100 protein-coding genes (1 of these 100 cut by a window edge) are annotated in these 115,343 nt (G+C 62.5%); 45 read left to right on the top strand and 55 right to left on the bottom strand.

The window, feature by feature from the left end; genetic code table 11:
- The 4 genes from BI344_RS05345 to BI344_RS24560 form a co-directional block, all read right to left on the bottom strand.
- Window positions 1–587, bottom strand: the start of a protein-coding gene (locus BI344_RS05345) for an AIPR family protein (protein ID WP_083370077.1). It extends 1,207 nt beyond the left edge of the window; only the first 587 of its 1,794 coding nucleotides appear in the window; it begins with the start codon at window positions 585–587; its stop codon lies off the left edge, out of view.
- Window positions 588–1,499: 912 nt separating this feature from the next.
- Window positions 1,500–4,301: a toprim domain-containing protein gene (locus tag BI344_RS05340; RefSeq protein ID WP_083370076.1), complete on the bottom strand. Its 2,802-nt coding sequence runs from the start codon at window positions 4,299–4,301 to the stop codon at window positions 1,500–1,502.
- Window positions 4,302–4,311: 10 nt separating this feature from the next.
- Window positions 4,312–4,638, bottom strand: coding sequence for a DUF1484 family protein (locus BI344_RS05335; RefSeq protein ID WP_071111872.1), 327 nt, complete (start codon window positions 4,636–4,638; stop codon window positions 4,312–4,314).
- Window positions 4,635–4,811: a hypothetical protein gene (locus BI344_RS24560; RefSeq protein WP_193430955.1), complete on the bottom strand. Its 177-nt coding sequence runs from the start codon at window positions 4,809–4,811 to the stop codon at window positions 4,635–4,637. Before BI344_RS24560 ends, BI344_RS05335 begins: the two co-directional genes overlap by 4 nt.
- 326 nt (window positions 4,812–5,137) lie before the next feature.
- Here BI344_RS24560 and BI344_RS23710 point away from each other — a divergent pair, with 326 nt between their 5' ends.
- A complete protein-coding gene (locus BI344_RS23710; protein ID WP_139166893.1) occupies window positions 5,138–5,602 on the top strand; it encodes an ogr/Delta-like zinc finger family protein in 465 nt (154 codons plus the stop codon).
- Window positions 5,603–5,640: 38 nt separating this feature from the next.
- On the opposite strand, the gene BI344_RS05330 is transcribed toward BI344_RS23710, so the two are convergent.
- The 10 genes from BI344_RS05330 to rpmH all read right to left on the bottom strand — a co-directional run bounded on the left by BI344_RS05330 (window position 5,641) and on the right by rpmH (window position 13,545).
- Window positions 5,641–5,919, bottom strand: coding sequence for an Ogr/Delta-like zinc finger protein (locus BI344_RS05330; RefSeq protein WP_083370075.1), 279 nt, complete (start codon window positions 5,917–5,919; stop codon window positions 5,641–5,643).
- 10 nt (window positions 5,920–5,929) lie between these two features.
- Window positions 5,930–6,328 carry a hypothetical protein gene (locus tag BI344_RS05325; protein WP_193430954.1) on the bottom strand — a complete coding sequence of 133 codons (399 nt, stop codon included), beginning with the start codon at window positions 6,326–6,328 and terminating at the stop codon, window positions 5,930–5,932.
- Between the two features lie 27 nt (window positions 6,329–6,355).
- Window positions 6,356–7,075: a hypothetical protein gene (locus BI344_RS05320; protein WP_071111869.1), complete on the bottom strand. Its 720-nt coding sequence runs from the start codon at window positions 7,073–7,075 to the stop codon at window positions 6,356–6,358.
- An 18-nt stretch (window positions 7,076–7,093) separates the two neighbouring features.
- Window positions 7,094–7,309, bottom strand: coding sequence for a helix-turn-helix transcriptional regulator (locus tag BI344_RS05315; protein ID WP_071111351.1), 216 nt, complete (start codon window positions 7,307–7,309; stop codon window positions 7,094–7,096).
- A gap of 740 nt (window positions 7,310–8,049) precedes the next feature.
- Window positions 8,050–9,255: a tyrosine-type recombinase/integrase gene (locus BI344_RS05305; protein ID WP_071111867.1), complete on the bottom strand. Its 1,206-nt coding sequence runs from the start codon at window positions 9,253–9,255 to the stop codon at window positions 8,050–8,052.
- Window positions 9,256–9,702: 447 nt separating this feature from the next.
- Window positions 9,703–11,055, bottom strand: a complete 1,353-nt coding sequence (mnmE, locus tag BI344_RS05300; protein ID WP_071111866.1) for a tRNA uridine-5-carboxymethylaminomethyl(34) synthesis GTPase MnmE — start codon at window positions 11,053–11,055, stop codon at window positions 9,703–9,705.
- 152 nt (window positions 11,056–11,207) lie between these two features.
- Window positions 11,208–12,836: a membrane protein insertase YidC gene (yidC, locus tag BI344_RS05295; RefSeq protein WP_071111865.1), complete on the bottom strand. Its 1,629-nt coding sequence runs from the start codon at window positions 12,834–12,836 to the stop codon at window positions 11,208–11,210.
- Between the two features lie 18 nt (window positions 12,837–12,854).
- Window positions 12,855–13,064, bottom strand: coding sequence for a membrane protein insertion efficiency factor YidD (gene yidD, locus BI344_RS22710; protein WP_083338759.1), 210 nt, complete (start codon window positions 13,062–13,064; stop codon window positions 12,855–12,857).
- Window positions 13,040–13,405: a ribonuclease P protein component gene (gene rnpA / locus BI344_RS05290; RefSeq protein ID WP_083338758.1), complete on the bottom strand. Its 366-nt coding sequence runs from the start codon at window positions 13,403–13,405 to the stop codon at window positions 13,040–13,042. Before rnpA ends, yidD begins: the two co-directional genes overlap by 25 nt.
- A 5-nt stretch (window positions 13,406–13,410) precedes the next feature.
- Window positions 13,411–13,545: a 50S ribosomal protein L34 gene (gene rpmH, locus BI344_RS22705; RefSeq protein WP_048408088.1), complete on the bottom strand. Its 135-nt coding sequence runs from the start codon at window positions 13,543–13,545 to the stop codon at window positions 13,411–13,413.
- 333 nt (window positions 13,546–13,878) lie between these two features.
- Between rpmH and dnaA the strand changes: the two genes are divergently transcribed.
- The 3 genes from dnaA (at window position 13,879) to gyrB (ending at window position 18,963) form a co-directional block, all read left to right on the top strand.
- Complete coding sequence (gene dnaA / locus BI344_RS05285) at window positions 13,879–15,279, top strand: chromosomal replication initiator protein DnaA (protein ID WP_071111864.1); 1,401 nt, start codon at window positions 13,879–13,881, stop codon at window positions 15,277–15,279.
- A gap of 49 nt (window positions 15,280–15,328) precedes the next feature.
- On the top strand, window positions 15,329–16,438 hold the full coding sequence (dnaN, locus tag BI344_RS05280) for a DNA polymerase III subunit beta (protein ID WP_071111863.1): 1,110 nt from the start codon (window positions 15,329–15,331) through the stop codon (window positions 16,436–16,438).
- A 134-nt stretch (window positions 16,439–16,572) separates the two neighbouring features.
- A complete protein-coding gene (gyrB, locus tag BI344_RS05275) occupies window positions 16,573–18,963 on the top strand; it encodes a DNA topoisomerase (ATP-hydrolyzing) subunit B (protein WP_071111862.1) in 2,391 nt (796 codons plus the stop codon).
- 315 nt (window positions 18,964–19,278) lie between these two features.
- On the opposite strand, the gene BI344_RS05270 is transcribed toward gyrB, so the two are convergent.
- Window positions 19,279–20,211 carry an IS5 family transposase gene (locus tag BI344_RS05270; protein WP_071111861.1) on the bottom strand — a complete coding sequence of 311 codons (933 nt, stop codon included), beginning with the start codon at window positions 20,209–20,211 and terminating at the stop codon, window positions 19,279–19,281.
- A 500-nt stretch (window positions 20,212–20,711) separates the two neighbouring features.
- Between BI344_RS05270 and BI344_RS05265 the strand changes: the two genes are divergently transcribed.
- From BI344_RS05265 to BI344_RS05255, 3 genes are all read left to right on the top strand, one after another.
- Window positions 20,712–21,083: a helix-turn-helix domain-containing protein gene (locus BI344_RS05265; RefSeq protein ID WP_071111860.1), complete on the top strand. Its 372-nt coding sequence runs from the start codon at window positions 20,712–20,714 to the stop codon at window positions 21,081–21,083.
- A gap of 67 nt (window positions 21,084–21,150) precedes the next feature.
- Entirely contained in the window at window positions 21,151–22,485 is a 1,335-nt protein-coding gene (locus BI344_RS05260) for a HipA domain-containing protein (protein ID WP_206600326.1), read from the top strand.
- A 936-nt stretch (window positions 22,486–23,421) separates the two neighbouring features.
- Window positions 23,422–25,896: a DEAD/DEAH box helicase family protein gene (locus BI344_RS05255; RefSeq protein ID WP_071111859.1), complete on the top strand. Its 2,475-nt coding sequence runs from the start codon at window positions 23,422–23,424 to the stop codon at window positions 25,894–25,896.
- 460 nt (window positions 25,897–26,356) lie between these two features.
- Here the strand turns inward: BI344_RS05255 and BI344_RS23705 are convergent, their stop codons facing one another.
- The 3 genes from BI344_RS23705 to BI344_RS22695 all read right to left on the bottom strand — a co-directional run bounded on the left by BI344_RS23705 (window position 26,357) and on the right by BI344_RS22695 (window position 29,329).
- Window positions 26,357–27,316, bottom strand: coding sequence for a sce7725 family protein (locus BI344_RS23705; protein ID WP_139166892.1), 960 nt, complete (start codon window positions 27,314–27,316; stop codon window positions 26,357–26,359).
- Between the two features lie 33 nt (window positions 27,317–27,349).
- Window positions 27,350–28,225, bottom strand: coding sequence for a sce7726 family protein (locus BI344_RS23700; protein ID WP_139166891.1), 876 nt, complete (start codon window positions 28,223–28,225; stop codon window positions 27,350–27,352).
- 228 nt (window positions 28,226–28,453) lie between these two features.
- The gene (locus BI344_RS22695; RefSeq protein WP_206600325.1) at window positions 28,454–29,329 is read right to left on the bottom strand and encodes an HNH endonuclease; all 876 of its coding nucleotides are present in this window, start codon (window positions 29,327–29,329) and stop codon (window positions 28,454–28,456) included.
- Window positions 29,330–29,887: 558 nt separating this feature from the next.
- Here BI344_RS22695 and BI344_RS05240 point away from each other — a divergent pair.
- The 3 genes from BI344_RS05240 to BI344_RS05230 all read left to right on the top strand — a co-directional run bounded on the left by BI344_RS05240 (window position 29,888) and on the right by BI344_RS05230 (window position 31,414).
- Entirely contained in the window at window positions 29,888–30,286 is a 399-nt protein-coding gene (locus tag BI344_RS05240; RefSeq protein ID WP_083370073.1) for a DUF1484 family protein, read from the top strand.
- A 273-nt stretch (window positions 30,287–30,559) separates the two neighbouring features.
- Complete coding sequence (locus tag BI344_RS05235) at window positions 30,560–30,961, top strand: DUF1484 family protein (protein ID WP_071111857.1); 402 nt, start codon at window positions 30,560–30,562, stop codon at window positions 30,959–30,961.
- Window positions 30,962–31,030: 69 nt separating this feature from the next.
- On the top strand, window positions 31,031–31,414 hold the full coding sequence (locus BI344_RS05230; protein ID WP_071111856.1) for a DUF1484 family protein: 384 nt from the start codon (window positions 31,031–31,033) through the stop codon (window positions 31,412–31,414).
- Window positions 31,415–31,533: 119 nt separating this feature from the next.
- On the opposite strand, the gene BI344_RS05225 is transcribed toward BI344_RS05230, so the two are convergent.
- The 4 genes from BI344_RS05225 to BI344_RS05210 are packed head-to-tail and all read right to left on the bottom strand — an operon-like array spanning window position 31,534 to window position 37,543.
- Window positions 31,534–33,498, bottom strand: a complete 1,965-nt coding sequence (locus BI344_RS05225) for an acetyl/propionyl/methylcrotonyl-CoA carboxylase subunit alpha (RefSeq protein ID WP_071111855.1) — start codon at window positions 33,496–33,498, stop codon at window positions 31,534–31,536.
- 3 nt (window positions 33,499–33,501) lie between these two features.
- Window positions 33,502–35,106, bottom strand: coding sequence for a carboxyl transferase domain-containing protein (locus BI344_RS05220; RefSeq protein ID WP_071111854.1), 1,605 nt, complete (start codon window positions 35,104–35,106; stop codon window positions 33,502–33,504).
- 15 nt (window positions 35,107–35,121) lie between these two features.
- Complete coding sequence (locus BI344_RS05215; protein WP_071111853.1) at window positions 35,122–36,339, bottom strand: MFS transporter; 1,218 nt, start codon at window positions 36,337–36,339, stop codon at window positions 35,122–35,124.
- Complete coding sequence (locus tag BI344_RS05210) at window positions 36,332–37,543, bottom strand: 8-amino-7-oxononanoate synthase family protein (RefSeq protein ID WP_071111852.1); 1,212 nt, start codon at window positions 37,541–37,543, stop codon at window positions 36,332–36,334. Before BI344_RS05210 ends, BI344_RS05215 begins: the two co-directional genes overlap by 8 nt.
- A gap of 1,146 nt (window positions 37,544–38,689) precedes the next feature.
- Between BI344_RS05210 and BI344_RS26065 the strand changes: the two genes are divergently transcribed.
- From BI344_RS26065 to BI344_RS05190, 5 genes are all read left to right on the top strand, one after another.
- Complete coding sequence (locus tag BI344_RS26065) at window positions 38,690–38,989, top strand: hypothetical protein (RefSeq protein ID WP_277620421.1); 300 nt, start codon at window positions 38,690–38,692, stop codon at window positions 38,987–38,989.
- The gene (locus BI344_RS26060) at window positions 38,974–39,204 is read left to right on the top strand and encodes a DDE-type integrase/transposase/recombinase (protein WP_420912598.1); all 231 of its coding nucleotides are present in this window, start codon (window positions 38,974–38,976) and stop codon (window positions 39,202–39,204) included. Before BI344_RS26065 ends, BI344_RS26060 begins: the two co-directional genes overlap by 16 nt.
- Window positions 39,105–39,392, top strand: coding sequence for an integrase core domain-containing protein (locus BI344_RS26055; RefSeq protein WP_277620425.1), 288 nt, complete (start codon window positions 39,105–39,107; stop codon window positions 39,390–39,392). Before BI344_RS26060 ends, BI344_RS26055 begins: the two co-directional genes overlap by 100 nt.
- Before the next feature lie 225 nt (window positions 39,393–39,617).
- The gene (locus BI344_RS05195) at window positions 39,618–39,992 is read left to right on the top strand and encodes a carbohydrate-binding protein (protein WP_071111851.1); all 375 of its coding nucleotides are present in this window, start codon (window positions 39,618–39,620) and stop codon (window positions 39,990–39,992) included.
- Window positions 39,993–40,043: 51 nt separating this feature from the next.
- Complete coding sequence (locus BI344_RS05190; protein ID WP_139166890.1) at window positions 40,044–42,437, top strand: hypothetical protein; 2,394 nt, start codon at window positions 40,044–40,046, stop codon at window positions 42,435–42,437.
- A 55-nt stretch (window positions 42,438–42,492) separates the two neighbouring features.
- Here BI344_RS05190 and BI344_RS05185 read toward each other — a convergent pair whose 3' ends face one another.
- On the bottom strand, window positions 42,493–42,753 hold the full coding sequence (locus BI344_RS05185) for an MBL fold metallo-hydrolase (protein ID WP_204378016.1): 261 nt from the start codon (window positions 42,751–42,753) through the stop codon (window positions 42,493–42,495).
- 108 nt (window positions 42,754–42,861) lie between these two features.
- Here BI344_RS05185 and BI344_RS05180 point away from each other — a divergent pair, with 108 nt between their 5' ends.
- Together BI344_RS05180 and BI344_RS05175 are read left to right on the top strand one after the other, a co-directional pair.
- Window positions 42,862–46,098, top strand: coding sequence for a DEAD/DEAH box helicase (locus tag BI344_RS05180; protein ID WP_206600324.1), 3,237 nt, complete (start codon window positions 42,862–42,864; stop codon window positions 46,096–46,098).
- Window positions 46,091–46,279 carry a hypothetical protein gene (locus BI344_RS05175; protein WP_071111848.1) on the top strand — a complete coding sequence of 63 codons (189 nt, stop codon included), beginning with the start codon at window positions 46,091–46,093 and terminating at the stop codon, window positions 46,277–46,279. Before BI344_RS05180 ends, BI344_RS05175 begins: the two co-directional genes overlap by 8 nt.
- 11 nt (window positions 46,280–46,290) lie before the next feature.
- Here BI344_RS05175 and BI344_RS05170 read toward each other — a convergent pair whose 3' ends face one another.
- A complete protein-coding gene (locus tag BI344_RS05170; protein WP_071111847.1) occupies window positions 46,291–48,273 on the bottom strand; it encodes a methyl-accepting chemotaxis protein in 1,983 nt (660 codons plus the stop codon).
- A gap of 188 nt (window positions 48,274–48,461) precedes the next feature.
- Window positions 48,462–49,151 (bottom strand): NUDIX hydrolase, encoded by a 690-nt coding sequence (locus tag BI344_RS05165; protein WP_071111846.1) that lies wholly within the window; start codon window positions 49,149–49,151, stop codon window positions 48,462–48,464.
- 115 nt (window positions 49,152–49,266) lie between these two features.
- On the opposite strand from BI344_RS05165, the gene BI344_RS05160 reads away from it, so the two are divergent.
- Together BI344_RS05160 and BI344_RS05155 are read left to right on the top strand one after the other, a co-directional pair.
- Window positions 49,267–50,079 (top strand): phosphoribosyltransferase family protein, encoded by an 813-nt coding sequence (locus BI344_RS05160; protein ID WP_071111845.1) that lies wholly within the window; start codon window positions 49,267–49,269, stop codon window positions 50,077–50,079.
- Window positions 50,080–50,103: 24 nt separating this feature from the next.
- Complete coding sequence (locus BI344_RS05155; RefSeq protein ID WP_071111844.1) at window positions 50,104–51,780, top strand: nicotinate phosphoribosyltransferase; 1,677 nt, start codon at window positions 50,104–50,106, stop codon at window positions 51,778–51,780.
- A gap of 93 nt (window positions 51,781–51,873) precedes the next feature.
- Here the strand turns inward: BI344_RS05155 and BI344_RS05150 are convergent, their stop codons facing one another.
- The 3 genes from BI344_RS05150 to BI344_RS05140 all read right to left on the bottom strand — a co-directional run bounded on the left by BI344_RS05150 (window position 51,874) and on the right by BI344_RS05140 (window position 54,602).
- Window positions 51,874–52,974 (bottom strand): alpha/beta hydrolase, encoded by a 1,101-nt coding sequence (locus BI344_RS05150; RefSeq protein ID WP_071111843.1) that lies wholly within the window; start codon window positions 52,972–52,974, stop codon window positions 51,874–51,876.
- A 34-nt stretch (window positions 52,975–53,008) separates the two neighbouring features.
- The gene (locus BI344_RS05145; RefSeq protein WP_241499262.1) at window positions 53,009–53,803 is read right to left on the bottom strand and encodes an aldolase; all 795 of its coding nucleotides are present in this window, start codon (window positions 53,801–53,803) and stop codon (window positions 53,009–53,011) included.
- Window positions 53,804–53,903: 100 nt separating this feature from the next.
- Window positions 53,904–54,602 carry an iron-containing redox enzyme family protein gene (locus BI344_RS05140; protein WP_071111841.1) on the bottom strand — a complete coding sequence of 233 codons (699 nt, stop codon included), beginning with the start codon at window positions 54,600–54,602 and terminating at the stop codon, window positions 53,904–53,906.
- A gap of 414 nt (window positions 54,603–55,016) precedes the next feature.
- On the opposite strand from BI344_RS05140, the gene BI344_RS05135 reads away from it, so the two are divergent.
- Entirely contained in the window at window positions 55,017–55,745 is a 729-nt protein-coding gene (locus BI344_RS05135) for an autoinducer binding domain-containing protein (protein ID WP_071111840.1), read from the top strand.
- Between the two features lies 1 nt (window position 55,746).
- On the opposite strand, the gene BI344_RS05130 is transcribed toward BI344_RS05135, so the two are convergent.
- The 14 genes from BI344_RS05130 to parC all read right to left on the bottom strand — a co-directional run bounded on the left by BI344_RS05130 (window position 55,747) and on the right by parC (window position 76,023).
- Window positions 55,747–57,291 carry a class I adenylate-forming enzyme family protein gene (locus tag BI344_RS05130; RefSeq protein WP_071111839.1) on the bottom strand — a complete coding sequence of 515 codons (1,545 nt, stop codon included), beginning with the start codon at window positions 57,289–57,291 and terminating at the stop codon, window positions 55,747–55,749.
- A 49-nt stretch (window positions 57,292–57,340) separates the two neighbouring features.
- Window positions 57,341–58,153, bottom strand: coding sequence for a class I fructose-bisphosphate aldolase (locus tag BI344_RS05125; RefSeq protein WP_071111838.1), 813 nt, complete (start codon window positions 58,151–58,153; stop codon window positions 57,341–57,343).
- A gap of 40 nt (window positions 58,154–58,193) precedes the next feature.
- Window positions 58,194–59,513, bottom strand: a complete 1,320-nt coding sequence (locus BI344_RS05120; protein WP_071111837.1) for an ABC transporter permease — start codon at window positions 59,511–59,513, stop codon at window positions 58,194–58,196.
- A 14-nt stretch (window positions 59,514–59,527) separates the two neighbouring features.
- The gene (locus BI344_RS05115; protein ID WP_158021032.1) at window positions 59,528–61,510 is read right to left on the bottom strand and encodes an outer membrane lipoprotein-sorting protein; all 1,983 of its coding nucleotides are present in this window, start codon (window positions 61,508–61,510) and stop codon (window positions 59,528–59,530) included.
- Between the two features lie 8 nt (window positions 61,511–61,518).
- Complete coding sequence (locus tag BI344_RS05110) at window positions 61,519–62,259, bottom strand: ABC transporter ATP-binding protein (protein ID WP_071111835.1); 741 nt, start codon at window positions 62,257–62,259, stop codon at window positions 61,519–61,521.
- A gap of 30 nt (window positions 62,260–62,289) precedes the next feature.
- Complete coding sequence (locus tag BI344_RS05105) at window positions 62,290–63,540, bottom strand: hypothetical protein (protein WP_071111834.1); 1,251 nt, start codon at window positions 63,538–63,540, stop codon at window positions 62,290–62,292.
- A complete protein-coding gene (locus tag BI344_RS05100) occupies window positions 63,501–65,267 on the bottom strand; it encodes a class I adenylate-forming enzyme family protein (RefSeq protein WP_071111833.1) in 1,767 nt (588 codons plus the stop codon). The genes BI344_RS05105 and BI344_RS05100 overlap by 40 nt, the downstream gene beginning before the upstream one ends.
- Before the next feature lie 18 nt (window positions 65,268–65,285).
- The gene (locus tag BI344_RS05095; protein WP_071111832.1) at window positions 65,286–66,695 is read right to left on the bottom strand and encodes a hypothetical protein; all 1,410 of its coding nucleotides are present in this window, start codon (window positions 66,693–66,695) and stop codon (window positions 65,286–65,288) included.
- 11 nt (window positions 66,696–66,706) lie between these two features.
- On the bottom strand, window positions 66,707–67,801 hold the full coding sequence (locus BI344_RS05090) for an SDR family oxidoreductase (protein ID WP_071111831.1): 1,095 nt from the start codon (window positions 67,799–67,801) through the stop codon (window positions 66,707–66,709).
- A gap of 64 nt (window positions 67,802–67,865) precedes the next feature.
- Window positions 67,866–69,197: a 3-dehydroquinate synthase II domain-containing protein gene (locus BI344_RS05085; RefSeq protein WP_083370069.1), complete on the bottom strand. Its 1,332-nt coding sequence runs from the start codon at window positions 69,195–69,197 to the stop codon at window positions 67,866–67,868.
- 50 nt (window positions 69,198–69,247) lie between these two features.
- Entirely contained in the window at window positions 69,248–69,919 is a 672-nt protein-coding gene (locus tag BI344_RS05080; RefSeq protein WP_204378015.1) for an acyl-homoserine-lactone synthase, read from the bottom strand.
- 884 nt (window positions 69,920–70,803) lie between these two features.
- Complete coding sequence (locus tag BI344_RS05075) at window positions 70,804–72,120, bottom strand: sigma-54-dependent transcriptional regulator (RefSeq protein ID WP_071111829.1); 1,317 nt, start codon at window positions 72,118–72,120, stop codon at window positions 70,804–70,806.
- Window positions 72,113–73,669 carry a two-component system sensor histidine kinase NtrB gene (locus BI344_RS05070; protein WP_071111828.1) on the bottom strand — a complete coding sequence of 519 codons (1,557 nt, stop codon included), beginning with the start codon at window positions 73,667–73,669 and terminating at the stop codon, window positions 72,113–72,115. The genes BI344_RS05075 and BI344_RS05070 overlap by 8 nt, the downstream gene beginning before the upstream one ends.
- A complete protein-coding gene (gene parC, locus BI344_RS05065) occupies window positions 73,669–76,023 on the bottom strand; it encodes a DNA topoisomerase IV subunit A (protein WP_071111827.1) in 2,355 nt (784 codons plus the stop codon). Before parC ends, BI344_RS05070 begins: the two co-directional genes overlap by 1 nt.
- A 119-nt stretch (window positions 76,024–76,142) precedes the next feature.
- On the opposite strand from parC, the gene BI344_RS05060 reads away from it, so the two are divergent.
- Window positions 76,143–76,604: a GNAT family N-acetyltransferase gene (locus BI344_RS05060; RefSeq protein ID WP_071111826.1), complete on the top strand. Its 462-nt coding sequence runs from the start codon at window positions 76,143–76,145 to the stop codon at window positions 76,602–76,604.
- 53 nt (window positions 76,605–76,657) lie between these two features.
- Here the strand turns inward: BI344_RS05060 and BI344_RS05055 are convergent, their stop codons facing one another.
- On the bottom strand, window positions 76,658–79,297 hold the full coding sequence (locus BI344_RS05055) for a TonB-dependent receptor plug domain-containing protein (protein ID WP_158020752.1): 2,640 nt from the start codon (window positions 79,295–79,297) through the stop codon (window positions 76,658–76,660).
- Window positions 79,298–79,694: 397 nt separating this feature from the next.
- Here BI344_RS05055 and hemA point away from each other — a divergent pair, with 397 nt between their 5' ends.
- The gene (gene hemA, locus BI344_RS05050) at window positions 79,695–80,948 is read left to right on the top strand and encodes a glutamyl-tRNA reductase (RefSeq protein ID WP_071112075.1); all 1,254 of its coding nucleotides are present in this window, start codon (window positions 79,695–79,697) and stop codon (window positions 80,946–80,948) included.
- On the top strand, window positions 80,948–82,024 hold the full coding sequence (gene prfA, locus BI344_RS05045; RefSeq protein WP_071111824.1) for a peptide chain release factor 1: 1,077 nt from the start codon (window positions 80,948–80,950) through the stop codon (window positions 82,022–82,024). The genes hemA and prfA overlap by 1 nt, the downstream gene beginning before the upstream one ends.
- Before the next feature lie 155 nt (window positions 82,025–82,179).
- Here prfA and BI344_RS05040 read toward each other — a convergent pair whose 3' ends face one another.
- Complete coding sequence (locus tag BI344_RS05040) at window positions 82,180–82,758, bottom strand: c-type cytochrome (RefSeq protein WP_139166888.1); 579 nt, start codon at window positions 82,756–82,758, stop codon at window positions 82,180–82,182.
- Window positions 82,759–82,900: 142 nt separating this feature from the next.
- Entirely contained in the window at window positions 82,901–83,215 is a 315-nt protein-coding gene (locus BI344_RS05035; RefSeq protein ID WP_071111823.1) for an ArsR/SmtB family transcription factor, read from the bottom strand.
- Between the two features lie 185 nt (window positions 83,216–83,400).
- Between BI344_RS05035 and BI344_RS05030 the strand changes: the two genes are divergently transcribed.
- The 4 genes from BI344_RS05030 (at window position 83,401) to BI344_RS05015 (ending at window position 87,374) form a co-directional block, all read left to right on the top strand.
- Window positions 83,401–85,314, top strand: a complete 1,914-nt coding sequence (locus BI344_RS05030; RefSeq protein WP_071112073.1) for a B12-binding domain-containing radical SAM protein — start codon at window positions 83,401–83,403, stop codon at window positions 85,312–85,314.
- A gap of 71 nt (window positions 85,315–85,385) precedes the next feature.
- Window positions 85,386–86,036 carry an MBL fold metallo-hydrolase gene (locus tag BI344_RS05025; protein ID WP_071111822.1) on the top strand — a complete coding sequence of 217 codons (651 nt, stop codon included), beginning with the start codon at window positions 85,386–85,388 and terminating at the stop codon, window positions 86,034–86,036.
- Entirely contained in the window at window positions 86,036–86,353 is a 318-nt protein-coding gene (locus tag BI344_RS05020; RefSeq protein ID WP_071111821.1) for an MGMT family protein, read from the top strand. The genes BI344_RS05025 and BI344_RS05020 overlap by 1 nt, the downstream gene beginning before the upstream one ends.
- 247 nt (window positions 86,354–86,600) lie before the next feature.
- Window positions 86,601–87,374 (top strand): outer membrane protein OmpK, encoded by a 774-nt coding sequence (locus BI344_RS05015; protein ID WP_071111820.1) that lies wholly within the window; start codon window positions 86,601–86,603, stop codon window positions 87,372–87,374.
- Window positions 87,375–87,471: 97 nt separating this feature from the next.
- On the opposite strand, the gene BI344_RS05010 is transcribed toward BI344_RS05015, so the two are convergent.
- The gene (locus tag BI344_RS05010) at window positions 87,472–89,061 is read right to left on the bottom strand and encodes a GGDEF domain-containing protein (RefSeq protein WP_239690844.1); all 1,590 of its coding nucleotides are present in this window, start codon (window positions 89,059–89,061) and stop codon (window positions 87,472–87,474) included.
- Between the two features lie 116 nt (window positions 89,062–89,177).
- On the opposite strand from BI344_RS05010, the gene BI344_RS05005 reads away from it, so the two are divergent.
- On the top strand, window positions 89,178–91,052 hold the full coding sequence (locus BI344_RS05005; protein ID WP_071111819.1) for a ribonuclease catalytic domain-containing protein: 1,875 nt from the start codon (window positions 89,178–89,180) through the stop codon (window positions 91,050–91,052).
- 159 nt (window positions 91,053–91,211) lie between these two features.
- Here BI344_RS05005 and BI344_RS05000 read toward each other — a convergent pair whose 3' ends face one another.
- Window positions 91,212–92,033 (bottom strand): HDOD domain-containing protein, encoded by an 822-nt coding sequence (locus BI344_RS05000; protein ID WP_071111818.1) that lies wholly within the window; start codon window positions 92,031–92,033, stop codon window positions 91,212–91,214.
- Window positions 92,034–92,266: 233 nt separating this feature from the next.
- On the opposite strand from BI344_RS05000, the gene BI344_RS04995 reads away from it, so the two are divergent.
- Window positions 92,267–93,895, top strand: a complete 1,629-nt coding sequence (locus BI344_RS04995; protein ID WP_071111817.1) for a methyl-accepting chemotaxis protein — start codon at window positions 92,267–92,269, stop codon at window positions 93,893–93,895.
- A 169-nt stretch (window positions 93,896–94,064) separates the two neighbouring features.
- Entirely contained in the window at window positions 94,065–94,805 is a 741-nt protein-coding gene (locus BI344_RS04990) for a glycoside hydrolase family 16 protein (protein ID WP_071111816.1), read from the top strand.
- A gap of 42 nt (window positions 94,806–94,847) precedes the next feature.
- Here BI344_RS04990 and BI344_RS04985 read toward each other — a convergent pair whose 3' ends face one another.
- The 6 genes from BI344_RS04985 to BI344_RS04960 all read right to left on the bottom strand — a co-directional run bounded on the left by BI344_RS04985 (window position 94,848) and on the right by BI344_RS04960 (window position 100,050).
- The gene (locus BI344_RS04985) at window positions 94,848–95,669 is read right to left on the bottom strand and encodes a class I SAM-dependent methyltransferase (RefSeq protein WP_071111815.1); all 822 of its coding nucleotides are present in this window, start codon (window positions 95,667–95,669) and stop codon (window positions 94,848–94,850) included.
- 85 nt (window positions 95,670–95,754) lie between these two features.
- Window positions 95,755–96,420, bottom strand: a complete 666-nt coding sequence (locus BI344_RS04980) for an META and DUF4377 domain-containing protein (protein WP_071111814.1) — start codon at window positions 96,418–96,420, stop codon at window positions 95,755–95,757.
- 51 nt (window positions 96,421–96,471) lie between these two features.
- A complete protein-coding gene (locus tag BI344_RS04975) occupies window positions 96,472–97,146 on the bottom strand; it encodes an META and DUF4377 domain-containing protein (RefSeq protein WP_071111813.1) in 675 nt (224 codons plus the stop codon).
- Between the two features lie 83 nt (window positions 97,147–97,229).
- Window positions 97,230–98,600, bottom strand: coding sequence for an NAD(P)(+) transhydrogenase (Re/Si-specific) subunit beta (locus BI344_RS04970; RefSeq protein WP_071111812.1), 1,371 nt, complete (start codon window positions 98,598–98,600; stop codon window positions 97,230–97,232).
- Between the two features lie 3 nt (window positions 98,601–98,603).
- Window positions 98,604–98,903, bottom strand: coding sequence for a proton-translocating transhydrogenase family protein (locus BI344_RS04965; RefSeq protein WP_071111811.1), 300 nt, complete (start codon window positions 98,901–98,903; stop codon window positions 98,604–98,606).
- Window positions 98,896–100,050, bottom strand: coding sequence for a Re/Si-specific NAD(P)(+) transhydrogenase subunit alpha (locus BI344_RS04960; RefSeq protein WP_071111810.1), 1,155 nt, complete (start codon window positions 100,048–100,050; stop codon window positions 98,896–98,898). The genes BI344_RS04965 and BI344_RS04960 overlap by 8 nt, the downstream gene beginning before the upstream one ends.
- A 491-nt stretch (window positions 100,051–100,541) precedes the next feature.
- Between BI344_RS04960 and BI344_RS04955 the strand changes: the two genes are divergently transcribed.
- From BI344_RS04955 to ybgF, 9 genes are all read left to right on the top strand, one after another.
- On the top strand, window positions 100,542–101,534 hold the full coding sequence (locus tag BI344_RS04955; protein WP_071111809.1) for a sensor histidine kinase: 993 nt from the start codon (window positions 100,542–100,544) through the stop codon (window positions 101,532–101,534).
- A 42-nt stretch (window positions 101,535–101,576) separates the two neighbouring features.
- Window positions 101,577–102,164 (top strand): TMEM175 family protein, encoded by a 588-nt coding sequence (locus tag BI344_RS04950; protein ID WP_071111808.1) that lies wholly within the window; start codon window positions 101,577–101,579, stop codon window positions 102,162–102,164.
- A 65-nt stretch (window positions 102,165–102,229) separates the two neighbouring features.
- Window positions 102,230–102,409, top strand: a complete 180-nt coding sequence (locus tag BI344_RS04945) for a DUF3460 family protein (RefSeq protein WP_071111807.1) — start codon at window positions 102,230–102,232, stop codon at window positions 102,407–102,409.
- A gap of 61 nt (window positions 102,410–102,470) precedes the next feature.
- On the top strand, window positions 102,471–103,136 hold the full coding sequence (locus tag BI344_RS04940) for a class I SAM-dependent methyltransferase (protein ID WP_071111806.1): 666 nt from the start codon (window positions 102,471–102,473) through the stop codon (window positions 103,134–103,136).
- A 113-nt stretch (window positions 103,137–103,249) separates the two neighbouring features.
- Window positions 103,250–103,663: an ExbD/TolR family protein gene (locus BI344_RS04935; RefSeq protein ID WP_071111805.1), complete on the top strand. Its 414-nt coding sequence runs from the start codon at window positions 103,250–103,252 to the stop codon at window positions 103,661–103,663.
- Between the two features lie 35 nt (window positions 103,664–103,698).
- Complete coding sequence (gene tolA / locus BI344_RS04930; RefSeq protein WP_241499251.1) at window positions 103,699–104,556, top strand: cell envelope integrity protein TolA; 858 nt, start codon at window positions 103,699–103,701, stop codon at window positions 104,554–104,556.
- Window positions 104,557–104,588: 32 nt separating this feature from the next.
- On the top strand, window positions 104,589–105,875 hold the full coding sequence (tolB, locus tag BI344_RS04925) for a Tol-Pal system beta propeller repeat protein TolB (RefSeq protein ID WP_071111803.1): 1,287 nt from the start codon (window positions 104,589–104,591) through the stop codon (window positions 105,873–105,875).
- A 12-nt stretch (window positions 105,876–105,887) separates the two neighbouring features.
- Window positions 105,888–106,409: an OmpA family protein gene (locus tag BI344_RS04920; protein WP_071111802.1), complete on the top strand. Its 522-nt coding sequence runs from the start codon at window positions 105,888–105,890 to the stop codon at window positions 106,407–106,409.
- A gap of 126 nt (window positions 106,410–106,535) precedes the next feature.
- On the top strand, window positions 106,536–107,273 hold the full coding sequence (ybgF, locus tag BI344_RS04915) for a tol-pal system protein YbgF (RefSeq protein ID WP_071111801.1): 738 nt from the start codon (window positions 106,536–106,538) through the stop codon (window positions 107,271–107,273).
- A gap of 189 nt (window positions 107,274–107,462) precedes the next feature.
- Here ybgF and rng read toward each other — a convergent pair whose 3' ends face one another.
- Window positions 107,463–108,959 (bottom strand): ribonuclease G, encoded by a 1,497-nt coding sequence (gene rng / locus BI344_RS04910; RefSeq protein WP_071111800.1) that lies wholly within the window; start codon window positions 108,957–108,959, stop codon window positions 107,463–107,465.
- A 17-nt stretch (window positions 108,960–108,976) separates the two neighbouring features.
- Window positions 108,977–109,573: a Maf family protein gene (locus BI344_RS04905; RefSeq protein ID WP_071111799.1), complete on the bottom strand. Its 597-nt coding sequence runs from the start codon at window positions 109,571–109,573 to the stop codon at window positions 108,977–108,979.
- A 286-nt stretch (window positions 109,574–109,859) separates the two neighbouring features.
- On the opposite strand from BI344_RS04905, the gene BI344_RS04900 reads away from it, so the two are divergent.
- The 6 genes from BI344_RS04900 (at window position 109,860) to BI344_RS04875 (ending at window position 115,213) form a co-directional block, all read left to right on the top strand.
- Complete coding sequence (locus BI344_RS04900) at window positions 109,860–111,026, top strand: multidrug effflux MFS transporter (RefSeq protein WP_071111798.1); 1,167 nt, start codon at window positions 109,860–109,862, stop codon at window positions 111,024–111,026.
- Between the two features lie 85 nt (window positions 111,027–111,111).
- A complete protein-coding gene (gene rsmA, locus BI344_RS04895; protein ID WP_071111797.1) occupies window positions 111,112–111,900 on the top strand; it encodes a 16S rRNA (adenine(1518)-N(6)/adenine(1519)-N(6))-dimethyltransferase RsmA in 789 nt (262 codons plus the stop codon).
- 113 nt (window positions 111,901–112,013) lie between these two features.
- Window positions 112,014–112,913, top strand: a complete 900-nt coding sequence (locus tag BI344_RS04890; protein WP_071111796.1) for a glutamate/aspartate ABC transporter substrate-binding protein — start codon at window positions 112,014–112,016, stop codon at window positions 112,911–112,913.
- A gap of 154 nt (window positions 112,914–113,067) precedes the next feature.
- Window positions 113,068–113,808: an amino acid ABC transporter permease gene (locus tag BI344_RS04885; protein WP_071111795.1), complete on the top strand. Its 741-nt coding sequence runs from the start codon at window positions 113,068–113,070 to the stop codon at window positions 113,806–113,808.
- Window positions 113,808–114,473 (top strand): amino acid ABC transporter permease, encoded by a 666-nt coding sequence (locus BI344_RS04880; protein WP_071111794.1) that lies wholly within the window; start codon window positions 113,808–113,810, stop codon window positions 114,471–114,473. The genes BI344_RS04885 and BI344_RS04880 overlap by 1 nt, the downstream gene beginning before the upstream one ends.
- A 5-nt stretch (window positions 114,474–114,478) precedes the next feature.
- Window positions 114,479–115,213 (top strand): amino acid ABC transporter ATP-binding protein, encoded by a 735-nt coding sequence (locus tag BI344_RS04875; protein ID WP_071111793.1) that lies wholly within the window; start codon window positions 114,479–114,481, stop codon window positions 115,211–115,213.
- Window positions 115,214–115,343: the final 130 nt, after the last annotated feature.

Below are 115,343 nucleotides of genomic sequence, written 5' to 3'. Positions count from 1 at the left end.
CCTGTTATTACTGGGAATACGAGCTGCTCGTACGTTTTCTCAAAATTGAAGACCTCTGCTGCGTAGCCGCCTGTGAGCTTCATTAAGCGAGATGGTGTAATGTTCTTGAGATTGGCGAGGATTGCAATCCTGTATGAAAACCGACCGACATCGGGGAGTGATGATATCTCTCGCTGGAGTTGTTTAATTTTCCCATTATACTCTTGCCCTGCATCGTCAATGGTCTCTCCTTCCATAATCCGAGAGATGTCCATCATGAGCAATTCTTCAAGCTCAATTTCTTTTGATTCGAAATTATTTTCATTTATTCTAAATTTAGATTGGATGAAGTAGATCGTCTTTGCGTCGGTGTCAATATGATACCCATCGATACCACCATCCCCGCTAGCATCAGTTATTGTTCGCTCACGTATCGAGAAATCTGATATCCCGAACATTACCTTCATGTATAGGTGAATGAATGCTCTGGCTCTTGCCTGATTAATCTTTTCGATGTCAGTGTGGGGTGGGCGATATCGGGATGATTGCTGAGAGGGTGCTTCATTTCGAATCTGGTCAAGAATGCGAATCAGAGTTTCATATTTCATTTTTCAAGAGCCCAATTGTTGAATTTTCTTTGGTGGTATTTTATGTGGAAGAGTTGCCTGATTTTAGCCAGGTAAACTTAGTGAAAACACTAACGACAAAGAAGCAACGTTAAAACAATAGTTCAAGGCTGCCTGAATGCACGACCATTCTGGCCGATTGGCAGCTATGGGATTACCGGGTCGGACAATCGAATGGCTGTGCGGCAATGTAGATCGATGACGCCCCATGGTCTCAATGATCAATGGTAAACCGAAGTTTTCTCGCCGCCCAGCCAGGCACACACACCTAAAATCCCCCTGAAACCGTGGATTGCACCCTAAGTACTTGTCCTGCAATGGATTTTCATCCACGGTTTGTCCACCACCTCTCCCCCTGATTCCGTGGGTGTTCCAGAAACCTCAATAAAATCAATGCGATGAAGGGAAGGGCGAATCCACCATTTCCACCATACTGGCCGGCAAACCCGTGGATTAATTTTTAAGCAGCTCTCCGAAACCGTGGATGGCCCCTGCCTTCCCTTTTCACTGCTTTCCTTCTCTATCTCTTTGTTTTTTATAAAAGAAGAAGAGAAGAAGTGAAGAGAATCCGTAAAACTACGATGTGGAAGAATCGGGGCAAACCGTGGAAGTGGGAGGCGAAACCGTGGATTTCAGAGGGCAAACCGTGGATGGGTTGTTCTCAACAATCAATGACTTAGGTGATGAAGAGGGGCCAATCCACGGAATTTTTTCACATCCTCCCACACCCAATGGCGCGGAAACCGGGGATTTCCGGCCGTTCCCGTTGGTTGTTGCGTGTCAATGTCATATTTGATGTAGGGAAGGGTTTGCTGTCGCGCAGTTTGAACGGGGCAAAGCGTGACAGCCCACACAAGGCGGGCTGTCGAAGGGGCGCGGCGGGCGGATTTGGGTTTAGGGCTGGACGTCCGGCGCGGCGTAGAGGCCCAGCTTTTCCAGCTGCGCCAGGCTGATGGCGGTCAGATGGCCCTGGCGGCGGCCGTGGATGGTCTTCTCGACGCCATCGGCCAGCACCACCGGGCTTTGCAGCAGCTGGTTCTTGAAGATGCGGCCGGTCTTCACCGGCAGCGCGTCGAACTTGGCGCGCAGATGCGGCGCGGTGGAGAGATGGTCCATCACATGGTTCGGCCGGATGAATAGCGCCATTTCGGTGTGGCCGTCGGCATGCTTCACCCGGTCCCAGCAGTGCGGGTAGTCGTAGCGCCTGGCCTCCAGCTCGGACAGCAGGATTTCCATGATCCACACCCAGGGCAGGCGGCTGCCGTCGGTGTCCACGATGTGGCTGTTCATCTCGGCCAGCAGGTCTTCGATGAAGCCGCCTTGCTGCGGGTCGAGGTCGGCGAACTCGCACAGCAAGGCCCAGCTGCACAGCAGGGCGGCGTAGTTCTCCATCATCCGCCGCGCGGTGGCGTCGCCGGCCGGGGCGCGGCTGTGCCGCTCGCACACGCCCAGGTAGTGGCGATGCAGATCGCGCAGCCGGGCCGGCTCGACGTCGGCCAGGAACTGCAGCCAGGGCCACAGCGGGAACACCGGCAGATCATGCGGAATGATCGCCCCTTGCCGCTCTTTCGACAGGCTGCTGCGGCACAGCTTGGATTGCAGGCTTTGCGCGTCCACCTCTTCGCCGGCCAGCAGCACCGGCGCGCACATCAGATAAGGCGTCAGGCTGGCGCCGACGCGGGTGAACTCAAAGCGATAGGTCGATTGCAGCAGCGCGTCGATGTCCGACAGCACCGTCTTGGGCAGCTTGGAGAATTCATCCCAGCCCACCGGCTGAGAAGTGAACGACACCGACGCGCGGCGGCGGTGGTCGGTTTTCAGCATCTGGCCGGACAGCACCTGAAACGCCAAGGTCGTCTGCAGGCTCTCCAGCAGCTTGGACTTGCCCGATCCCTTCTCGGCCTGCATCTGGAAGTGCGGATAGTAGCCGAGCAGGTTTTTCAGATGGGTGCCCAAGCCCCAGACCAGCACGATGGCGGCCGCATTGTCGCGGAAGGTGTCCTGATACGCCTGAATCACCGTGCGCGCCTGCTGCTGCGTGCCGCGCGGGAAGGTCAGGTTGTAATAGAGGCATTGCTTCTGCGGCTCGATGAAATAGCAGTCTTGCCCCTCCTGCGCCGCCAGCGCGCCGGCCTTCCACGACAGGCCGACGAAGTTGACCACATCGCGCGCGCCCAGGTCGGCGGCCCGCTCCATCAGATTGACCAGGCGCTGGAACTGCGCCGGCTTCCAGATCGCGCCGAAACGCCCCTTCCACCATTCCAGGTTGTACAGCTTGTCGTCGGTGGCCACTTCTCGATGCAATACCGTGCCATGCCGCGCCAGCTGGGCGCTGATGCCGAACACGGTTTCCGGCTGATGGTCGGCCGCGCCGCTGATGGTGGCCAAGTGGCTCTGAATGCGCAGCCGCGACAGGCTGGCCACGCGGAAGGAGCATAGATCGCCCAGGGTTTCCGAACGCTTGCCGTCGTCGTCGGTTTTGAACTCGTCCACATATTGGGTGAAGTCCTCCTTCACCCGGAAGCGCCAGTACACCGCGAAGTCATGGCCCGGCAGCTGCACCCGCCGCGTGCCTTCCAGCCGCTCGCCGCCGCCCGGCATGCCCGGCACCAGCCACGGCTCCAGCTTGCGCAAGCGCGCGGTCAGCACGTCCTTGCCATGGCGCTGCAGCACATCGTTGATGTCCTCGCCTTCGTCCCATTCCTGCATGTCCACCAGCAAATGGCCGATGTCGGCGGCAATCAGCTTCTCCGACAGCTTCCAGGCGGCGGCCAGGCCCGGCCGCAAGCCGGTGGCCGGGTTGACCGGGTCGCTGTGGTCCAGCGCCACTAGCACCCGCTTGCCGCGCAAGGCGGTCCAGTCGATGCTGTCCACGTTGCCGACGCCGCGCAGCGCCAGCGCCGCCACATCGGATGATGCGCAGCACTCCACCGACAAGGCATTGATCGGACTTTCCACGATCACCACCATCCGCGCCCGCTTCAGCCGCGCCGGATCGCTGCACCAGCCATGGCCCTCGCGTTCGCCCTGGCATTGGGCTTTGACCCCGCCATTCAGGGCCGGATCGACATAGCGCAGATCCACCGCTACCAGCCGGCCGCCGCTGCGAACCAGAAAGGCGACGGCCGCGCCGCCGTGGCCGACTTCGCCAGCGGCCACCTTGGCGCTGTGCCAATCGTTCCAGCCCAGCGTCTTGCATTGGATGGCGCGGCGAATCACCGCCTCGTCTATGCCCCGGCCGGCCAGGTAGGGAATCACTCCCTCCGCCTTGGCCAGGCAGCGTTCGCCGATATAGTCCAGCGTGGACTTGCGCGCCGGTTCAGCCCTTTCTTTCATCGCCGGTTTCGGTTGCGGCATGCCGTACCAGTCGCCCAGCAGCTGGGCCGCCGCCAGCGGGCTGGCCAGCTCCGGCCGGCAGAACTGCACCAGGTCGATGCAGCTGCCGCCGGCGTCGCCGCTCCAGTCCTTCCAGCCGCGGCCGTCGGCGAAGATCGACAGCGAGGCGCTGCTGTCCGGGTGGTGCGGGCTGTGATAGTTGCCCTTGCCCTGGCGCTTCAGGCCCAGCCGGGCCGCCAGGTCGTGCAAGTCGATGTTGTCCTTCAGTTGGTCGAACCACTGGCCAAGCGCCGTTTGCGAACCGCCAGACAAGCCGGGGGCGTCTCGCCCGGTGCGCGGGAGAGGGTTTCTTGCGTTCATGGTCTTGTCCTTAGAGCAGTTGGCCGATGTCGGCGCTGGCGTCGATGACTTGCTGCTGCAACGGAGCCAGCAGCCCAGCCAGGCGCTGCGCCGGCAGCGGTTGGCCCTCGGCGCAATCCAGCAGCTCGACCAGGCCTTGCAGGCCGTCGCCGGTACGCGCCAGGCGCGACACGCCGGCGCTGACGGTGTGTTCGATGCCCTGGCACAGGCTAGCCAGCTGGTGCAGCGGCTCGCGCAAGGCGGCATGTTCGGGCGAGTTGGCCAGCAACTGCAGTTGGGCCAATTGATGATGGACGGCGGACAGCGCCAGCGGCGCGAGAATAGGCAGGGCGTTCATGCGATCACCTCCACGGCGAAACCGGCGGCGGTGCGATGGAACACGGCGCGTTGACCCTGAGCCACTAGCAAAGCGGCGAGCGCGCGCGCTTCGGCCTCGTTGGGCAATGTGGAAATCGGGCGGGTAGTGTGCGGAAATAGGGCGCGGAGAGTGCGCAGGGTGATGCCAGGCATGGGGTGCCTCCTTAGTGAGATTCGACCCACCATCCCGAGACCAATCGGGGGTGGCAGGCATATGGCGGGATTGGTCTACCGGCACTAAGGAACCGGCGCGTGCAAGCACGCTCCCACCACTGCCCGCCATAAAAAGAGACGCACCAATGGTGTGAAACGGACGTAAAAAATGCCGCAATAGGCGGCTGTCCGCCTTAGTGTTCAGGAGACCAATCCCGGTCGCGCTATTGAACGCGACAAGGTAATGGTGCGGGAATCGGGCGGGACTGTCAAGCATGTGATTCACATATTGGATTTGAGCGGTGCATTTCATACGGATATAATGGGTGTTAGATGGTTTGAATTATGGTGATGGAATCAAGGCCCTGGCAGGGGCCTTTTTATTTGAGGGTTTTATGTTTGGCGATTTTGATTGTCCCAAATGCAATAGCAAAGGCACTATAAAGGTTCGGACTAGCCGTAAAGTTACTAATAAATATACCGAATATTATGTGAGGTGCAAAAATTGCGGCGATAAGGGTAAAGCGGTTTTTTCTATCGAATCTTCAGTTTGGCCAAGTAATTTTTGGACTGAAGAAGATATTCGACGGGAATTTAAGCCGTGGCAGGTTGTGGAGCATATATTCGAGATTAAATCCATATATGAAGAACGATCTGAGGGCGCAAAGGCTAAAATTGCAAGGCTAAATGCGGAACTTAAGGCGGCAAAGGCAGAGGCCATAAAAATAGAACGAACCTATGATTTGTTGCTGGATATTGCCCATGAAGCCAGTGCCAAACAGAGAATCTGAAGCGTCAAAACGGCCCGCCCTAAAGCGGGCCATTTCTTTTACTTCAACACGGTATGGCGGATGCGGCCCTGGCCAGTGGTCAGCGCCAGGGCGGGCGCATTGGCCAGCCCCGGCAACTGGCGCAACTGCTCCAGCGGAATCGCCATCCCGCCCTTGATCGGCTGCGCCAAGGTGCGCGGATCGCCCTCCAAGGTCTTGTACTGGTGGCAGCAGTCGTCGTTGCTGCAGTTGTAGTAAATCTCCTTGCTGGTGGCGCTCATCATCCGGCTGGTGCGGACCCGCGACATAGCGCCGCACAGGGGGCAGAGGAAAGCCATCTCGCGTCCTTTAGCAGTCGGTGTGTTGGGGAATGTCGCTCAGCGTGCGTTTGCGGTGGCTGAAGCCCGGCTGGTCGCGCTCGGCGTTGCCGCAGCCCTCGCAGACTTTGCCGGTGTTGCGCTCCACCCGCACCGCCTTGTCGTCCCATAGCTCGATCATGTCGCGGTCTTTGAGGTGGGTGACTTCCAGGCCGGCCAGGCCGTTGCGGCTCAGCCAGTCCTTGACCTTGCCGATCTGGTTCGGGTCGGCGGCGCGGGCGGTAAAAATCCGCACCTCGTAATCCCCCTCATTCAGCCAGGCTTTGACCCGGTTCATCATCGCTTCCACCGGCTGGCCTATCATGCCGAAATTGCCGTGGCTCACTTGCGCCAGCGTGCCGTCCAGGTCCACACCAATCCATTTAGTCATCTTGTTCATCCCGGTTCTGTTTATCGCTTATTGATTGGCGGCTTCCAGCGCCTGGCGACGCTCGGCAAAGGCTGCTTTCTGCTTGTTGTACTTGCAGGGGCTCAGGCCTCGGGCCTCCTCCAGGCCATGCGCCCAGGGCACGGCTTGATGGACCGAGTCGGCGTGATGGTCGTACTGGTAGCTCGACAAGCGCCGCGTCAGCTGGGTATTGAATTCCGACAGCGCGGCGGCTTGGGCGCTTTCAAAGCCCAGCTGTCGCCAGGTGGCAAACTGGCCTTCGCGCAGCAAGCCATCCTCATGCATGGCCAGCGCCTTGAGCAGCGGCTCCAGCTGGGTGGCCTGATCCAGCAAGCCGGCGGTGTAGACCTGCAGCGCGTATTGGCGTTTCTCCACATAGTCGCGGCCGATACCCAGCATCGCCAGCGCGGCCTCGTCGCGGTCCAGCTCCAGTTCGGCCAGGAAGGTGCGGTAGTCTTCGGCCTCGCTGTAGGCGGCGCGCTCCTCGGAGCGCAAGTCCTGCATTTGCTTGGAGGGCTGGCCCATCATTTCGCGCAGCAGCGCCCGGGCTTTGCCGCGCAGGGTCTTGGCCTTTTGCTCGGCGTCGTCGGCCGCCTGCTGTTGCTTGGCGAACAGCTCGGCTTTGCTCTGGTGGTCTTGCTGGGCTTGCTGATAGCTGGCGAACAGCTGTTTGCAGATATCCAGTTGTTCGCACAGGTAGGCATTGCGTTTCGGGTCGGTCAGGTGCATGGGGAGGTTCCTTGTGGGTTAGGGTTGACGGGCGGCGATGCGCTCGGACATCCAGCCTTCGATCTCGGAGGACAGCCAGGCCACGCTCTTGCCGCCCAAGGACACCGGGGCCGGGAAGTGGCCGCGCTTGATGGCGTCGTACACCGACGAGCGGGACAGGCCGCAGGTGGTGATGACTTCCGGCAGTCGCAGAAAGCGCAGCGGCTGGGAGGGAGAGGGGGCAACAGCATTCATGTTTGGCGTCCTTGTCGTCTTGTCTGGATAGCAGGGGATGCAGCCGGATACGTCGGTCAGCGGGGCCAGTATCCAGCAAAAAACAAATGCTGTTTTGGGGCGGTGTTGTGTGGGATCGCCACACAAAAACGAAACTTTTGGAGCTGAAAAAACGCCGTTTCGGCTATTGACGGGCAGAAAGTTTCGTGAAGCGTTTGATGGGAGGCGAGGGGTGAAAACAGGCAAATGGACGGCGTCGGACGCAGCTGGACGGCGCGGGAGGGATGCGAGCGGATCGAGGAAATGAAGAAGGAAGGACTACATGGCCAGGCGCTGGCGGCCGGCGTTGAGACTGCATGCGCAGAGTGCATGAAAACGCATGAGTTTGCAGAGGGGTGCAGACGTGAACAAAGCCCGGTGGCGCGGGCTTTGGGCGGGTTCATGCGGTTGCATGATTAGCGGCACATGAAGCGCGGGGGCGAGGCGGGGCTTCGAGGGCGCGCGCCGGGGGGCGGTGGTAAAACATAGGGCATACAGGCGCACAAACGGGCAGTATTGAGCGACAGCGCACTGCGGCAAGCCAAACCAGTCAAATGGGGCAAGTGCGCCTACAGTGGATTTATGCGGCGACTAACGGATGTTTGGAACATATGAATTCGCTTATCGAGCTAACGAGAGCAATCGTCAAAAAACGAAACGCATTTCTTCAATAACTCAAAGATGGAAAAATATCCGTCAACCACATTAAATTCATTCCACCATTAACGAGGAACTACCTTCGCAACATCAATCTGCGCCTGAACAAAATCGGACCAAGCTTGCATGATGGTCTTGCGCTGTTCGGCATACTCCGCGCGGTTATACACACCCTTGATTCCGACGATTTTGTGCGCCAGCGCTTTTTCTATGGCGTCGGACGAATAGCCCATCTCATGCAAATGAGTGGACGCGGTGCGGCGGAAGTCATGCAAGACAAAATGCTGCACATCCAGCGATAGCGAATTCACTGCTTGATTCAGCGTGCTGCGGCCAATCGGCTTGTCTTCGCTGCTGCGACTGCTGGGCAATAGATAAGCGGAACGCCCGGCCAGCATCTTCAGTTCTTGCAGCATTTCCAATGCTTGGCGGGATAGGTACACACGATGGGGCTTGTTTTTCTTCATCCGCTCGGCGGGGATGTCCCATATCCCGGCAACCAAATCAAACTCAGACCAAGGCGCTTGGATTAGCTCGCTTTTTCTCACCATGGTGATGGCCAACAGGTGCAGCGCCAGCCGCAAGGACCGGCGAATGTCAGATTGGTACACAGCCCGCAGCACCTGGCCGATTTCCTCGTGGGACAATACCCGGTCGCGGCTCTCTTCCACCGCGATGAAGCGGGCCACCAAAGCGGCGGCGGGATTGGTTTCCGCCAGCTGGCGCGCTATCGCGTAGTCATACATGCGCTTGAGCGCGTTGCGGGTGACAAGCGCCATCTTGGGAGAGCCGCGCGCCTTGATCCGGTCGCACAGTTCCAACACGTCGGACGGTTTCACTTCCGCCAGCGGCATGCCACCCAGCCAAGGCAAGACATCCTTGTCCATGATCCGGCGCATCGTCTTCTGATAGCTGTCTGACTTCCCCTCTAGCTGCCCCTCTAGCCATTCTTCGGCAAAGGCCGCCACGGTGTTGAGCCTTTCCATCTTGGCCGCCTGCACTACCCGCTTGGGAGACTCGCCACGGGCCACCAGCTCGGCCCATTCGTCCCGCTGCCTGCGTGCGGTTTTCAAATCGATTTCTGGATAAGGCCCAATGGTCAAGGTTGGCTGACGGAAGCCATGCAATTGGTAACGGTAGCGCCAGACCTTGGAACCGCTGGGCATCACCTCCAGCAGCAGCCCCTTGGAGTCCGTCACCCGGTATCGGGCCTCCTTTGGCTTCAGCGCCTTAATCCCCGTATCGGTAAGCAGTGTGGTCGCCCTTGGCATAGTCACCTCATTTGGTACACGGTAAAAATTCTAAGGTACACGATAGCGGCAAAATCCTTGTTTTCCGCAGCCACTCGCCAAACAGCACGAAAACACACCAAAAAAACATTGAAAACAAGGCAAAAAATGAGGTCGATCCAGCCAAAGAAGCCCCAATAAAACCATTGAATTACAATAACTTATCAAGAATAAGGTACACAAATCCGGTCTCATAAACCGTGTACCAAATATACATGCCAATGTCATTAACAATTAGCCAATAGACAAGAAAAAACAGCCAAGCTAGGTACACAAAAAAGACACCACTATCGCGTGTGTGCCTAAGTGTGTACCTAAAAAATCTGGCTGTCTATGAACATCGTCGGATGCTGCTGGACGAAAGAATGTAACAATGACAAGGGTTTTAGCGGGGTTTATGGATGTTACGGGATGATGCTGGACATCAAGTTATTTCCCGATGCAGAAGCGGCTGAAGATCACCCCCAACAGATCGTCGGCGGAGAATTCGCCGGTGATCTCGGACAAGGCGTTCTGCGCCATGCGCAACTCCTCGGCGAAAATCTCCACCTGCTGCCAGTCGGCGTGCGCCAGCTCCAGATGCTCGGCGGCGCGGCCGATGGCGTCGAGATGGCGCTGACGCGCCAGGAACACGCCTTCGTCGGCGCCGCTGTAGCCTATCATCTCCAACAACTTGGCCTTAAGCACGTCCACGCCCTGGTGGGTGCGGGCCGACAGGCGCACCAGCGGGTGGCCGTTTTCCACCGACAGCCCCGCCGCCTCGCCGGACAGGTCCACCTTGTTGAAGACCTGCACCCTGGGCAGCGCCGGCGGCAGCCGCTCCAGGATGGCCTGCACCTCGGCGGTGAGGCCCTCGCGGCTGTCCACCAGCAACAACGCCAGGTCGGCGCGCTCCACCGCCTGCCAGGTGCGCTCTATGCCTATCTTCTCCACCACGTCGTCGGTATCGCGCAGGCCGGCGGTGTCCAGGATGTGCACCGGCACGCCGTCGATGACGATCTCCTCGCGCACCGTGTCGCGGGTGGTGCCGGCAATGTCGGTGACGATGGCAATGTCGTCGCCGGCCAGCGCGTTCATCAGGCTAGACTTGCCGACATTGGGCTGCCCCACCAGCACCACATGCATGCCCTCGCGCAGGATGGCGCCCTGCTTGGCGGTGGCCTGCACCTGCACCAGCCTGTCGCGCAGACGCATCAGTTTGCCCAAGGCGTCGGCCTGCTTGAGGAAGTCTATCTCCTCCTCCGGGAAGTCCAGCGTCGCCTCCACCAGCATGCGCAGCGTGATCAGCTCGTCCACCAGCACGTGGATTTCCTTGGAGAACGCCCCCTTCAGAGACTTGAGCGCGCTCTTGGCGGCGGTTTCGCTGCTGGCGTCGATCAAATCCGCCACGCTTTCCGCCTGCGCCAGGTCCAGCTTGTCGTTGAGGAAGGCGCGCTTGGTGAACTCGCCCGGCTCCGCCAGCCGCGCGCCCAGCTCCACGCAGCGCGACAGCAACATCTTCATCACCACCGGCCCGCCGTGGCCCTGCAACTCCAGCACGTCTTCGCCGGTGAAGCTGTTGGGGCCGGGAAAGTACAGCAACAGGCCGTTGTCTATCGCCTGGCCGTGGCCGTCGAAGAAGTCGGTGTAGGTCGCGTAGCGCGGCTTGGGCGTCTTGCCCTGGCTGATGGCGGCGGCGAACGGCAGCAGGTCCTTGCCGGAGACGCGGATCACGCCGACGCCGCCGCGTCCGGGGGCGGTGGCGACGGCGCAGATGGTGGCGGGGGTGTAGCTGAGGTTCATCGTGTTTCCTTGCGCAACCGGCGGCCGGCTGCAATGTCATGGCTCAATTATCCAGCAAAAAGCCCGGCGGGGCTGCCGGCATCTCGCGCCGCCAACGTAAAAACCCGGCCAATGGCCGGGTTTCGGGGTCAAGCGGCAGACTGTCGCGGCAATCAGGATTGCAGCGCGGCCTTGCTCTGCTTGTTGATGTTGCGGTTGATATACCACTGCTGGCTCATCGACAACACGTTGTTGACCACGTAGTACAGCACCAGGCCGGCCGGGAAGAAGAAGAACAGCGCCGAGAAGGCCAGCGGCATGATTTTCATCATCTTCGCCTGCATCGGATCGGCCGGCGGCGGATTGAGGAAGGTCTGCAGGAACATGGTGGCGGTCATCAGCACCGGCAGGATGAAGTACGGGTCCGGACGGGCCAGGTCGGTATACCACAGCACCCACGGCGCGCCGCGCAGTTCCACCGACGCCAGCAGCGCCCAATACAGGCCGATGAACACCGGAATCTGGATCAGCATCGGCAGGCAGCCGCCCAGCGGATTCACCTTCTCGGTCTTGTACATCTCCATCACCGCCTGCTGGAACTTCATGCGGTCGTCGCCGTACTGTTCCTTCATGCGTTCCAGACGCGGCGCCAGCGCCTTCATCTTGGCCATCGAGCGGTAGGACGCCGCGGTCAGCGGGTAGAACACGGCCTTGATGGTCAGTGTCAGCAGGATGATCGCCCAGCCCCAGTTGTTCACCAGGCTGTGCAGCTTCACCAGCAGCCAGAACAGCGGCGAGGAGAAGATGTAGAAGATGCCGAAGTCCTTGGCGTACTCCATGCCGTCGGCCAGCTTGGAGATGATGCTGTACTCTTCCGGACCGGCGTACAACGGCACGCTCACGCTCAGGCTCTTGCCCGGGGCGATAGTGGCGTAGTCGACCAGCGCGGCGGCGGAGTTCAGGCCATTGGTCTCGGTCAGCTCGAAGCGGCAGGACTTGTCGTCCTTGCACACGGTGGCGGCGTCCAGCGGCTTCAGGATCCAGGCGGACATGAAGTAGTGCTGAACCATCGCCACCCAGCCGTCGGTGGTGGTCTTGGCGTAGTCGCCCTTGCCCTTGGCCAGATCGTCGAAGCTCACCTTCTGGAACTTGTGTTCCGAGGTGTACACCGCCGGGCCGGTATAGGTGTGGGCCATGCGGCCTTCGCCTTCCGGCGCCTGGCTGTCGCGCAGCAGGCGGTAGTAGGCGGTGGGCGCTACCGGAGCGGCGCCGCCGTTGACGATGTCGTAGCGCACACCGATTTCATAGCTGCCCTTGGTGAAGGTGTAGACCTTGCTCACCTTGACGCCATTGGCGTCCGGGGCAGTCAGCTTCACTTCCAGTTTGTCGCCGGTCAGCTGGTAGCTGGACTGGGCGGAGGTGAAAACGGTTTTGTGGGTGGGCAGCGCCGGGTTGCTGGCGGCCACCAGGCCGGTTTGCGCCACGTAAGTGCGCTTGGCGTCGTCCTCGAACAACTGGAACGGCTTGCCGTGCTCTTCCGCCGCGGCGTGCTTGAGCAGCGCCAGCGAACGCAGGTCGCCGCCCACGGTGTCGATCTCGGCCTCGACCAGGTCGGTCTTGACGTGGATGCGCTGGCCGCGGATCAGCTTGTTGACATCAGCCGGCTGCGCATTGACTGCGCCCGCTGCGGCCGGAGCCTTGGCCGCCTGCTGCTGGCTGTGCTTGGGCATGAAATATTCATTCCAGCCAAACAGAATGCCCACGGACAGTAAAACGAAGATTATGAGTCGCTTGGAATCCATCTCTCGATACCGGAAAGTTCAGGGAACCGGGTCATAGCCGCTGCCGCCCCAGGGATGGCAACGTCCGATGCGTCTGGCTGCAAGCCAGCCGCCCTTGAGTACACCGTGTTTTCTCACCGCCTCGATCGCATAGCTGGAACAGGTGGGCTGATAGCGGCAGCGCGGCGGCAGCCACGGGCTGATAGCCAGCTGGTAAAAGCGGATCAGGAGGATGAGGATGCGTGACATCGTGCCAGTTTAGCAAACAGAGCCGACAAAGCTGTGACAGCTTCGTCGCGTTGTGCCCGGGTGAATGCCAGCTTGGCCCGAACCACATAGTCCACGCCGCCCAGCTGTTGCTGGTTGAGGCGGAACCACTCGCGCACGCAGCGCTTGATGTAGTTGCGGCGCACCGCCCGCTTGGCGACCTTCTTGCCGACCACCAGCCCTACGCGGGGATGGTCGAGGCCGTTGGGGCGGACGTATACCTGGAAGAACACATTGCTGCGTTGTTGCCGCAAACTAAAAACGGATGAAAACTCATCCGTTTTTAACAGCCGGTGCGCACGGCGAAAGCGGTAAGCCGACAAGGGGCTTATACGGCCAGACGCTTACGGCCCTTGGAGCGGCGTGCGGCGATAACGGCGCGGCCACCACGGGTCTTCATGCGGACCAGAAAGCCGTGAGTGCGTTTGCGACGGGTATTGGAAGGCTGATAAGTGCGTTTCATGATATGGGTTTCCTGTTTCGAAACGGAAATAAACGCGTGATTTGACTCGAAATCCGCAGCTTTGTCAACGAGGAATTTTCTCCCGCCCTGTGGATAACTTTGTAAAAAACCGTTAGAATGTCTGGGCTTATCGTTGCCGTCCGGCTGCACAACAAATGAACGCACCCAGGGCCCACAACCCGCCGCGCTCAACCACCGCAGCTTGCCGGCCGCTTCCATGCCGAACACTCGTCGCCTGCGCCGCCTTGCTCTATAAAGGTCGCAGACGGCTTCTCCCGCTGTTGTGAGCCTTGCGCCGGCAGCGGGTTTTTCGCTTTCACTTGCGTGTATGTAATGACCGAACTGGATCAATTCTGGCCTGCTTGCCTCGCTCGCCTGGAGGCCGAACTGTCTTCACAACAGTTCAACACCTGGATCAAGCCCCTCACCGCCGAAGCCGGCGACGAGGGCGTTGCGCTATTGGCGCCCAACCGCTTCATCATGCAGTTCATCAAGGACCGTTTCCTCGGCCGCATTGAAGAACTGGCGGTGGAGCTGATTGGCGAATGCCCGGTGGAACTGCGCCTGGGCGCGCCTTCGGCCAAGCCGCTGCAGCCGGCGGCCAACAGCCTGCCGGCCAAGAGCAAACCGGCTCCGGCCGCGCCCAACACGCCGGCCGCCCCCTCCCCCGCCAAGCAGGCGGCGGTGAAGGCCATAGGCGGCAGCCATGAAAGCACGCGCCTGAATCCGTCCTTCACCTTCGACACCCTGGTGACCGGCAAGGGCAACCAGCTGGCGCGCGCCGCCGCGATGCAGATCGCCGAGAATCCGGGCGACCAGGCCTACAACCCGCTGTTCGTCTACGGCGGCGTCGGCCTGGGTAAGACCCACTTGATCCAGGCGATCGGCAACCACGTGTTCCAGAAGAACCCGCAGGCCAAGATCCGCTACATCCACGCCGAACGCTACGTGGCCGACATCATGCGCGCCTACCAGCACAAGGCGTTTGACGAATTCAAGCGCTACTACCACTCGCTGGACCTGCTGCTGATAGACGACATCCAGTTCTTCGCCGGCAAGAACCGCACCCAGGAAGAATTCTTCTATGCCTTCAATGCGCTGATAGAGGGCGGCAAGCAGGTGATCATGACCTGCGACAGCTACCCCAAGCAGATTGAAGGGATGGAAGAGCGGCTGATCTCGCGCTTCTCCTGGGGCCTGACGGTGGAAATCCAGCCGCCGGAGCTGGAAATGCGCGTGGCCATTCTGATGAAGAAGGCCGAGGCCGACAGCATCAAGCTGGAACACAACGTCGCCTTCTTCATCGCCCAGAACGTGCGCTCCAACGTGCGCGAGCTGGAAGGCGCCCTCAAGCGCGTGGTGGCCTACGCCCGCTTCACCAACCAGAACATCACGCTGGAGCTGGTGAAGGAAGCCTTGAAGGACATTCTGGCCGCCGGCAACCGCCAGGTGACGGTGGACGCCATCCAGAAGACGGTGGCCGAGTACTACAAGATCAAGCTGTCCGACATGCACAGCAAGAAGCGCAGCCGCGACATCGCCCGGCCGCGCCAGGTGGCCATGGCTTTGGCCAAGGAGCTGACCCAGCTGTCCTTGCCCAATATCGGCGACGCCTTTGGCGGCCGCGACCACACCACCGTGCTCCACGCCTGCAAAACCATCAATGAAATGCGCACCCACGACGCCGACATCGCCCACGATTACGACACGCTGCTGGCCATGCTGCGCAATTGAATGACTCAACCATGAACCGACTCTTCACTACCCTACGGGAGCCCGCCACATGCTGATCCTGCAAGCCGAACGCGATGCCCTGCTCAAGCCCTTGCTGGCAGTCACCGGCATTGTCGAGCGTCGTCACACCCTGCCCATCCTGTCCAACGTCCTGATCGAGAAAAAGGGCGGCCAGGTGGGCTTTCTGGCCACCGACCTGGAAATCCAGATCACCACCGCCAGCGCCGACGAACTGCCGGGCGAAGACTTCCGCCTGACCACGTCCGCCAAGAAGCTGCAGGACATCCTGCGCGCCATCCCCGGCAACGCCACCGTCACGCTGGAACAGCAAGACGGCGGCCGCCTGACGCTGAAGGCCGGCAAGAGCCGCTTCAACCTGCAGACGCTGCCGGCGGAAGACTTCCCGCTGCTGTCGGTGGGCAACGCCAGCGACTCCAGCTTCACGCTGAGCCAGCGCGAACTCAAGCGCCTGATCTCCCAGGTGCAATACGCGATGGCGGTGCAGGACATCCGCTACTACCTCAACGGCCTGTTGATGCAGACCGACGGCAACCAGGTGCGCCTGGTGGCAACCGACGGCCACCGCCTGGCCTTCGCCAGCGCCGACGTCACCGCCACCCTGCCCAAGGCCGAAGTGATCCTGCCGCGCAAGACCATCATCGAGCTGTACAAGCTGCTGCAGGACAGCGACGACGAAATCAAGATCGAAGTGCTGGCCAACCAGGTGCGCTTCAGCTTTGGCGCCACCGTGATCATCAGCAAAGTGGTGGACGGCAAGTTCCCCGACTACAACCGCGTGATCCCGCTGGACAACGAAAAGATCTTCCTGATCGAACGCGTGGAATTCCTGCACGCGCTGCAGCGCGCCGCCATCCTCGCCAACGAGAAATTCCGCGGCGTGCGGCTGGTGCTGGCGCCGGGCAAAATGTCCATCCTGTGCACCAACAGCGAACAGGAAGAAGCGGAAGAAGAACTGGAAATCGCCTTCCAGGGCGGCACCCTGGAAATCGGCTTCAACATCAATTATCTGCTGGACGTGCTGACCAACCTGCCGGCCGACACCCTGCAACTGGCGTTTGGCGACTCCAACCGCAGCGCGCTGTTCACCATACCGGACGTCAGCAACTTCAAGTACATCGTAATGCCGATGCGCATCTGATCCTTGCGCAGACAGTGATGTGAGCGGGAGGCCCAGGCCTCCCAACCGGGTTTAAGAATGACCGGCAGCGCGCCCTTAGCGGCGGGAAAACACCCCCGCCGCGCCAGGCCGCCGCCATTTGGAAAGTTTGAGTTATGAGCGATCAAGAATACGGCGCGGACAGTATCAAGGTTCTAAAGGGCCTGGATGCCGTGCGCAAGCGCCCCGGCATGTATATTGGCGACACCTCCGATGGCACCGGCCTGCACCATATGGTGTTTGAAGTGCTGGACAACTCCATTGACGAGGCGCTGGCCGGCCATGCCGACACCATCAAGGTCATCATCAACCCGGACAACTCCATCACCGTGGAAGACAACGGCCGCGGCATCCCCACCGACATCCACCATGAAGAAGGACGGTCGGCGGCGGAAGTGATCATGACCATCCTGCACGCCGGCGGCAAATTCGACAGCAACAGCTACAAGATCTCCGGCGGCCTGCACGGCGTGGGCGTATCGGTAGTCAACGCGCTGTCCGACTGGCTGAAGCTGAAAATCTGGCGCGACGGCAAAGTGCATGAAATGGAATTCAACCGCGGCGACGCGGTGGCTCCGCTCACCGTCACCGGCCACACCACCCACCGCGGCACCGAAATCACCTTCCGCGCCAGCGAAGCAACCTTCGGCCTGGTGGAATTCCACTTCGACATCCTGGCCAAGCGCATCCGCGAACTGTCGTTCCTCAACCAGGGTGTGGGCATCCAGCTGTTGGACAAGCGCACCGGCAAGGAAGAAAACTTCGCCTTCTCCGGCGGCGTGGCGGGTTTCGTGGAATACATGAACCGCAACAAGAACGTGCTGCATCCCAAGGTGTTTTACGGCATCGGCGAAAAGGACGGCATGACGGTGGAAGTGGCGATGCAATGGAACGACTCTTACCAAGAGAACGTCCAGTGCTTCACCAACAACATCCCGCAACGCGACGGCGGCACCCACATGACCGCGCTGCGCCAGGTGATGACCCGCACCCTGAACGGCTACATCGAAGAAACCGAAGTGGCCAAGAAGGCCAAGGTGGACACCACCGGCGACGACATGCGCGAAGGCCTGACCTGCGTGCTGTCGGTCAAGCTGCCCGACCCCAAGTTCTCCAGCCAGACCAAGGACAAGCTGGTATCCGGCGAAATCGGCCCGGTAGTCAACGAAGTGATCAGCGAAGCGCTGAAAACCTACCTGCTGGAAAACCCGGCCGACGCCAAGATCATCTGCGGCAAGATCGTGGAAGCCGCCCGCGCCCGCGAAGCCGCGCGCAAGGCCCGCGAAATCACCCGCCGCAAGGGCATCATGGACGGCCTGGGCCTGCCCGGCAAACTGGCCGACTGCCAGGAAAAAGACCCGTCGCTATGCGAACTCTACCTGGTGGAGGGCGACTCCGCCGGCGGCTCCGCCAAGCAAGGCCGCGACCGCAAGTTCCAGGCCATCCTGCCGCTGAAGGGCAAGATCCTCAACGTGGAACGCGCCCGCTTCGACAAGATGCTGCAAAGCCAGGAAGTGGCCACCCTGATCACCGCCATGGGCTGCGGCATCGGCAAGGACGAATACAACCCGGACAAGCTGCGCTACCACCGCATCATCATCATGACCGACGCCGACGTGGACGGCGCGCACATCCGCACCCTGCTGCTCACCTTCTTCTACCGCCAGATGGCGGAGCTGGTGGAGCGCGGCCACATCTACATCGCCCAGCCGCCGCTGTATAAAGCCAAGCACGGCAAACAGGAACGCTACCTGAAGGACGACTACGAGCTGAACCAGTACCTGCTGCAACTGGCGCTGGAAAAAGCCGAGCTGATCCCCGCTGAAGGCGAAGCGCCGCTGGCCGGCGATACCCTGGCCGAAATCGCCCGCCAGTTCCTGCTGGCCCGCGCGGTGATAGAGCGCGAAAGCCGCGTGATAGACCCGCTGGTGCTGGAAGCCATGCTCAAGAGCGGCCCGCTGTCGCTGCAAAGCCAGGCCGAATCCACCGCCTGCATCGCCGCGCTGCAAGCGCTACTGCCGCCCGAAGCCATCGAACTGCAGCTGCTGCGCGACGAAAAGAACGACGGCCACCTGATCAAGGTCATCCGCAAGCTGCACGGCAACGTACTGGTAACGGTGCTGGACCAGAACTTCCTGGACAGCGGCGACTACGCGGAACTGAAAAAGACCGGCGACCTGCTCAACAACCTGCTGCGCGAAGGCGCCCAGGTGAAGCGCGGCGAAACCGTGCGCCCGGTGGCGGAATTTGGCGAAGCGCTGGACTGGCTGCTGGCCGAAGTGAAAAAGGGCATGAACATCCAGCGCTACAAAGGCCTGGGCGAGATGAACCCGGAACAGCTGTGGGAAACCACCATGGACCCGACCGTGCGCCGCCTGCTGAAGGTGCGCATCGAGGACGTGATGGGCGCCGACGACGTGTTCACCACCCTGATGGGCGACGACGTGGAGCCGCGCCGGGCGTTCATTGAGGGTAACGCGCTGATTGCGCGGAATATCGACGTGTAAGGGTGTAGGATCCCACGAATATCTAGATTTTTCCCACTTTTCTAGATTTTTGGGATTTCACACGCAGCCTACGCGGTGAGAAGGATGGCCTCCAAGTTTGGAGGCCATTTTCATTTCTAAAACATACGGCAAGTACATAGCGAAAACGTTGCCGAGCCCTAGTCAGGGCCTATCCATCATCTCCCCCCGGTAATTATGGATGCCGATGCATGGATGTGCTTAGTCGGAGCGATCAAGCCGGAGCCTCAGAGGTATGCAGTAGGCTCTGTTGCACAAATCCCAGGCAGGGCGAGTTTCCCCCTTCCCCAAACAGATTTATGCCACAGCCACCGTGCACGGACGGCCCAGCATGCTGAAGCGGCTCAAGATGGCAGCACGCACTTGCAGCTCTGCCACTTGGCCATCGAAGCACCGGGCTGTCACTCTTTCACCCAGCAACTTGAAGCCATGCATCTTGGTTTCGACCAAGCTGCGGCGATGGTAGCCGCTCCAGCGTTTCCCGATCGCCCTGCCTAGCCGTTTGGTGGCCCGCAGAATCTCGTTTCGAGCCAGCACACCCGGCGAACTTCCTTTCCACGGCCGCGCATTCTTGCGCGTCGGGATGCACCCGATTGCGCCCCGCGCGGCAATCGCCTCATGACATGCCTTGGTATCGAAAGCCCCGTCGCCACTCACGCAGGCTATCGGCTCATCGGCCGGGATTTGCACCAAGAGCGAAGGCAGCATTTGCGCATCGCCCTGGCGCTTGTCTGTCACCTCCATGGCACGGATTTGCAGGGTTTTCGCATCGATGCCCAGATGCACCTTGCGCCATTGCCGGCAGTATTCCGCGCCGTGTTTCTTGGTTTTCCACTCGCCTTCGCCCAGCATCTTGATCCCGGTGCTATCCACCAGAATATGCAACGCGCCTGAACGCTTTTGATAGGGGATGCTGACCTGCAGCGTCTGCTGCCGCCTGGACAACGTGCTGTAGTCCGGGACGCTCCAGTCCAGTCCCGCCAACTTGAGCAGGCTTTGAATGAAACCGATGGTCTGCCGCAAAGGCAGTCCAAATAGGTTCTTGATGGTCAGACAGAATGGAATGGCGGCATCGCTATAGGCCTGCGTCCGGCCTCGTTTGCCCTGTCGCGTTGCCCGCCATGACATGCTCGTGTCCAACCAGATGGACAGGGAGCCGCGCTGGATCAGGGCTTGGTTGTAGGCTTTCCAGTTGGTCGTTCGGTAGCGTTTTGGAGCGGGCTTGGTCATGCCGCTATCTTACCAAGCTGCGGTGGGGGAGTATTTGTGCAACAAAGCCGTCAGGAAGCCAAAGTGACTATCTGGCGGGCACGGGCCAGTACCTGACCCCTGGCGTCTTCCCCTTCGTCATAGTCAGAATCCTACAAAATTCAGACAAAAACACACTGAATAGAACACTTTTCAGACAAAAATAACGGGCTCAATGCGGCAATCCGACAGGCATCAGACAGCCGAGGTTTGACATACCACATGCCACAATATCCTTCACATACTAAGGAAAATCTCCTTCCATGCTTTCCAGAGGAGCAAAATCCTCACTATGTGCAGGAAAAGTGCTGTGCCTTTTCTATCTCCATTAAAATCCTCCACAGAATGAGGAATATCTCATGCCTCTCGCCGGGCTAGGCTATAATCCTTCACGGGATGAGGAAAATATCAGTATGCTCCGGCAAACAGATATAATCCGCCATACATCAAGGAATCCTGCAGTTAACCCTTGAGAGGTTCTGATGAAATTTAAGCTCGACTCCCCCGACCAACTTGGCAAATTGGTACGCGCAACCCGTAAACACCAAGCGATACGGCAGGACTTATTTGCCGAAATGCTCGGTGTCAGCGAGAACTTCATGGGACGGCTCGAGAACGGCGCGGACACCATGCAGTGGGGCAAGCTGTTTGGCGTGCTCGAGGCCCTCGGTATCAAAGTTATTGTCGACCTCCCGGACGGAGCCGCGGAGCAACTGGCCCTGCCCGAGAAGAAAAACCGCCAGGCGAAGAGGGCCAACCCAGCGCGGAGGACGAACTCTAGCTTGTTACGGGGGCGGATAGAGGGAGATGAAGAGGCGTTCGCTGACTGTGGGAAACTCCCGTCGACGAAGTAAATGCAATACTTCCGCGAGTGCCCAGCTTGCGGATAGCCAAAGGGACCAACCCCCATCAGAAAGGGTGATGATGCAGCTGAACGGTCGACAATTGATGGTCTACATCAACAGCCAGATAGTTGGCCACCTAGCCGAGGCCGGTAATGTGTGGTCGTTCCAGTACGACTCGAGCTGGCTCCAACTAGACTCGGCCTTCCCACTCAGCCCTCATTTACCACTTCAGGAGGAGCAACTGCTCGATGGTGCGACTCACCGTCCGGTACAGTGGTACTTCGACAACCTGCTACCAGAGTCCGCACACCGCGAGGCTCTAGCCAAGGATGCGAACGTGACAACCGGCGATGCATTCGGGCTACTCGAGCACTACGGAGAGGAATCGGCCGGCTCGTTGACGCTACTGCCAATAGGGACCGCAGTTCCTGCCGGCGGCCAGCGCCGCTTATTAGATGATGCCAATCTAACTCGGCGCATCGAGGACCTGCCGCGGCTGCCGCTCACCCATGAGGCTCTCAAGCGGATGTCGCTGGCCGGGGCCCAGAACAAGTTGGCGGTGGTGTATGAGGATGGCGTGCTGTACGAGCCCGAAGGGGCGTCCATGTCGACGCACATCTTGAAGCCAAACCATGAGCATCCGGCTTACCCACACTCGGTCATCAACGAGTGGTTCGTGATGAAGCTGGCGAGCCGGCTGCGAAACACTCATTTGAAGGTGCCAACGGTCTATCGACACTACACACCGTTGCCTGTCTACCTAGTTGAGCGCTTCGACCGTGTAGAAAAGAACGGGTCCTGGGAGCGGCTGCACATCATTGATGCTTGTCAGCTTGATAATCTGGCAGCCATCTACAAATACAGTCAAGGCAGTCTGGAGCGACTACAGTCCTTCGTCGGGCGCTGTCGTATCCAAGCTCAGGTGCGGCTGAAACTGTTCGAGTGGTTGGTATTCAACGTGCTGGTCGGCAATACCGACGCCCACCTGAAGAACCTGAGCTTTTTCATGACCAGTAGCGGTATTGACCTGACACCAACCTACGACCTGCTGTCCGAGGCCGTGTACGAGACTGATGCTGTTCGCGATGAAGGGGGAGCGAATTGGAAGCACCGGGAAATGGCATGGCCTCTGGATGAAGGCGTGGTGCGGCTCGAGCAGATGAGTCGGAAGGTTCTGGTAGATGCCGGCGTGAAGGTGGGCTTGCCTGCTAAAGTTGCCGAAACGGTGTTGAACAATCTGCAGGGGCAAATTTTCGAACAGGCCAAGCAGCTGCACGATGAGATGACGGCCGAAAACGCCCATCTAAGGCAACACCGCTCTGAACTGGCCCACCGGCTTAACGGCGAGGAACGGCTGGTCCGTACAATAGTCTATGTCATCATCCAAGAGATGGCTCAACAACTGGCCTGATGCGATAGGGACGCCAACATCGGGCGGGATACCTCTTTCGTTTTTCGAAGGTCACCGCTTCCCAGTCTGCCCTTCCCGCCAGGGTTTATCCACGCCGAGGTCCTCCCAACTGACGAACTTACTGAGGCGATGTACTCCGCCGGAGCTTACCTCAGGTAGAGGATGACAAAACACCTTCGCACACCCTGCCGTCAATACTGAATCGTCTTAGATTGACTACTCCCATCAGGGAAAACAAGCTAAAATCGCCTTGTACTACAGGTGATTTTTGAATCATCACCGTTGATGGTGACCACGCATGCTGATGGTACGGCCTGACTCTCTGCTACCCCCGCGGCACCTCTTGGAAAGGCTGCGAGAAAATTTCTTAGCTTACGCGTCTGGTTTTCCCATCTTATGCGGCCATACCGGCCGTAATGCCTTGTTCGGAAAAGCTAAGGATTCTCAAGTTATTCATCCACCTACAGTGTAGGGCGACACCAAAAGTGTCGTTGTGTCAGGTAGTGAAAAAATGCTGACACCGATAATGAAAAACCCACCGGAGCAATCCGGTGGGTTTTTTACGTTTGATCAAACTACCGCTTTTCGGCCATAGCGACCATTGTGTCGTTACTTAAATTGCGACTGGTTTGCACCGATATCTGGGCACGATACCACCCGGCTTGGATTATGCATAACATGCATATAAAATATTTCATGCATTGTGGCTCAGCACTCAATGCGCACAATATGATTATTGTGTATCTGTTCGCTGAAACGCTTAGTAACGAACCAGATGCCCAAGAAATAGCCTGAATTAGGAACCCCCATAAGGTTTGCCAAGCAGACAGGGGAAGATCCTATCGAGGATACGAGTTCCAAGATTCCCCTATGTCTTGTAAGCGTGTCACACGCTGTGCATGCTGAGTACCGCTTACAAAACATCAGGAGAATTGAATGTTCGACTTCGGATCGCTTGCAAAAAACTCATCCTCGGAGGTGCCAGCCACCTTGCTCGAGCTTTTCAAGCAACTGGACCGTAAAACCACCCACACAAGCTTGCGTCCAGCTCAGGTTGCTGCTCTAGCCGCTTTGGATGTTCAACTAGATCACCACGATGTCATTATGAAGTTGAGCACCGGATCAGGTAAAACAGTGCTGGGCTTAGTATATGCAGAGATGATGAGACGGAAGTACAAGGGTGACCCTGTCGTCTACCTATGCCCAACTACGCAGCTGCTGGAGCAGGTTATGGTATCGGGGCAGGCCATCGGAGTGCCCGTTTCTACATTTCCTAGGAATGGGCTGCCTTATGATGCACTGAGCGGAGAAGCCGTCCTGGTCTGCACTTACGACAAACTATTCACGGCGAATTCAGTGTTTGAGTCTAATTCGATTCGACCTTCAACCATCATCATGGACGATGTGCACGCGGGCTCAGACCGGGTACGCAAGTCCTTCACGGTACAGGTGCCGCCCGAATACTTTGTTGTTCTGCGGAACCTACTCCGACCACTTTGTGAGCAAACGGATGCAGCAACGTGGGCGGGAATAGACCAAGGTGATCCAGGCTCTAGGTATGAAGTACCCTATTGGGTCTGGTCGCGTATCAGCGGCCAGGTAGCGCGGTTACTTGAGCCCGGCAAGGACGAGCCGCCCCTGTTGTTCACCTGGGGCAACATTGCCCGCTACATAGAACTCGCCCGGTGCTGCATTTCGGGAATAGGGGCAGAGATTGCACTCCAGATCCCACCTGTGGAAGACGTGCCAGCGTATGCTGGTGCCAAGCACCGCTTGTTCATGTCTGCAAGTATAAAGGACATCTCTGGCCTGATTTCTGTCTTAGGCTGTGATCCCGCTGCATACGCCAGGTTGATCGAGCCCATGGAGGATGAGGGAGCGGGCGAGCGCATGATCCTGCCGACTTCACTCATCAATCCCGAGAGTAAGAAACAGGATATCGCGGCTGCCTGTGCGCATCTGGCACAGTATACAAATGTCGTGGTGCTCACATCCTCGGCTGCGCAGGCCAAGACCTGGGAAGATACCGGAGCTGTTCTGGCGCAGGCCAAAGACGTAGATGTTGCTCTTGAGAAGCTTCGTACAACAAATAAGAACTACTACGTCTTTGCACAGCGATTTGACGGTGTCGATCTGCCTGATAATGCATGCCGCATCCTTGTGATCGATGGAGTGCCCAGTGGAGATCGGATCATCGATCAGGTCGATGCTTACCGGCAAAAGGATAGTCCCGAGTACGAGGTTCGTACTGTTAACAAGTTCGAGCAGGCTTTAGGAAGGGCTGTACGCTCCAGCGCGGACTACGCTGCGGTCCTTCTCGTTGGATCTGACATTGCCGCCTTCATCGGGCGAAAGAACGTGTCAACCTTGCTGGAAGACCGAACGCGTCTGCAAGTTGATCTCGGCCGGGAGCTTGCCAGCAAAGCTGGGCTTGGTGGAAAGCCAATTACTGCCATCATTGCCGAAATGGCCAGTGCATTACTTTCCCGGAATGAGGGCTGGAAAGATGCCCACAGGGCGCGCGTAAACGTGCAAGGTAAGAAACCTCGTCCAACAGCATTGACGGCGCATGAAGCGGCCGCACTGGCCTTGCGCGATGGATGGAGCATAGCAAAGGCGAAAAACTTTCAGGGGGCTGTCACGCGCCTTCGCGAGGCATCGAATGGCCCCCTGCATCCAATTCAGAAGGCAGAGCTTCTTTATTGGGTCGCGACATACCTGAACCAGTTTGACCCTGCCCAGGCTTCGGAGGCGTACAAGGCCGTGTTTGTCGGAAACACAAAGTTTCCACGGCCGGAGTTGGTCGCTGATCGCAAGTTCACTCGGCTCTCCGATCAAGCTGTTGCGGTTTGCCAATTGTTCAGTCCATACGACTCTGCGAACGCAGCGTTAGCTCGCTTGGACGAGGTGAAAGCGAAGCTTTCATTCGGGAATGTCGCTGAAATCGTTGAGCAGGGGCTGCATGAGCTAGGCAAGCTGTTGGGAGCAGAGAGCAGTCGACCGGAAAAGGAAACTGGCCGGGGACCAGATACGCTATGGCTATTCGACGATTGTGGTGCCTGTATCGAGGCGAAGAGCGAGAAAAAGGCACCAATCCACAAAACTGATGCTGCGCAGCTTGTATTGAGCACCCAATGGTGCGACGAACAAATCACAGCAGGTATGCCCAAACCGGTCCCGGTATTCGCTACGAACGTAACCGCTGCAGACCGCGTAGAAGATATCGCATACGGACCGCGACTGCTGAACGAAGCCACACTGATGGACTTGCTAGATCGACTGCGGAAGGTGATTCTTAGCTTAACTTACGATGGCCCCCTGTTTACTGACCCAGCCACCGTTGCCAAGAAGCTATCCGAGCAGGGTCTCAATGGTTCGTCCATCATCAGCAAGTTACCTGTGATGAAGTGATAAAGCAGAAACGTCCGGGGTAGGGGCCATCACGTTGGCCCCTTCCTGATGACGTTTGAACGCTATTTCACAGTTTGGCTGCCAAAATAAAAAAAGCTCCCTGCTTGAGGTGCCATGATGGACTTTACTGGAGAAAAAGCATTAGTTCTGGTCGCGAGGAAGTGCAAATGATCCCGAGAAAATTAACTCAAGCACTCAAGTGATGAAAAAAATTGTCTGCAGCACCCGAGGCAGTCAGCTTTCTATTAACAGCACACTAATGAGCTAAAATATTTAACGTCTACTTTTTGATACAGCTGTTAAAAAATGGCCTCCAAAATTGGAAGCCATTTTTTATTCACAAATTTCAGAGCAGCACTCTGCTTTCAGGAATAACTGAAAAACCCTGTAGTTATTATAATTAGGATAAATATCCAGTAGAATTACTCCACATTCAATACATAATTAAAGGGGCTTTCTATTATAGCTGATTTTCCATTACTTCAATATGGTGTTGTATGGAGTATTCCTTAATTTTCCCAAGGGTTGTTTTAGGATTAAGCTTCATATAAACTGCAGCCGCATTAGAGAAACTAAACCTAGGGGCCCCGCCACGAATGCCAGGGTATTTCATAATAAAATTTTGCAAAGCGGGCAATGCCTCGCCAATCTTCAATGCATTATCATTGGGCGGATTTGTAATCGTTCTTGAAAGAAAATGATTAATATAGATCGGTGCAATTCCAGAATGTGCAAGTACAGGATCTTCATAACTTAAGTGAATTGCAACAGCATACGCAGGCCCGCCACCTGCCTTTATATTCCTACCTGTAATTGTATAATCCCCAAACCCTACAAACCCCTGACTTAAATAATTTACATTTAAATCATAATAATAGTTACTGGGAGGAAAAGTCGCATTTGTAGAGGCCGCTACAAATCCATCCTTAATAATAACCTTTGAGCCTGGAAATGAACTTATATAGTTCGCAGGCACTGTCCCATCAATAAATACATTTAACACATTGAAATTCACACCCCCACCCCCCAGAGGAAGATGCGCGGAGGTGTGGATCAAAACCGGGGCAAAATTTAAATACTTATTAAGAAATACCTGAACTTCTGCTAACGTAGTGGAATCTACAATCTTAAAAGCAGGAATTAGCACCTTATCATTCAAATAGCCTAATAAATCTATGCTTGATTGAACTAGGTCAAAATTTCCAGCACTACCTTTATACTCAATTAGATTTGGATTAACTATTACAACAGTTGCATTTCCATCTTTCTTCAAAACTTTAAGAGCACGTGCTAAATCACCAAGTGATTTATTAACTGGCTCAAGAATTGGGAATATCTTACGCTTTATCGCAATCTTCTTTGATAAAGCCCGCAGGGCAAGGAGCTCATGCCGCTTCACATACATGTATGGAAAATACATATAAACCACCAATATGCAATTGATATTGCATAATTATACCACTTGCATCACGGTCTTTTCCATAGCTTGTAGTAGTCTTTCCTGCTGCCCGACGGACATCTCACCGGCCAAGCCTAACACCCGCAGAGATCTAGGTAAACAATTGATAAATTTAGACAATCCTGGAGTTTTGCCACGAATTTTCAAGCATTTCACCATTCCTAAGTGAGCCTGCTCCACCGTCAACTCAAGAAATTTCTCTTTGCATACACCATAAATTAGATGTGCCGGGACCTGAGGCTCGAAATCCTTAAGCTCCTTTAAGATTTTCAAATACTCTCCCTGCCGCAAACAATGAAAAATCGACAGTTGATCAATATTACTGATATTAGATTCCGGAGCTTTGATCATCTTCAACCTCATCTTATTATCTAAATAAATTAACCCAACAGTCTCATCTACTATCGCAGCAACCCTATCTATCCCCCCTTCGTGAGTTACGATATTTATCTTATCAAAAACTTTCTTATAGTCAGCGATTTGAGAGTTTAAACGATCAAAACTATCATATTCTGTCTTTATTTCATAAACACTCGAAGTACCATTTACAATGACAAGATCAGCCTTCGATTTATTAACTTGAAACTCCAAAATGGATGTCGTTGTATTTGGGCTATGTCTATTAATTGCTATTTTCGTCGCTATACTATTCTTGTATACATATTCATATCGATAGTGCTTTTCCAGCTCTGAATATAAGAAATTCAAAGCATCTCCAATTCTCATCCCAACACAATGAGAGCCATATGGACTACTAAATATTATGCGAGAAACGCGCTCAATCCAGCTATCAGTTCCACACTGTTCTATTATTGACTTATTAAAACAGCGCGAAACATCACGCCAATCCAATGACGATAAATTACTCATAACTCCTGAGCCTATTAATTAAAAATGAGTCTATCAAAATTTTCACCCATTTTTTTAAATTCAAGCCACATAAAACACTCGGTATAATAAATTTTCGTCATAAAACAACCATGCAACCTCACCTCGGCAGTAGCTGTGCAATTATAATAGCACCTTTGGAAAAGCGATCCAATAGACACCATTAAATTTAGTGCAGCAGCACTTGACCTTAAGCAATCTCTCGATATGTTAACTAATTTCTTTCCCAAGATCCTTTATCTTCACTCTTAGCCAATTATTAATATGGACTCCATTCCTTCCATGATGAATCTCCCTATGACAGTTTGGGCATAAGGCCGCCATATGATTAGGATGATCTAAGCCACCATCCGATAGCCTATTAATGTGATGTGGCTCCAGATATGGTGTACTGTCTTTAAGGCGTAAAAATGGAGCCGGCTTTTCACAGCACTCACAAAGTCCATTTGCTCTCGCTAATACATATTGCTTAATATCCTCACTGCGCCTGTAAACTAAGCGCTTAGCTTCATTTGAATTTAAATAATTATCTTGCATCCCTATAGCGCGCAAGGCGCGTTCTCGCAAAATATCAAGGGTGGGCTTTGTATAGTTTGCATGTGATTCTTGAATAGATAGTCCCTGCGCTTTAAGAATATCGATGCCTGCAGGTGCTAAAAGAAAGCGTATGACTTGTCTATCTTTCCCATTTTTATCGCCACCCCTATCATAAAAATGAGAAATGTAAATAAATTCTCCCATATACTCACAAGGCTGGCCATGACCCTGCGTTTTAAAAACATAAAGTGCACGGCCATCAAAAGTATGTGTAGCAATAGCCCTATTACCACGCACCATGACCATATCTCCCTCTTGGCCTTCACCTGTATAGGTTAGGAATCCATCCTCATCTATTTCATCTTGATAGCCATATTGTTCCCCAGAACTACCGGTAAAAATAAATACTGCAGCGGCTTGTTTAGAAGGTGCAATTCCACTTTGACCACTTCCACCATATATGCCTGTAATCTCCCTTTTCCGATAATAATCTCTACCCACGACAAAGTAAGGAATAACCTGCAGCGGTGGTACTAAATGTCTTTTCATTTACAAGTAAAACTATTCAAATTGTGACTTTTATTATTTTCGGTCACGGGGTACTAGATGGCGCGTTACAAGCTGCACTATGACATAGTGGAATACCTTCTCTTCTAGACCAATGTCAAGCTTAAGTACATATCGGCTACACTCTAGTCATTATCAAGCTTCACGACTCCCCATCTGCTCTACGCGTAACCCTCTTATCTCCGTTATATGTTGCATGCTGAATACGCATATTGAAACTGACATAGCTCATTGAATTTCCTTTGTTTTTTGGCTTTTCTACATACGTATTCACTTGCCAGCAGTCTCTTCTAGCTAGATAATCGCTGGGTACTGTTCAATAGCAGTACCGGGATTGGCGTCCCGAAGAATCTCGGCGGACTGCAGTGAAAGCTCCAGTCCTCACACCATTGCTACGTGCAATTTATGGCGGGCCTTGGTGGGAGCATCCTAGATGCGCCGGTTCCGAGATTCCGGTAACGCCAATCCCGCCATGTGCCTGCCACCCACCGATTGGCGTCGGAAACGCAGGCGAGCACTCAATCTCGGAGGGTTCTGCCAATGACCAGCATTTCCCGCAGTGCGTCTCACTCTGCCGTATCCCCCAGCCCTTTGCTCCGTTCCGGGGCGTCTGCCTCTTTGTCTCAGCCCAGCCTGCTGGCCATGCATAGGCTGCATGATGCCTTTGCCGCCTTGCAGGACCAGCTAGCCCGCAAGCCGCAGGCCTGCGCCCGCGTGCCGGCGGCGCAGCTGGCGCATCTGTGCCGCGACATTGAGGACGCGGTGGTGGAAACCATCTGCCACCTGGCCCACGGCCAGCTGGGCTTGCAGGCGCTGTTGGGCCTGCTATCCGCGCTGGGCGACGATGTGCGCCTGCCTTCCAGCCGCCTACAGCAGTTGTTGGCGCCGTTGGACAAGCGGATGGAAGCGTCGCTCAGCCGGCTCACCGGCGTGCTGTAAGCCGCTGCCGCCGCGGCCCATCCGGGCACGGCGGCCGCTGAGAACCCCGTGTTGGGGTGGGCAGCGGCGTGGCGGCACCTTGGGGGCGCACTCACCCATCGCGCCCCGCGCCGCCTGCGCATCAGGCATCTTCCGCCCTCGCCGCTTTCTTCGCCCCCGCACGGGACGCACTGACTTACCGCTCGCCCGCGCGCGTTGGCCTTTCCCCGGCCGCTGGCCGGACAGGCGCTGGCTCGCGCACGGGCGAGCGGACTTTCTCGCTGGAGGATACGCATGCACCACCCCACTGAATTTGCGCCGTTTGCCTTGCACATCCGCCCCCAGACGCATGGCCACGGACCACACCGCCATCTGCGGCCATCCCACCCAACCGCGCCACTGGCCAAGCTGAACCAGACCTTTGCCCAGCTGCAGGAGCAATTGGCCGATCCCGATCTAGCCAGCCTGCGCCAGCCCGTGGCGCAGCTGGCCCACCTGTGCCGGGAGATGGAGGACGCGGTAAGGGAATCCATCCCCCACCTGGCCCACGCGCAGCTGGGCCTGGAATCCATGATGGACCTGCTCTCATGCCTGGGCGACGACGTGCGCTTGCCGTCCAGCCGGCTGAAGGAGATGCTGGCGCCGCTGGATAAGCGCATGGACCCGCCGCTCCACTTGCTCACCCGCGCGCTGTAAGCGCCCAGCCCGCCGGGCCGGCGCGCGCAGGCCCGGCGGTTTCCGCTATCCAGTCATGGAGGAAAACGCATGTCCAACATCACCCCGTTTACCCCGCCCACACCCGGCAACGAACCCAATGCCGGCAAGCCAAACCATCGCCCCGCCACCGTGGCGGCGCTGGTGGAGCTGAACCAAATCATCGCCAAACTGCAAAACCCGCTCACCCGCCACAGCCCCTCCGCCCTGTGCCTGCTGGTGGAAAGGCTGGCGGAGCTCAACCAGGACATTGAGCAAACCCTCAGCGCCAGCAACCAAACCCTGGCCCGCGCCAGCGAAGGCATGCAATCGCTGCTGGACCTGCTGCGCATGGCAGACGGCACGCCACTCCCCGGCCGCCAGCTGTTCAGCCTGCTCACCCCGCTGCATCGGGAACTGCTGCTGGCCCGCCATCAGCTGATAGGCCGGGTGTAGCAAAAAGCCCACCCGGCCGGATGGCGGGGTGGGCTGTTTGCTTTGTGGACTGTTCCGGGTACGTGGACAAATCCCCGCCTTTCTGCGGAGCGGGCCATCGCCTTGCCGGATCAGGCGGCCTACTCGGCCTCGTCCGGGCCTAGGCTGACCAGCAGCGCGTCGGCGTTGACGATGTCGCCGACCTGGCAGTGCAGCTCGGCCACAATGCCGGCGCAGGGGGCGTACAGGCGGTTTTCCATCTTCATCGCCTCCACGATGGCCACCACCTGCTGGGCTTCCACCCGGCTGCCCGCCGCCAGCGGCAAGGCCACCACAGTGCCGGGCATTGGCGTGCGCACCTGCAGGCCGCCGCCGGCCTCCTGCTCGGCCTGTTCCGCCTGTTCGGCGCGCAGGGCCACGCGCTGGCCGCCGACGCTCAGCTCGACATCGTCGCCGCGCAGCAGCGCGTACCAGCGCCAGCCGTCCACCTCGCCCTGCCAGCGCTCGCCGGCGCCGGCCAGGCTGACGGCATGGCGCCGCCCGTCCACCCGCACCAGGGTCTGCTCGCCGTCGTGCTCAAGCAGCCAGGCCTGCCAGCGTTCGGCCCCGCTGCGGTAGGCCACCCGGCCCAGCGGCGCGTCCGGGTCCAGCGCGGCGCGGTCGTAGGCGCCGACGCCGCCCTGCCAGGGCGAGGCGGATTCGGCGCAGGCTTGCGCCTGGCGGATGGCGGCGACGCAGGCCACCCCGGCCGTGAGGCGGTTGGCCTCCGGCTCCGCCGCCAGCTCGTCCACCAGATGGGTGTGCAGCTGGCCGGCCTGCACCCGCGGCTCGCGCAGCAGCCGCTGCAGGAAGCCCAGATTGCTGGTCAGGCCCAAGAGCTCGGTGTCGCGCAGGCCAGTCTGCAATTGCGCCAGCGCCGCGGCGCGGCCGGAGCCGTGCGCGATCAGCTTGGCCAGCATGGGGTCGTAGAAGGCCGGCACCGCGCCGCCGTGGTCGAAGGCGGCGTCTACACGCAGCTGCGCCGGCCAGCGCGCGTGCAGCGCGGCGCCGGGCATCGGCGCGAACTCGCGCAGCGGGTCCTCGGCGTAGACGCGGCATTCGATGGCGTGGCCGTCGGAGCGGATGTCGGCCTGGGCCAGCGGCAGGCCCTCGCCGGCGGCGATGCGCAGCTGCCATTCCACCAGGTCCAGCCCGGTGATGGCCTCGGTCACCGGGTGTTCCACTTGCAGCCGGGTGTTCACCTCCAGGAAGTAGAAGCAGCCATCCGGCGCCAGGATGAACTCGAAGGTGCCGGCGTTGCGGTAGCCTATCGCCTGGGCGCCGCGCACGGCGGCCGACAGCAGCGCCTCGCGGGTGTCCGCCGGCAGGCCGCAGGCGGGCGCCTCCTCCACGATTTTTTGGTGGCGGCGCTGCAGCGAGCATTCCCGCTCAAACAGGTGCACGGCCGCGCCGCGGCCGTCGCCGAAGATCTGCACCTCCAGGTGGCGCGGCTGGGAGACGTAGCGCTCCACCAGCAGCCGGCCGTCGCCAAAGCTGGAACGGCCGATGCGCACGGCGGCGTCCACCGCCTCGCGCAGCCCGGCCTCGCTCCACACCACCTGCATGCCCTTGCCGCCGCCGCCGGCGGACGGCTTGAGTATCACCGGATAGCCGATCTCGGCGCAGGTCTCCTGGATCAGGCCGTAGGATTCGGTGGCCTCCGGCGAGCCAGGCAGCACCGGCACGCCGGCGGCCTCCATCAACTGGCGCGCGCGGGCCTTGTCGCCCATCTGGACGATGGTGTCCGCGTCCGGGCCGATGAAGACCAGGCCGGCCTCGGCCACCGCGCGGGCGAAGCCGGCGTTCTCCGACAGGAAACCGTAGCCGGGGTGGATGGCCTCGCAGCCGCTGCGCAGCGCGGCGTCTATGATGGCCTGGCCGTTCAGATAGCTGGCGCTGGCCGGGGCCTCGCCTATCCATTCGCGCGCGACGGCGCCCTGCAGATGGTCGGCTCCGGCGTCGGCGCTGGAGTGGACGGCGACAAACTCTATGCCCAGCCGCTGGCAGCTGCGGGCGATGCGGCGAGCGATCTCGCCGCGGTTGGCGATCAAAATTCGTTTGAACATGGGCTACATCCTGAAGACGCCAAAACGGGTTTCGCGGGCGGGAGTGGCGGCAGCCAGCGCCAGGCTGAGCGCCAGCCACTCTCGGGTTTGTGCGGGGTCGACGATGGCGTCCACCCACAGCCGGGAGGCGACGTACAGCGCCTGGCCCTGCCGTTCGTAGGCCTCGCGTATCGGCCGCTTGAAGGCCTCCTCCTCTTCCGCCGTCCAGCTCTTGCCCTGCTTTTCCAACTGCTCGGCGCGGATCAGCGCCAGCACGGTGGCAGCCTGCTCGCCGCCCACCACCGTGGTCTTGGCGTTGGGCCACATCGCCATCAGCTGCGGGCCGATGGAGCGGCCGCACATCGCCAGATTGCCGGCGCCGTAGCTGCCACCTATCAGAATGCTGAACTTGGGCACGCGGGCGCAGGAGGCAGCGTTGACCATCTTGGCGCCGTGCTTGGCGATGCCGCCGGCCTCGTACTCCGCGCCCACCATGAAGCCGTTGATATTGTGCAAAAACAGCAGCGGAATGCCGCGCTGGGAGCATATTTCGATGAAGTTGGCCGCTTTTTGCGCGCTCTCCGAGAACAGCACCCCATCGTTGATCAGTACGCCCACCGGGTAGCCGCCGATATGGCCGGTACCGCACAGAATGCTGGTGCCGAAGCGGGCGCGGTACTCGACAAAGGCCGAATCGTCCAGCAGCCGGGCCAGGATTTCACGCGCCGGAATGTGCTCGCGCGGATTGGCGCTGATGATGCCTGGCAGCTCGGCGGGATCGTGGCGCGGCGGCAGCGGCGCCTGCGGCGGCGCGTATTGCTTGCCGACGCCGCGGCGGGCGACGATGTCGCGCAGCAGCTGGATGGCGTGCTCGTCGCTGACCGCGTAATGGTCGGCCACGCCGCTGTCGCGGGTGTGGACGTCGGCGCCGCCCAGCGTCTCGGCGTCGACGATGACGCCGGTGGCCGCGCGCACCAGTTGCGGGCCGCCGAGGAAGATGGAGCCGTTGCCGCGCACGATGATGGTTTCGTCGCTCATCGCCGGGATGTAGGCGCCGCCGGCGGTGCATGAGCCGAGCACGGCCGAGATTTGTGGCAGCCCCAGCGCCGACATCTCGGCGATATTGCGGAAGATGCGGCCGAAATGGTGCTCGTCCGGAAAGATTTCTTCCTGCAGCGGCAGGTAGACGCCGCCGGAATCAACCAGGTACAGGCAGGGCAGGCCCAGCTCGCGCGCGATGTCCTGGGTGCGCAGATGCTTGCGCAGCGTCAGCGGATAGTAGGTGCCGCCCTTGACCGAGGCGTCGTTGGCGAACACCGCCACCGCGTGGCCGGAGACGATGCCGATGCCGGTGACGATGCCGGCGCAGGGCACCGCGTGGTCGTAGACTTGGTGGCCGGCCAACTGGCCTATCTCCAGAAACGGTGTGCCGGGGTCCAGCAACAGCGACAGCCGCTCGCGCGGGGACAGCTTGCCCTTGGCCGCCTGCTTGGCGCGGGCCTCGGCGCCGCCGCCCTGCAAGGCGGCGTCGCGGGCGGCGGCGATCTGCCCGCGCAGCAGGCTATAGGCCGCCATATTGCGCTCATAGGCCTCGCCGCTGGCAGGGAGGCGCGATTCGATTCGAGACATATCCGATTCCTTACGTCAGGCCGCGCGCAGGCGCGCCTGGAACAAAACTTGCAGAAGAGTGATCAGGCCGAGCGCGGCCACCGCCAGCGTCCAGGCGCCATTGTGGTGCAGCAGCACCGAGGCGGTGGCGGCGATGCCAGCCAGGCCTTGCTGCAGGAAGCCGCACAGCGCCATCGCGTGGGCGCCGTGGTCCTTGGCGTCGCTGACTGCGGTGGCCATGCTGTTGGGGAACAGCACCGCCTGGCCGAAAATGGTCAGGCAATACAGGCCGATGAACAGCAACAGGCCGGGCCTGGCCTGCAGCACGCCCAGGTGCCAGCACAGCAGCATGGCGACGGTGGCCGCGGCCATCAGCAGCGCGCCGGTCCGCATCAGCTTCTTGCCGCCCAGCTTGGCGACGGTGCGGTTGACCACCATCGCGCCGCTGAAATAGGCCAGGCCTATCAGCAGGCCGACGTTGCCGAAGCTAGCCACCGCCAGGCCGAAGTGCTCCTGGAACACGAAGGGGCTGACTTCCTGCAGCGTCACCGTGGTGGCGAAGCCCAGGCCGCCGGCGCAGGCCGGCAGCACAAAGCCAGGCCGGCGCAGGATCTGCCAGTAGGGGCTGCCGCCGTGGCGCGCGGCCGCCGGCCGGCCGCCTTGCAGCGGCAGGCTCATGCTCAGCAGCGCGGCCAGGGTGCCGGTGGCAGCCATCAGCACGAAGCCCACCTGCCAGTGGCTGTATTCGCCGATCAGCCCGCCGATGAACTGGCCGCCGCCCAGCGCCGTGATGAAGGCGATGGACAGCACCGACAGCCGGCGCGCCAGCTCGTCGCCGCTCCAGTTGTCGCGGACGATGATGCGGGCGATGATGGCAGCGCCGCCGGCGGCGATGCCCTGCAGCACCCGCAGCGCCAGCAGCTCGGCGGCGCTGCCGACGGCAGCCAGCAGCGCGCTGCAAAGCACGAACAGCGCCAGCGAAACCAGCAGCGGGCCGCGGCGGCCCCAGCGGTCGGCGGCCGATCCCCAGAACAGCACCGGCAGCGCGGCGCCGACGACGAAGCCGGAGATAGACATCTCCACCAGGCTCTGGCTCATCGCCAGCTCGCGCATCACCGCCGGCAGCGACGGCAGGTAGACGGTGGTGGCCATCTGCGCCATGAACACGATCAGGCAGCACAACACCATCACCCGCGCGGCCGGACGCGCCGCCTCCCGCGGGGCGACGGCGGTCTGAGCGGACGCCTTACTCATGACTGGCTCGCAGCTGCTTCAGGCAAGCGCCGAAGCGCTCGATCTCCGCCGCAGTCATATTGGCGCGGATCATGATGCGCAGGCCGGCGCGGCCCTTGGCGATCACCGGGAAGAAGATGGGCGAGGTGTAATAGCCGTCTTCCAGCAGGCTCTTGGCATACAGGATGGTGCGCTCTTCCGAGCCGATGGAGACGAAGCGGATCGGCAGCGGATCGCCGCTGTTTTCCGATTCCACGTGCTGGTCGAACAGGCGGATATTGTCCTGCAGCTTTTGCTGCAGCGCCGGCAGCTCGGCGGACTTGTGCACCGCCACCGACTCGATGATGGCGCCCAGACCAGCGGTATTGATGCGCTGCGACCAGGTAACCGGGCCGCCGAAGCGAGTGGCCAGCTTGCGGCGTTCGCCGTCGCCGCGCGGTCCCAGGAAGATGGCGCCGCCGGAGGCGCCGAAACCCTTGTTCAGCGAGGTGACGATCAGCGTGCGGTCATTGATCGCGCCCATCTCCTCCAGCACCAGGCCGCGGCCCAGATGGCCCAGCGTGGACAGGCCGTGCGCCTCGTCGAAGAACAGGAACAGGCCGTACTTGTCCTGCAGCGCCAGCAGCTCTTTCACCGGCGCCATGCCACCGGTGCTGTAAACGCCGTCGGCAACATAGGCAACGCGGGCATGCGTCTTGCACAGGTCTTCCAGCGCGTTCAGATCGTTGTGCCGTATGGTTTGGATCTCGGTCTCGTCGGCGCAGATCGGCTTCATCATGTTCAGGCAGAAGTGGGCGTTCTTGTCGAACACCATCAGCGGCGCCACGTCGCCGGTCAGGGCGCCGGAAGCCAGCAACGGCAGCGTGGCGGCGGCCGCGGCGGCGCAGGACGGCACCGTCAGCGTCTCGGCATCCACCAGGCTGGCCAGCGCCTCTTCCGCCTGCTGCAGGATGTCGAACTGCACCCGGATGCGCGAGATGGAGGTGTTGAGCGAGCCGGTGTTAATCACCGCGTCCGCCGCGGCGCGCAGGATGGCCGGGTGAGAGTCCAGCCCCAGGTAGGAGTAGGACGACATATTGGTGAATTGCCGGCCGCTGGCCACCGCCTCATGACGGCCGTTGCCCAAGTTGCGGGTGGCGATATTGGCCATGCCGGCCGCGGTGGTGACATCCCAGAAGCTGTTGCTCAGCTGGATGGCCTTTTTGATATTGGTGTATTGATGCATCGTCTGTAGCCCCATCTTGTGTTGATTGAAACGATTTGCGCTTCCCGCGCTGCCCTTATGCGCGGCCGCTGCGAAAAGGCTTGCCCCCGGATCTGATGTCGGGTGGCATATGAATTGCTCTTATATTACTTAAAAATAAAATACTTCATAGAACTATACCGAATGCATATTATCAGCATGCAAGCAGAAATTAAAGCGAACGTATGATTTTTGGCATAGCTTCGTTGGAGTGAGCGCAACAGGACGCGCGTGGCCGGCCATCTGGCGGCAAGATGCGGGAATCAGGCAGGTGAGAACGCCAGGCAGTGGAATGCCGACGAGGCCGTGGCGCGGCTTGAGGAGGGACAGGCCGGCAAGCTGGCAGCCTGCGCCAAGCGTTTTTCACCAAAACCATGTGCAACCACCGCCAGCAAAAGTCACTCCCCGGCAGCCTTGCCCTGGATAACTGCAAACTCATCCGCGGCTGGATGCAAGACCGCACAGACAAAATGCTGATGCTGGCGGATGGCTATCAGATTTACGCCATTGCGCTTGGCGACAAGATTCGACTAATAGACACCTCCACGATCAATGTGGATTGCAAGACTGGAGTTGACCCCATTCCGTGGGCACATCATTGTTTGTGTTCAAGGAGCCCAAGATGTCTAAAGTCCGACCGCCTTACCCCGCCGCATTCCGTCAGCAGACAGTCGAGCTCGTTCAGGCGGGACGCTCTCCCGCCGAGCTTTCCGTGAGTTCGGCGTTACCGCCCAGTCCATCATCAACTGGATTGGCCAGGCTGCCGTTGATGCCGGCAAACCTCTGCCCGGCAAGGACCGCCTGATCACGGCCGAACGCGAAGAGTTGGTGCGGCTGCGCAAGCAACTACGCCAAGTCCAGATGGAGCGCGATATCCTGGCAAAGGCTACCGCCTGGTTTGCCGGTCGCAGCGACGCGACCACCAACAAGTCTTCCGACTCGTAATGGCAAATCAAGCCAATTTCCCCGTGCGCGCCATGTGCCGCACTCTTGGCGTCTCCGCCAGCGGTTTCTATGCCTGGCGTGAGCGCCCACCTGCTGCTCGTAGCATCGCCAATGCCGTCATGACCGAACGCATCCGTCAAATTCATCGGGACGCCTACCCGTCTTACGGCATGCCGCGCGTGCGTGCGTGCTGAATTGCTGGAACAGGGCGTCTGTATCAGTCGGCAGCGCGTGGCATGTCTCATGCGTGACGCGGGCATTCGTGGCATCAGCAAACGACGTGGCTTTACCGTGACGACCCGGCGCGACAAGCGCCAGGCAGCAGCCAACGATCTGGTCAATCGGCGCTTCCACGCCAGCAGACCCAATCAGTTGTGGGTGGCGGATATGACCTATGTGCCGACCTGGGCCGGCTTCTTGTATCTGGCGGTGGTCATCTCTGGAGCCATCATGTCGTCGGTTGGGCCATGGGAGAGCATATGACCACTGACCTGGTGTTGATGGCGTTGAACATGGCGCTGGAGCAACGCAGACCTGGTGGCGTCATTCACCACTTGGACCAGGGTAGTCAATACACAAGCTTGGCTTTCGGCGAGCGCTGCCGGCAGATGAAGGTACGACCTTCAATGGGAACGCTAGAGACGCCTACGACAATGCAATGGCGGAGAGTTTCTTTGCCAGTCTGGAAGGTGAGCTGATTGAACGTAACAGCTTCCGCAGCAAGGTAGAGGCGCGGATGGCGGTGTTTACCTGGATTGAGGGTTGGTACAACCCCAGACGCCGCCATAGTGGTCTGGGCTATCTCTCGCCGATGAACTTCGAAAGAAGCTGCGCCGCGCTGTTTGATGTGACAGATGAGGTCAATGCAGAGGTGACGAGAGCCTGAAATGATTTGAAAATCAAACCACCAACCGTCCATGGAGTTGGGTCAACTTCATACCTATTTACCCGACGACGCTTGGTATCGGAAGTCTTCCGGTAACCTCCCCCTCATCTGCCCTTTTTACCATTCCCTTCTTTGGACCAGACGCCAGGCGGCCACCCGTCCTTCTACCATCCTCGACGCAGCACACAGCAAAAACATGGATCGGAATTCGCTCAGGAGACCGAGATGAAAAACCTAGGCAAACGATTCACGCTGGCGGTATCGGTGTGGATCATGCTGGCCAATGTTCAAGCGGCAAGCGCACAGGATTGCCCAAGCTGGACATCCGGCGTCATGTACCGGCAAGGAGAACAGGTGCTATATCTGTCGCGCGCCTTTACCGCCTTGCGCGATCACACAACGCCCACTGGGGCCAACTGGAATCCGCTAGACGCCACGTCGCTATGGCGCCATGGCGGGCAGTGCGCCAATGCCCTGCCGCACCCCTGCGGCGCCAACTGGCGCGAGGGGCAGGTGTATCTGGCTGGAGACGTGGCCAAATACCAAAACCAGCCCTACACCGCGCTCGCCAATCATTTGGCCCGGGTCGGCGCCAACTGAAATCCCGCCCAGGCCCCATCGTTGTGGCGGGCTGGCGGCATGTGCCAGCCTGTGGCTCTGGCACTGGACGAAATCGCCAGCCCATCCAGCCTGTTCAGCTTCCATCTTCCCGCTGGCGACACTGCGCTGAAGATTGAGCAGGTATCCGGCCCCGCCTTGCTGTCTGTTCACCCCCAAAGCGGCAGCAAGGTCAATCTGATAACCGGGCCGGACAGTGGCAAACAGGAAATAGTCAGGTTGCGGATACAAGGACGACAGCGACAATATCTGGCGAGCTTCGGCCAGCTCACCCTAATCGGCCAGAGTCACGATTCGATGCTAGAGCCGGACGAAGGCGGCAAAATGGATGATCTTTCGGATCTCGCCGTCCTGCCATCCGCCACCACGCTGGGGACGACGCTGTCGGATCAGGCCGGCCCGCAGACCATCGCCCTGCGCTCGCCCAGCAACCGCCGGCTATCGTCCTTGCTCGCCACGCTGGACAATGGCAAAGACGCATTTGATCTGGGCGAGCACATCACGCTGCAAGGCAATGGCCAGATCACGCTGCACACCGCCAAACTCAAACCGTTGCTGCTCCCCGGCCGCCTGCATGAGCTTTTCCTGTCCGGCTGGGATAGCCAGGGGGGAAGCTTCAATCAATCGTTTTACTTTTACTACGCAAGCAACCGCATCCACGGTCAGTTAAAACAAGGCAACGCGCAAACGGCTGCGGAGCTGCAAAATGCGGTAGTTGCGCTACGCGGCTTTGGCAACCGGTTGAGCTGGGTCAGCCGCCTCTCTGCCGACGGGCGATTTGATTTTGGAACCGTCCCGATCGACAACTATCTGGTAGAGCTGGTCGATCCCGATGAACGCCACTCAGCCAATGCGCTCTTCCTGGTGAAAAATCCGGGACAAACCATTTTTGTGCCGCTGGAGCTGGCACAGCCCAATAGCGCGGCAAAAGTACGCATTCGCCCGCTTGGGTTGGACAACACCCCGCTGAAGCGCCCCTCGCCCTCTAAATCCAGGAAAGTAGCCATGCCGCCACGGGCCTTCAATAGCCAGGGTTTGGGTTTGGTCATCGTGGCTAGCGCTCAGGAAAACGTCACGGAACAGCAGGAAAAAGAAGTCTCCATTCCCGTAGGCGTCAACAAAATCAACATCCAGGCCATAGTGCATACCAACGAATACCCGGACTACAGCTCCTCGCCTGGCAACCAGTTCAACGACTCCTGGCGTTACTGGTGGAGATGCGCTGGCCAGCAATACCATCAGGCGGGACAGGTAAACAACAGCCACAGCAATAGAACCGTACGGCAATTCAGCCATAACCTGTCCCTGGATCCTAAACGCACCGCGCCGGCTCTGTGCCGGATAGGGGCTGCGGCGGTCAATATCGGCGATAGCATCGTCACCACCAGCGTCCACGTCCAGATTCAAGGCGAGCGTTTTTCCATCGACAAGTTTGAATACAAGAATGGGCTTTGGCTTGACGATTCCCGCGGCGGCAACCAGCACTACAACATGAGCCTGCCGACCCAACTGGGCCCGCAATTCGGCATCAAACGCCCCTGGGCCATGGAAATAACATATAGCCCCGCGGATACGCCCATTCGCAAAGTCGGGCTGGATCTGCGCTATGACGGCAAACGTCTGCCGCTCACCAAAGATGCTTCCTTCTCCCTAAGCCGTCCCGGCCTGCTGAAAGTCAGCTACGCGGCTACCCAGCCTTTGCCGCTGCAACCCGTTGCCGGCCTCGCCCAGCGGGAAGCCGTCCTGTACTCGGACACGGATGGGGTTGAGCACAGCACGCAGCCGCAGGCGATGGCATTCCCGCTCACACGCAAAGACGCATTCCAGCCGCTGTTTGAAATCCGCAATGTGCTCAACCTGCCGGAAAACCGCCGTTATGGCCCACGCGACGATGCGACAGGCGGAGATGGCTGGCTGCGCAACGACATGCTGAACCTGCTGGGCGCGCCCCCCATTCTTCCTCTGCTGGGTGACATTTCCGGCGAGCATGGCTGGCAGGATGCGGCTGGCAAAGCCATGGGAGCGCATAGCACGCACAAAGGCGGCTACGACGCCGACTTGCGCTATTGGGACGAAAACGGCCGCTGGGATGGGCCGATGCGCGGCGACAGCAATGGGGCGGAAATCGCACGCGTGGTGCAGGCCGCCAGGGCGGAGGTGAAAAACGGCGCTCCCGCGCAGCCCAATCTGAACCGGCTGGTCAACTGGGTCCGCTGGAACCGCAGCCAATTGAGCGCGCTGGAAAGCCGGCTCGGCCCGCAACTGCGCAAAATATATGTCGGCGACACAATCTGGTTTGCCCGGTCCTTACTGGAAGGGCGCTTCCCGGATAGCGTTGACATTCCGCGCCACCGCATCATCCAAACAGATGCGGGCACGCGGCATGACCATCCACCTCACAGAAATTGCCAGCACCCCCGCGGCTGACCGCGCCCGCCGACGAATCGCCCAAGTGCGCGGTAGTCGCCTTGCGTTCGCATGCCTAGTCCAGCACCCAGCGGCCATCCACCAGGCGCGTGTTCCAGCCGGCGTGGTCGGCGTGCGGGTGGGTCAGCAGCACATGGTTCACCTCGCCCGGCTGGATGCCCAGCATCGCGAGACGCTCCAGAAACGGCGTGGGCAAGCGGTGGAACATGGCGCTGAATGGCCGCTCTTTGCCATTGCCCAGACCGGTATCGATCAGGAACACCTTGCCGCCCAGCTCCACCACCCAGACGTGCACGCTCAAGCGTGTGATTTCCAACAGACTCCTTGGACGTAAAAAAGTCCAGGTCAGCAACATAGAACAATGGCATTCAGGTGTGTAAAGTATTCCTTTTGCTCAGGCAAACACATCTCAATACATCACTCCATGGAAAGGACAGGTCAAGCCGTCCTGGCAGGAGTGAAACAGCAAGGCGCGGCAGAATACATGGCACTCTCTTTAGCAGACAAAGTACTGCGCTATTGGCATAGCATTGAATTTTTCACTCATTTTGATTTGGAAAACACCATAGACGAGGCCAGGGAAAGCAAACGGCCGGAATTTCATCTGGACAGCCACGCGATACTGGACAATTGTTGGCAGCGATACCAGCAACGAAAATGGGATGTGTATCTGGCGGTTTTCGATACAGGACATGCCTGCCGCCAAGTCGCGGAACTGGTTAACGGCATGGATATCAGCAAGCTGATCCGACAGCGCGATGAGGAGATGGAGCCTGAAGGCCGGACTTGTTTTGCCAAGCTGCCGATCAGCTCAGACGGCGTGCCAAATTTCAAGAACCTCAGCGTTTCCACCCTGCCTTGGGCGCTGGGGAAATTGCTCCAAGGCGAGCTGGGCTCGCTATGCGCGGAAAGCTTTGAGCAGGCTGTCGAGGATTTGCGCCACCAGCTGGCATCCAGCTGGTCCTGCCTGGAAGAGCCTGAGTTCACAGCAGACTACCTGCAACAACTGGTGGCCATTGTGCGGCAATGGGCGGGAGATCCCGTAACGCTAACTTCTCCGGCCTGGATAGATATAACCGGCAAGCCGGAAAAAAAAGCGGCTTCCAGCCATGAGGCGCCGCCGCCGGGGAAAAGCGACACGGATGATGCGAATGAGGAAAACCTCCCCGTTCCCGACGAGCTGCCCATCCTCAACAGCTTCTATTTTCATGACCTGGTCTTTGCCCAAACGTCATTGCAACGCCAGCAGGCGCCAAATCCGCTCGAAACCTACTTGCGGTCCGAGGCCGTGCCCAAACTGGACCTGGAAAGCCCCGCAGGGGAAGCCCATATCCGCAACAGCCTGGATCCGCAAAACTTCAATGCCGGACGCTGGCCGTCCTCCCCCCATTTACTGCAATCCTTGATGCAGCAGTTTGCCCTGAACAAACTGCTGGCCTTGCCTATCGGCGGGATCATGTCTGTCAACGGCCCGCCAGGCACCGGAAAAACGACTCTGCTGCGCGACCTGATTGCCGATCTCATCATCCAGCGCGCAACGGCAATGAGCAAACTGCACAAGGCGGCGGATGGCGTCAGCCACCAAACAGCGGCCATTGTCTTTGGCAACGGCACACAGCACACCATCCCGCTGCTGATCCCCGCACTGACCGGCTACGAAATAGTCGTCTGCTCCACCAATAATGGCGCAGTGGAAAACCTCTCACTGGAGCTGCCGCAACAAGAGGCGCTGGCGGAACCCTACCGCACCAGCCTGCAATACTTCCAGCCCGTTGCCACCAAATACGCCGGCACCCAGAAAAACCTTGCCTGGAAAACGCCAGCCAAGCCGGTATGGGGATTGATTTCCGCCGCGCTGGGCAACTCGGCCAATCGCAAACGCTTTGGCGATATCTTTGGTTATCGCGCCATTCAGCCCGACCAGAAGCCCGCCGAGCAGTTTCTGTCAAAAATCAAAGTAAACATGGATAGCTGGGAAGCGGAAGGAGCAATGAGCTTTTGGCGTTTCCGTGAAACCGCCGGCAAATCGGCGCCAAACTTTTACCAAGCCAAACAACGCTTTAAACACGCCAAGCAACAATACGAGACATATCTGGAATCGCTCTCCCAGCTTCGCCGACAATGGCTGGAGATCCTGCAGCTCTGGGAAAGCATAAGCCGAGACCTCATCTCCTTGCCCCCCTTGAACGCCGATGAGGAAAGCCGAGTCTTGCTGAGCGAACTCGATTTGCAAATCCATGCGCTGGCCAATAGGCAAATGCAACAGGAGCAGACACTGGGACCCAGATGGCTGCGCTGGCTATTCAAATGGCTGCGCCAAGCGGACTATCGGCAATGGCTGACCACCAAACACCAGGCCACGCAAATAAAGGCGCTGCATGCCGCATTGCGCCTGCTACAACGCCTGCAGGAAAAATGCGGGCCGGTGCAACTGTGCGATGGCAAGCCACTGGATAGCGCGCGCAACCAGGAAAAAACCTTTTGGCAAGGCTCCGCATACAACCAGCGCCGCAGTGAACTCTTTATCGCCGCGATGGAGCTGCATCAGGCATTTGTGCTGGAGGCCACCAGTACTACAACCCTGTTCGCCATGAACAGCCTGCTCAGTAAACGGATAAGTTCGGGGCCAGCTATCGCGCTGTGGCAATGGTTTTTCCTGCTGACACCGGTAGTATCCAGCACCTTTGCCTCCGTCCGGCGCCAATTCCGTGGCGTGGATGCCGGCAGCCTGGGTTGGCTGGTGGTGGACGAAGCGGGCCAGGCCGTGCCGCAAGCGGCAGTTGGCGCCATTCTTCGCTCCCAACGCACGGTGGTGGTGGGTGACCCGCTGCAAATTGAGCCGGTCGTCACCATGCCCAGCAAACTGGTAGACAAGTTGGGCGAGTATTGGCTGCAAGATCAAGCCCGCCATTACGCTGTCAACCTGCAATCGGTGCAAACCCTGGCAGACCGCGCGCATGGCTACGGCGTCAGACACCCCCATCAGGAAGACCAATTTATCGGTATCCCTCTGGTGGTGCACCGCCGCTGCGATAATCCGATGTTCGAAATCGCCAACACCATCGCCTACCGCAATCGCATGAAACACGGCAAACCGGGAAAGATTAGCCCGCATCCAATACTTGGTCTTAGCGACTGGTGGAGCGTGCCGGGCCACGCCACCGAAAGCAAATATGTGGCCGAGCAAGGTGAACGCGTGTTTGCCGCGCTGATCAAGCTTTATCTGGCAGAGGTAGCGCAAGGCAAAAACACTTTACCGGATGTCTATGTGATCACTCCATTTCGGGAGGTGAAGAATGGCCTGCTCAGGCTGCTGCTAGACAAAAAGCAATGGCAGCAACGCCTGAGCAAACATAATCTGCCGCCGCCATCCAAGCTATCGGACTGGCGCAACAATATCGGCACCGTGCATACCTTTCAAGGCAAGGAAGCAGACATCGTTCTGTTTGTCTTGGGATGCGACCAAACCCGCATGGGAGCAGTCGCCTGGGCCGCCAGCCAACCCAATCTACTGAATGTGGCGCTTACCCGGGCCAAAAAACACTGCTATATCATTGGCGACAAGACATTATGGAGCGGCCAGCGTTACTTTGACGTCGCCGCTGCCAAGCTGGCCAAGGCAGCCACTCAAGCACCTGTAGCGGCCAACGTCAGTGGCTAAGTTCGCCATTTTCGCCCTTGCATTCGGCCCGCCCCTGATGACCTTGCGAGATCGCCCAGACAAGGCCGGGGTCACGGTAAAAACTGCAACAATCGCCAACAAAGACCTGGCCGCGCAGGCGAAAAACCAGGACAGCGGCGTGAACCGTTGCCCTGGTTTTTTTGTCGCCGCGCAGCCTTGACCCCTGCGGGTTTACAGCCTGAACCGCCCGATCAGCGACTCCAGCTCCTCGCCCAGCCGCGCCAGCGCCACGGTGGCCTGCTGCGCCTGGTGGATGGAGCCGTCGGTCTGCAGCAGCATGGTGTGGATGTTTTCGATATGGCGGGCGATTTCCTGGCTGGCGCTGGACTGCTCGGCGGTGGAGGCGGCGATGTCGCCCACCGACTGCACCACTTGCTGCGCGTGGCCGCTGATTTGCTGGATGGATTGCGAGGATTCGCCGGCCAGCCGCACGCCCTGGTCCACCTGCTGCAACACGCCGCCCATGCTGTCGGACGCCTGGGAGGTGTCCTGCTGGATGGTCTGGATCACGCCGGAGATTTCCAGCGTGGCCTTGGCGGTGCGTTCCGCCAGCTTGCGCACTTCGTCGGCCACCACCGCGAAGCCGCGCCCCTGTTCGCCGGCGCGCGCCGCCTCGATGGCGGCGTTGAGCGCCAGCAAATTGGTCTGGTCGGCAATGTCGCGGATCACCGACACGATGCCGGAAATCTGGTCCGAGCGCTGCTGCATGCCGCCCAGCACCTCGGCCAGCGTGCGCACGGTGCCCGCGATGCGCCCGATCTCCTGCGCGGTGGCGTCGACATTGGCGGCGGCCTGGCCGGACAGGGCGTCGGCCTCGCGCGCGCGCTGTTCCGCCAGCCGCGCCGATTCGGCGATGTGGGTGACGCTTACCGATAGCTGCTCCACGCTGGCGGCGGTGGCGTTGGCGGCTTCGGCCTGGCGGGCGGAGCTGCCGCGGATCTGGTCCACCTCGCCGGACAGCTGGCGCACCGAACCCAGCACGTCGCCGGCGTGGCGGCGCACTTCCAGCATCATGCCGCGCAAGGAGCCGGTGAAGGTGTTGAAGGCGCGGGCGGCCTGGCCGATCTCGTCGCGGCTGGCGATGGACAGCGCGCGGGTGAGGTCGCCGCTGCCGGAGGCCAGCTCGCTCATCGCCGATTGCAGCCGGCCCAGCGGGCGCAGCAGCTGGCTCAGCGTCGCGCCCAAGAGCAGCAGGATCAGCGCCAGAATGCCCAGGCTGATCAGCGCCGATTGCCAGCTGGCCGCGCGCACCGGAGCGAAGGCCTCGTCCAGCGGGATGGAGATGCGCACCGCCCACGGCATGCCGGCCTCGCCTATGCTGATGGGCATGATGAAGTGGCGGTAGCCGTTAGCGCTTTCGTATTCCGCCGGCTGGCCGTTCTTGATCGCCGCCTTGGCCTCGGCCGGCAGATCGGCCGCCGGCTTGCCGTTGAGCGCCGGCTCGCGGCCGGCTAGTTGCACGCCGCCGTTGGAATACAGGCTCATGAAGCCGTTCTGGTAGGGTTTGACCTTGGCCGCCATCTCCTGCAGATGGCCCAGCGCGATGTCGCAGCCGGCAACGCCCAGCACCTTGCCATTGAGGATCAGCGGGAAGGACAGCGTGCCCATCAGGATTTTCACGTCCGGGTCGACATAAGGTTCGGTTAGCATCGGCTTGCCGGTCTTGCGCGGTTCGGTGTAGTAGGCGCTTTCGTCTACGCCGTCGCTGCCCCACACCACGTCCACCTTGCCGCCCTTGCGGAACCAGTACACGCCGTAGCGGCCGGTGTGGTCGTTCTCCGGCTTGCCGGCCAGTTCCGCGTCGCGGCCGTCGAAAGCGTTGGGCTCCCAGTCCACCCAGTAACCCACCGCGTCCGGATTGTTGGGCAGCTGGCGGTGCACCACCTCGGACAGCAGCGAACGGCCGTTGGCCGGCAGCGCGGCCTTCACGCCCACCGCCGCCTCCGCCATCGCCTGGGCGGAGTCGTAGGTTTTGCCCAGCATCCGCTGCACCCGGCCGGCCTCGCTGTCCGCCAGCAGGCGGGCGTGGTCCAGCACGGCGTTTTCGGCATTGCGGTAGCTGTTGTAGATATTGGCGCCGGCCAGCACGGTAAAGCCGATCAGGATCAGCAGGCCGGAACCGGCCAATATCTTGCCTTTGATGGTGGTAATCATTCATCTCCCTTTGCCTGGCCAGGCGCCGCATGCGCGGCGGACGCGGACGGCAGATGCCAGCCCTGCCATATAGCATTTGCACGTTTCTTGATGGCGCGACCGTCTGACGGCATGCCCCAGCCCCGAAGGTAACGCAGCGCGCGCCGCGGCACAAAGGAAGGATTACCGCGACGGCCCGCCGGGGCCAGCTACCAACAGGCGCGCTTGAACAGGCTGAGCTGGTTGACGCGGAACAGCCGCGCCGGGCGCTGGCTGCCGCCCTGGAACTGGTCGGTGGCCAACAGGATGTCAGCCTGGTCGGCGGATTCGCCCGGATGGGCCTCCGCTACCTTGATCCCCAGCCGCGAGCGGAAGGTGCTGCGCGAAACCGTTTCGCCAAAAATCTGCTCGTATGTGCGCTGCAACTGGGTGAGGGTGAACAACTCCGGCAGCAGCCAACACGGCAGCGTGGAGTAGCTGGCCTTGTTGCACACCCGCCGCACCGCCTCGCGGATCTGCTCCGCATGGTCGAAGGCCAGGTCCGGCAGGCCATCCACGTCATGGAAGTGGAACACCTCGTCACCGGCCTGGCGCAGCTCCTCGTAGGGCATCAGCGCCACATGAGAAATCGCCACCGACCAGCCGCGCGGATCGCGCTGAGGTCCGGCAAAGGTGCGCAACTGCTCCAGGTAACGCGGCTGCAATCCGGTTTTCTGTTTCAATACCCTGTAGGCAGTGGCTTCGATGGAACCGTCCTTGTCCACATGCACATAGCCGCCCGGCAAAGCCAGGCAATCCTGAAACGGCCCGCGGGCGCGCCGGTGCAGCGCCACCTGCAGCTTGCCCTGGTGCAGGGAGAGCAGGACGACGTCGACGCTGACATTCGGCGTGGTGCGCATGGAAACCTCGATATTGGACAGAGCTGCGGCATTTTCCCTCAGATAGTTGCAAAGTTCAACTAAGAGTGGATATACTGGCTCCTGTTAGTTGAAAATTACGACTAAGGGTGGAGAAATGATCACGATTTCGGTTTTGACCCAGGACGGCGGCCAGCGCGCTCTGCAGATGGATAGCCTGGTTTTCCCCGGCGGGGAGGTCCAGGTGACAGTGGAGCAGGGCGCGCCGGCGAGCGCGCTGCGCATCCACGCCCACCTGGACAGCTCGCAGACCATCATGACCCTGCTGATGGCCACCGACGCGCTGCGCCGCGCCTATCCCGGCCTGCCGCTGGATCTGTTCATGCCTTATGCGCCCTATGCCCGCCAGGACCGGGTGGCCAACCTGGGCGAGGCGCACGGCGCCAAGGTGTTCTGCAATTTGATCAACGCCCAGAGCTACCGCCGGGTGGTGATTCAGGACCCGCACAGCGATGTGGTGACCGCGCTGCTGGACCGGGTGGAAGTGGAAGATCCGCTGCCGGCGCTGCGCCGGGCGCTGGAAATCATCGGCCCGGCCACGCTGGTGGCGCCGGATGCCGGCGCGCGCAAGCGGGTGCAGAAGTTGGCGCAGCAGCTGGGCTGCCAGGCGGCCTTCGCCGACAAGATCCGCAATACCCGCACCGGCACCATCACCGGCAGCGAACTGTCCGGCCCGCTGCCCGCGGGACCGCTGCTGATCGTCGACGACATCTGCGACGGCGGCCGCACCTTCACCGAGCTGGCCGCCGCCATCGCCGCGCGCCAGCAGCAAGAAGGCCTGGCTGCCCCGCTCTATCTGTATGTCACCCACGGCATCTTCAGCAAAGGGCTGGATCCGCTCTTGGCCCGCTTCCAGCAAGTCTTCGCCCGCAACGACTGGCGCGGCGACGCCCGCTGCCAGTTGGTCTGACATCCCATCTTCAGGAGAAAACGCATGCAAGCCGCAAACCAAGACAAGAACCAGCTGGTGCCGTTCAACCTGGCGGACTTCTACAAGACCGGCCACCCGTCGATGTATCCGCAGTCCACTACCCGGCTGGTGGCCAACTTCACGCCGCGCTCGGCCAAGTACGCGCCGGTGCTGCCGCAGCTGTTCGACGACAAGGTGGTGTGGTTCGGCCTGCAGGGCTTCATCCAGCAATACCTGATCGACCTGTTCAACCGCGAATTCTTCCAGCGCCCGAAGGCGGACGCGGTACGCAAATACCAGCGCCGCATGGATACCGCGCTGGGACCGGGCGCAGTATCGGCCGCCCGCCTGGAAGCGCTGCACCAGCTAGGCTATCTGCCGCTGGAAATCCGCTCGCTGCCGGAAGGCTCGCGGGTGGACATCAAGGTGCCGCCCATCACCTTCAGCAACACCCACCCCCAGTTTCCGTGGATCGCGACTTATTTTGAAACCCTGTTCAGCTGCGAAAGCTGGAAACCGTCCACCGTGGCCACCATCGCTTTCGAATTCCGCAAGCTGCTGACCTACTTCGCCCGGCTCACCGGCGCGCCGCAGGACTTCGTCAACTGGCAGGGCCACGATTTCTCGATGCGCGGCATGAGCGGCGTGCACGACGCCATGCGCTGCGGCGCAGGCCACCTGCTGTCGTTCACCGGCAGCGACACCATCCCGGCGCTGGACTATCTGGAAGACTATTACGGCGCCGACGCCGACCGGGAGCTGGTAGGCGGCTCCATCCCGGCGTCGGAACATAGCGTGATGGCGCTGCGCATCCTGCTGACGCAGCAAAAGCTGGGCCGCATGCCCGTCCACTCAAGCCTGGATGACAAGGCGCTGCGCCGGCTGGCAGAGCGTGAAGTGGTGCGCGAATTCATCCGCCAGGACTACCCGTCAGGCATGGTGTCCATCGTCAGCGACACTTTCGATTTCTGGAACGTGGTCACCGTGATCGCCCGCGAATTGAAGGAGGACATCCTGGCGCGCGCGCCGGACGCGCTGGGCAACGCCAAAGTGGTGTTCCGTCCGGACTCCGGCGATCCGGTGAAAATCCTCACCGGCTACCGCGACGACGAGCTGCTGTTCGACGACGCCGGCAACTGCTCCGCGCGCGAGGATGGCCGCCGCGTCAGCGCCGCCGAGCGCAAAGGCGCGGTGGAATGCCTGTGGGACATCTTCGGCGGCAGCGTCACCGAGCAGGGTTACAAGGTGCTGGATAGCCACATCGGCCTGATCTACGGCGACTCCATCACCCTGCCGCGCGCCCGCGACATCCTGCTGCGCCTGGCCGCCAAGGGCTACGCCTCCAGTAATGTGGTGCTGGGCATAGGCAGCTACGTCTACGGCATGAATTCGCGCGACACCTTCGGCTACGCGCTGAAAGCCGTCTACGCCGAGGTGGACGGCGAAGCGGTGGACATCTACAAGGACCCGGCCACCGACGACGGCACCAAGAAGTCAGCCAAGGGACTGGTGCGGGTAGAGGAACAGGACGGCCGCTTCGTGCTGTTCCAGCAGCAAACGCCGGAGCAGGCTGCCGGCGGCGCGCTGCGGACGGTGTTCCGCGACGGCGAGCTGCTGCATGCTCAAACCCTGGCTGAAATCCGCCAGAGGCTGCAGGCCTCGTGGACCTGCCCTCCAGCAGGGTCGATCGCCTGGGAATAAACCCGCCAACGGCGGACCTTTGGCCAGATTCTGCCACTATAAAAAACCGGCTTCGCCTGCAGGCAGAGCCGGTTTTATCTTGCAACAGGCGGCTCAGGCTGGCTCCAGCTGCTCGCCGCTCTTCAGCCCAACCATGCCCGGCATGGGCCGATACAGCGCCTGCCGCAGGGCGGCGGCGGCATCGTCGAAGGCCGCGCCGGCCTCGTCCACGCAGCCGGCCAGATTGAAAAAACCATGGATCAGACCGGGATACCGGCGGTGCTGCGCCACGCCCCCTGCCGCCGCCAGCCTGTCGGCATAGGCTTCGCCCTCGTCTCGCAGCGGATCGAAACCGGCGGTCTGGATGTAGGCGGGCGGAGCGCCGGCCAGATCGGCGAAAATAGGCGATACCTGCGGATGGCGCAACTGACCGCCTCCAGTGTAATGGCCCAGGCACCAGCGCATGGTGGGCCAATCCAGATAAAAACCGCGGGCAAAGCGCTGAACAGAAGGAAAACTGGCAGTACTGTCCACCACCGGATACCACAATATCTGGAAGCAGGGCCTGACCGGGTCGCTCCGCGTCGCCAGCGCGGCGACAGTGGCGAGATTGCCGCCGGCGCTGTCGCCGCCAACAGCCAGCCGCGCCGGGTCAACGTCCCAGCGCGCGCAGTTGGCCGCCACCGCGCGCAAGGCATCAACGGCGTCGTCGACGGCCGCTGGGAACGGATGCTCCGGCGCCAGGCGATAATCGATGGATACCACCTGGCAGGGGGTCGCGGCGGCAAGCGCGCGACAGGGCAAATCGTGCGAGTCGAGCGACCCCGCCACGAAGCCGCCGCCATGGTAGAACACCAATGTCGGCGCCGGTAGCGCCAGCCCCGCCGGACGATACAGCCGGGCGTGGATCGGACCGGCCGAACCATCCAGCTCAATGTCGCGGTGGCTGACCGAAGCGGGTACATCCTGAGCCAACAGGCCTCCCTCCCTCTCCAGCTGCCGTCTGGCGGCGGCCACGCCCATCCGATGCCAGGACCGCTTTCCACTTAGCCAGCGCAGCCTCAGCATCAGTTGCAACTGGCGGTTGAGCGGCGCACCATCCACCCGCCGTGGCCGGCCCGCCAGCAAGGCCAGCCATAGCGCCGGCAATCCCAGCGCGCGGCGCGCCGACGCCCGCTCCAGCCGTAGCAGCAGCGCTGCCACCACTCCGCTCATTGCGCCACTCCGGCGCATCGGCAAGCGGTGGGCATCAGTCCACCCGCATCGACAGCGGGTGGTTGTCGCCACCCGGTTCGGCGCGCAGCGCACGCCTGGCATAGTACGCAAATCCGGCCTGGGAACGCTTGCCCTGCAGGATCCAGTCGTGCGCTTCACGCGCCAGCTCCGGCTCCAGTTCGTGGATGCTGCCGGCCGCCTCGGCCAGCAATTGCAATTTGGCGGCGCGCTCGCACTGGATCGCCATCATGCAAGCCTCCTCCACCGAACCGCAGGCCACCACCAAGCCATGATGGGCCAGCAACGCAGCGCGCTTGCTCCCCAGCACCGCGCTGATGATTTCTCCCTCGCTGTTGCCCACCGGCACGCCGGGCCACTTGGCCAGAAAGGCGACATCGTCATACAACATGCAGGCGTCCATGTGCGCCACCCTAAGCGGCCGCCCCAGCATCGACAACGCAGACACATGAACCGGGTGGGTGTGGATGATGCACTGCACGTCGGGGCGGGCCCGATAGATCCAGCTATGGAAGCGGTTGGCGGGATTGGGCATGCCCCGGCCTTCCAGCACCTCCAGGTCGGCGTCCACCTGCAGCAAATTCCCGGCCGAAATCTCGTCGAAGCCCAGCCCCAGCCGCTGAGTGTAGTAAGCGCCCGGCTGCTCCGCGCGCGCGGTTATCTGCCCGGCGAGACCGGAATCGTGCCCCTGGGCGAACAGGATGCGACAGGTCAGCGCCACCCTTTCGCGCAAGGTCCAGCTCCCCGCCGTCAGATGCTGCTGCATTTGCCCCTTGGCCCGGTCTATCAATTGCTGCTTGTCCATTGCCATGGTATCCACCATGAGTCTCCTTAATGATTCGGGTAGAAAGGCGTCGGCAGATCCGGAAGCCGCGCCCGGCCGCGACGAGCCCGGGCGGGCGCCTCCCCCATCAGGCCATCGCCGCTTGCGCGCGCTCCTGATAGGCCTCTTCGATGGAACTGAAGAAGTCCAGACGCGCGTCCACCAAGCTCATCCCTGCCGACAACATCACGTCGATCTGCTCCGGAGTCGAGCTGGCGATATCCAGCATGATTTCGCGTATGGTGTCGGCATGGCCGTCGTCGCATTCGACATGGATATGGAAGAACTCGATATCGCGCCGGATAGCGCCCTGCGCCTCGAAGCCACGAATGATTTCGCCATACATCACCGGCACTAGGCCTTCCGCGCCCAGACACAACGCGCCCAAGCCAGCCGCCGGATTCAGGTTGCGGCAATGCAGGAACATGCTGTCTATCAAACGGCGGGTTCCGGCCAGCGGCTGAGCGCCGTCCAGCGACAACGAATAGTGTTCCAGCATCTCCCGATAGATAAGATGGTGTGGGCGCGGACTGTTCGGCGCCAGCCCCAGCTCCTCGAACAGGTTTTCCGCCAGTTCCAACACTTCTTCGTTGCTGGGCAGATTGGCCATCATCGCGCACAGGTAGCGCGTGAAGTAGGCGCTATACAGCCCCTGCTGCACCAGGAATATCTTCAACTCGTCCAGGGAAACTTCGCCAGAACGACAGCGTTTCAGGAAGGAGTGTGACCGGATGCGTTCGATCAATTGCTCCTTGGTCGATTCAAACAGCGCCAGTTGCATGTCCATAGAGTTTGCTCCAAAACCAAGATTGAGAAGGTCCTTTCAGACCGATCGGATAATGAGGCCGCTTACCGTTGCGGCGATGGCACAACGTGTCCGGTCGGTGGCCGGCCGCCTCTGCTAGCCCAGGCGTACATGGGGCGATACGCCACCTCGGGATGGAATCCTTAAATCACGATTAAATGTGATTAACTTCGTCGAAAAATAATCAAAATACTAATTTCAATCGATAAAATCGTAACAAAAACAAGTAGAGTAGATTATTTCCCACCTCCAACCATCCAATTTGGATTTATGTCTTTAACATAACTTACATTTGTCATTGCCCGGCATAGCTGCCAGACTTTCGAGGCGAAAACAAGCCATACCCAAATTGTTCCTTTGTTATTGAATCCGCAGTTGAAAGTCAGAGAAGGTTCTATGCACCCGCAAGACCATGTCATCCGTGCTTTGCCCGACCTGCTGTCGGCCGTCACAATCGAACAAATCAAGCACCGCTGCCAGCAACTGGTTTCCAACATCGGCCTTGACTTCTTCCTGATCGGAATCGAAACCTCGCCTGGCGAGGGACTGTCGCCCAGGGTGGAAACCAACTACCCGTCCGCCTGGATGGAGCGCTACGCCCGCTTGCAATGGGTGGACCACGACCCCGTGGTGCGACATTGCCGCCAGTCCGCGGTGCCGCTGATCTGGCACCGCGGCTGCTTCGAGGACAGCTCCTCCCAGCACCTGTTCGAGGAGGCGTCGGCCTACGGCGTTTCCGCGGGAGTGGCCACGTCGCTGCGCGGCGTTGGACGCAGCCATCCGATGATGATGTCGGTGGCATGCGACGCCCGAGCCGACCCGCAAACCGACAGCTGGCTGCAAACCCTGACGCCGACCGTGCATCTGCTGTGCTCGTACGCCTACGAGGCGATCTGCCGGATCGATGAATCGCACGCCGCCGTGCAGGTCAGTCTGACCCAGCGCGAGAACGAATGCCTGCACTGGGCCGCCGCCGGGAAAACCTCCTGGGAAACCTCCCGCATCCTGCGCTGCTCCGAATCCACCGTGAATTTTCATATTCGCAACATCATCAATAAATTGAACGTGTCCAATCGCCGCCAGGCTGTCGCCCGCGCGCTGGCAATCGGCCTGATTTCCGCCTGAATCAGCCCGCCAGCACCGCCCCGGCGGTAGCCTCCGGATGGGTGACCAGACTCTGCAGTTCCTGACGCTTGAGCTTGCCGCTCGGAGTGGTGGCGATATCGGCCACCAGTTCAATGCGGTCCGGCCGCAAGGCCTTTGGCCGCAGTTCGCGCTGAATGCGCCTCATCAGATCCTCCACCAGCGCCGCGCCAACGGAACCGCCGGCGGTAGCCACCACGTAGGCGCGCAGCCGAGTCAACCCTTCGGCGGTGACAACCGGCAGCGCAGCCGCTTTCAACACCCGCTTGTCGCTCACCAGAAAGGCTTCCAGCTCCTGCGGGCTGACCCAGTAGCCGGCCACCTTGATGCGCTCGCTGTCGCGCGAGACAAAGCCCAGCCCTTCGCCGTCACGGATAAACAGGTCGCGGGTGGGAAACTGTTCCGGCGCCGGATCGACGACACCGGCCTCGCCCGGGCGAAGATAGCCCAGCATCAGACAGCCGCCGGCCAATCCCAGGGTGAAAACGTCGGACGGCAGTTCGTCAGTGCTGACATGCGGAGTTTCGAAGTAACGGAATCCCTCCACTTGCCGCAGTCCCGGCCCCGCATCCGCCGTTTCCGACAGATAGGGCGCGAAAGTTTCGGTAGTGCCGATGGAGTCAAGCATCCGCGCGCCGGTCAAAGCCTGCCAGCGCTGCCGTATCGCTGCCGGCAGCCGCTCGCCGGCGGCGAAGGCGAGCCGCAACGAGCGAAAGTCGTACTCCCGCTCCGCCCGAGCCATCAGCAGATGGTATAGCGTGGGCACCGCCAGGAAGGCCGTCACCGCCTCAGCCTCGATCGTGTCGAGAAAATCGGTGTGGCGGCTCCACTCCGGCAACAGCACCGCGGTCGCGCCAACGCTGAGAGGCGCATGCAGCCCCTGCAGACCGAAGGAGAAAAACGGTCCCGTGCTGGCCAGCACTCGGTCTCCGGACTCCAGCCCCCACATTGGCCGGGTGACCACCCGTTCGAACTCCCAGAACGATCGGTGCGAATGGACACACAACTTGGGCCGGCCAGTGGAGCCGGAAGTCGCCAGCACCAGCGCCGGACGCAAATCGAAACTGGCCTCAATGCCGCCCACCGGGTGCGGCAAGTCCGGCTCTCCCTTCCTGGCCGCCAGTTCTTCCACCGTGCTCATCGCCTCGCCCTGCGCCTGCCGCACCGTTCGGTCGGCCAGGATCAGTTCCGGGTCGTAGCTTTGCCACAGGCCTTCGTAATGATCCGCCGGCAGATCCGGATGAACCATGAAGGCCAGCCGTTGTGAACGCATGGCCGCCAGCCAGTAGACGACGGTCTCCAACGTCGCCGAACCGATCAGCGCCACGCGCTGGCCGGCACGGTTGCCGGCCAGCAGAATGTCCATTTCGCGCGCCGCCGCCAGGGTCAAGGCTTGCAGCTGGCGATAGCTGAGCGTGCGTCGGCCGCGCGCGCCGCGCTCTATCAAGGCGATGCAATCGCCGCGCCCGGCGCGCACATGGCGGTCCACCATCAGGTCGACGCAGCCGGGGCTGGATTCAATACGCATATCTAGAACCTCTGAATGATGAAAGTGCCGGGCCGCCAAGCGGCCAAGCTCAGTTTTCCAGCTCCGCCGCCTCCGGCTGCGCCAGGCGGCTGAAATCCATTGTCGGCACACCGCGCCGGAACAGGTCGCGCAAGCGGGTCATCGTCGACAGCGGGTTGGGCCGCTGAAACACATTGCGTCCCACGCAGATTCCGCCGGTATCATGGCGCACCACCGCCGCGGCCAGCTCCAGCAAAGACAGCTCGTCGGCCAGCGCGCCGCCGGCGAACAACACCGGCGTATGCTCCTGGATGCCATCCACCAGTTCAGGGATGCGGTTCAGATCTTCCGGCGCGGCCACCTTCAACGCGTCCACGCCCAGTTCCACCGCCGCGCGCATGAAATGGCGCAGGTGGGTAAGCTCCTTGCCCTGCAGCGGCCCCTTGTCATAAACCATGTTCAACACCGGCAAGCCAAAGGCATGGGCCTGATCCACCACCTGGCCGATCAGTTGCAGATTATGGTCGGCGGTAGCGGCGGAGAAATTGGTCTGAATGGAAACCGCGTCCGCGCCCAGGCGCAGCGCCGCCTCCACACTGGTGACCATCCGCTTGAAATCCGGCGTCTCTCCGACATTCAACGAGCCATTCAGATGGATCATCAGACCGCAGCCCGGCGCGCCCCCCAGGCGCTGGGCGAAGCCCTTGTGCGCCACGATGCCGGTGACGACGTCCGGGTTCAGCCAGCGCAGAACCTCTTCCACCCGATTGAGGCCCTCCAGCGGCCCCATGGTCAGGCCATGGTCGATGGGAACGATCAAGGCCTTGCCGGATTGCCGGTCAATGAAGCGGGACCAGCGACGTTTGCGTGCCATTTCAGTCATTCAAGCCTCCTTGATGCGATGGTGTGTGTAAACCGTGGTTTCAGGATTCGGTCAGCACCGAGCGGATAGGCCGACGCAAGATCTTGCGGGTGGGAATCGCGCTAGCCAGCGCCGCCAGGATCACCACGCCGAACAAGGTCAGCGCGTAGACCGGCACTACCCAGGCCACCTCCACCGGCACCGCGTTGCTGGAGCCGGGCGGCGTCCACATGATCTTGGCGGCGCGCACCGCCCAGGTGACGCCCAACGCGCAAGCGATGCCCAGCAAGGCGGCGGCGGCGGCCAACCAGCTGTTTTCCAGCGCAGTCAGCGTCATCACGAAGCGGCGGGTGAAACCCAGGCTGCGCAAGGTGGCAAATTCACGGGCGCGTTGCGAAAAATTCATGTAGCTGGCGTTGAGCAGGCTGGTGAAACCGACGATGCCCGCGACGATGGCGATGAAGTTGAGGAAACCGCCCAGCACGGTTTTGACCTGCTGATAGAAGGCCGCCCGGTCGGACCAGCGGAACACGGTGACATCCAACCCCGCCTGTCTGAAGCGGGCGGCCAGCCGGTCGCGCGCTGCGTCCAGATCGGCGCCGTCGGCCAGCAACACGTGGTATTCGCTGATCTCGGAAGTGTTGAGCAAGCCCTGGGCATCGGCCATCGGCATCACGACCAGCCGATCGTTGATTTCCTTGATGCCCCAGTCCATGATGCCGGTCGCCTGAGCCTGGGTCGCGTTGATGCGCTCAGTGCCGCGGGTGGACACCGTCAGCTCCAGCGGGCCGGGCGGGCAGTCGACCGGCCTAGATGCCGGGGTCTGGCCCGGCTGCGCCGGGGCGAAGCCTATCTTGGGCACCTGGCAGCCCAGGATGGCCGCCAGGCCCTGGCCCAACACCAGCGGATGGGTGCGTTTCTCCTGCCACAGCGGCGTGCCGGCCACCACGTCATACTCGTAGGCCGGGCCCTTGATGCGGCGCACCTCCTGCACGTCCTGGCCGATGCCTGCGAAGATGGTGCTGACCCTGGCGTTGGACACCATGCCGGAAATACGCAGGATGCGGGCTCGGGCGGCCACCGCCGGGTCAGCGGACAGCACCCGGTCGATACGGCCTTGCATCGCCGCAGTGATCGGATTCTGACCGGCGCCCTCCACTTCGCGCGCCAGCTGCGAGGACGGCCTCTCGATCACCAGGTGCCCGCGCGCGCCCCAGCGCATGAAAGCGTTTTCGATCAACTCGACGTTGGACTGCATGTAGCCGGCCAGCAGGCACAGCGCCAGAATGGACACCGCCATCACCACCAGGGTGCTGATGGATTTCCGCCCCTGCCGCCGCACATTGCGCAGCGACATGCTCAACAGTAATTTGGTATTCATCTAGATTCGCTCCTTCACATGGTCATCAGCGTGTCGAGCGCGAACAGGCTGTCCGGCGAGCTGCTGGGAACGACCTGGGCGTACTGCAGACGGCTGAAGCGGTCCGGGAAGTTGGCGTTGACGATCTTCATGCTGGACACGAACGGCTGCTCGCGGTTATTGACCTTGACCTTGTTGCCGTATTCGAAGGTGGCGGTCTTGAACACCGCGCCGCTGGCGGTCAGGAAGTCGGCCTTGACCCCCATCAAGCTGCGCTTGTCCAGGTAATAGACGATGCCCTCATAGGTGGCGCCAGGCGTGGCAGCGGTCAGTTTCAATTTGTAGCAGTCGACGCCATTGATCTGGGCGCTGCCGGCGTAGGCCGGACTGTAGTCGCGGGCATACTGGGTGGCGGCGATATCGCCGTTGGCCGCCTCCCCCACCAGCCGCTGCTGCGGGCTGATGCTGACCGGTTTGCGCAGACCCGGCTTGACGTACCACATCGCCCGCGAGGCGATCAGGATCTTCTCGCCCTGATAGCGCTTGGGTTCCACCGTGCGCGCCAGCGCCTTGCCGTCGCGTACCGCGATGTCGTAAGTGGTGCTGGTGGCGCCGGCCGGATCTTCGGTATGGATGCTCAGCGACCACTTGTAGCTGCCCCAGCCGCCCCGGGCCAGATCGGCCTTATGCAGCCAGTCGCGCATGGTCGCCTCGCTGGGCGCGTCCTCGGCGTGGGCCAGGCTGACGGTCAGCATGGTGGCCAGCATCAGGCAGGTAGTGGTGGCCAGCATCCGGGTCAATGGCACGGCCTTGCCGTCGGCTCGCACCGCGCCGCCGATACGCTTGCGGGCAGTCGCCGCCGCGCCCAGCGCGATGCCCAGCGCCGCGATGGCAACCGCCAGCAGCGCCCAGTTCAGCGGCAGGTCGAGCGCCAGCCGCACCGGCTCGGCGATGCGCGGCAGCTGGGTTTGCAGATTGGCGAAGAAGATGGCGTAGATAGTCATATAAGCGAGTCCCAGGGCAACGATGGCCGCAATCAGAGTGGTCAGCACGCTTTCCCGGACGAACAAGCCGGCGATCCTGCCGCGGCTGAAGCCCATCGCGCGCAACATGCCGATTTCGCGGGTGCGGTCGGCCACATTCATGGCCACCGTGTGCTGGATGGTGGTAAGGGCGATCACGAACACCACCGTGCCGGTGAAAGCGAACACCATGTTGAAGAAGCCCATGAAGCTGACATACAGCTGGCCGATCTGCGGGTGGTTCCAGGTGGTCACCTCGTAACGGCCGGGTGACTGGCGTTCCAGCTTGGCGGCCAGCGCGTCGCGGTAGGCCGCGGCGTTGCCGCGGTCATCCAGCAGCACCACCACCCGCGAGACCGCGTCGGTGTCGTACAGCGACTGCAACAGACTTAGCGGCGCCTTCAAGCCCTTGTCCTCTATCGCCTCGATGCCGGTGGAGAATTCGCCGGTCAACGGCGCCTCGATAGCGTTCAGCCGATTGGAGTAGGACGCGCCGAACAACTGCAGGTCGCTGCCCTTGGTCGGCGAGCCCAGCAGATCCTGCAGTTGGCGTGTCAATAGCAAGCCGTCGCGACCCAGCCCGGACGGGGCGGCCGCCAGCCGGCTCTCTGACTGCAAAGCGGCTTCGAAAGCCGGATCTATGCCGCGCCCAAGAAACACCGCGTTATGCTTGCCGGTATTGACCATGCCGACCCCGACCAACTGGTCCGACACCCTGCGGAAGTGCGGCAACCCTTGCGCCAGACGGTGCAGCATCTGCTGTTCGGTACGGTCCAGCGAGTACTGCGCCGGAGTGGCGGCCAGTTGCTCCGGCCCATCCTTGCGGTAGACCTGCACATGGGCGTTGGCGTCGCGGTAGATCACCACCGAAGCCAGCGATCCCTCGACAAAGCGGATGTAGCCCAGGAACAGCAACACCGCTAGCAAGCCGACGCCCACCGCCACCACCGTGGCCAGCGTGCGCCTGCGGTCGCGATACAGATTGCGAAATGCCATCGCCCACATCACAGCACCCCTTGATCGTCGGTTTGCGGAACGGAACTGGCCGGCTCCTGGTGCGCAGCATGCTCGCGGGTGACCGACAGCTTGCCGTCGCGCAGCTCCACGATGCGGCGGACATGCTGCAGCAGCCGGTCGTCGTGGGTGGAGAACACGAAAGTCACGCCGTGGTCGGCGTTCAATTGCTTCATCAACTCGACCAGCGCAATGGCGTTGGTAGTGTCCAGGCTGGCGGTGGGCTCATCGGCGAGGATCAACTGCGGCCTGGTTACCAGCGCCCGCGCCACCGCCACCCGTTGGCGCTGGCCGCCAGACAACTGATCGGGACGGAAGCCGGCGAAGCGTTCCAGACCGACCGCGCGCAACGCGTCCTGCGAGCGCTTGCGCATTTCCTGGCGCGACAAGCCGTGCAAATGCAGCGGCAGGGCAACGTTTTCCTCGGCGGTCAACACCGGAATCAGGTTGAAGTTCTGGAAAATCATGCCGAAGGTGCGGCTGCGCAACTGGTCCAGCGCCTGCTCGTCCAGCGAGCTCACCGCCTTGCCCATCACCCGCATCTCGCCCGATGAAGGCGCGTCCAGGCAGCCGATCAGGTTGAGCATGGTGGTCTTGCCGCTGCCGCTGGGACCTGTGATGGCGACGAAATCGCCCGGCTGGACAGCGAAGCTGACGCCATCGAGCGCCACCACCTCAACATCGCCAAGCTGGTAGCGCTTGGTCACCGATGCAAATTCAACTAGGTTCACGGCAAATCTCCAGTAGGTTCTTGTTCAGGGTTAGAAATGGAATTCCAGCGCCAGATAGACGTTGCGCGGCACCGGGCGGCTCGGCTCCAGATCGCTCGGCACCCGGCTGTGCGAGACGCCGAAATAAATGGTGCTGGCGTCGCTGGGGCTATAGGACAGCTCGCAGAAGATGTCCGAACTGGACTGGTCCAATCCTTGCAGCCAGCGCGTGGTCAAGCCCCAGCGACGGTCGCCGAACAACTTGGGCCAAGTGGTCTGCAACAGCGCGTAGCGGCTTTGCACAAAGGGGTGCAGCGGCCGGTTGTGCGATGGCGAGCTGCCGCTGGACGGCGCGCCGGCGATCAGCGGATTAGCCAGCTCGGCCGGCGTCAGCGCGTAGCCGTTGTAGATCAGTTCCAATCCGATCTCAGCGCTTGAGGCCAGGCCGTAGCGCAAGCCCAGCGTGCCGTCCCAGCGCCAGCGGTCCTGATCTTGCGCCAGCAGCGGGCCGGCGGCGCCGCGCCGGGCGAAGCCGCGCGAGGCGGCGAACTCCCCGCTCAGAGTCCAGGCGTCGCCCAGACCGTATTGCGCGTAGCTGCCGGCGTAGGGCTGCAGGCCGCCGCCGCCACCCAGTACCACGCCCAGCGTGGCCGATTGCTCGGACACCCAGCTCCATTCGCTGCGCGCCAACGCAAACGCGCCGCCGGTGCGGATGCCCGGCACCGGGTCCAGATTGGGGTCGGCCAGCAGCAGACTGAAACGGCCTCGCGTGGAAAACGGCAGACTGGCGAAGGCCATCGGCTTGCCGGCAATCTCGCGCCGCGGCGTCACTGCGCCGTTGTCCGGGAACAGGCGATTGGTGGGGCTGTATAGCATCGACGGCCCCCAACCGAGCAGGCGCTTCCCCGCCCCAACCTCGCCCTCGCCCAGCGGCACGATGGCGTAGCCTTCCATCAACGACTGCGGCTGACGCGAGGGCAGCGCGTCGGGCTTGGATTCGTCGTCCAGCCAGATCCGCGGCTTCAGCACCGCGCGGCTGCCGTCGCAGAGGCCGCCGTCGCAATGAAGCTGCAGATTGAGCCGCAGCTCGGCCGCGTTGTACTTGGCGACATTGCCACCCAGCGGCGCCGACAGGTAGTCGCGCTCGCCTATCATCTGCACGGTGGCGTCGTGCTCCATCCGCAGCGTGCTGCCGGTCGGCGCATCGCCAGCGGCCTCGTCGGCCTGGCTGGCGGCGGCGCAGAGCGCCAGCGCGGCGCCGCTCAGCAGGGACGCGATTCGGCTGGCGCAGTAGTAGTGCATGCAGGACTCGCGGTGATGGTCTCAGGCTGCAGCAACGCGTTGTAGCGCTCGCGCAGGCGGCGTTTCAGGGTTTTGCCAGTGGCGCCGATCGGGAAATCCTCCCAAGCGGTGATCCACAGATGCGACAGGCGCTGCTCCGGCTCCAACTGCCCGTTCAATTCGCGCAGCAGAGCGTCCGGCGCAATCGGCGCCGCATCGGCACGCAGCGCGACGACCGCAGCCGACAACTCGGGCGCGCCAGCCTGCGGCCGCACGCCAAACACCGTGACGTCCAGCACTCCGGCGCGCTTGAGGATGATCTCCTCCAGAGGCAGCGTGTAGACCGGTCCGGAACGGGTGTGGATCACATCCACCTCGCGGTCCAGATGGATCATTTCGCCGTCGGCATCCTCGCGCACCACATCGCCGGTGAACCACCAGCCGTCGCGCGAAGAGGCGTACAACACGTCGTGCGCGTTCCAGTAGCCGCCGAACATGCTCTTGCCCTTGATCATCAACAGGCCGGGGCGGCCCTTTGCCACCGGCAGCCCCTCGCTGTCCGCTACCTTGATCTGCGGCCCCAGCGGCGTCTTGCGGCCGACTCGGCGATCGAAACGGCGGGTCCACGGCGTGGCGATGCGCAGCAACGCAGCGATGCCCACCTCGCTGGACCCCAGTCCGTCGATGAACAGCGAGCCGTCGACCGGCAGCCCCAGGCGACGAAAGAACGAGCCCTTTGGCAGGAATGCCCGCTGCTGGACTTCATGGCTGGCATCGGCGGTGGTGCCCCAGATCCGCACGCTGTCCAGCGTGTGATCCTGCGCGCCGGCGATCATCAGCCGGGTGTAGGTGATAGGGAAGCCGAAGAACACCGTCGGCCGCTTCTGCTCCAGCTGACGCAACAGCGCCGGCGCGCTCAGATCGCCATTGATGATGCAGCGCACCCCCATCAGCAGCGAGCCGTGCAGATACAGCTGCGACACCTGGTGGTTGAGCGGCAGCGCGAAGCTGGCCGAATCGCGCGGCGACACCAGATTGAACAGCACGATGGAGCGCAGCGACTGGGCGACGCCTTCGGATTTCAGGATCACGCCCTTCGGCATGCCGGTGGTGCCGGAGGTGTGAACGATGTACAGCGGATCGGCCGCGCCGCGCGGCCGCAGCGGCGCCGGGGCTTGGGGCTGCCGCAACAACGCGGCCAAGCCGTGCGCGCGCTCCCCGGCCTGCATCGCCGGGCTATCGGCCAGCACCGTCTGCCGCAGGGTGGCCGGCGCGAACGGTTGCAGCCTCGCCCAGGCGGCGCAGTCGGTCAGCAGCAGGCTGACGCCCATCCGCTCCATATAGAGGCCGGCAATGTCCGGCGCCACATTGGCGTTCATCGGCACCGCGATGGCTCCGATGCGAATGGCGGCGGCGGAAAACAGGAAGTAATCGAAGTCGTTGGCCTTGTAGATGGCGACCCGGTCGCCGGGAACCACTCCCTGTCCCAACCAGCAGGCGGACAGCGCGTTGACGGTTTCCAACAGTTGGCCCGCGCTCCATGCTTGGCGCCCGGTCCAGGCCAGCGGCTGCGCCAGTTCGATCAATTCGCGCTCGCCGTGGCGTCGCGCAGCGGCTTCCAGCACGGTGTCGATGCGGTCGTCCCAACTGGCAAGCAGGGCCAGCCGGCCCGGAAATCCCAAATGAATAAAGACGAAAATCAGGTAGCCGAGCGCTGCGAGCGCAATGGCGGCGAATAAATAGCTCATGGCGGCATCCGTTCGGGTTCAAGTAGCTTCGATTTCATCCAGCAACTGTTGCAACGCGGCCAACAAAGGGCCGACGAATTCCTGCTGGATGGCACGGAACGCGGCGCGGCGATAGACCAGATCCAGCTGCATCCGGCCATTGACGGTGGGCGTGTAAAGAATGAAATCGTAAGGCGGCACCAAGCAGCCGAAGCCGACGAACTGCAAGGTGGGGTGCCGATCCGATCCGAAGCTGGAAAAGTCCTCCTCGATCCGCCCTGGATTGGAATAACAAGCATTGGTGCCCTGGCAGACGTTGAGCATGGCGCGGGCGATGCCATGCAGCGGTCGTCGGCGCAAGGCTAGCAGCAGCGACTCCAGCCGCCCCAGCTCGGTACTCAGTTGCCTATCGCTGCGCGCCGTGCCTATGGCCTGGTGCACCGAACGGATCAACTCTCGACCGCTCTGGCCCAGGCGGATGCGAATCTTGCTCGGCACCAGATAGTTGCGGAAGCTGAGATCGTAGCGGCGGTCGATCAGCCGGCGCAGGCTGATCGCGCAGGTAATGCGCAATACGCCCTGACTACGGCCGCTGGCGCGTTCCAGATGGCGCGCCAGCGCCGCGCACAACAGGGTGTTGACGGTGACGCCGGTACCGCGCGCCACCGTCGTCAGGCGATCGGATAACGCTTCCGGCAACAGGCTGTGGAAGAAGTCCAGCTCGCCGATGCCCGTTTGCTTGGCGCCATCCTCCCAGCGCGGCCCGCGCAATGGCACCCGCAGGCCGATATCGCGCTGCAACAGATCCGCCACCACGCTGCGGAAACCGCGCAGCCAGCGCAACGTCCGCTCCAGCGGGCGATACCAGTCAGGCCGGATCTCGGTCAGCATGGCGTACGGCAGCCGCTCAATGGGCGGCGGCGCCGACGCCGCGCCGCTCAGATAGGCGTAATGATCGATGATCAACCGGAACAGCAGGCTGTCGCTGCGGGCGTCAGCCACACCATGGTGCGTGTTCAGGTAGACGCAACTGCTGGAACGGTCGGCCGCGGTGATCAGCAACAGCTGCACCGGGGACCGGCCTCGCCAGTCCAACCGGTTGTCGAAGCTGAAGTCCATCAGCAATCGGCGGAAAGCGGCATCGCCGAAATCGCAGACGCCGGCATGCTCGAAATGACGGACTAAAGGCAGCTCGGCGCTGAAGGCGTCGGCTTCGATACCGGGCCGGCCGGCCAGCGGCCGGGCGCGCAACAAGGGCACCTTGGCCACCGCCTGGCGGACGCTACGTTCCAGCAGAGCGGCGTCCAGGCAGCCGGCGACGATGAGAATCTGGTTGGTGTTGACATTGGCCAGTTCGCCCAGGTGAACGAAGGCCTCGGACAAGGCGTCAAGCGGCCGTGCCTCCGCAAGCGGTTCGCGGACAGGCAGCGTGGCAGTTTGGAAGGTCACGGCGGCTCTCCTCAGTGCGCTTCCGCCACGGCGGTTTGCTCATCGGCCATCGAGCCATGGGCATACCAGTGGCACATTGCATGCAGCTCTTCCAACGACAGCGGCGCCAAAGACTGGCTGCGCTGGGTGGCGGCATCCAGCTTGCTGCGATCGAACTGCCATTCCTGGTTGGCAAACGGACGATTAGGCTCCACCGCGCGATCGAATTTCTGGTCCAGCACCGACGACGGCGTGCCCAGCGCGGCGCGCACTCCGGCCACCTCGCCCCACATCCGCACCAGGTCTTCCATCCGTTCCGAACGGCCTCCGGCGCAATGGAATACCTCGAAATCGCGGCCCGGCTGCTGGCGCAGCGTCAACGAGCAGGCGTCGGCCGCCAATTGATCGATGGAGATCAGGTCGGGGCGGCTGTCCGCCACCAAATCCACGGCCAGTTCCTTGTGGCCGGCCTGGGCAATGGCCACCATGGCGTTGAGGAACATGTAGAAACCGAAACCGTTGCGCAGCGCCCAGCCGGTGCGGCGGTGCCCCACCACCACGCTGGGACGGAACAGGGTGACCGGCAAGCCGTGGCGCTGGAACAGCAGATGCAGCGACTGTTCGGCGCTCCACTTGGTCACCTGATAGGTATTGGCCATATGGCTGCGCGCGTGCAGCTCTTCCGGCACCAAGCCGCCGGCCATGCCGGCCACATAGGCGGTGGACACATAATAGAAACGGCGACAGGCGGGGGCGTGGCGGCAGACCGTCTCGTACAGCCGGCCGGTATTGCCGACGTTGGTCGCGAACGACTGCGACAGTTTGTGGGAGGAGTAGCTCATCTCCGCCGCCACATGCCATACCTCGGTGACGCCACTCAGTTCGGTCCCGCCCAGTTCCTTATCCAGTGTGGCGAAATCGACATTGACGACATCCAGATGGCTTTCCAGCGCGCCATGGATGTCCAGGCCGCACCCCTGGGCCGCAGCCACCACCGCATTGATGGTTCGCATGCCGTCGGGGTCGTTGCGCGACAAGGCGACCACGCGGGCGCCCCGCGCCAGAAAATTGGCCGCCAGAGCGCCGCCGACAAAGCCGGTAGCGCCGGTAATCAGGATCTGATGCACTTTCTGCTCCTATTGGATGGTGTCCGCCGCCGGAGCCCCATTGCGGGGCTCCGGTCCGGATGGATCAGAGTTCGATGATGTGTTCGTCCACTTTCACGCCGACGTGGCGGCCCGGCTCGGTGCCGAAGCCCAGCACCCGGTCGCCGGCCTTGAGTTCGGTGACGTTGCGCGGCTTGGCCTCGTCGGAGAACACCCGCACGTGCCAATCGTCCTGCATGATGATGTTGACCTTGCGGTTCTCCGGGAACGTAGCCTCGATCAGCAGCAATGGACGGATTTCGGTCTTGGTGCGGCCGACGAAGATCTGGCGGGTCTCGCCGCGAGCGTTGACCGTGGTCAGCGAGCTGCCGGCCCGCAATTCGCTGATGTAGCTGGTGCGGTCATTGGCCTGGAACACGTAGCTATGCACTGAAGCGGCGTTGATGCGGAACGGACGCAGCTCCATATAAGGCAGGTGGAACACTTCGGGACAGCACAGCAGGCCGCCGGTAGAAGTGGAGCCGACCAGGATGCCCTCATCCGGATTGAACATGTGGGTGGTGTCGATGCAGGCTCGGTAACCCAGGCCCAAGTGGGTGATGCGTTCGATCACGCCAACCTGGATGTCGATGCTCGGCGTGGCCTGGGCATCGATCTTGTGAGCGAAGCGGTCGAACTGCTCCATATCGGTGAAAGCCACCAGCACGCCGTCGCTGCCCAGCTCCAACACGCCCAGCGCGATCACCGCGTCGTCCACATCCTGATTCACTTCCTTGAGCAGCACGGTATTGGTCTTGTGCAACTCTGCGATCACCAGTTCCAGCGGGATATTGGTCGGATCCTTGAATGACACCATCAGGAAGTCATAGTGCATGCCGTCATGGAAAGAGGCGTGCAAGGAGGCGGCGTTGTCGACATGGGCGCGCCAGCTGGTGCGGAAGCCCGCGCTGCGCGCAGTGGCCAGCAAGGTCGGCTGGCTGCTGGAGATGACCGAAACCTGGATCAGGTCTTTGCCTCCGGCCGGGGAGATCAGCGTCGACAGTTCGGCCCATTGCTCGGCCGACTCGATATGCAGCACGCGCTGCAAGCGCGGCGATACCGCTTGGCTCAGCTCTTTCAGATTGTCGGCGTACAGCACGATGCCGTTGTAACGACCCTGGCCCAGGCGCTGGGTGATGGCGCGGCGATTGTCTTCGCCCAGTTTGGCCAGCACCTTGGAGTCGTACCACAGCTCATTGCCTTCGTTGCTGCGTACCTCGGTGGTGAACGGCGACAGCGCGGCGTTGCTCGGCGGAACCGGATCGCGCGGCGTGGTGGGATTGCGCTTGTCGGCTTGCTTATCGCTGGATGCCGCCTTTTCATTGGTGGCGGTTTTCTCTGCGCTCGCGCCTGGACGCTTGTTGAGGGTTTGTTCCATGGTGGGGTTCCAAGTGGTTTAGAAACAGTGGTTGCTAGAAATCAGGAAACTCACAGCCAGACCCGGGCCGGCAACGCGGCCGGCATCGGGAGAATCGGAAAATGGAGCGGCGCGACCGCGCGGAGATTGGCCGGGCTCAGGGCTACCGACAGCACTACCGCTTCGTCGATGCCGAAACGGGTCCGCGCGCCGCACACCTCGGCCTCCACATCCAACTGGTGCAGCATGCGCTGCACGGTTGGCGTGGTGACCATCACAAATCGGTGGATGTCATGCCGCCCGGCAAAGCCGCACAGGTGATGCAGGGCGGCGCGGATATGTTCCAGGCGGTCGGCATGCTGCCGGCATGGCCCGCAGGGATCCACGGCAAAGCGGGACACCTCCCAGGTATGGCGGTCGGCCGGCACCGCCCTGCCGGCCAGCAGGGCGGGAAACACATCGCGCAGCATGTTCGGCCCCAGCGTGGGCAGCAGCCGCATACAGCCTTGCAGGCCGCCGTCGCGGCGCTTCATCAGCAGGTAGTGGGGATCAAGCTCATCGTAGCCGTCCCGCTCCATGCCATTTTCGACGCGGACATCCCACCCCATCCGGTCGCGGAAGATCCGGGCGCGCAGCCGCAGCATGTTCTCCAGGTCGATGACCGGCAATTGCGCCTGCTGGGCAATCTGAAAATCCAGTACTGGCAAATCCATTTGACACGTCGCTTTCCAAAGCTCACTCAAGGGATGGATCCAGACAGCCGCCTAAGCTGGGCCGGCTGTCACGCCTGAAAATTCCATGTTGCTTTTCATGTGCTTGAAACGCGGCTGACCGCACGTTTCCGCTTGGTCTGCATCCTAAGGATCGGGTTGGCGCGGCGTAACCTAGCAGAACTGTTAGGACCGCCTGGAAACGCGCACGAGAGGGCTTGCCGCGGCATCGTCCGGCAAACGGCGGAGCTAGCGGCATAAAGCGGCAAGAAGCTTGCGGCAACAGCTTTTGGCGGCTATCGCCGCGAGCCGGAACGGCGCGGCGATAGCCGGCTACCGGAAGGGAGTCAACGAAAAACCACTTGAGAAATAGCAAGGCGGAACCGCATGAACTGGCCCATAGATCAGTGTGGCATCGCCACAAGAAGGCATGGCCGCCAGGCGCACCGGACCTCGCTCAGCCGCAATCAGGAAGAAGTCGCCGGTTGCCAACGCGGGAGGTTTGCGCGCTCAGGCATATTTCTGCACGCGCCGCGGCAGATTCGCCGGCGATTCAGGCCATACCGGCCCAAATGGAAATATCGGCCGGCGCATCCTGCGCGATGCGGCCCGGCGCCAGTTGGCGTGCGTGGCCTTCCGCTTGGCGCAGCCAGCGTCCGCGTCGCAACAAATCGGCCCCGCTCCCGAGAAGCGTGGCTATCGGGATCAACGAGGCCTGGTGCGTGGACTGGCCGCGGCAGAATGCCCAACACCTTGCGGCGCTACGATAGCAAGATACCGACGTCCCACTCTGCCCTGAAGTGGAAAACACCAGCTGAACTCGCCTGCCAGAGCGCGAAACTCAACCGAGTTCATCACGCTCTGAGAGCCAAGACTCGCCGCCAATTGAGAGGCCTAAATTTAGCGCCCCACCCCAATTAATTTATTCTCAGCCGCTCCATCCGGTAACGCAGCGAACGGAAAGTGACGCCCAACCGCTTGGCGGCCTGGGTGCGGTTGTAATGGGTAGCGTCCAATGCCTTGACGATGGCTTCGCGCTCCGCCCGGTCCAGATAGTCTTGCAGCGGCTCGGCGCCGCATGGCTCCGGACTGTGCTCGCGGCTGGGAGTCAGCTGCAGGTCATCCCGGCTCAGCGCGGGGCCGGCGGCCAGCGCCACCGCGCGTTCCAGGATGTTTTCCAGTTCGCGGAAATTGCCGGGATAGCCATAGTCCTGCAAAGCCTGGCGGGCGTCGGCCGACAGCTGCGGCGTGGCTCCCTCGCCGGCGTAGCGCTGCAACAGCTGCTGCGCGAAGCGGGGAATGTCCTCGCGCAGCTCGCGCAGCGCAGGCATGCGCAGCGGCAGCACGTTCAGGCGGTAGTACAGGTCCTGGCGGAAGCTGCCGGCCTCCACCCGCGCGGCCAAGTCCTGGTGGGTGGCGCAGATGATGCGCACGTCCACCGCCTCTTCCTGGCTGCCGCCCAGCTTGCGCACGGTCTTTTCCTGAATGGCGCGCAGCAGCTTCACCTGCATCGCCAGCGGCAGGTCTGCCACCTCATCCAGAAACAGCGTGCCGCCCAGCGCCTGCTGAAAGAAGCCGTCATGGTCGGCGTCGGCGCCGGTGAAAGCGCCTTTCTTGTAGCCGAAGAACTCGCTCTCCATCAGATTGTCGGGAATCGCGCCGCAGTTGACGGCGACGAAGGGCCGCTCGGCGCGCGAACCCTGTTCATGGATCAGCCGCGCCGCCTGCTCCTTGCCGGTGCCGGACTCGCCGCGGATGTAGACCGCCGCCTGGCTGCGCGACAACTTCTCGATCAGCCGCAGCACCTCCTGGATGGCCGGCGAATCGCCCACCAGCCGCTGCTGCGGCGTGGGTTTGCCGCTGTCGACTCTCAGGACGGTTTTGACCAGACTGCGCAATTGCGCCAGGCTCACCGGCTTTTGCAGGTAGTCGAAAGCGCCGGCTTTCATCGCCCGCACCGCGTTGTCGGTGCTGCCGTAGGCGGTGATCACCGCGATGGGCACGTCCAGCGCCTGCTCGCCGATATGGCGCACCACCTCCAGCCCCTCGCCGTCGGGCAGGCGCATGTCGGTCAGGGCCAGATCGAACGGGCCGGCGGCAAGCACGCCCTTCGCCTCGGCCACGCTGCCGGCGCAGACCGGCTGCAACCCCATCTTCAACAGGGTCAGCTCCAGCAGCTCGCGGATGTCCGGCTCGTCGTCCACTACCAGTACGCGCATCGGTGTCTTAGTCATAGGCCAGGTGACAGGTCAGCCGGAACACGCCGCCGGGCGGGCTGTAGTCCAGCCGCGCGTCGTTGGCCTCGGCCAGTTCGCGCGCGATGTACAGACCCAGGCCGCTGCCGGCGCTTTCCGTGGTGAAAAAAGGTTCGAACAGCCGCGACTGCTCGGCTTCGGCCACGCCCGGACCGTCGTCGATCACCCGCAGAATAAGATAGTCCTCGGCCACGCTGGCCTGCAACTGCACCGCGCCCGGGCGGCGGCTGCTGTGGCGCCAGGCATTGGCCAGCAGATTGCCCAGCACTTGGGACAGGTGGCCGCGGTCGAAGCGCAGCTTGCAGCCGTCTGGCAGCCGGCAAGCGACGACTCCCGCGGCAGCAGGCTGCGCCATCGTGAAATGTTCCAGCAGCTCGGCCATAAACGGCGACAGCGCGATGGATTCGCGCTTGACCCGGTCGCTCCGGCCCAGGGTGAGCACATCCTCCACCATGCCGTTGATGCGGCGGGTGTTGTCCTGGACGATGCGCATCAGCCGCCGCCGCGCCGGATCTGCCTCGTCCTCGGCCAGCAGATCGGCGGCGTGGCTGATGGCGGACAGCGGATTGCGGATTTCGTGGGCAATATTGGCGCTGAGCCGGCCCAGCGCGGCCAACTTCACCCGCTTGGCCTCCTCCGCCATGTCGGCCATGTCGCGCATGAACAGCACCACGCCGCGCAATTCGCCCTCCGGCACCGGCACCGGCACCAGCCGCCCCACCAGCTGGCGGCCGCGCACGCTGTGTTCGACGAAGGTGGACAGCGCCGGATAGCCGTTCAGCTGCCAGCGCCGCACCAGCGGCAACAGCTCCGCCAGCAGCTGGCCGCGCTGCAGGCCGCTGAAATAACGCGCCGCCTGCAGGTTGAACTGGCGCAGATGGCCCTCCTCGTCCAGCACCACAACCGCGTCGCGCTGGCTTTGCAGGATCAGTTCGTTCAGGTGGTTGAGGTTGGCGATTTCGCCGCCGCGCTGCGCGGCCAGCGCCTCCGATGCGCGCGCCATCCGCCCCAGCTGCCAGGTGGCGATGGAGGTGACGAAACAGGCGGCGGCCAGCAGCGCGCTGTAGGACAGGTCGGCGGTATGGGACAGACCCAGCTCGTGCTCCATGCCGGCGTAGCCGAACAGCATCAGCGTGGCGATGGCGGCGTAGAACAAGGCGTAGCGGCCGGTGGACAACAGGCCGGCGGCGGCGAGATAGGGCAGCAGCAGCAGACCGAAGCCGCCGCGGATGCCTTCGTTCATCGCCATTAGCAGCACCATCATCGCGATGTCGGCGGCGATCGCCAGCGTCAGCTGCAGGGTGTGGCCCAGCCGGCCTTCGCGCAGCAGAAACCACATGGCGATCAGCAGCAGGTAGACGCCGGACCACAGATAGAAGTGCCTGCCGCCCTCGATCAGCGACAGGCCGTCGCTGCTGGGCAGCAGCGACATCAACAACAGGACCAGTAGCAACAGGGCGCGGAAGCCGTTGACGAACAACAGCGCGGCGCGGGGGGTGAGGGCCTGCGGCTGACCGGTCCGGATCATCACATCGGCAACTCGCTGATGGCGCTGACCAGCCATTTCTTCGGCATCAGCTTGCCCTTCTTGCCGCGCTTGCCGACAAACTCCTCCAGCGCCAGCTTCTCGTCGGCCACCTTGCCGCGCACCGAGGTGGTGGACAGCAGCGCCCTGCTGCCGGCCACCAGGCCTATCGCCGTCATCGCCGCGCCCTCGTCCAGCGCCATCAGCATCAAACCGCGGCCCTTGGACAGCTCTTTGAGCTCGCTGGCGGGGAAGGCCAGCAGACGGCCGCTGTCGGCAGCGGCCACCAATTGCAGCGCCTCCAGTCCGGAGCCCTGCGGCGCCGGCACCGGGGCCAGCACCTTCTCGCCCGCATCCAGCGTGATGAAAGCCTTGCCGGCCTTCACCCGGCCGGCCATGTCGCCGATCTTGGCGATGAAGCCGTAGCCGCCCGAGCCAGCGACGATGAAGCGCGCCGCATCGGGGCCGGAGATCAGCTGCGCCGGCTTGGCGCCGTCCTGCAGGTCCACCAGCGAGGCCACCGGCACGCCGTCGCCGCGGCCGGTCGGCACCGTGGCCGGATCGATGGTGTAGGCGCGGCCGTTGTGGTCCAGCACGATGGCCGACCACACGGTGCGGGCCTCCACCGCCGCCGCCAGGGCGTCGCCGTCCTTGAACGCCAACGTGGACAGGTCGAGATTGTGGCCGACGCGGGCGCGGATCCAGCCTTTTTGCGACAGGATCAGCGTCACCGGCTCGTCGGCGGTGGTCTGGGTCAGCACCGCGCGCTCGGCGGCCTTGATCTCGCTGCGGCGCTTGTCGCCATACTTGGCGATGTCCGCCTGGATTTCGCCGCGGATCAGCTTGGTCAGCGCGTCCGGGGAGTCCAGCACGTGGCGCAGGCCTTCGCGCTCCTCGCGCAGTTCGGACAGCTCCTTTTCCAGCTTGAAGCCTTCCAGCCGCGCCAATTGGCGCAGGCGGATTTCCAGGATGTCCTCGGCCTGGATTTCGGTGAGTCCAAACGCTTTGACCAGGTCGGGTTTCGGCTCGTCCGACTCGCGGATCACGCGAATCACCTCATCGATATGGATGAAGGCGATCATCCGCCCTTCCAGGATGTGGATGCGTTTGTCCACTTGCGACAAACGGTGCGCCAGGCGGCGGGTGACCGTGCTGCGGCGGAAGTCTATCCACTCGGACAGGATGGCCTTCAGCCCCTTCTGCGCCGGGCGGCCGTCCAGGCCTATCATCACCATGTTCAGCGAGGCGTTGCCTTCCAGGCTGGTCTGCGCCAGCAGGATGTTCATGAACTCATCCGGGTCCTGGCGGCTGGACTTGGGTTCGAACACCAGCCGCACCGGGCTGGCGCTGTCGGACTCGTCGCGCACGCGGTCCAGCAGCGACAGCATCAGGCTTTTCAGATTGGCCTGATCCTGGGTCAGCGCCTTCTTGCCAGCCTTGACCTTGGGATTGGTGGCTTCTTCGATCTCCGCCAGCACCTTCTGCGCGCTGGAGCCTGGCGGCAGCTCGGACACCACGATGCGCCACTGGCCGCGCGCCAGCCGGTCTATCTCCCACTTGGCGCGCACCCGCACGCTGCCGCGGCCGTTTTCATAGGCGGACAGGATGTCGGCGGCCGGGGTGATGATCTGCCCGCCGCCGGGGAAGTCCGGACCCGGCACGTATTGCATCAGCGCGGCGGTGTCCAGTTCGGGGTTGTCCAACAGCGCCACACAGGCACCGGCCACCTCGGTGAGGTTGTGCGGCGGGATTTCCGTCGCCAGGCCGACCGCGATGCCGGAGGCGCCGTTGAGCAGCACCATCGGCAGGCGCGCCGGCAGCAGCGCCGGCTCTTCAAACGCGCCGTCGTAGTTGGGCACGAAATCCACCGTGCCCATGTCTATCTCGGACAGCAACAAGTCGGCGATCGGCGTCAGCCTCGCCTCGGTGTAGCGCATCGCCGCCGCGCCGTCGCCGTCGCGGCTGCCGAAGTTGCCCTGGCCGTCGATCAGCGGGTAGCGCAAGGTGAAGTCCTGCGCCATCCGCACCAGCGCCTCGTAGGCCGAGCTGTCGCCGTGCGGGTGGTATTTACCCAGGATTTCGCCGACCACCCGCGCCGACTTCACCGGCTTGGCGCCGTGCACCAGGCCCATGTCGCGCATCGCGTACAGGATGCGTCGCTGCACCGGCTTCTGGCCGTCGGCCACCTCCGGCAGCGCGCGGCCCTTGACCACGCTCATCGCGTACTCGAGGTAGGCGCGCTCGGCGTACAGGTCGAGCGGAATCCAGTCGCCGCTGGCGGTTTCCGGCGCGGCGGGAGGCGGCGGCGGCGGGTCGCCGGCGGGGCCGGGCGGGGCGAAGAGGTCGTTGCTGTTCATATTATTGATGCTAGTGTCTTGATCTGGATTTGGGTACGCGATCGGTCAGGGTGGTATAGCATCTCAAACGGTGCCGGGATGCCGACGACGACCGGTACGGGAAATGGAGGAATTCTACTATGGCAAACAGGATAGCGTGGCATTGCCACGGATTTGACGGCTTTACCCCGCTGGCGCTGTACCAAGTTCTGCAACTGCGCGACCGGGTGTTCGTGCTGGAACAGCAGTCCATCTACGGCGACATCGACGGCGTGGACACCCACTGCCTGCATCTGTCGGGCCGCGACGAGGCCGGCCAGCTGCTGGCCTACGCCCGCCTGATCGCCCCCGGCGAAAAATACCCGGACGCCGCCGCCGTCGGCCGGGTGGTGGTGGAACCCGCCGCACGCGGCCAGGGCCTGGGCAAGGCGCTGCTGGCGCAGGCGGTGGCGCAGTGCCAGGCGCACTTCCCCGGCCGCGCCATCATGCTGTCGGCGCAGTGCGACGCCAGCGCGATGTACGCCGCCTTCGGCTTCCTGCCGGTGTCCGAGCCTTACGACGACGGCGGGATTTTGCATTTGGATATGCGGCGGAATAGTTAAGGCAAAAATGAAAACAGCCGCCAGAGCGGCGGCTGTCTTTGTTAGCGCGGCTATCAGAATTTGTAGTTGACGTTCAGGTAGTAGGTGCGGCCCCACAGATCGGTATCGCTGCCGGAGAAGGTGCCGGGAGTCGAACTGTTGATAAAGTATGGCGGAGTCCGATTCCCGATATTCTTCACGCCACCGCCGATCTTCAGCTTCTTTAGCGGAGAGATGGTGAAGTCCAGGTCTAGCGCGGTATAGCTCGGGATGCGGCCCGGCTTGCCTTGCAAGGTGCTGGTCTTGGAAATCGCCTGTTCCAGATTCTTGTAACCGGCATAGCTGCGCGCGGTCATGCCCACCGAGTATTTGTCATAGCTGTATTCGGCGGTGAACACATTCTTCCAACGCGGCTGAATCGCATAATCCAGCTCTTCCAACCAGGGATCGCCCGACAACTTGTGGTCTTTGAAGCTCAACAGACGGCTGTGCTGGTTTTCCAGCTTGAGCTTGCCATAGCCACCCAGCGACCAGTCGTAACGCAGATCGAAATCTAGTCCAGAGGTGCTCAGGCCGCCAGCATTCTGATACGGCGTGTTGACATAGTCTATGTCGCCCAGCACGCCGGAGCCGGCCGGCTTGCGAACAATCGCGCCGGGATATTTGGCCGGATTGGTGACTACGTCCTCAAGGTCAACCGCGTTGATGACATTTTTCTGGTTGATCCGGTAGAAGTCCACCGAGGCGAACAGATCCTTCACCGGTTGCAGCACCACGCCCAGGCTGAAGCTGTCATTGGTTTCCGGTTGCAGGTTCGGATTGCCGCCGCTGACGATCTTGGTGCTGTTGGATGGGCACTTATTGGCCGGGATACCCTGCTGGGCGCACTGGTCGTAGTCCTTTACCGAACCGTAGGCGGTGCGGGTCAGGTTCAGCTGGGTGAACGACGGAGCCTTGAAGCCGGACGTCGCGGAACCGCGGAACATGACTTCCTTGATCGGCCGGTACGAGAAGGCGACCTTAGGATTGATGGTGTTGCCAAAGTCGCTGTAATGGTCGCCACGCAAGGCCAACTGCACTTCCAGGTTTTTGGCCAGCGGCAAGTTGAATTCACCATAGGCCGCGAAGATGCTGTGGCTGGCATCCAGGTAGCTCTGCGGCGCGGAATTCATCACTAGGCCTTGCTGGCTGTTGAGATCCGGCGTACTCACCAGCGTCTCACGCCACCACTGGATGCCGGTGGCGAAACCGGCCGCACCGCCCGGCAGATTGAACAATTCGCTCTTCGACGCCTTCAGCTCCAGCGCCTGCAGGCTGGTCGAGGCCTTATTGACGTCCAGCGCCTGGTACGGCGCCAGGCTGGAGGCCGGGTTGCCGTGAATGAACGGATTGTAGGTCGGGCCGCTCGGATTGCCGGTGCCCAGCGAATCCTCCAACGAGGTCAGGTAGTCCTGATTATTGTTAGTGACATTGTTTCCGCTGAAATTTACGGAGGCGTCAAAGTCCCAGTCCTTCAGCGACGTGGAGTAGCCGAACACGGCATGATAGGTATTGCTGGTGGCCTCCCGATCTCGGCCCCAGCCTTCGTTCAGGCCACGGTAAATGGTGATATTGTCCTTGCCGGGCGTGAAGCCAGGGTTTTGCGCTTTCAAAGCGGCGATGAGGCTCGGATCAGTCGGATAAGCGGCGTCGCCCGGAGCAAGCGTGATCCCATTGAGGAAGTTATTGCCGCCTTGCAGATAGGTCTTGGTCTGGTTGAAACCCAGTTCCGCATAAAGTTGGCTGTCCGCGTCCAGCTTTTTCGTCAACACGGACAACAGGCCGTAGCGGGAGGTGCGTGGTGATACCTGAGCATCCTGCCGGTCGTAGTCAATCGGACAGATGGTTTGCCCGCTTGCCTTGGTTACCAACGGCAAAGGACAATAGGGCATCGCGGTATACTGCGATTTGGGGCTGGTGCGCCAGCCGCCCCAGGTACTCAGATAACGGTTGTCGTCACCGCCAAACCGGCGGAAATCTCGACTCTTGATCGCATCGTGCTTGCTGTAGAACACTGGCTCGCGATGATACGCGTCGAACGAAAACAACGCGTTGTAGCCATCCTTGTTCAGATCGCCGGTGCCCGCCGATACGCCGACGGCCTGCTCCGCGCCGTCTCCAGCGGAAGTCTGGCCATAGCGGGCGTAGGTGTCCACGCCTTGATAGTTGCGTTTGGTCTTGAAATTGATCACGCCGGCAACCGCATCGGAACCGTAGATCGCGGAGGCGCCATCGCGCAGGATCTCTACTGACTCGATGACGGATAAGGGTAGCGTGTTCAGATCGGTGAAGGAGTCGGTGCCGCTTTCCAGCTGGGCATAGCTGGCCAGGCGACGGCCATTCAGCAGAATCAGCGTGTACTTGGCGTCCATGCCGCGCATGCTGGCATGGGCAGCGCCGGGCACGAAGCTGGTGCTGCTGGTGCCGGCGGTAACGCTGGAAATGGAAGTCAGAGTATCCAGCAGTTGGGCGACGGTAGACGCTCCAGTTTTGGCGATGTCCTCTTTTTTCAGAATCTCAACCGGCAACGCGCCTTGCGTGTTGATACGTTTGATATTGGAGCCAGTGATGGTCACCCGCTCCAGTTGACTGTCGCTGCTATCCGCGGCATGGGCAAAGCCGCTCCCCAACAGGCCGATGGCGGCTATCGCCTGGGCCAAAATCTTGACTCTCATCATTTTCCCTTTGTTCATCACGGTGTTCGCGCTGCGTTGGCGCAAATCTGTGCCACCACTGTCACATGCGTGAAACATGCGACTCGCGATGAAAATGGCATTAATCATCGGGCATGGCAAATGCTTCGCCACCTCATGCCACGCCAGCCGAACGAAAGGCGAAATCAGAAAGTTTGTTAAAACTTTGATTGAAATTGTGTTTTTTTGTTAATGCCGGTGACGAAATGATTTTTTGTTCTTGTCTCAACAAAACAACATCTCGCGGCGCAGACGATATGCGCCAGCGCTTGCCCACCCGGATCAGGCGCCGCCGCCATGCCGTCCGGGCACGCTCCGCGGGACGCCGCCGCCCACTTAGGCTAAAATGGCCTGTTTTCGTCTGCGGCACTTTCCGCCCATGCATCTGCTTGCCTTCGGACTCAACCACCACACGGCACCGCTGTCGATACGGGAAAAGCTGGCGTTTCCAGCCGAAACCCTGCCTCGGGCGCTGGACAGTCTGGTGGCCTCGCAGGCCGCGCGCGAGGCGGCCATCGTCTCCACCTGCAACCGCACCGAGATCTACTGCTGCAGTCCGGACCCGCACGCCGCGCTGTCCTGGCTGTGCCAGTTCCACGGCCTGAGCCTGGCCGAGGTTGAGCCCTACCTGTACCAGATGGAAGCGTCCAACGCCGCCCGCCACGCTTTTCGCGTGGCCTCCGGCCTGGATTCGATGGTGCTGGGCGAAACCCAGATCCTGGGCCAGTTGAAGGACGCGGTGCGCAGCGCCGAAAACGCCGGCACGCTGGGCAGCATGCTCAACGGCCTGTTCCAACGCACTTTCGCGGTGGCCAAGGAGGTGCGCTCCAACACCGCGGTGGGTTCGAGTTCGGTGTCGATGTCCGCCGCCGCGGTAAAGCTGGCCGAGCAGATCTTTCCATCGATAGCCGAGCTGAACGTGCTGTTCGTCGGCGCCGGCGAGATGATAGAGCTGGTGGCCACCCACTTCGCGGCGCGCAACCCGTCCTGTATCACCGTGGCCAACCGCACGCTGGAACGCGGCCAACGGCTGGCCGAGCAGTTCGGCGGCAATGCCATCACACTGTCGGAACTGCCGGACGCCCTGGCGCGCTACGACGTGGTGGTCACCTCCACCGCCAGCCAGCTGCCGATGATAGGCAAGGGCATGGTGGAGCGGGCGATCAAGCAGCGCCGCCACCGGCCGATCTTCATGCTGGACCTGGCGGTGCCGCGCGACATCGAACTGGAAGTGGCGCAGCTGGACGACGTGTTCCTGTACAGCGTCGACGACATCGCCGGCATCGTCGAAGTGGGCAAGGAAGCGCGGCAGAGCGCCGCGGCGGAGGCGGAAACCATCATCCAGGCGCGGGTGGCGGAATTTTCCGACTGGCTGAAGAAGCGCGAGACCGTGCCCTTGATCCGCGCGCTGCGCGACGAGGCCGACCGCGCCCGCCGCCACGCGCTGGAGGCGGCGATGAAACAACTGGCGCGTGGCGACGCGCCGGAAAAAGTCCTGGAAGCGCTGTCGCTCCAGCTCACCAACAAATTGATGCACCCGCCCACCCAGGCCCTGTCCTCGGGCAGCGGCGCGGAGCACGACGCGCAGGTGCAGACCATCGCGCGGCTTTACCGTTTACATCCGGAGTCGTAATGAAAGCGTCTATTGCAGCCAGGCTGTCGCAACTGGCTGACCGCCTGGAGGAGGTGACCCACCTTCTGGCCAGCGAAACGGCCACCCAGAACATGGAGGCCTTCAGAAAACTCACCCGCGAGCACGCCGAGCTGACGCCGGTGGTGGAGACCTTTGCCGCCTACCGCCAATGCGAAGGCGACATCGCCGCCGCCGAGGACATGCTGGCCGATCCGGAAATGAAGGAGTTCGCCCAGGCGGAAATCCTGGATGGCAAGCGCAAGCTGGAACAGCTGGAGCTGGAGCTGCAGAAGCTGCTGCTGCCCAAGGACCCCAACGACGACAAGAATATCTTCCTGGAAATCCGCGCCGGCACCGGCGGCGACGAGGCCGCGCTGTTCGCCGCCGACCTCTTGCGCATGTACACACGCTACGCCGAACGCAACCGCTGGCAGGTGGAGATCGTCTCCGCCAGCGAATCCGACCTTGGCGGCTACAAGGAAGCGATCGTGCGGCTGGTGGGCCAGGGGGCCTATTCGCGGCTGAAGTTCGAATCCGGCGGCCACCGCGTGCAGCGGGTGCCGGCCACCGAGACCCAAGGCCGCATCCACACCTCCGCCTGCACGGTGGCGGTGATGGCCGAGGCCGACGAAATCGCCGAAGTGGTGCTGAACCCGGCCGACCTGCGCATCGATACCTTCCGCGCGTCCGGCGCCGGCGGCCAGCACATCAATAAAACCGATTCGGCGGTGCGCATCACCCACCTGCCCACCGGCATCGTCGCCGAATGCCAGGACGGCCGCTCGCAGCACGCCAACAAGGCCAGCGCGATGCAGGTGCTGGCGGCGCGCATCTACGACATCCAGCTGCGCGAGAAGAACCAGAAGGAGGCGGCCGAGCGCAAGGGGCTCATCGGCTCCGGCGACCGCTCGGAACGCATCCGCACCTACAACTATCCGCAGGGCCGCATCACCGACCACCGCATCAATCTGACGCTGTACAAGCTGGACCAGATGATGGACGGCGACATCGCCGAGCTGACCGACGCGCTGGTGGCCGAGCAGCAGGCCGAACTGCTGGCGGCGCTGGGCGACTAGGCGAGATTGCCCCATGCCGTCGGCGGCGCTAAAATCCGCTATAGAAAAAACAGGCCGCAACCACAACCGCAGCCTGTGCCTGTCCCGCCTGCCCGACCGGATGGGCGTTTTTCTCCGAGCTTGGGGCCGCCTAGCGCGGCCTTTTCTTTTGCCGGCTACATGCCTGGAATATAGGCGACCAGCGCCTTGATGTCGTCCGCGCTCATGGTCTTGACGATTTCCTGCATTTCCGCCGCCGCCGGCCGCTGCGACACGTCGAACACCTGCAACTGGCTTAGCAGATAGGCCGAGTGCTGGCCCGCCAGCCGCGGCGCCGTCGCGTTGCCCTCGCCGCGGTCGCCGTGGCAAGAGAAGCAAGGCGGCGTGCCCACCGCCAGATTGCCCTCCATGAACAGCTTGCGCCCCGCCGCCAGCAGCTTGGCGTCGGCGCCCGCCGCCGGATTGGCCGCCGGCTGCTGCGCGGCGAAATAAGCGGCCAGGCCCTTGACGGCCGCGGCGTCCAGCTTGCCCAGCGCGGCCTGGTGCGCGCCCTTGTCGTCGCGCTTGCGCTCGCGGAACAGCTCAAGCTGCTGCTCCATAAACGCCGCCTGCTGGCCCGCCAGCCGCGGAAACCGCGGCGACGCGCTGTTGCCGTCCGCGCCATGACAGCTGGCGCACAACTGGACAGCCTGCGGCGCCGCCAGCGCGGACGCCATCGCCATCCATCCCAGAAAAATCAGTCGACCCGTTTTCACCCGGCAAGCTCCATCGTTGATGACGGGTGAATTATATGCGGCAGACCCGCCGATTTCCCACGTCCTTGGAACGGGATCCGCGCCGCCAGCGGCGGGAAAGCACGCGCCGACTCCCGGCGACAAAGCGCTTCCAGCGCGTTCCTCACTCCTTGGGGCAATACAACCGGTGCAGCGCGGTCAACAGCGCCAGCGCCTTGACGTCCGCCACCGAATAGAAAATGCGCTTGCCGTCGCGCCGGGTCGCCACCAGGCCCTCGCCGCGCAACACGCCCAGCTGTTGCGACAAGGTCGGCTGGCGGATGCCCACCACCTGCTCCAGCTCGCTCACCGACTGCTCTCCCCGGCTGAGCTGGCACAGCAGCAGCAGCCGGTCCTCGTTGGCCAGCGCCCGCAGCAGGCCGCAGGCCTGCCCGGCCGCGGCGCGCATATCTGCAGGGGGAATGCCGGGAAAATCCATGAAAACTCGCTTTTAAAATAAGAACTTGAAATCAATATATCAATTGATATTATATTGATCAACATACCTTTAACCGCCGAAACCACGCCAGCCTAGCCGCTGGCGGCGCGCTGTGGGACAATCGCGCACAGCCGGGCCTGCGCCCGGCTATGCTTTTTGAACCACCCGCCGGATTGTCCACCGCCATGTCTGCAAGCTCGCTGCGCGTGCTGTCGCTCATCCCGCCGATGACGCAGCTGAATACGCCCTACCCGTCCACCGCCTATCTCACCGGCTTCCTGCGCTCGCGCGGCGCACAAGCCGCCCAGGAGGACCTGGCGCTGGCGCTGGTGCTCAAGCTGTTTTCACGCGCCGGCATGCAAACCCTGCGCGAACACGTGCGCAAGGTGCCGCTGCGCCAGCGCTCGGCCGCGCTGCAACAGTTCGACGCCGAATTCGACCGCTACCAGGCGACGATAGACGGCGCCATAGCCTTCCTGCAGGGCCGCGACGCCACGCTGTCCTACCGCATCGCCGGCCGCAACTACCTGCCGGAAGGCCCGCGCTTCGCCGCGCTGGACGTGTACGTGGACCCGGACGATCCGGAAGGCGGCGACCCGCTGGCCTGGGCCTTCGGCGCGCTGGGCAGCCAGGACCGCGCCCGCCATCTGGCCACGCTGTACCTGAACGACATCGCCGACGTGCTGCGCGACGCGGTGGACCCGCGCTTCGAATTCGTCCGCTACGCCGAATCGCTGGCGCTGTCGCAGCCCAGCTTCGAGCCGCTGGCCCGGGCGCTGGCCGCCGCGCCCAACTGGGTGGACGACACGCTGGACGCGCTGGTGCAGGCCGCGGTGGCAAAACACCAGCCGCAACTGGTGCTGATCTCGGTGCCCTTCCCCGGCGCGGTGTACGCCGCCTTCCGCATCGCCCAGGCCATCAAGCGCCGCCATCCCGAGATCAAGACCTGCCTGGGCGGCGGCTACGTCAACACCGAACTCAGGGAACTGGCCGAGCCGCGGGTGTTCGACTACTTCGACTTCGTGACGCTGGACGACGGCGAGCGCCCGCTGCTGGCGCTGCTGGAACATTTGCAGGGCAAGCGCGGACCCAGCCGGCTGGTGCGCACCTTCCTGCGCCAGGAAGACGGCTCGGTCCGCTACGTCAATATGCAGGAAGCCGACGTGCCGTTTTCCGAGGTGGGCACCCCCACCTGGGACGGCCTGCCGATAGACCGCTACCTGTCCTTGCTGGACATGCTCAATCCGATGCACCGGCTATGGAGCGACGGCCGCTGGAACAAGCTCACCGTCGCCCACGGCTGCTACTGGAAGAAGTGCAGCTTCTGCGACGTGACGCTGGACTACATCTCGCGCTACGAGACGGCGTCGGCCGAGGTGCTGGTGGACCGCATCGAGGCCATCATCGCCGAGACCGGCCAGACCGGCTTCCACTTCGTCGACGAGGCGGCGCCGCCCAAGATGCTGAAGGCGCTGGCCGAAGAGCTGCTGCGGCGCAATCTGTCCATCTCCTGGTGGGGCAATATCCGCTTCGAGAAGTCGTTCACGCCGGAACTGGCGCAGCTGTTGGCCGAATCCGGCTGCATCGCCATTTCCGGCGGGCTGGAAGTGGCGTCGGACCGGCTCTTGAAGCTGATGAAGAAAGGCGTGTCGGTGGAGCAGGTGGCGCGCGTCACCTACGGCTTCGCCGAAGCCGGCATCCTGGTGCACGCCTACCTGATGTACGGCTTCCCCACCCAGACGGTGCAGGACACGGTGGACGCGCTGGAATACGTGCGCCAGCTGTTCGACAGCGGCTGCATCCAGTCCGGCTTCTTCCACCGCTTCGCCTGCACCGTGCACTCGCCGGTGGGCAAGAACCCGGAAGAATACGGCGTCAAGCTGGTGCCGCTGCCGGAAGGCAACTTCGGCAAGAACGATGTCGGCTTCATCGACCCCACCGGCACCGATCACGACGCTATGGGCCGCGCGCTCAACAAGGCGCTGTACAACTACATGCACGGCATCGGCCTGGACAGCGACGTGCGCGCCTGGTTCGACCAGCGGGTGCCCAGGCCCCAGGTACCGCGCCAGTTCATCGCGCGCGCGCTGCGCGGCTAGCGCGCGGGGCCTCCCCAGCGCGCGCCGCCCGTGCCACAATGGCGGATTGCGTTTTCGCCACGAGCACGGCCATGTCCTTGAAATACCATGTGATCCCGGTCACCCCGTTTGCCCAGAACTGCAGCGTGCTGTGGTGCAGCGTCAGCCGCCAGGCGGCCGTCATCGACGCCGGCGGCGACATCGAACGCATACGCGCCTGGGTCGATAGCCAGGGCCTGACGGTGCAGAAGCTGCTGCTCACCCACGGCCATATCGACCATGCCGGCGGCGCCGCCAGGCTGGCCGAACAACTGGGGGTGAAGATAGAAGGCCCCGAACGCAGCGAAAGTTTCTGGCTGGACCAGTTGCCCACCCAGGGCAAGATGTTCGGCTTCCCGCGCAGCGAGCCGCTGACCCCCGACCGCTGGCTGGAGGAAGGCGACACGGTGACCGTGGGCGAGGAAACGCTGCAGGTGATCCACTGCCCGGGCCACACCCCGGGCCACGTGGTGTTCTACAGCGCGGCGGCCGGCCTGCTGGTGGCCGGCGACGTGCTGTTCCAGGGCTCGATAGGCCGCACCGATTTCCCGATGGGCAACCACCAGCAACTGGTGGACGCCATCCAGCAGAAGCTGTTCATGCTGCCGGACGCCACCACCGTGCTGCCCGGCCACGGCCCGCTCACCACCATAGGCGCGGAAAAACGCGGCAATCCCTACGTCGCCAACCCGCGCTACCGCTGATGCCGCCCGAATTCGCCCGCCGCGTGCTGGCGCTGCTGGCCGAGCTGCCGCCGGGCCGCGTCACCACCTATGGGCAGCTGGCCGAACGCGCCGGCTATCCGCGCCACTCCCGCCATGTCGGCCACCTGCTGAGCCACTTGCCGGCAGGCCTGGCCGCGCCCTGGCACCGGGTGCTGGGCGCCGGCGGCCGGCTGTCGCGCCCCGGCAGCCACCACGCCGACTGGCAGCGCCTGCTGCTGGAGGAAGAGGGCGTGGAATTCAATGCCAGCGGCAAGATTGACCTGCGCCGTTACGGCTGGTCCGACTCCGGCGGTTGACCTGCCGCAAGCCGGAAACGCCCGGTTGCTCAGATACTTATCTTCACGTAGAGATATTTCCATGTGGCATTTTGCCAACGAAATGTAACGTCAACGTCATTTTGCTACAAAAATGCAATGATTCTTTGCAGAAAAGCGACAGGCACGTGACAAATTGTTTGCATAAGGCCATTTCTGAGTCTAATCTGCGCGCGCTCGCCGACAGCTTGTCGGACGGTTACTACATGAAAAATAGTCTGGTGAAACAATGAAAACTCGCAAGTCGCTGCTGGCCCTGTCTCTGTTGGCCACCTCCGCGCTGGCTCATGCCGGCGGTGAATACTCTTTCGCAAACGTCAGCGCCAACTGGCTGGACTGGTCGGATCGCACTACCGAACAAAGCGGCAAGCGCGATTTCGGCTACCTGGAAGCCGAAGGTGGCCTGGGCGCCAAATGGGGCGAGCTGTATGGCTTCTTCGACCTGGAAAACCCGGGCAAGGGCAACAACGGCACCGGCACCAAAGACCGTCGCTACACCACGAAGGTGATTGGCCGTTACAACCTGACCGACATCGGTGGCGTGCCGGTACAGCTGTACGCTCACGTCTACGACACCCGCGGCAATGAATTCTTTACCCAGAACCGCGTTCTGGGTCTGGGCACCGATCTGAGCTTCGGCGCACTGAGCATCAAGCCGTTCTTCGGCGTGCACAACGAGATGGATTCTGGTCAACCCGGCTCGGCTTCGGGCTTCAACGGTTTCATGACCGGTTACGTGATGCTGTATCCGTTCCAGGCTTTCGGCCAGAACCTGATGCTGACCCAATGGCACGAAACCGAACTGGACCGCCAGGACAAGTTCATCGGCATTTACAAGAGCGGCGGCCAGCCGCGCGTAGGCCAGAACGGTGCCGTCGCGCTGTGGTGGACCCCGACCAAGGAAGTGACCACCGGCATCCAGTACCGCTACGCCGATCAGAAGCTGGGCAGCACCGCCTATCAGAACGCTGTGATCTACTCGATCAAGTACAACATCAAGTAATTGATGGACTGCCTCGCCCGCCTTGCGCGGGCAGGACGGCGGAGCCGCTCCGCCGCTTGAACGCCCCCGCCCGCGCGGGGGCTTTTGTTTTGCCAGCTCAGCCGCCGCGGCTTTCCACCCGGTTGCGGCCCTCTTCCTTGGCGCGGTACAGCATTTCGTCGGCCTGCTGCACCAGGCTGATGGAATCCTCCGCGGTCTGCAGCGAGCTGATGCCGACGCTGAAGGTCTGGCGGAACGAACGGTTTTCCGCCTGCTGCTCCAGCTGGCTGAAGTCCTGGCGCAGGCTGTCCATGATTTGGTGCGCGCGCATGATCGGCATGCCGCCCAGCACGATGGCGAACTCCTCGCCGCCATAGCGTCCCACCAGATCGGTGCGGCGCAACCTCTCCTTCAGAAAGCGCGCCAGGTTAAGCAGCACCTGGTCGCCGGCCTGGTGGCCGTAGGTGTCGTTGATCCTCTTGAAATAATCGAGGTCCAGCATCGCCAGCGACAGCGGCAGCGAATCGCGCCGCGCGCGCAGGATGCCGCTGTCCATCTGGCCATGCAGGTGGGAATGGTTGAGCAGGCCGGTCAGGCTGTCGTTGGCGATGTAGGAACGCAGCTTGCGGTAGCGCCGCGCGCGGTTGATCACCGTCACCACCAGTTCCTCCGGCGCCACCGGCTTGGTCAGGAAGCCGTCTATGCCCAGCGTCAGCGCGTCCAGCTGCACCACCTGGCGCTTCTCCACCGACAGGAACACGATGGGAATGCCATCCAGCAGCCGCTGCTGGCGGATCACCTTGGCCAGCTCGATGCCATTGCACTGCGGCATGTACATGTCCATCAGGATCAGATCGGGGCTGAGCTGCTCGATCCGCTCCGGCACCTTCTCCGGATTGGTCTCGCTGGTGGCCTCCACGCCGTGCGCGGCCAGCACCTGGGTGTACAGGCCGGCCAGCGACGCCATGTCCTCGACGATCAGCACCCGCAGCGGATCGCGCCGTTCGCTGATGTCGCCGAACCTGAGCAGATCCACCAGCTGGTTGGCCTGCAGCGGCCAGTCGAGAAGGCCGCAGGCCCCAAGCCGCGTCGCGGCCAGCCGTACCGGAAAATCGCGCCGCGGCGAGGTGAGCACCAGCGGACAGGTGCTGCTGACAGCCGGCGCCAGCTGGATGATGGGATCGTTGTCGGCGAATTCGCTGAACGCCACTACCGCCACCGGCGTCGCCTCCTGCAGCGCCCTGGCCAGCTTGGCCGCCTGCGACAGCAGGGTGACCTCGAAGCCGAAACAGGCCAGCTGCCTTTGCAGCGGACCGGCGTCGATGCCGACCGGCAGCCACAGATAGAGACGGGCGTTATCGTTGTCCGGGGCAGCCAGCGCGTCCCGGCCAGGGTCCGTTTGCCGCTCCATCAGCCCTAGCTGGCTGACCACTCCCAGATGGTGGCGCAGCAAGCCGTAGAGTTCTTGTTCCGACGGCACCGCCTGCTGCTGCAGCCACTGCTGCAGCAAGCTGGCCAGCGCGCGCGTCTCGACGGCGATGTCGCCCAGTCCAACCGAGCACACCAGGTCCTCCAGCCGCATCACCAGCGACAGCAGGTGCGCGGCCAGCGGACGCTCCCAGCGCGACACCAGCATGTAGCCGATGCGGTCGATTTCCCGCGCCAGATGGGTACGTTGACCGGGATGGATGGGCACAGCCTGTTTCATGACGTGGAGTTCCGTTTTCTGGCGGATCCGCCCGCCTCCACTGCAAGTTTATGGCGCCGGCCCGGCAGGCTAACTGCTATAATCCGCCCTTGAATTCAACGGCCTGGCATGTTTTGATGAACGTTTTTTACGAAGAGAGCGGCAGTTTCAAGGTTGGCAGCATTGTCTCGCGCAGCGATGCCAGCCTGCAGGTTGACACCCAGCACGGCAAGCGCGCCAAGCTCAAAAGCGCCAACGTGTTTCTGGAGTTTAGCTCCCCCTTGGCCGATTTTCTGCCCTCGGTAGACAATCTGGCTGAAGATATCGATCTGGACTTCCTATGGGAATGCAGTCCGGACGACGAGTTCGCCTATCAGGAGCTGGCCGCCGACTATTTCGGCCACGCGCCGTCCGCCGCGGAGGCCGCCGCGCTGATCAGCCGCCTGCATGGCGCGCCGATGTACTTCTACAAAAAAGGCAAGGGCCGTTACAAGAAGGCGCCGCAGGAAGCGCTACAGGCCGCGCTGGCCGGCGTGGAGCGCAAGAAGCGCGAACAGGAGCAGATCGACGGCTGGGTGGGCGAATTGAAGGCCGGCGCGCTGCCGGAAGCCATCCGCTCGCAGCTGATGACGCTGCTGTGGCGGCCGGACAAGAACACGCTGGAATACAAGGCTTTCGACCAGGCTGCGCGCGAGCTGAACCTGGCGCCGCTGCGCCTGGCGGAAAAAGTGGGCGGCATTCCGTCAGTGCCGGCCTACCTGATGGCCGGCTTCCTGATGGAGTACTTCCCCAAGGGCGCCGGCTTCGGCAAATACGCGCCGCCGGAAGCCCTGCCCGAACTGCCGCTGGCCGAGGTGCAGGCCTTCTCCATCGACGACGCCAACACCACCGAGATCGACGACGCGCTGTCGCTGACGCCGCTGGCCAACGGCAACACCCGCGTCGGCATTCACATCGCCGCGCCGACGCTGGGCGTGCCGGTGGATTCCGACATCGAAAAGATGGTGCTGTCGCGGCTGTCCACCGCCTATTTCCCCGGCGACAAGATCACCATGCTGCCCGACGACGTGGTGGCGGCCTTCACGCTGCAGGAAGGCCGCGCCTGCCCGGCGTTCTCGCTGTACGCCGAGGTGACGCCGGCATTCGAGCCGGTAGCCTTCGAAAACCGCATCGAACTGGTGCCCATCGCCGCCAACCTGCGGCACGCGCAGCTGGAACGGGTGTTCAATGAGGAAACGCTGGCCAACGACCCAGGCACCGACTACCCGTTCAAGCGCGAGCTGACCTGGCTGTGGCAGTTCGCCGAGGCGCTGGAGAAGCGCCGCGGCAAATACGACCCCACCCGTCCGGCGCAGCACGACTACAACATCGACGTCGCCGACGGCAAGGTGTCCATCACCATCCGCAAGCGCGGCGCGCCGATGGACAAGCTGGTATCCGAGCTGATGATCCTGGCCAACAGCGAGTGGGGCCGGATGCTGGCCGAGGCCGACATCCCGGCGATGTACCGCGCCCAGAGCATGGGCAAAGTGCGGATGACCACCCGTCCCGAGCCGCACATCGGCCTGGGCGTGGCGCAATATGCCTGGAGCACCTCGCCGCTGCGCCGCGCCAGCGACTTCGTCAATCAGCGCCAGCTGGCGGCGATGATACGCGGCGAAAAGCCGCTGTACGAGCAGGGCAACGCCATGCTGTTCGCCATCCTGCGCGACTTCGACGCCACCTACGGCGCCTACCTGTCGTTCCAGGACAAGATGGAGCACTACTGGTGCCTGAAATATCTGGTGCAGGAAGGCATCAACGAGCCGACCGCCACCATCATCAAGGAAGACCTGGTGCGCATCGACGGCCTGCCGCTGCGACTGCGCATTCCCGGCCTGCCGGAGCTGAACCGCGGCGACCGCGTGCAACTGGCGCTGGTGCGGGTGGACGAGCTGATGCAGGAAGTGGAGTTGCGCTACACCGGCCGGCTGGAGCAGGTGGCAGAGGCCAAGGAAGACGGCGAGGCCTGACCCGCCCGCCAAACCCGCCAGCCGCCGCGCCCTTCGCAAAGCGCGGCGGTTTTTTCTTGTCCGCGTTCCGCGCGGCGTCCTTCTGCGCGCGGATGCCGGATTGCGCCGCCATGCCGGCTCCTGGCGCGCGGGCAGCGGCCCAGCCCCACACGCCCGCGCTCAGAACATGTCGTCCACCTGGATGCAGGCCTGCTGCAGCGGCTCCATCGCACCCTCCACCCGCGCTCGGTCCAGCCCCAGCCGCTCCAGCACCCGCTCCGGCAGGCTGACCAGCATGTCGGTCACGCTCATCTCGTTGCGGAAGCCCGACACCAGGAACGTGGCCAGGCCGATCAGCAGCGCGTACGGCGAAGCGTCCTCGTTCAGCAGGTCGTGCTGGTTGTAGATCGCCTCCTGGATCTCATCGGGGAAATTCCAGCGCCGCGCCAGCTCCGCCCCCAACTCGGTCAGGTCCATGCCCAGCAGCATGCGCTCGGTGCTGATGCGTTCGGCGCCTCCGGCGACGATCTTGTCGATCTGCTGCGCCTGCTCCGGCACCGCCACGTACAACACCAGCTCGCCGATATTCGCCAGCAGGCCGCAGGTATAGCCCAGCTGCGCGTCCCTTCCGGCCAGCTTGGCCAGTAGCTTGGCGGTGTTGGCCATGGCGAAGCAGCGCGCCCAGAACGCTTTCATGTCGAAACCGTGGATGCCCTGCGTGGCGCCGGTCACGCCGGACGCGATCACCAACACCCGCAGATTATCGAAACCCAGCAACACCACCGCGTCGTCCAGCGAACCCACCTTGCGGCTGCTGCCGAAACGCGCGCTGTTGGCCAGCCGCAATACCCGCGCAGTCAGCACCTGGTCATGTCCGACCTTATCCGTGATCTCGTCGATCGCGACATCGTTGCGATGGAAACTGGCCACCAACTCCTGCACCACCTTGGGCACCATAGGCAGCTTGCCCGACGCTTTCTCGAAGATCTCGGCTACTTGCATAACGCGCTCTCCCGCTCTGGCATTGGAGGTTTGAGCTTAGGCAATGGCACTGTGAAAGAAAGGGGAAACGTGTCCGATCGGGCGGGGAAATTGTCGCAACGCCGCATTCGCGGCGAAGAATGGGTTTTCCTATTTCCGCCGCGGCAACTATTTTTCAACATATGGGACACGCGGAGGCCTTTGACCCATCGCCGCGCCTCACTGTCCGGGTCGCCTCTCCCAGGGAGAAATCAATGCTGTATCAGCTCTCCGTCAAACAAAAGCTGTTGGCGGGCTACGGCCTGCTGATCCTGATCCTGGCCGCTATCGTCTTCACGGCCATCCTCAAGCTGGACACCATCCAGGCCAAGGAGCTGGAGATCACCGAGAACCGCTATCCCAAGGCCGCGCTGTGCAACAAGATCGTGCTGGTCACTTTCGATGTGGCGCGCAAGGTGCGCGACGCCATCATCGCCAGCAGTCCGGCGGAGATCGAGTCCGTCATCGCCAAGATCGAGGCGCTACGCGCCGAGAACACCGCCAGCCTGCAGGAGCTGGACAAGGCGCTGGTCTCGTCCAAGGGCAGGGAAATCTTCGACCGGGCGATACAGGCGCGCAATGTGCTGTCGGCGCAATACGCGCCGCTCTACGCCCTGGTGCGCGCCAACAAGGACGCCGAATCGGTGGTCTTCCTGAAGCAGCATTTCGTGCCGGCCAACGAGGGCTTCATGAAGGCCCTGAATGAGCTTGCCGCCTATCAGAACGACCGCGTGCAGCAGGCGACGGCTGAGAGCAAGACCGCTTACAGCCAGGCAGTGGGCATCATGCTGGCCGCCGCCGTCGCGGCGCTGCTGGTTTCCATCGTGGTGGCGCTGTTCATCTCCAATCTCGTGACCACGCCGCTGCGAAGGTCGGCGCAACTGGTGCGCAATATCCAGCAGGGCGACCTGTCCGGCGCCGACGAGGCGTTGCCGGCCTCCCGCGACGAAGCGATAGAGATCGCGCGCAACATCCAGCACATGCGCCAGGGCCTGCGCGAGGTGGTGTCCAACATCAAGGACAACGCCAACCAGGTGTCGGACTCCGCCCACGAGCTGGCCAGCATGGCGCAGCAGGTGGCCGGCGGCGCCCAGCGCCAGTCCGAAGCCACCTCCGAAGCCGCCGCCACTATTGAACAGTTGACCGTCAGCATCAACCATGTGGCCGACAACTCGAACGAAGCGTCGCGCCAGGCCAAGGAGGCCGGCGATCTCGCCGGGCGCGGCGGCCACGCGGTGCAGGCCTCGGTGGGCAAGATCCAGTCGGTCAGCGACGCGGTGGCCGCCACTTCGGAACAGATGCGCGGCCTGACCGGCGAGGTGCAACGCATCGGCAACATCGTCACCGTGATTCGCGACGTGGCCGACCAGACCAATCTGTTGGCGCTCAACGCCGCCATCGAGGCGGCGCGCGCCGGCGAGATGGGCCGCGGCTTCGCGGTGGTGGCCGACGAAGTGCGCAAGCTGGCCGAGCGCACCGCCAGCTCGGCGCAGGAAATCACCCAGATGATCAGCGCCATCCAGCAAGGCGTCACCAAGGTGGTGGGCAGCATGGAGCAGAGCCTGGCCAGCGTGGACGCGGTATCCGGCAGCGCGCGCGAGGCCAGCGATTCGATGGAGGAGATAGGCAGCAGCACCCAGTCCATCGTCGGCACCATAAGCAACATCACCAGCGCGCTGGGCGAGCAGCGCACCGCCAGCCTCAGCCTGGCGCAAAGCATGGAACAAGTGTCGCAGATGGCCGAGGCCAACAGCGCCACGGTGGAGGAGCTGGCCACCACCTCCAGCCAGCTCAATGCCTTGTCGCACGCGCTGCAAAGCGTGACCGAGCGCTTCCGGCTGTAGCGCCCAACCATCCACGGCTCCTAGGGGAGCCTCGCCGGGCAAATCGACGCAGGCCAGTCGCACGGCTGGCCTGTTTTCATGCAACCGCCGCCTGTCCTTGCGGCGCGGCGGATGGTTTCCTGCAATCATGCTGTGGCAAGCTGGCGGGGTCGCCAAATGGCCCCCCCTCATGAAAACATCGTTGCGAATCGCCGCCGCCCTGCTGACCGGCCTGATCTTGTGCGGCGCGGCCGCCGCCAAGACCATTAATTTCTCCGGCTACCGCTGGGAAGTGCGCAACCAGGGCAGCAGCGGCCCCGGCCCCAATGTCTGGAACGAGAACAACGTCTGGCTGGACGCCCAGGGCCAGCTGCACCTGAAGATCGCCCATCGGGGCGGCAAGTGGAGCGCGGCCGAGCTCTACCTGCCGCAGCGGCTGGGCTTCGGCAGCTACCAGTTCAAGCTGATAGGCCGCCCCGACCTGTTCGACGACAATATCGTGCTGGGCCTGTTCAACTACCCGACGCCGGACATCGGCCAAGACGGCAGCAACGAGGTCGACATCGAATTCTCGCGCTGGGGCGACGCCTCCTATCCGATCGGCAACTACACCGTTTATCCCGCCGTGGCCGGCGTGCAGCCGACCTCATCCACCTTCGATTTCCATCTGAACGGCGACTACAGCACCCATCGCTTCAACTGGAGCGCCAGCCAGGTGTATTACCAGTCGCTGCACGGCTTCCAAGACGGCGACCAGTACCAGATCGCCAGCTGGCGCTTCGCCCCGGCCGATGCCCAACAGCGCGTGCCGCAGCAACCGTTGCCGTTGCATCTGAACCTGTGGCTGTTCCAGGGCAAACCGCCCAAGGACGGCAAGGAAGTGGAAGTGGTGATCAAGGAATTCAAGTTCATCCCGGCGGCGGCGCGCTAGGCGGGAGAAGACCCGGCGGGCCAGGCGGACCGCCGCTGCGCGTCAATAGGCGAAGCGTTCGCGCAGATCGCCCAGGTTCAGCTCGTCCAGGATGGCCAGCTGGCGCGCGCGCGCGCTGGCCTTGCCCTTGCCGGTCTTCTTGGCGATGATCAGCTCGTTCTTCATCGAGTGCTCCCAGCCCACCAGCTCGGTGACGGTCAACTGGTAGCCGCGCGCCTCCAGCTGCAGGCAGCGCAGCACATTGGTCAGCTGGCTGCCGAACTCGCGGGTGTGAATCGGGTGGCGCCACAGCTCCGACAGCGGCGTCTTGCCGAAAGTCTCGTTCTTCTTCTGCCGCAGCATCGCCGCCACCTCAGCCTGGCAGCACGGCACCAGTACGATGTACCTGGCGTCCTTGGCCAGCGCGAAGCGGATGGCGTCGTCGGTGGCGGTATTGCAGGCGTGCAGCGCGGTGACGATGTCCACCTGCTCCGGCAACCGGTCCGAGGTGATCGACTGCTCCACGCTCAGATTGAGGAAGCTCATGCCGGCGAAGCCCAGCCGCCTGGCCAGCTCGTCGGACTTGTCCACCAGCTCCTGGCGGGTTTCCACGCCGTAGACTCGGGCGGCGGGCTTGTCCTTCAGGAACAGGTCGTACAGGATGAAGCCGAGGTAGGACTTGCCTGCGCCGTGGTCGGCCAGCGTCATGCCGCCCTTCTCCTCCAGCACGTCGGCCATCAAGGGCTCGATGAACTGATACAGGTGGTAGACCTGCTTCAGCTTGCGGCGGGTGTCCTGGTTGATCTTGCCGTCACGGGTGAGGATATGCAGCTCTTTGAGCAATTCCAGCGACTGCTGCGGTTTGATTTCGGGAATCAGGCTCATGGCGGCCTCCTGCAAAAACGAATGCCGCGATTGTAACAGAGCGGCATCCCATGCCGGACCGGACCTCCGCCCGACAGGCGGCGCCTCAGGGCTTGATCACTTCCTGCTCTATCACCTGATCCAGCACCCAGCGGATCGAAGCCGCGTCGGCCGGCGGATTGTCTACGTTGATTTCCTTGATCCGCAGCCGGTAGGCGACGCCCGGTTCCGGCTTGAAGCCCTCGATCTCGCCGTAGTGCAGTTCCCAAGCCTTGGACTTGTCCGCACGCACCTGCAGGCATTGCATCGGCGCCACGCTGACGCAGGCCTTGCGCTCCGGCGCGACGTAGATGAATTTGGTTTCGCCCTGCGGCTGACGCTCGAACACCAGCGCGTCCTTGCCGTCGGAAAGCGTCAGGCGCTGGCCGTCCAGGCTGGCCGCCATGCCGGCTTCCAGTTGCCGCGACAATTTGGCGTCGCGCTGCATCGCCTCCGGCGGGCACATCATCATGGTGGAAGCCAGATGCTCGGCGCGCAGCTTGCCGTCCTCCAGCGTGGCCGGACCGAACATGCCGTTGCAGCCGGCCTTGGCGAACAGCCGCTGCTGGTCGATGCGCAGCAGGGTGGCCTGCTCGCCGCCGTTGGTCTGTTTCCACTCGCCTTGCAGCTGGTCCAGGGTGGGAAGAACGGCCGGACGGGAGGGCGCAGCGGTGCCGGCGCAGCCGGTCAGCAAGGCCGCGCTCAAGGTCAACAGTGACAGGCGTTGATACATCATGGTTTCCTGATAAATAGACTAGGACGCGCCGCCGGCGCGGTGGTTCCTTCAATCGGCCAACGGCGTCACCGTTTCCCGGTACACCACTTTCATCAGTTGCAAGCCCGGCTGGCCGTCGGCGGCCGGCACACCCTGCAATTTCAGGTAATAGCGGCTGCCGGCCTCCGGCTCGAAACCGGCGATCGAACCCGCGTAATTGCGCCACGGCTGGTCCTCTCTGCTGCGCAGCCGCAGGCAGGTGGACGGCCCCGCGGCCGCGGCGCACGGCCGGCTGGCGACATACCAGTATTGCTCGCCCGGCGCCGGCAGCGGAGCCGCGGCGACCGCGGCGGGCGGTTCCGCCGCCGCGCTCTGCGCCGGCTGGCGCGCAAAGCGGTAGCGGGTCTTGCCAGCCATCAGGCTCAGGTGCTTGCCATCCTCTACCGGCAGCAGGCGGAACGGCGCGGCCAGCAGCGCCAGCAGCGCCTGTTCGCGCTGCATCACCTCCGGCGCGCACAGCTTGCGGGTGGCGGAAACCTGATGCTTGCCGTCGTCGTCTATCCCCAGCGTGAAGCGGTTGCAGCCGGCGAAGCCGCTGATGCGGCTGTCGGCTATGTTCAGCGTCGGCAACGGCGCGGCTTGCGCCGGCGCTTCCAGCCGCCATTCGGTGTTTTGCAGATTCGGCATCGCCTGGGTCGGCATCATCATGCTGCCGCTGATCAGGATGGAGCTGAGGATGGGCATGCGCGTTCCTTCTATTGTCCGGCTCGGATGGAGCATCGCCCGCCATGGGCGGGCGATGCGGGGACCTGCGGGCGGCGGACTCGCTATGCTGCGTTTTTCAGCAAGTCCTCCACCACCTTCTTGGCATCGCCGAATACCATCATGGTTTTATCCATGTAAAACAGCTCGTTGTCCAGTCCGGCATATCCCGTGCTCATGGAACGCTTGACCACGATCACGTTGCGCGCCTTGTGCGCCTCCAGGATCGGCATGCCGTAGATCGGGCTCTGCTTGTCCTTCTGCGCCGCCGGATTGACCACATCGTTGGCCCCGATCACCAGCACCACGTCGGTGGTGGAGAAGTCGGCATTGATCTCCTCCATCTCCAGCACCTGCTCATATGGCACCTCCGCCTCGGCCAACAGCACATTCATGTGGCCGGGCATCCGTCCCGCCACCGGGTGGATCGCATAACGGACATTGACGCCCTTTTCATGCAGCAGTTCCGCAAACTCCTGCAGCGCGTGCTGGGCGCGCGACACCGCCAGACCGTAGCCGGGCACGATCACCACCTGGCCGGCGTTGGACATCAGGAAGGCCGCATCCTCGGCGCTGCCAGCCTTGTAGGCCTTGGGCGCGGCCTGTCCCGCCGCGCCCTGGGCGGCCGCCTCGGCGCCGAAGCCGCCCAGCAGCACGCTGACGATGGAACGGTTCATCGCCTTGCACATGATGTAGGACAGGATGGCGCCGGAGGCGCCGACGCAAGCGCCGGCGATGATCAGCACCGGGTTGTTGAGCGTGAAGCCGATGCCGGCCGCCGCCCAGCCGGAGTAGCTGTTGAGCATGGAGACCACCACCGGCATGTCGGCGCCGCCGATCGGGATGATCAGCGTCACGCCCAGCACCAGCGCCACCGCCAGCATGGCGAGGAAGGCCGCCTGGCTGCCGCTGAGGAAATAGGCGGCGCCGAAGCCGCACATCGCCAGCGCCAACAGCAGGTTCAACAGGTGTTGGCCGCCGAAGCTGACCGCCCTGGCGCCGAAGCGGCCGGAGAGCTTGCCGTAGGCGATGACCGAGGCGGTGAAAGTGATGGCGCCGATGAAGGCGCCGATGAACAGCTCCACTTTTTGCACCGGCGAGTGGGTGACGCCCTCGTGGAAGATCGCCGCGACGGCGATCAGCACCGCGGACAGGCCCACCAGCGAATGCATCGCCGCCACCAGCTCCGGCATGCCGGTCATCTCCACCGTGCGTGCCTTCCAGCCGCCCACCAGCGCGCCGGCGGCGACGGCGACGGCGATCAACGCCATCACCGGCTTGTCCAGAATCAAGAGGGTGGTCAACACGGCGATGGCCATGCCCACCATGCCGTACAGGTTGCCGCGCCGTGCCGACACCGGGCTGGACAGGCCCTTCAGCGCCAGGATGAACAGCACTGCGGCCACCAGATAAAGAACCGCCGAAACATTCTGCATCGTTTATCCCCTGTTCTTTTTCTTGAACATGTCCAGCATGCGTTGAGTCACCAGGAAGCCACCGAAGATGTTGATGCTGGCCAGGAAGACGCCGACGGCGCCCAGCACCGAGGTGACGGTGAGCTGGCTGCCGCCGATATCCACGGTCTGCAGCAGGGCGCCGACGATGATGATGCCGGAGATGGCGTTGGTCACCGCCATCAGCGGGGTGTGCAGCGCCGGCGTGACGTTCCACACCACGTGGTAGCCGACGAAGACCGCCAGCACGAAGATGGTGAAGCTGGTGATGAAGGGATCAACCATGATGGGGCTCCTGTGCGGCGGTGGCGGAAGGCGCGGCGCCGAAGCGCTGCTCGCCCTGGTGGGTGAGCAAGGTGGCGGCGATCAACTCGTCGGCCAGGTCTATCTTCAGCCCTTCCGGCGCCAGCAACAGGCCGAGGAAGGCATGCAGATTGCGGGCGTACAGGCTGGAGGCGTCGGCCGCCAGCAGGCTGGCCAGATTGGCGTAGCCCACCAAATGAACGCCGCGGTCGCTTTGGTAGGCCTCGCCGAGACGGGTCAGCTCGCAGTTGCCGCCGCTTTCCGCCGCCAGATCGATGATCACCGAGCCCGGCTTCATCTCCGCCACCGTCGACGCCGTCACCAGCCGCGGCGCCGGCTTGCCGGGAATCAGCGCGGTGGCGATGACGATGTCGGCGTTGCGGGCATGCTTGGCCAGCAATTCGTTCTGCCGCTGCTGGAAATCCGCCGACATCTCGCGGGCATAGACGCCGCCGCCGGCGGCCTTCTCCTCGTCCGTCATCGGCACCTCGACGAATTTGGCGCCCAGCGATTCCACCTGCTCGCGGGTGGCGGGGCGCACGTCGTAGGCCTCCACCACCGCGCCCAAGCGCTTGGCGGTGGCGATGGCCTGCAAGCCGGCGACGCCGACGCCCAGCACCAGCACCCGCGCCGGCTTCACCGTGCCGGCGGCGGTCATCAGCATCGGCATGAAGCGCGGGTAGAACTGGGTGGCCAGCAGCACCGCCTTGTAGCCGGCGATATTGTTCTGGCTGGACAGCACATCCATGCTCTGGGCTCGGGTGGTGCGCGGCAGCAGCTCCAGCGCGAAAGCAGAAATCCGCCGCGCCGCCAGCCGCGGCAGCAAGGGATTGCCATACGGCGCCAACATGCCGACCAGCGCCGCGCCCGGCTTCAGCGCTTCCAGATCGGCGGCCTCCGGCATGTGCACCACCAGCGCGACGTCCGCCTGCGCCAGCAGCGTCTGGCGCTGCTCGGACAATCCTGCGCCGACATCGGCGTAGGCCGCGTCGGCAATGGCGGCGTGCAAACCGGCGCCGCGCTCCACCGTGACGACATGGCCGGCGCCGACCAGTTTTTTCACCGTGTCAGGCGTCGCCGCCACGCGGCGTTCACCGGCCAGCCGTTCGGCCGGGATGACGATATGCATCTGCGTGTCTCCTGGAAATGGATTGTGGAATCAGTATCTTGAACGGCCGCGCGGCACGGTTTAGAACAGCTGTTTGAAAAACATTAAAAGCATGCCGCCATCCATTATGCAAGCCATATATTGACTACCGTATATCGTCTGACAAACCGGATTCAACTAGGCAATATACCAAGCCATTGGCATGGCGCGGCGTGAAAACAGCGCGGTTTCGCCAGTTTCTTGCACAAAGCGATGCTGCGAGGCGATGCTTCGCGGCCAGAACGCAATTAAAATAAGACTTAACTGATATTTAAATTCACGAGGGCCGACCCTAGCGAAAGACATGCCGGACTGTAAAGCCGGGAAAGCCGCAAGAATCGCCGCGCCTTGCGCCAGATCAGCTGCGGCCCACTATCCTCGGCTCTTGCCGGACCGCCGGATTTGCAGACGGCGGATGCCGCGCCGCCGGCCGCTTGCTATGATCGCAACATCGCCCCTCCCCGCGCCCAGCCATGCTCCGTACCACTCCGCCTCCGCTGCCGGACTTCCGCAATCTCGGCGTGATGCTGCGCATCCTGCTGCTGCCCCTGCTGCTGCTGTTCGCCGACGGCTTGCTGACGCTCCCCGGGAACGAGCCGCTGTGGCCCTGGCTGCAAACCGCGCTGCTGCTGGTGCCGGGCAGCCTGCTGACGCTGGCCCTGCTGGCGGTGCTCGGCCCCTGGCTGGCGCGGCAACGGCTGGGCGCCTGCTGGGCGCTGGCCGTGACCGGCCTCAGCTTCGGGCTGTGCCAGTGGCGGCTGCAACTGGAGCCGGCGCTGGCCTGGCAACTGCCGGCGCTGGCCATGTTGGCGATGGCGCTGCTGCTGCATTATCTGTCGCTGCGCCAGCGCGCCTTGTCGCCGGCGCTGGCCGAAGCCAGGCTGGCGGCCCTGCAGGCGCGCATCCGCCCGCATTTCCTGTTCAACAGCCTGAACGCCGCCATCGCGCTGATCCGCTCGCAGCCGCAAAAAGCCGAGGCGGTGCTGGAGAACCTGGCCGATCTGTTCCGCGCCCAATTGGCCGACCCCGACCGCGCCTCGACGCTGGCGCGCGAGATCGAACTGGCCACCATGTACTTGGCGATAGAAACCGAACGGCTGGGGCCGCGGCTGACGATCAGCTGGCGCATCGAAGCCCCGCTCGACGCCATCCTGCCGCCGCTGATCCTGCAGCCGCTGGTGGAGAACGCGGTCTGCCACGGCGCCGAGCAACTGGCCGGCGAGGTCGAGATCGTCATCGGCGCCCGCCTCTACGGCGGACAATTGGAACTGGCGCTGGACAACCCGGCGCCGGACGCGCCGCCCAGGCCCGGCGGCAACCAGATGGCGCTGTCCAATCTGCGCGAGAGGCTGCAGCTGTTCTTCGATGCCGAGGCCTCGCTCGCTGGCGAAAAACGCGGCGACCGCTATTACACCCTCATCCGCCTGCCTTACCGCCGCGCCGACAAACCGGCGCCGGACGGCTAAGCTGGTTGCAATGCGAACCAAAAAAACGACAAGGGACAAGGAATGGAGAAAAACCGGCTGGAGGCGTTCAGCGACGGCGTGATCGCCATCATCATCACCATCATGGTGCTGGAGCTGAAAGTGCCGCACGGCACCGATTGGCGGTCGCTCGCGCCTCTGCTGCCGGTGTTCCTCAGCTATCTGCTCAGCTTCGTCTACGTCGGCATCTACTGGAACAACCACCATCATTTCTACCATGCCACCTGCCGCATCGACGGCCGGGTGCTGTGGACCAATCTGCATCTATTGTTCTGGCTGTCGCTGATTCCCTTCGTCACCGGCTGGATGGGGCAGAACCATTACGCGCCGTTGCCGGTCGCCCTGTACGGCATGGTGCTGCTGATGTGCTCGATCGCCTGGTGGATCATGCAAAAGTCGCTGCTGTGCCTGCCCGGCAACCGCACCCGGCTGTCCGAGGCGCTGGGCAACGACATCAAGGGCAGGATCTCGCCGGCGGTCTACCTGCTGGCGATCTGCCTCGCCTGGTACGAAACCTGGCTGTCCGGCCTGCTGTACCTGCTGGTAGCGTTATTGTGGCTGGTGCCGGACAAGCGCATAGAGAAGATGCTGTACGGCGCGGAGCAGCCCTAGGCGCGGCGTGGCACAGCGCCGCGTAATCGATTAGAATTCCGCCATCAGCCACCATGGAGGGTACGATGTACCAGTCCGAATTCACCCAGTTCATCAAAGGCTTCCTGGACAAGAACCCGGAAGTGGACAGCCAGCGCCGCGAACTGCGCCTGACCCTGTGGGACCGCCACCCCGACCTTGACGACCAGCGCCGCTGGAAAGAGTCGGACGTGCCGCAGAAGCCCTACGTCTACCAGCCGGACTAATCCGCCGCCGCCGGCCCCCGAACGCCCCCCGCGGGCGTTTTGTCATTCTGGAAGCCCCGTCATGACCAGCCGTACCGTGGCGCTAGACCGCGCCCTGCATGATTACCTGTTCAACATCGGCGTCGTCGAACATCCGGTGCAGCGCGAGTTGCGCGAGTTCACCGCCGGCCACCGCCAGGCCAAGATGCAGATCGCGCCGGAGCAGGGCCAGTTCATGGGCTGGCTCGCCCGGCTGATAGGCGCGCGCCGCTATCTGGAGATAGGCGTGTTCACCGGCTACAGCGCGCTCACCGTGGCGCTGGCCATGCCGGACGACGGCGAAGTGGTGGCCTGCGACGTCAGCGAAGCCTTCACCGCCATCGCCCGCCAGTACTGGGAAAAGGCCGGCGTCGCCGACCGCATCCAGCTGGCGCTGCAGCCGGCGCAGGCCACGCTGCGGCAATTGCTGGCCGATGGCCGGGCCGGCAGCTTCGACCTGGCCTTCATCGACGCCGACAAGCCGTCCTACCGCGACTACTATGAAGCCTGCCTGCAACTGGTGCGGCCCGGCGGCGTCATCGCCATCGACAATATCTTCCTGTCAGGCCGCGTAGTGGAACCCAAGCCGGAAGACCCGCCCGGCGTGCGCCTGATGCACGAATTCAACGCCGGCCTCAAGCACGACGCGCGCATCCACATGTGCGTGCTGCCGGTGGGCGACGGCCTGACGCTGTGCACCCGGCGCTGAGGCCGCGCATGAACTTTCGATGAATGGATGCAGTCAGAAACTTTTTGCCGCCAGCCTCGCCCAACGCGTCGATGCTATGATCGCCACTTGACCGAACCAATCCCGTACCCGTCATGCTGAACCGCCGTCCCCGCCGCCAGATGAACCAGATGAACGTCGTGCCCTATATCGACGTGATGCTGGTGCTGCTGGTGATTTTCATGGTTACCGCCCCGATGTTCACCCCGGGCGTGATCGACGTGCCCAGCGTCTCGCAGGCGGCCGCCATCGATGTCCGTCCGCTGGAGGTCACCGTGGACGCCGCCGGCAAGATCGAACTGATAGACGGCGAGCAGAAAAACCCCGTCGACTCGCTGGATGAGCTGGCCGGCCAGCTCAAGGCGCTGATCGGCGACGACAACCGCCCGGTGGCGATCTCCGCCGACGCCAACCTCAAATACGCCGAAGTGGTGAAGATCGCCGACGTGCTGCACCAGGCCGGCATCAAGCGCGTGGCGCTCACCGTCAAGCAGACGCCCAAGCAATGAGTTCGCAATCGTCAACTTCCCTGCGTCCATGGACGTTGATAGCTTCCGCGCTGTTTCATGCCGGCGTGATCGGCCTGCTGCTGTGGGGCGGCCTGCAGACCACGCCGCCGCCCAGCCCGGCGCCGCTGGCGCTGGAACTGTGGACCAGCGCGCCGCCGCCGCCCGCGCCGGTTGTCGCCCCGGCCACGCCGCCGCCGGCTCCTGCGCCGGCGCCCGAACCCCAGCCGGCGCTGGACACGCCCCCGGCCGAGGTGAACCTGGGCAAGGAACACCCCAAACCCAAGCCTGAAGCTAAGCCCGAACCCAAGCCGCCGGCCGAAATCAAGCCCGAGCCGAAAAAACCGAAGCGCGAGCCCAAGCCGGCCGAGCCGGAAAAGAAGATTCAGGAAAAAGCCAAGCCGGTGGAAAAAGCGCCGGAAAAGAAACCAGCCAAGCCGGCGGAGGCGCCGCCGGCGGCCAAGCATGGCCACAAACCGGCCAAGACCTACAACTCGGAAGCCGACGACCTGCTCTCCAGCCTGGACAGCAGCCGCAGCAGCGGCAAACCCAACGCCCGCAGCGACCAGGCCGGCAGCAAGCACGGCATCGACGGCGGGGCGGTCAACGGCTCCGGCGTCAACGCCGGCTGGATCGACCTGGTCAAGGCCAAGGTGACGCCGCTGGTACAGATTCCGCCCGGCATGCCGGGCAATCCGGCGGTGGTGCTGCGGATCACGCTGCTGCCCACGCTGGAGGTCAAAACCGTGCAATTGGTGAAAAGCAGCGGCCAAGCGGCCTATGATGATGCAGTGCAAAGAGCGGTATGGGAGGCGAAAACCTTCCCCAGACTGCCGGCCGGAGCCAATTTCAATGACGGCTACCGGACCTTTACCCTGACCTTCCGCCCGCACTGAGCGGACGGCGCCACCCAAGCCTTGAGGAAGAAATGCCGAGTTTGCGAACCGTACTGAAAGGGATGCTGCTGCTGGCGATGCTGGCGGCCGGCAGCGCCCGCGCCGAGCTGAACATCGAGATCATAGGCGGCGGCGCCAGCCGCCACGCCATCTCCATCGTGCCGTTCAAGGACGAGACGCCCACCCAGGGCAACCTGACGCCGGTGATCCGCAACGACCTGGCGCTGTCGGGCGCCTTCCGCCTGATCGATCCGTCCGCCGTCGCCAACGTGCCGTTCGAACCGTCCGACATCCGCTACCCGCTGTGGCGGGCCGCCGGCGCGCAATCCGTCGCCATCGGCAAGGTGGAGCAGACGGCCGGCGGCCAGCTGAAGATCAGCTTCCGCCTGATGGACGCCTCGCAGCAGAAACAGCTGACCAGCGGCGAATTCACCGTCACCCCTGACCGCAGCCGCCAGGTGGCGCACGCCATCGCCGACCTGATCTATGAAGCGATCACCGGGCAAAAAGGCTTCTTCAACACCCGCCTGGCCTATGTGCTGAAATCCGGCCGCAGCTACGCGCTGCAGATTTCGGATGTGGACGGCCAGCGCAGCCAGACCATACTGCGCTCCAGCGAGCCCATCATCTCGCCCAGCTGGAGCCCTGACGGCCGCTACATCGCCTACGTGTCCTTCGCCAGCCAGAAGCCGGTGGTCTGGGTGCAGGACCTGGCCACCGGCCAGCGCCGCGCGGTGGCCAATTTCAAGGGCAGCAACTCCGCCCCGGCCTGGAGCCCGGACGGCAGCCGGCTGGCGGTGGTGCTCACCACCAGCGGCAATTCGCAGATCTATATCCTCAACGTCGCCGGCGGCAGCCCGCGCCGGCTGATGTACAACGGCGGCATCGATACCGAGCCGGCGTTCAGCCCGGACGGCGGCACGGTCTACTTCGTCTCCGACCGCAGCGGCAACCCGCAGATTTACCGCGTGCCGGTAAACGGCGGCGACGCGCAGCGCGTGACCTGGGAAGGCAAATACAACGTGTCTCCCAAGCTGTCGCCGGATGGCAAGACCCTGGTCTACATCCGCCGCGAAGCCGGAAATTTCCGCGTGATGTCGCAGGATTTGGCAACTAATGACACTCGTCTATTGTCAGATGGTAGTTATAGCGAACGCCCCAGCTTCGCACCCAATGGCCGCATGGTGCTGTACTCCAGCGACGTCGGCGGCAGCAGCGTGCTGTATGCGGCCACCGCGGACGGCAGCAGCAAGGTGAAGCTGGCGGTGCTCAATGGCGATGTACAGGACCCGGCATGGGGTCCATTCAATAATCCTTGAGGGAGCCACACAATGAACTGGAAACAACTCGTCCTCGGCAGCGCGGTTGCCACCCTGCTGGCCGCCTGCGCCAGCACCAAGCCCGCCGAAGCGCCCGCTACGCCGGTAGCGCCGACGCCGCAAACCCAGGCGCCGGTCGACACCTCGGCCAGCAACCAGGGCCAAGTGGCGCTGGACCCGCTGAACGACCCGAACAGCCCGCTGGCCAAGCGCAGCGTGTACTTCGCCTTTGACTCCTCCACCGTTGACGGCGCCGGCAAGGAAGTGGTCGCCAACCACTCCGACTACCTGAAGGGCCACGACAAGAAAGTGATCATCCAAGGCAACACCGACGCCCGCGGCAGCCGCGAATACAACCTGGCACTGGGCCAGCGCCGCGCAGAAAGCGTCAAGCACGCGATGGAAGTGCTGGGCGTGAAGGAAAGCCAGCTGGAAGCCGTGAGCTTCGGCAAGGAAAAACCGAAGGCTACCGGCTCGTCCGACGCCGACTACGCCGAAAACCGCCGCGCCGACGTCGTCTACCAGGGCCAATAAGCGCCCTGCAACGGGCGGCCAGCCGCCCGGCGCGCGTTTTCCCAGCCGGATGCAGGCGGGGGCTGATACTCGGCCGACAACCCGCTATGATATCCGGCTGTTTACTTGTGACTTCTCGGGAACCTCATGAAACGGCTCGCCATCCATAGCGCCCTGTTGCTGATCCTGACCGGCTGCGCCACCTCCAGCGATCTGGAAGCCACCCGCCGCCAGATCGATCAGGTCAACCGCCAGGCCTCAACCCGCCTCTCCGAAGTGGAAAGCAAATTGTCCAACGACAAGTTGCTGGAAATGGTCAGCCAGGTGGAAAACCTGAAAGCCGAAGTGGCCAAGCTGCGCGGCGACGTGGAAGTGCTGAACTACAATCTGCAGACCACGCAGAAGCGCCAGAACGATCTCTACAACGATCTGGACGGCCGTCTGTCCCACCTGGAGGGCACCGGCAAGCAGGATGCCTCGCAACCCGCCGCCCAGCAGGCTTCCAGCGGCGACAGCCAGGCCAGCCCGGACTACGACAAGGCGCTCAATCTGCTGCGCGCGCGCGACTTCCCCAACGCCATCAACGCGCTGGGCCTCTACATCCAGCAGAATCCGCAGGCGCCGCAAGCGGCCGAGGCCAGCTACTGGCTGGGCGTCGCCCATACCGCGCTGCGCCAATACGACGCCGCCATCGACATCCACCGCCGCTTCGTCGAGCAATACCCGAGCAACCATTTCGCGCCGGACGCGATGCGCAATATCGGCACCTGCCAGCGCGACCTGGGCCAGGTAGACCAGGCGAAAAACACCTTCCGCCGCCTGATCAAGCTGTATCCGAAGAGCGACGCCGCGCAGAAGGCCAAGCAGCAGCTGGCCAAAATGTAGGCAACCGGCGCCTGGATTGCCGCGCGGCAATGCCGTTCGCCCCCGAGGGCGGACGGCATTTTGCATTCGGCGCGGCCCAATGCCGGCGGCCGCGCCCCCGATGCGCAAGAAAAAACGGGCGCAAGCCGTGCAGCCCCGCCCGTGTTCCCGCATCCCGGCCAGCCACGGCCGGATATCGCTGGCACGTCCCTACAACAGCACCACGTCGAACAGCTCCTGGGTATAGCTGGCCTCCACCGACAGCGACACCGGCTTGCCGATGAAGTCCACCAGCATCGCCAGGCTCTGCGACTCCTCGTCCAGGAACATGTCTATCACCGACTGCGCCGCCAGGATGCGGTAGCCCTTGGCGTCGTACTGCCGGGCCTCGCGCACGATCTCGCGCTGGATCTCGTAGCACACCGTCTGCGCCGTCTTGATCTCGCCGCGGCCCTGGCAGGTGGGGCAGGGCTCGCACAGCACGTGGGCCAGGCTCTCGCGGGTGCGCTTGCGGGTGATCTCCACCAGGCCCAGGCTGGTGAAGCCGTTCAGCGTCACCCGGGTGCGGTCGCGCGCCATCGCCTTGGCCAGCTCGGCCAGCACCGCCGCCTGGTGCTCGTCGTTGTCCATGTCGATGAAGTCGACGATGACGATGCCGCCCAGATTGCGCAGCCGCAGCTGGCGGGCGATCACCTGGGTGGCTTCCAGATTGGTCTTGAAGATGGTCTCGTCGAAATTGCGGTTGCCGACGAAGCCGCCGGTGTTGACGTCTATCGTCGTCATCGCCTCGGTCTGATCGACGATCAGGTAGCCGCCGAACTTCAGGTTGACGCGGCGCGCCAGCGCCTTGTCGATCTCGGCCTCGATGCCGTGCAGCTCGAACAGCGGCCGCTCGCCGGCGTAGCGTTCTATCTTGTCGACGGCGATCTGCACGTACTGCTCGGCGAACTCCACCATCCGGCTGTAGTTCTCGTTGGAGTCCACCAGCACCTTTTCGGTGTAGCCGCTGACCATGTCGCGCAGCACCCGCACCGCCAGCGGCAGGTCGTCGTACAGCAGGCTCTGCGCCGGCAGCGTCTGCGACTTCTGGCGGATGTCGGTCCACAGCTTGGACAGGTATTCCACGTCGGCGGCCAGCTCGTCGTCGCGCGCGGTCTCGGCGCTGGTGCGGATGATGTAGCCCTTGGGGCTGCCGTCCGGCAACAGCTTCTCCAGCCGCGCCTTCAGGCTGTGGCGCTCGCTGTCGCTTTCTATCTTCTGCGACACGCCGATGTGCTCTTCCTGCGGCAAGTGCACCAGGAAGCGGCCGGCCAGCGAGATCTGCGTCGACAGCCGCGCGCCCTTGGTGCCTATCGGGTCCTTGATCACCTGCACCAGCACGGTCTGGCCTTCGAACAGCATCTTCTCGATGCGTTGCGGCTCGGTGGGATGCTGGCGCTGCTCCAGCACGTCGGCGATGTGCAGGAAGGCGGCGCGCTCCAGGCCGATCTCGATGAAGGCGCTCTGCATGCCGGGCAGCACGCGTTTGACCTGGCCCAGATAGATGTTGCCGACGATGCCGCGGCTGGCGGCGCGCTCCACGTGCAGCTCCTGCACGATGCCGTCCTCCAGCACCGCGACGCGGGTTTCCTGCGGCGTGATGTTGACCAGAATCTGTTCTTGCGGCCGCGGCAAATCGCGCGGCAGCGCTATCGATTGATGCAGCATATTAGCTTCCTTCCGGCTTACGGCAGGTCGAAGCCGAATTCGGCCAGGAGCAGCGCGGTTTCGTGTACCGGCAGGCCCATCACGCCGGTGTAGCTGCCTTCGATGTGTTCGATGAACACGCCGGCGCGGCCCTGGATGCCGTAGGCGCCGGCCTTGTCGAACGGCTCGCCGCTGGCGAGGTAGCGCTCGATTTCGGCGTCGGACAATTCCTTGAAGAACACGTCGGTGACCGAGGTCTTGACCAGCAACCGCTCACCCTGGCGGATGGCCACGCTGGTGATGGCCTGGTGGCTGCGGCCGGAGAAGGCGCGCAACATGCGGCGGGCGTCGTCGGCGCCTTCCGGCTTGCCGAAGATTTCGCCGTCCTGGGTCACCGTGGTGTCGGCGGCCAGCAGCGGGCGCTCGGGCAGACCGGCTTCGCTCACCACCCGCCAGCCGGCGGCAGCCTTTTCGCGCGCCAGACGTTCGGTGTAGGCCACGGCGTCCTCGCCCGGCAACACCGCTTCGTCTATGTCGGCGTGAATGCGTTCCAGATGCAGGCCCAGCTGTTCCAGTATCTCGCGGCGGCGCGGGCTGCCGGAGGCCAGGTAGATTCGGGTGTCATTGGTGCTCATGTCAGGCTGCTCGTTTGTTCTTTGGCTGAGGCCTAGGTTACCAGAGCGGCCATCCGCCAACCATCACTAGTGCGGAAATGACGGCGCTGCCGGCGTGAAAACGCTGGAGAAACAGGCGTTTCCAGCGATGGGGAAATGGTGAACGATTGTAACAGCAGGAGGGAAATCAGCGGCTTGCGCAATGCCAGAGTCAATTGAATGGATAATTAATATTCATTATGGAAATCAACATCGGCAGGGTTGCCTTTGCTATGATGAGCGCCTCTCCGCGCCAGCAGGCCCATCCATGCAGCCTACCAGTCTCGCCCTCCGCCAAGCCAATCCGGCTACCGCCGCCGCCATCCTGCTGATCCTGTTCAACCCTTTGGGCATCGATCTTTATCTGGCGGCGCTGCCGGCGATGCAGCGGTTTTTCCAGGCCGACGTCTCGGCCAGCATCAGCGTATTCGTATTCAGCCTGGGCCTGGGCCAGCTGCTGTTCGGCCCGCTGGCCGACCGCATCGGCCGCCGCCCGGTGGCGCTGGGCGGCCTGCTGCTTTACGCGCTGAGCGCCGCGCTGGCCAGCCAGTGCGACAGCTTGCCGGCCTTCCTGGCGCTGCGCGCGCTGCAGGGCCTGGGCGCCAGCGCCAGCTCGGTCTGCGCCTTCACCATGATACGCGACTGCTTCTCCGGCAACGCCGCCGCCCAGCGCTACAGCATGCTCAACGGCGCACTCAACATCGTGCCGGCGCTGGCGCCGGCGCTCGGCGGCCTGCTCACCGAGCATTACGGCTGGCAGGCCTGTTTCCTGTTTCTGGCGCTGGCGGCCTTGTCGACAAGCGCCTGGCTGGCCCGGCTGATGCCGGAAACCCTGCCGCCGCAGCGCGAGCGCCAAAGCGGACCCGGCCTGGGACAGATGCTGCGCCACCCGGCGCTGTGGCGCTACGGCGCCTGCAGCAGCAGCGCGCTTGGTCTGATCATCAGCTACGTGACGCTGGCGCCGGGCGTGCTGATAGACCGCGCCGGCCTGTCCTCCGCCACCTTCGGCCTGCTATTCGGCGCCAACGCATTGCTGATCATGGCCAGCAGCCTGGCCGGCTTGCAACTGATCAGCCGCTTCAGCCAGCGCCGCGTGCTGCACGCCGGCCTGGGCCTGATGCTGGCCGCCGGCGCGCTGTTGCTGGGGCTGGCCGGCCAGCAGGGCGCTTGGCATTACATGCTGCCGGTGGCGGTGCTGAGCGTGGGCTTCGCCCTGACCCTGGGTCCGGCCGCCAGCATGGCGATGGCGCCGTTCGCCGAGTCGGCCGGCCGCGCCGCCGCCATCCTGGGCTGCGCGCAGATGCTGTTCGCGGCGGCGCTGTCGGCGCTGCTGGCGGCCTTGCCGCTTTCCGGCGAGCGGGCGCTGGGCTCGGCGGTGATCGCGCTGTCCCTCCTCTGCCTGGCCTTGCAGCGCGCCGCGCCGCGCCAGGGCTGAGCGCTGCCGCCAACTGCCTGAATCGCTTGGGACATTTGCGGGTGCAAGGTTTACAATCCCCGCTGTTCCAAGATTTGGCAGATTCATGAGCAAGCACATCCCACGCAAGCGCTTCGGACAGAACTTCCTGCAGGACGCCGGCGTCATCGCCAGCATCGTCCACGCGGTCAATCCGCAGCCGGACGACATCGTCGTCGAGATCGGCCCCGGCCTCGGCGCCATCACCAAGCCGCTGTTGTCGCGCCTCCAGCACCTGCACGTGGTGGAGATAGACCGCGACATCATCGAGCGGCTCAAGGCCGAGCATCCGCCGGCCAAGCTGACCATCCACGCCGGCGACGCGCTGGCCTTCGACTTCGGCTCGGTCAGCGAGCGGCCGATGAAGATAGTCGGCAACCTGCCGTACAACATCTCCACGCCGCTGCTGTTCCATCTGGCCAGCTATGGCAACCGCGTGCTGGACATGCACTTCATGCTGCAGAAGGAAGTGATAGAGCGGATGGTGGCCGAGCCCTCCACCGCCGACTACGGCCGGCTGACGGTGATGCTGCAATACCGTTTCGAGATGGAAACCATCCTGTTCGTGCCGCCGGAAGCGTTCTGGCCGCCGCCTAAGGTGGACTCGGCCGTGGTGCGGATGATTCCGGCGCCGGGCGCGCGCGGCGTGGCCCGCGACGAGGGCCTGCTGGAGAAGCTGGTGAGCCAGGCCTTCGCCCAGCGCCGCAAGACACTGCGCAACAACCTGAAGGGGCTGGCCGACGTGGCCGATCTGGAGGCACTGGGCATAGACCCGGGCCTGCGGCCGGAGAACCTGGCGGTGGAGGACTACGTCCGCCTGGCCAACCAATTATCTGACAAGGGCATCAAGTCCTGACGCGAATCAAAAATAACAGCATACTGTCGGACAATCACTACAAAGAAGATCAAGGCGCCGTTCCCCGGACGGCGTCATTTTTCCCGCAAAGAGAGTCATAAGGAGAAACACTCATGCGTATTCGCACCTCCGTCATCGCAGGATGTACCCTGGCAGCCATCGCAGCGCTGCCGGCCGGCGCCGCCGAACTGAACGGCACGCTGAAGAAGATCAAGGACAGCGGCGTGATCGTGCTGGGCAACCGCGACGCCTCCATTCCCTTCTCCTACTACGACAACAACCAGAAGCCGATCGGCTACTCGGTCGACCTGGCGAACAAGGTGGTGGAGGAAGTGAAGAAAGAGCTGAAAATGCCCAATCTGCAGGTGAAATACAATCTGGTCACCTCGCAGACCCGCATCCCGCTGGTGCAAAACGGCACCGTCGACCTGGAATGTGGCTCCACCACCAATAACGCCGAGCGCGGCAAGCAAGTGGCGTTTTCGGTGGGCATGTTCGAGATCGGCACCCGCCTGCTGACCGCCAAGACCTCCGGCGTCAAGGACTTCCCCGACCTGAAGGGCAAGAACGTGGTCACCACCGCCGGCACCACCTCCGAGCGGCTGATCAAGTCGATGAACGCCAGCAAGAACATGGGCATGAACATCATCTCCGCCAAGGACCACGGCGAATCGTTCCTGATGCTGGAGTCCGGCCGCGCGGTCGCCTTCATGATGGACGACGCGCTGTTGTACGGCGAGATGGCCAAGGCCAAGAACCCGGCCAACTGGGTGGTCACCGGCAAGTCGCAGTCGTACGAGATCTACGGCTGCATGCTGCGCAAGGACGACCCGGCCTTCAAGAAGGTGGTGGACACCGCGCTCTCCAACACCTTCAAGTCCGGCGAGGTCAACAAGATCTACGCCAAGTGGTTCACCAGCCCGGTGCCGCCCAAGGGCCTGAACCTCAACTTCCCGATGTCCGACGAACTGAAGGCGCTGCTGGCCAAGCCCAGCGACAAGCCCGCCGAATAAGGCGCGCGCGCCTGCCTTGGGCAGGCGCGGCTGACGCTGTCAGACTGGAGCCGCCGCGCTGGATGCGCGGCGGCGGCTTCGCCCTGCCCGGCCGCGCCGGGCGGGGGCATCGATCGCCGCGCCGCATCATGCCGCGCGGCTTGGGAGTGGCTTCATGAATTACCACTGGGACTGGGGAGTCTTTTTCAAATCCACCGGCGTCGGCAGCGAGATCTATCTCAACTGGTTTGTCACCGGCCTGGGGTGGACGCTGGCGGTGGCGCTGGCGGGCTGGCTGATCGCGCTGGCGCTGGGCACCATGCTGGGCGTGTTGCGCACGCTGCCCGGACGCTGGGCCAGCCGCCTGGCCGGCTGCTATGTCGAATTGTTCCGCAACGTGCCCCTGCTGGTGCAGCTGTTCGTCTGGTATTTCCTGGTGCCAGACCTGCTGCCCGAAGGCGCTCAGGTCTGGTTCAAGCAGGATCTGAACCCGGCCACCTCGGCCTATCTGTCGGTGGTGGTGTGCCTGGGCCTGTTCACCGCCGCGCGGGTGGCGGAACAGGTGCGCACCGGCATCGAGGCGCTGCCCGCCGGACAGCGCAACGCGGCGCTGGCGATGGGCTTTTCCTTGCCGCAGATCTACCGCCACGTGCTGCTGCCGCAGGCGCTGCGCATCATCATCCCGCCGTTGACCAGCGAGTTCCTCAACATCATCAAGAACTCGTCGGTGGCGTCCTTGATCGGCCTGATGGAACTGTTGGCGCAGACCAAGCAGACCGCCGAGTTCTCCGCCAACATCTTCGAGGCCTTCACCCTGTCCACCCTGATCTACTTCGCGCTCAACATGAGCCTGATGCTGCTGATGGGCCGGCTGGAACAGAAGCTCAAGGTATCCGGCATGATGGGAGGCAAATGATGGATTTCAGTCAAATCGTCCCGGCGCTGCCGGGCCTGGCCGACGGCATGCTGCTGACGCTGAAGCTGCTGGCTTTCGGCGTTGTCGGCGGCGTGCTGCTGGGCATCTTGCTGGCGCTGGCCAGGCTGTCGGACAAGCGCCTGCTGTCCGGCCTGGCCAAGGCCTATGTCTATTACTTCCGCTCCATTCCGCTGCTGCTGGTGATCTCCTGGTTCTACCTGGTGGTGCCGCTGCTGCTGAACTGGATCACCGGGCGGCTGGAGCCGGTGGGAGCCTTCACCTCCTGCCTGGTAGCCTTCGTGATGTTCGAGGCGGCTTATTTCGCCGAGATCGTCCGCGCCGGCATCCAGGCGATACCCAAGGGCCAGGCCGGCGCCGCCTACGCGCTGGGCATGCGCTACCACCAGGTGATGGCGCTGATCGTGCTGCCGCAGGCGCTGCGCAAGATGCTGCCGCTGCTGCTGCAGCAATCCATCATCCTGTTCCAGGACACGTCTCTGGTATACGCTGTCGGCTTGATGGATTTCCTCAACACCGCCCGTTCCAAGGGCGACATCGTCGGCCTGCCGCATGAATTCCTGATTTTTGCCGGCGCGGTCTACTTCGTGATCAGTTTTGGCGCCTCCCGGCTGGTGAAGCGCCTGCAACAAGGATTGGCTGTATGAGTGCAATGATTTCACTGAACAAGGTCAGCAAGTGGTATGGCAGTTTCCAGGTGCTGACCGACTGCTCCACCCAGGTGGCCAAGGGCGAGGTGGTGGTGGTGTGCGGGCCGTCCGGCTCCGGCAAGTCCACGCTGATCAAGTGCGTCAACGCGCTGGAGCCGTTCCAGCATGGCGAGATCGTCGTCGATGGCATTTCGGTGGGCGATCCGAAAACCGACCTGCCCAAACTGCGTAGCCGCGTCGGCATGGTGTTCCAGCACTTCGAGCTGTTTCCGCACCTGACCATCACCGAGAACCTGGCCATCGCCCAGGTCAAGGTGCTGGGCCGCAGCCGCGACGAGGCGATGGCCAAGGGCCTGAAGCTGCTGGAGCGGGTGGGACTGACCGCGCAGGCCGACAAGCATCCCGGCCAGCTGTCCGGCGGCCAGCAGCAGCGGGTGGCGATCGCCCGCGCGCTGGCGATGGACCCGATCGCCATGCTGTTCGACGAACCGACCAGCGCGCTGGACCCGGAGATGATCAACGAGGTGCTGGACGTGATGACCGAGCTGGCGCACGAGGGCATGACCATGATGTGCGTGACGCACGAGATGGGCTTCGCCCGCCGCGTGGCCGACCGGGTGATCTTCATGGACCAGGGCCGCATCGTCGAGGACTGCGCTAAGGAGGAATTCTTCGGCGATCTGGACGCCCGCAGCGAACGCGCGCGCCAATTCCTGTCGAAGATACTGCAGCACTGAGGCGCGATGCCGCCATGCGGACAGCCCACGCCGCGGCGTGGGCTGTTTTTTTGCAACAGTGGGCGCCCCGCGCGGGCGACAAAGCGCATGTCATTGGCAATTAGCGGATAGGATTGCTGAATACATTTCC

This window comes from Chromobacterium sphagni, assembly GCF_001855555.1.
GTDB classification, from domain to species: Bacteria; Pseudomonadota; Gammaproteobacteria; order Burkholderiales; family Chromobacteriaceae; genus Chromobacterium; species Chromobacterium sphagni.
The sequence above is the reverse complement of the archived record's forward strand: the minus strand, read 5'-3'. Positions and strand labels throughout refer to the sequence as shown.

What these genes read in the sequence shown, in the direction of transcription:
- BI344_RS05340 (WP_083370076.1), bottom strand. Translation starts at nt 4,301, where the DNA reads ATGAACGCAAGAAACCCTCTCCCGCGCACCGGGCGAGACGCCCCCGGC.
- BI344_RS05335 (WP_071111872.1), bottom strand. Translation starts at nt 4,638, where the DNA reads ATGAACGCCCTGCCTATTCTCGCGCCGCTGGCGCTGTCCGCCGTCCAT.
- BI344_RS24560 (WP_193430955.1), bottom strand. Translation starts at nt 4,811, where the DNA reads ATGCCTGGCATCACCCTGCGCACTCTCCGCGCCCTATTTCCGCACACT.
- BI344_RS05330 (WP_083370075.1), bottom strand. Translation starts at nt 5,919, where the DNA reads ATGGCTTTCCTCTGCCCCCTGTGCGGCGCTATGTCGCGGGTCCGCACC.
- BI344_RS05325 (WP_193430954.1), bottom strand. Translation starts at nt 6,328, where the DNA reads ATGACTAAATGGATTGGTGTGGACCTGGACGGCACGCTGGCGCAAGTG.
- BI344_RS05320 (WP_071111869.1), bottom strand. Translation starts at nt 7,075, where the DNA reads ATGCACCTGACCGACCCGAAACGCAATGCCTACCTGTGCGAACAACTG.
- BI344_RS05315 (WP_071111351.1), bottom strand. Translation starts at nt 7,309, where the DNA reads ATGAATGCTGTTGCCCCCTCTCCCTCCCAGCCGCTGCGCTTTCTGCGA.
- BI344_RS05305 (WP_071111867.1), bottom strand. Translation starts at nt 9,255, where the DNA reads ATGCCAAGGGCGACCACACTGCTTACCGATACGGGGATTAAGGCGCTG.
- mnmE (WP_071111866.1), bottom strand. Translation starts at nt 11,055, where the DNA reads ATGAACCTCAGCTACACCCCCGCCACCATCTGCGCCGTCGCCACCGCC.
- yidC (WP_071111865.1), bottom strand. Translation starts at nt 12,836, where the DNA reads ATGGATTCCAAGCGACTCATAATCTTCGTTTTACTGTCCGTGGGCATT.
- yidD (WP_083338759.1), bottom strand. Translation starts at nt 13,064, where the DNA reads ATGTCACGCATCCTCATCCTCCTGATCCGCTTTTACCAGCTGGCTATC.
- rpmH (WP_048408088.1), bottom strand. Translation starts at nt 13,545, where the DNA reads ATGAAACGCACTTATCAGCCTTCCAATACCCGTCGCAAACGCACTCAC.
- dnaA (WP_071111864.1), top strand. Translation starts at nt 13,879, where the DNA reads ATGACCGAACTGGATCAATTCTGGCCTGCTTGCCTCGCTCGCCTGGAG.
- dnaN (WP_071111863.1), top strand. Translation starts at nt 15,329, where the DNA reads ATGCTGATCCTGCAAGCCGAACGCGATGCCCTGCTCAAGCCCTTGCTG.
- gyrB (WP_071111862.1), top strand. Translation starts at nt 16,573, where the DNA reads ATGAGCGATCAAGAATACGGCGCGGACAGTATCAAGGTTCTAAAGGGC.
- BI344_RS05270 (WP_071111861.1), bottom strand. Translation starts at nt 20,211, where the DNA reads ATGACCAAGCCCGCTCCAAAACGCTACCGAACGACCAACTGGAAAGCC.
- BI344_RS05265 (WP_071111860.1), top strand. Translation starts at nt 20,712, where the DNA reads ATGAAATTTAAGCTCGACTCCCCCGACCAACTTGGCAAATTGGTACGC.
- BI344_RS05260 (WP_206600326.1), top strand. Translation starts at nt 21,151, where the DNA reads ATGATGCAGCTGAACGGTCGACAATTGATGGTCTACATCAACAGCCAG.
- BI344_RS05255 (WP_071111859.1), top strand. Translation starts at nt 23,422, where the DNA reads ATGTTCGACTTCGGATCGCTTGCAAAAAACTCATCCTCGGAGGTGCCA.
- BI344_RS23705 (WP_139166892.1), bottom strand. Translation starts at nt 27,316, where the DNA reads ATGTATTTTCCATACATGTATGTGAAGCGGCATGAGCTCCTTGCCCTG.
- BI344_RS23700 (WP_139166891.1), bottom strand. Translation starts at nt 28,225, where the DNA reads ATGAGTAATTTATCGTCATTGGATTGGCGTGATGTTTCGCGCTGTTTT.
- BI344_RS22695 (WP_206600325.1), bottom strand. Translation starts at nt 29,329, where the DNA reads ATGAAAAGACATTTAGTACCACCGCTGCAGGTTATTCCTTACTTTGTC.
- BI344_RS05240 (WP_083370073.1), top strand. Translation starts at nt 29,888, where the DNA reads ATGACCAGCATTTCCCGCAGTGCGTCTCACTCTGCCGTATCCCCCAGC.
- BI344_RS05235 (WP_071111857.1), top strand. Translation starts at nt 30,560, where the DNA reads ATGCACCACCCCACTGAATTTGCGCCGTTTGCCTTGCACATCCGCCCC.
- BI344_RS05230 (WP_071111856.1), top strand. Translation starts at nt 31,031, where the DNA reads ATGTCCAACATCACCCCGTTTACCCCGCCCACACCCGGCAACGAACCC.
- BI344_RS05225 (WP_071111855.1), bottom strand. Translation starts at nt 33,498, where the DNA reads ATGTTCAAACGAATTTTGATCGCCAACCGCGGCGAGATCGCTCGCCGC.
- BI344_RS05220 (WP_071111854.1), bottom strand. Translation starts at nt 35,106, where the DNA reads ATGTCTCGAATCGAATCGCGCCTCCCTGCCAGCGGCGAGGCCTATGAG.
- BI344_RS05215 (WP_071111853.1), bottom strand. Translation starts at nt 36,339, where the DNA reads ATGAGTAAGGCGTCCGCTCAGACCGCCGTCGCCCCGCGGGAGGCGGCG.
- BI344_RS05210 (WP_071111852.1), bottom strand. Translation starts at nt 37,543, where the DNA reads ATGCATCAATACACCAATATCAAAAAGGCCATCCAGCTGAGCAACAGC.
- BI344_RS26060 (WP_420912598.1), top strand. Translation starts at nt 38,974, where the DNA reads ATGGGAGAGCATATGACCACTGACCTGGTGTTGATGGCGTTGAACATG.
- BI344_RS05195 (WP_071111851.1), top strand. Translation starts at nt 39,618, where the DNA reads ATGAAAAACCTAGGCAAACGATTCACGCTGGCGGTATCGGTGTGGATC.
- BI344_RS05180 (WP_206600324.1), top strand. Translation starts at nt 42,862, where the DNA reads ATGGAAAGGACAGGTCAAGCCGTCCTGGCAGGAGTGAAACAGCAAGGC.
- BI344_RS05170 (WP_071111847.1), bottom strand. Translation starts at nt 48,273, where the DNA reads ATGATTACCACCATCAAAGGCAAGATATTGGCCGGTTCCGGCCTGCTG.
- BI344_RS05165 (WP_071111846.1), bottom strand. Translation starts at nt 49,151, where the DNA reads ATGCGCACCACGCCGAATGTCAGCGTCGACGTCGTCCTGCTCTCCCTG.
- BI344_RS05160 (WP_071111845.1), top strand. Translation starts at nt 49,267, where the DNA reads ATGATCACGATTTCGGTTTTGACCCAGGACGGCGGCCAGCGCGCTCTG.
- BI344_RS05155 (WP_071111844.1), top strand. Translation starts at nt 50,104, where the DNA reads ATGCAAGCCGCAAACCAAGACAAGAACCAGCTGGTGCCGTTCAACCTG.
- BI344_RS05150 (WP_071111843.1), bottom strand. Translation starts at nt 52,974, where the DNA reads ATGAGCGGAGTGGTGGCAGCGCTGCTGCTACGGCTGGAGCGGGCGTCG.
- BI344_RS05145 (WP_241499262.1), bottom strand. Translation starts at nt 53,803, where the DNA reads ATGGCAATGGACAAGCAGCAATTGATAGACCGGGCCAAGGGGCAAATG.
- BI344_RS05140 (WP_071111841.1), bottom strand. Translation starts at nt 54,602, where the DNA reads ATGGACATGCAACTGGCGCTGTTTGAATCGACCAAGGAGCAATTGATC.
- BI344_RS05135 (WP_071111840.1), top strand. Translation starts at nt 55,017, where the DNA reads ATGCACCCGCAAGACCATGTCATCCGTGCTTTGCCCGACCTGCTGTCG.
- BI344_RS05130 (WP_071111839.1), bottom strand. Translation starts at nt 57,291, where the DNA reads ATGCGTATTGAATCCAGCCCCGGCTGCGTCGACCTGATGGTGGACCGC.
- BI344_RS05125 (WP_071111838.1), bottom strand. Translation starts at nt 58,153, where the DNA reads ATGACTGAAATGGCACGCAAACGTCGCTGGTCCCGCTTCATTGACCGG.
- BI344_RS05120 (WP_071111837.1), bottom strand. Translation starts at nt 59,513, where the DNA reads ATGAATACCAAATTACTGTTGAGCATGTCGCTGCGCAATGTGCGGCGG.
- BI344_RS05115 (WP_158021032.1), bottom strand. Translation starts at nt 61,510, where the DNA reads ATGGCATTTCGCAATCTGTATCGCGACCGCAGGCGCACGCTGGCCACG.
- BI344_RS05105 (WP_071111834.1), bottom strand. Translation starts at nt 63,540, where the DNA reads ATGCACTACTACTGCGCCAGCCGAATCGCGTCCCTGCTGAGCGGCGCC.
- BI344_RS05100 (WP_071111833.1), bottom strand. Translation starts at nt 65,267, where the DNA reads ATGAGCTATTTATTCGCCGCCATTGCGCTCGCAGCGCTCGGCTACCTG.
- BI344_RS05085 (WP_083370069.1), bottom strand. Translation starts at nt 69,197, where the DNA reads ATGGAACAAACCCTCAACAAGCGTCCAGGCGCGAGCGCAGAGAAAACC.
- BI344_RS05075 (WP_071111829.1), bottom strand. Translation starts at nt 72,120, where the DNA reads ATGACTAAGACACCGATGCGCGTACTGGTAGTGGACGACGAGCCGGAC.
- BI344_RS05070 (WP_071111828.1), bottom strand. Translation starts at nt 73,669, where the DNA reads ATGATCCGGACCGGTCAGCCGCAGGCCCTCACCCCCCGCGCCGCGCTG.
- parC (WP_071111827.1), bottom strand. Translation starts at nt 76,023, where the DNA reads ATGAACAGCAACGACCTCTTCGCCCCGCCCGGCCCCGCCGGCGACCCG.
- BI344_RS05060 (WP_071111826.1), top strand. Translation starts at nt 76,143, where the DNA reads ATGGCAAACAGGATAGCGTGGCATTGCCACGGATTTGACGGCTTTACC.
- BI344_RS05055 (WP_158020752.1), bottom strand. Translation starts at nt 79,297, where the DNA reads ATGAGAGTCAAGATTTTGGCCCAGGCGATAGCCGCCATCGGCCTGTTG.
- hemA (WP_071112075.1), top strand. Translation starts at nt 79,695, where the DNA reads ATGCATCTGCTTGCCTTCGGACTCAACCACCACACGGCACCGCTGTCG.
- prfA (WP_071111824.1), top strand. Translation starts at nt 80,948, where the DNA reads ATGAAAGCGTCTATTGCAGCCAGGCTGTCGCAACTGGCTGACCGCCTG.
- BI344_RS05035 (WP_071111823.1), bottom strand. Translation starts at nt 83,215, where the DNA reads ATGGATTTTCCCGGCATTCCCCCTGCAGATATGCGCGCCGCGGCCGGG.
- BI344_RS05030 (WP_071112073.1), top strand. Translation starts at nt 83,401, where the DNA reads ATGTCTGCAAGCTCGCTGCGCGTGCTGTCGCTCATCCCGCCGATGACG.
- BI344_RS05025 (WP_071111822.1), top strand. Translation starts at nt 85,386, where the DNA reads ATGTCCTTGAAATACCATGTGATCCCGGTCACCCCGTTTGCCCAGAAC.
- BI344_RS05020 (WP_071111821.1), top strand. Translation starts at nt 86,036, where the DNA reads ATGCCGCCCGAATTCGCCCGCCGCGTGCTGGCGCTGCTGGCCGAGCTG.
- BI344_RS05015 (WP_071111820.1), top strand. Translation starts at nt 86,601, where the DNA reads ATGAAAACTCGCAAGTCGCTGCTGGCCCTGTCTCTGTTGGCCACCTCC.
- BI344_RS05010 (WP_239690844.1), bottom strand. Translation starts at nt 89,061, where the DNA reads ATGAAACAGGCTGTGCCCATCCATCCCGGTCAACGTACCCATCTGGCG.
- BI344_RS05005 (WP_071111819.1), top strand. Translation starts at nt 89,178, where the DNA reads ATGAACGTTTTTTACGAAGAGAGCGGCAGTTTCAAGGTTGGCAGCATT.
- BI344_RS05000 (WP_071111818.1), bottom strand. Translation starts at nt 92,033, where the DNA reads ATGCAAGTAGCCGAGATCTTCGAGAAAGCGTCGGGCAAGCTGCCTATG.
- BI344_RS04995 (WP_071111817.1), top strand. Translation starts at nt 92,267, where the DNA reads ATGCTGTATCAGCTCTCCGTCAAACAAAAGCTGTTGGCGGGCTACGGC.
- BI344_RS04990 (WP_071111816.1), top strand. Translation starts at nt 94,065, where the DNA reads ATGAAAACATCGTTGCGAATCGCCGCCGCCCTGCTGACCGGCCTGATC.
- BI344_RS04985 (WP_071111815.1), bottom strand. Translation starts at nt 95,669, where the DNA reads ATGAGCCTGATTCCCGAAATCAAACCGCAGCAGTCGCTGGAATTGCTC.
- BI344_RS04980 (WP_071111814.1), bottom strand. Translation starts at nt 96,420, where the DNA reads ATGTATCAACGCCTGTCACTGTTGACCTTGAGCGCGGCCTTGCTGACC.
- BI344_RS04975 (WP_071111813.1), bottom strand. Translation starts at nt 97,146, where the DNA reads ATGCCCATCCTCAGCTCCATCCTGATCAGCGGCAGCATGATGATGCCG.
- BI344_RS04970 (WP_071111812.1), bottom strand. Translation starts at nt 98,600, where the DNA reads ATGCAGAATGTTTCGGCGGTTCTTTATCTGGTGGCCGCAGTGCTGTTC.
- BI344_RS04965 (WP_071111811.1), bottom strand. Translation starts at nt 98,903, where the DNA reads ATGGTTGATCCCTTCATCACCAGCTTCACCATCTTCGTGCTGGCGGTC.
- BI344_RS04960 (WP_071111810.1), bottom strand. Translation starts at nt 100,050, where the DNA reads ATGCATATCGTCATCCCGGCCGAACGGCTGGCCGGTGAACGCCGCGTG.
- BI344_RS04955 (WP_071111809.1), top strand. Translation starts at nt 100,542, where the DNA reads ATGCTCCGTACCACTCCGCCTCCGCTGCCGGACTTCCGCAATCTCGGC.
- BI344_RS04950 (WP_071111808.1), top strand. Translation starts at nt 101,577, where the DNA reads ATGGAGAAAAACCGGCTGGAGGCGTTCAGCGACGGCGTGATCGCCATC.
- BI344_RS04945 (WP_071111807.1), top strand. Translation starts at nt 102,230, where the DNA reads ATGTACCAGTCCGAATTCACCCAGTTCATCAAAGGCTTCCTGGACAAG.
- BI344_RS04940 (WP_071111806.1), top strand. Translation starts at nt 102,471, where the DNA reads ATGACCAGCCGTACCGTGGCGCTAGACCGCGCCCTGCATGATTACCTG.
- BI344_RS04935 (WP_071111805.1), top strand. Translation starts at nt 103,250, where the DNA reads ATGCTGAACCGCCGTCCCCGCCGCCAGATGAACCAGATGAACGTCGTG.
- tolB (WP_071111803.1), top strand. Translation starts at nt 104,589, where the DNA reads ATGCCGAGTTTGCGAACCGTACTGAAAGGGATGCTGCTGCTGGCGATG.
- BI344_RS04920 (WP_071111802.1), top strand. Translation starts at nt 105,888, where the DNA reads ATGAACTGGAAACAACTCGTCCTCGGCAGCGCGGTTGCCACCCTGCTG.
- ybgF (WP_071111801.1), top strand. Translation starts at nt 106,536, where the DNA reads ATGAAACGGCTCGCCATCCATAGCGCCCTGTTGCTGATCCTGACCGGC.
- rng (WP_071111800.1), bottom strand. Translation starts at nt 108,959, where the DNA reads ATGCTGCATCAATCGATAGCGCTGCCGCGCGATTTGCCGCGGCCGCAA.
- BI344_RS04905 (WP_071111799.1), bottom strand. Translation starts at nt 109,573, where the DNA reads ATGAGCACCAATGACACCCGAATCTACCTGGCCTCCGGCAGCCCGCGC.
- BI344_RS04900 (WP_071111798.1), top strand. Translation starts at nt 109,860, where the DNA reads ATGCAGCCTACCAGTCTCGCCCTCCGCCAAGCCAATCCGGCTACCGCC.
- rsmA (WP_071111797.1), top strand. Translation starts at nt 111,112, where the DNA reads ATGAGCAAGCACATCCCACGCAAGCGCTTCGGACAGAACTTCCTGCAG.
- BI344_RS04890 (WP_071111796.1), top strand. Translation starts at nt 112,014, where the DNA reads ATGCGTATTCGCACCTCCGTCATCGCAGGATGTACCCTGGCAGCCATC.
- BI344_RS04885 (WP_071111795.1), top strand. Translation starts at nt 113,068, where the DNA reads ATGAATTACCACTGGGACTGGGGAGTCTTTTTCAAATCCACCGGCGTC.
- BI344_RS04880 (WP_071111794.1), top strand. Translation starts at nt 113,808, where the DNA reads ATGGATTTCAGTCAAATCGTCCCGGCGCTGCCGGGCCTGGCCGACGGC.
- BI344_RS04875 (WP_071111793.1), top strand. Translation starts at nt 114,479, where the DNA reads ATGATTTCACTGAACAAGGTCAGCAAGTGGTATGGCAGTTTCCAGGTG.